At 73.2% G+C, this 107,086-nt stretch carries 104 protein-coding genes, 1 tRNA gene and 1 riboswitch (1 of these 106 running past the window's edge); of the genes, 63 read left to right on the forward strand and 42 right to left on the reverse strand.

Going from position 1 to position 107,086, the window contains the following annotated elements:
- On the forward strand, positions 1-240 hold the 3' portion of the coding sequence (locus ACF1BN_RS26540) for a YgfZ/GcvT domain-containing protein (protein WP_392334105.1). The gene continues 726 nt to the left of window position 1, outside the view; only the last 240 of its 966 coding nucleotides appear in the window; the start codon falls outside the window, past its left edge; it ends in the stop codon at positions 238-240.
- A 21-nt stretch (positions 241-261) separates the two neighbouring features.
- Here the strand turns inward: ACF1BN_RS26540 and dtd are convergent, their stop codons facing one another.
- Positions 262-687 carry a D-aminoacyl-tRNA deacylase gene (dtd, locus tag ACF1BN_RS26545; protein WP_392334106.1) on the reverse strand — a complete coding sequence of 142 codons (426 nt, stop codon included), beginning with the start codon at positions 685-687 and terminating at the stop codon, positions 262-264.
- 128 nt (positions 688-815) lie between these two features.
- Between dtd and ACF1BN_RS26550 the strand changes: the two genes are divergently transcribed.
- Positions 816-1,430 carry an ABC transporter substrate-binding protein gene (locus ACF1BN_RS26550; RefSeq protein ID WP_392334107.1) on the forward strand — a complete coding sequence of 205 codons (615 nt, stop codon included), beginning with the start codon at positions 816-818 and terminating at the stop codon, positions 1,428-1,430.
- A 62-nt stretch (positions 1,431-1,492) separates the two neighbouring features.
- Positions 1,493-2,737 carry a GNAT family N-acetyltransferase gene (locus tag ACF1BN_RS26555; RefSeq protein WP_392334108.1) on the forward strand — a complete coding sequence of 415 codons (1,245 nt, stop codon included), beginning with the start codon at positions 1,493-1,495 and terminating at the stop codon, positions 2,735-2,737.
- 111 nt (positions 2,738-2,848) lie between these two features.
- Here ACF1BN_RS26555 and ACF1BN_RS26560 read toward each other — a convergent pair whose 3' ends face one another.
- Together ACF1BN_RS26560 and ACF1BN_RS26565 are read right to left on the reverse strand one after the other, a co-directional pair.
- Positions 2,849-3,619, reverse strand: coding sequence for an ABC transporter permease (locus ACF1BN_RS26560; protein ID WP_392334109.1), 771 nt, complete (start codon positions 3,617-3,619; stop codon positions 2,849-2,851).
- Positions 3,612-4,553 carry an ATP-binding cassette domain-containing protein gene (locus ACF1BN_RS26565; RefSeq protein ID WP_392334110.1) on the reverse strand — a complete coding sequence of 314 codons (942 nt, stop codon included), beginning with the start codon at positions 4,551-4,553 and terminating at the stop codon, positions 3,612-3,614. Before ACF1BN_RS26565 ends, ACF1BN_RS26560 begins: the two co-directional genes overlap by 8 nt.
- 116 nt (positions 4,554-4,669) lie before the next feature.
- Between ACF1BN_RS26565 and ACF1BN_RS26570 the strand changes: the two genes are divergently transcribed.
- Positions 4,670-5,452, forward strand: coding sequence for a TetR/AcrR family transcriptional regulator (locus ACF1BN_RS26570; RefSeq protein ID WP_392334111.1), 783 nt, complete (start codon positions 4,670-4,672; stop codon positions 5,450-5,452).
- Between the two features lie 7 nt (positions 5,453-5,459).
- On the opposite strand, the gene ACF1BN_RS26575 is transcribed toward ACF1BN_RS26570, so the two are convergent.
- The 4 genes from ACF1BN_RS26575 to ACF1BN_RS26590 all read right to left on the reverse strand — a co-directional run bounded on the left by ACF1BN_RS26575 (position 5,460) and on the right by ACF1BN_RS26590 (position 8,649).
- Positions 5,460-7,052, reverse strand: a complete 1,593-nt coding sequence (locus ACF1BN_RS26575; RefSeq protein ID WP_392334112.1) for an MFS transporter — start codon at positions 7,050-7,052, stop codon at positions 5,460-5,462.
- A 110-nt stretch (positions 7,053-7,162) separates the two neighbouring features.
- The gene (locus ACF1BN_RS26580; RefSeq protein WP_392334113.1) at positions 7,163-7,648 is read right to left on the reverse strand and encodes a MarR family winged helix-turn-helix transcriptional regulator; all 486 of its coding nucleotides are present in this window, start codon (positions 7,646-7,648) and stop codon (positions 7,163-7,165) included.
- 163 nt (positions 7,649-7,811) lie between these two features.
- Entirely contained in the window at positions 7,812-8,219 is a 408-nt protein-coding gene (locus tag ACF1BN_RS26585; RefSeq protein WP_392334114.1) for a VOC family protein, read from the reverse strand.
- A gap of 10 nt (positions 8,220-8,229) precedes the next feature.
- Positions 8,230-8,649: a helix-turn-helix transcriptional regulator gene (locus ACF1BN_RS26590; RefSeq protein ID WP_392334190.1), complete on the reverse strand. Its 420-nt coding sequence runs from the start codon at positions 8,647-8,649 to the stop codon at positions 8,230-8,232.
- A gap of 101 nt (positions 8,650-8,750) precedes the next feature.
- Between ACF1BN_RS26590 and ACF1BN_RS26595 the strand changes: the two genes are divergently transcribed.
- The 3 genes from ACF1BN_RS26595 (at position 8,751) to ACF1BN_RS26605 (ending at position 10,305) form a co-directional block, all read left to right on the forward strand.
- On the forward strand, positions 8,751-9,203 hold the full coding sequence (locus ACF1BN_RS26595; protein WP_392334115.1) for a helix-turn-helix domain-containing protein: 453 nt from the start codon (positions 8,751-8,753) through the stop codon (positions 9,201-9,203).
- A gap of 29 nt (positions 9,204-9,232) precedes the next feature.
- Positions 9,233-9,862 carry a hypothetical protein gene (locus tag ACF1BN_RS26600; protein ID WP_392334116.1) on the forward strand — a complete coding sequence of 210 codons (630 nt, stop codon included), beginning with the start codon at positions 9,233-9,235 and terminating at the stop codon, positions 9,860-9,862.
- Between the two features lie 95 nt (positions 9,863-9,957).
- On the forward strand, positions 9,958-10,305 hold the full coding sequence (locus ACF1BN_RS26605; RefSeq protein WP_392334191.1) for a DUF2516 family protein: 348 nt from the start codon (positions 9,958-9,960) through the stop codon (positions 10,303-10,305).
- Between the two features lie 71 nt (positions 10,306-10,376).
- On the opposite strand, the gene ACF1BN_RS26610 is transcribed toward ACF1BN_RS26605, so the two are convergent.
- The 3 genes from ACF1BN_RS26610 to ACF1BN_RS26620 all read right to left on the reverse strand — a co-directional run bounded on the left by ACF1BN_RS26610 (position 10,377) and on the right by ACF1BN_RS26620 (position 14,291).
- Positions 10,377-11,660, reverse strand: coding sequence for a PP2C family protein-serine/threonine phosphatase (locus ACF1BN_RS26610; protein ID WP_392334117.1), 1,284 nt, complete (start codon positions 11,658-11,660; stop codon positions 10,377-10,379).
- A 415-nt stretch (positions 11,661-12,075) separates the two neighbouring features.
- Positions 12,076-13,134, reverse strand: coding sequence for a C40 family peptidase (locus ACF1BN_RS26615; RefSeq protein ID WP_392334118.1), 1,059 nt, complete (start codon positions 13,132-13,134; stop codon positions 12,076-12,078).
- A 353-nt stretch (positions 13,135-13,487) separates the two neighbouring features.
- On the reverse strand, positions 13,488-14,291 hold the full coding sequence (locus ACF1BN_RS26620) for a class I SAM-dependent methyltransferase (protein ID WP_392334119.1): 804 nt from the start codon (positions 14,289-14,291) through the stop codon (positions 13,488-13,490).
- Positions 14,292-14,469: 178 nt separating this feature from the next.
- Here ACF1BN_RS26620 and mshA point away from each other — a divergent pair, with 178 nt between their 5' ends.
- Complete coding sequence (mshA, locus tag ACF1BN_RS26625) at positions 14,470-15,840, forward strand: D-inositol-3-phosphate glycosyltransferase (protein WP_392334120.1); 1,371 nt, start codon at positions 14,470-14,472, stop codon at positions 15,838-15,840.
- On the forward strand, positions 15,833-16,399 hold the full coding sequence (locus ACF1BN_RS26630) for a YbjN domain-containing protein (protein WP_392334121.1): 567 nt from the start codon (positions 15,833-15,835) through the stop codon (positions 16,397-16,399). The genes mshA and ACF1BN_RS26630 overlap by 8 nt, the downstream gene beginning before the upstream one ends.
- Here ACF1BN_RS26630 and ACF1BN_RS26635 read toward each other — a convergent pair.
- The gene (locus tag ACF1BN_RS26635) at positions 16,311-17,693 is read right to left on the reverse strand and encodes an MDR family MFS transporter (protein ID WP_392334122.1); all 1,383 of its coding nucleotides are present in this window, start codon (positions 17,691-17,693) and stop codon (positions 16,311-16,313) included. The genes ACF1BN_RS26630 and ACF1BN_RS26635 overlap by 89 nt on opposite strands.
- Positions 17,694-17,818: 125 nt before the next feature.
- Here ACF1BN_RS26635 and ACF1BN_RS26640 point away from each other — a divergent pair, with 125 nt between their 5' ends.
- A complete protein-coding gene (locus ACF1BN_RS26640; protein ID WP_392334123.1) occupies positions 17,819-18,577 on the forward strand; it encodes a phosphoglyceromutase in 759 nt (252 codons plus the stop codon).
- A 78-nt stretch (positions 18,578-18,655) separates the two neighbouring features.
- Here the strand turns inward: ACF1BN_RS26640 and ACF1BN_RS26645 are convergent, their stop codons facing one another.
- Positions 18,656-19,189, reverse strand: a complete 534-nt coding sequence (locus ACF1BN_RS26645) for a hypothetical protein (protein ID WP_392334124.1) — start codon at positions 19,187-19,189, stop codon at positions 18,656-18,658.
- A 156-nt stretch (positions 19,190-19,345) separates the two neighbouring features.
- Between ACF1BN_RS26645 and ACF1BN_RS26650 the strand changes: the two genes are divergently transcribed.
- Positions 19,346-19,813, forward strand: a complete 468-nt coding sequence (locus ACF1BN_RS26650) for a GNAT family N-acetyltransferase (protein WP_392334125.1) — start codon at positions 19,346-19,348, stop codon at positions 19,811-19,813.
- A 46-nt stretch (positions 19,814-19,859) separates the two neighbouring features.
- Here ACF1BN_RS26650 and ACF1BN_RS26655 read toward each other — a convergent pair whose 3' ends face one another.
- Entirely contained in the window at positions 19,860-20,012 is a 153-nt protein-coding gene (locus ACF1BN_RS26655) for a hypothetical protein (protein ID WP_392334126.1), read from the reverse strand.
- 136 nt (positions 20,013-20,148) lie between these two features.
- Positions 20,149-20,829 (reverse strand): phosphate signaling complex protein PhoU, encoded by a 681-nt coding sequence (gene phoU, locus ACF1BN_RS26660; protein ID WP_030750464.1) that lies wholly within the window; start codon positions 20,827-20,829, stop codon positions 20,149-20,151.
- A 266-nt stretch (positions 20,830-21,095) separates the two neighbouring features.
- Between phoU and ACF1BN_RS26665 the strand changes: the two genes are divergently transcribed.
- Entirely contained in the window at positions 21,096-22,325 is a 1,230-nt protein-coding gene (locus ACF1BN_RS26665) for an ATP-binding protein (RefSeq protein ID WP_351102995.1), read from the forward strand.
- Positions 22,322-23,002 carry a response regulator transcription factor gene (locus ACF1BN_RS26670; protein WP_189853754.1) on the forward strand — a complete coding sequence of 227 codons (681 nt, stop codon included), beginning with the start codon at positions 22,322-22,324 and terminating at the stop codon, positions 23,000-23,002. The genes ACF1BN_RS26665 and ACF1BN_RS26670 overlap by 4 nt, the downstream gene beginning before the upstream one ends.
- A 115-nt stretch (positions 23,003-23,117) precedes the next feature.
- On the opposite strand, the gene ACF1BN_RS26675 is transcribed toward ACF1BN_RS26670, so the two are convergent.
- Positions 23,118-23,759, reverse strand: a complete 642-nt coding sequence (locus ACF1BN_RS26675; protein WP_392334127.1) for a DUF461 domain-containing protein — start codon at positions 23,757-23,759, stop codon at positions 23,118-23,120.
- 628 nt (positions 23,760-24,387) lie between these two features.
- Here ACF1BN_RS26675 and ACF1BN_RS26680 point away from each other — a divergent pair.
- The 6 genes from ACF1BN_RS26680 to ACF1BN_RS26705 all read left to right on the forward strand — a co-directional run bounded on the left by ACF1BN_RS26680 (position 24,388) and on the right by ACF1BN_RS26705 (position 30,620).
- A complete protein-coding gene (locus ACF1BN_RS26680) occupies positions 24,388-24,870 on the forward strand; it encodes a CarD family transcriptional regulator (RefSeq protein WP_003953493.1) in 483 nt (160 codons plus the stop codon).
- Between the two features lie 278 nt (positions 24,871-25,148).
- Positions 25,149-25,898 carry a 2-C-methyl-D-erythritol 4-phosphate cytidylyltransferase gene (ispD, locus tag ACF1BN_RS26685; protein WP_392334128.1) on the forward strand — a complete coding sequence of 250 codons (750 nt, stop codon included), beginning with the start codon at positions 25,149-25,151 and terminating at the stop codon, positions 25,896-25,898.
- On the forward strand, positions 25,888-26,394 hold the full coding sequence (gene ispF, locus ACF1BN_RS26690) for a 2-C-methyl-D-erythritol 2,4-cyclodiphosphate synthase (protein WP_392334129.1): 507 nt from the start codon (positions 25,888-25,890) through the stop codon (positions 26,392-26,394). Before ispD ends, ispF begins: the two co-directional genes overlap by 11 nt.
- A 73-nt stretch (positions 26,395-26,467) precedes the next feature.
- On the forward strand, positions 26,468-27,865 hold the full coding sequence (gene cysS / locus ACF1BN_RS26695; protein WP_392334130.1) for a cysteine--tRNA ligase: 1,398 nt from the start codon (positions 26,468-26,470) through the stop codon (positions 27,863-27,865).
- A gap of 90 nt (positions 27,866-27,955) precedes the next feature.
- A complete protein-coding gene (gene rlmB / locus ACF1BN_RS26700; protein ID WP_392334131.1) occupies positions 27,956-28,912 on the forward strand; it encodes a 23S rRNA (guanosine(2251)-2'-O)-methyltransferase RlmB in 957 nt (318 codons plus the stop codon).
- Between the two features lie 118 nt (positions 28,913-29,030).
- On the forward strand, positions 29,031-30,620 hold the full coding sequence (locus ACF1BN_RS26705; protein WP_392334132.1) for a DoxX family protein: 1,590 nt from the start codon (positions 29,031-29,033) through the stop codon (positions 30,618-30,620).
- Positions 30,621-30,725: 105 nt separating this feature from the next.
- On the opposite strand, the gene ACF1BN_RS26710 is transcribed toward ACF1BN_RS26705, so the two are convergent.
- The 3 genes from ACF1BN_RS26710 to ACF1BN_RS26720 all read right to left on the reverse strand — a co-directional run bounded on the left by ACF1BN_RS26710 (position 30,726) and on the right by ACF1BN_RS26720 (position 33,214).
- The gene (locus tag ACF1BN_RS26710; RefSeq protein ID WP_392334133.1) at positions 30,726-31,442 is read right to left on the reverse strand and encodes an NDP-sugar synthase; all 717 of its coding nucleotides are present in this window, start codon (positions 31,440-31,442) and stop codon (positions 30,726-30,728) included.
- 46 nt (positions 31,443-31,488) lie between these two features.
- Positions 31,489-31,905 (reverse strand): hypothetical protein, encoded by a 417-nt coding sequence (locus ACF1BN_RS26715; RefSeq protein WP_392334134.1) that lies wholly within the window; start codon positions 31,903-31,905, stop codon positions 31,489-31,491.
- A gap of 211 nt (positions 31,906-32,116) precedes the next feature.
- Positions 32,117-33,214 carry an ABC transporter ATP-binding protein gene (locus ACF1BN_RS26720; protein WP_388867327.1) on the reverse strand — a complete coding sequence of 366 codons (1,098 nt, stop codon included), beginning with the start codon at positions 33,212-33,214 and terminating at the stop codon, positions 32,117-32,119.
- A 252-nt stretch (positions 33,215-33,466) separates the two neighbouring features.
- Between ACF1BN_RS26720 and ACF1BN_RS26725 the strand changes: the two genes are divergently transcribed.
- Both ACF1BN_RS26725 and ACF1BN_RS26730 read left to right on the forward strand, forming a co-directional pair.
- Positions 33,467-33,541, forward strand: a tRNA-Thr gene (locus ACF1BN_RS26725).
- Between the two features lie 97 nt (positions 33,542-33,638).
- Entirely contained in the window at positions 33,639-35,693 is a 2,055-nt protein-coding gene (locus tag ACF1BN_RS26730) for a restriction endonuclease (RefSeq protein ID WP_392334135.1), read from the forward strand.
- A gap of 89 nt (positions 35,694-35,782) precedes the next feature.
- Here ACF1BN_RS26730 and ACF1BN_RS26735 read toward each other — a convergent pair whose 3' ends face one another.
- On the reverse strand, positions 35,783-37,216 hold the full coding sequence (locus ACF1BN_RS26735; RefSeq protein ID WP_392334136.1) for an NAD(P)/FAD-dependent oxidoreductase: 1,434 nt from the start codon (positions 37,214-37,216) through the stop codon (positions 35,783-35,785).
- A gap of 142 nt (positions 37,217-37,358) precedes the next feature.
- Here ACF1BN_RS26735 and ACF1BN_RS26740 point away from each other — a divergent pair, with 142 nt between their 5' ends.
- Genes ACF1BN_RS26740 through ACF1BN_RS26755 form a run of 4 tightly spaced genes read left to right on the forward strand, consistent with a single transcriptional unit; the run spans position 37,359 to position 39,869 of the window.
- Positions 37,359-38,084, forward strand: a complete 726-nt coding sequence (locus ACF1BN_RS26740; protein ID WP_392334137.1) for a DsbA family protein — start codon at positions 37,359-37,361, stop codon at positions 38,082-38,084.
- A gap of 20 nt (positions 38,085-38,104) precedes the next feature.
- The gene (locus ACF1BN_RS26745) at positions 38,105-39,010 is read left to right on the forward strand and encodes an aminoglycoside phosphotransferase family protein (protein WP_392334138.1); all 906 of its coding nucleotides are present in this window, start codon (positions 38,105-38,107) and stop codon (positions 39,008-39,010) included.
- 4 nt (positions 39,011-39,014) lie between these two features.
- The gene (locus tag ACF1BN_RS26750) at positions 39,015-39,497 is read left to right on the forward strand and encodes a GNAT family N-acetyltransferase (RefSeq protein ID WP_392334139.1); all 483 of its coding nucleotides are present in this window, start codon (positions 39,015-39,017) and stop codon (positions 39,495-39,497) included.
- Between the two features lie 9 nt (positions 39,498-39,506).
- Positions 39,507-39,869: a hypothetical protein gene (locus ACF1BN_RS26755; protein WP_392334140.1), complete on the forward strand. Its 363-nt coding sequence runs from the start codon at positions 39,507-39,509 to the stop codon at positions 39,867-39,869.
- A 10-nt stretch (positions 39,870-39,879) separates the two neighbouring features.
- On the opposite strand, the gene ACF1BN_RS26760 is transcribed toward ACF1BN_RS26755, so the two are convergent.
- Positions 39,880-40,878, reverse strand: coding sequence for a zinc-binding dehydrogenase (locus tag ACF1BN_RS26760; protein ID WP_392334141.1), 999 nt, complete (start codon positions 40,876-40,878; stop codon positions 39,880-39,882).
- A 124-nt stretch (positions 40,879-41,002) separates the two neighbouring features.
- Here ACF1BN_RS26760 and ACF1BN_RS26765 point away from each other — a divergent pair, with 124 nt between their 5' ends.
- Positions 41,003-41,659 carry a pentapeptide repeat-containing protein gene (locus ACF1BN_RS26765; protein ID WP_392334142.1) on the forward strand — a complete coding sequence of 219 codons (657 nt, stop codon included), beginning with the start codon at positions 41,003-41,005 and terminating at the stop codon, positions 41,657-41,659.
- A 10-nt stretch (positions 41,660-41,669) separates the two neighbouring features.
- On the opposite strand, the gene ACF1BN_RS26770 is transcribed toward ACF1BN_RS26765, so the two are convergent.
- Genes ACF1BN_RS26770 through ACF1BN_RS26785 form a run of 4 tightly spaced genes read right to left on the reverse strand, consistent with a single transcriptional unit; the run spans position 41,670 to position 45,218 of the window.
- Positions 41,670-42,170 (reverse strand): hypothetical protein, encoded by a 501-nt coding sequence (locus tag ACF1BN_RS26770; RefSeq protein ID WP_376599663.1) that lies wholly within the window; start codon positions 42,168-42,170, stop codon positions 41,670-41,672.
- A 28-nt stretch (positions 42,171-42,198) separates the two neighbouring features.
- Positions 42,199-43,413: an FAD-dependent monooxygenase gene (locus ACF1BN_RS26775; RefSeq protein WP_392334143.1), complete on the reverse strand. Its 1,215-nt coding sequence runs from the start codon at positions 43,411-43,413 to the stop codon at positions 42,199-42,201.
- Between the two features lie 57 nt (positions 43,414-43,470).
- On the reverse strand, positions 43,471-44,091 hold the full coding sequence (locus tag ACF1BN_RS26780; RefSeq protein ID WP_392334144.1) for a response regulator: 621 nt from the start codon (positions 44,089-44,091) through the stop codon (positions 43,471-43,473).
- Positions 44,088-45,218, reverse strand: coding sequence for a sensor histidine kinase (locus ACF1BN_RS26785; protein WP_392334192.1), 1,131 nt, complete (start codon positions 45,216-45,218; stop codon positions 44,088-44,090). Before ACF1BN_RS26785 ends, ACF1BN_RS26780 begins: the two co-directional genes overlap by 4 nt.
- Before the next feature lie 463 nt (positions 45,219-45,681).
- Here ACF1BN_RS26785 and ACF1BN_RS26790 point away from each other — a divergent pair, with 463 nt between their 5' ends.
- Both ACF1BN_RS26790 and ACF1BN_RS26795 read left to right on the forward strand, forming a co-directional pair.
- On the forward strand, positions 45,682-46,224 hold the full coding sequence (locus ACF1BN_RS26790) for a heme-binding protein (protein WP_392334145.1): 543 nt from the start codon (positions 45,682-45,684) through the stop codon (positions 46,222-46,224).
- A gap of 135 nt (positions 46,225-46,359) precedes the next feature.
- Positions 46,360-47,778: a M1 family metallopeptidase gene (locus ACF1BN_RS26795; protein ID WP_392334193.1), complete on the forward strand. Its 1,419-nt coding sequence runs from the start codon at positions 46,360-46,362 to the stop codon at positions 47,776-47,778.
- Here ACF1BN_RS26795 and ACF1BN_RS26800 read toward each other — a convergent pair.
- A complete protein-coding gene (locus ACF1BN_RS26800) occupies positions 47,775-48,314 on the reverse strand; it encodes a GNAT family N-acetyltransferase (protein ID WP_392334146.1) in 540 nt (179 codons plus the stop codon). The two genes, ACF1BN_RS26795 and ACF1BN_RS26800, sit on opposite strands and share 4 nt — an antisense overlap.
- Positions 48,315-48,379: 65 nt before the next feature.
- Positions 48,380-48,955 carry a TerD family protein gene (locus ACF1BN_RS26805; RefSeq protein WP_392334147.1) on the reverse strand — a complete coding sequence of 192 codons (576 nt, stop codon included), beginning with the start codon at positions 48,953-48,955 and terminating at the stop codon, positions 48,380-48,382.
- Between the two features lie 126 nt (positions 48,956-49,081).
- Between ACF1BN_RS26805 and arfB the strand changes: the two genes are divergently transcribed.
- Positions 49,082-49,510, forward strand: a complete 429-nt coding sequence (arfB, locus tag ACF1BN_RS26810; protein WP_376603237.1) for an alternative ribosome rescue aminoacyl-tRNA hydrolase ArfB — start codon at positions 49,082-49,084, stop codon at positions 49,508-49,510.
- A gap of 83 nt (positions 49,511-49,593) precedes the next feature.
- On the opposite strand, the gene ACF1BN_RS26815 is transcribed toward arfB, so the two are convergent.
- Positions 49,594-50,157 (reverse strand): flavin reductase family protein, encoded by a 564-nt coding sequence (locus tag ACF1BN_RS26815; RefSeq protein WP_392334148.1) that lies wholly within the window; start codon positions 50,155-50,157, stop codon positions 49,594-49,596.
- A gap of 377 nt (positions 50,158-50,534) precedes the next feature.
- Between ACF1BN_RS26815 and cdgB the strand changes: the two genes are divergently transcribed.
- Together cdgB and ACF1BN_RS26825 are read left to right on the forward strand one after the other, a co-directional pair.
- Entirely contained in the window at positions 50,535-52,217 is a 1,683-nt protein-coding gene (gene cdgB / locus ACF1BN_RS26820; RefSeq protein ID WP_392334149.1) for a diguanylate cyclase CdgB, read from the forward strand.
- An 84-nt stretch (positions 52,218-52,301) separates the two neighbouring features.
- Positions 52,302-53,267 (forward strand): CBM35 domain-containing protein, encoded by a 966-nt coding sequence (locus ACF1BN_RS26825; RefSeq protein ID WP_392334150.1) that lies wholly within the window; start codon positions 52,302-52,304, stop codon positions 53,265-53,267.
- 12 nt (positions 53,268-53,279) lie between these two features.
- On the opposite strand, the gene ACF1BN_RS26830 is transcribed toward ACF1BN_RS26825, so the two are convergent.
- From ACF1BN_RS26830 to ACF1BN_RS26840, 3 genes are all read right to left on the reverse strand, one after another.
- Positions 53,280-54,194 carry a 1-phosphofructokinase family hexose kinase gene (locus tag ACF1BN_RS26830; RefSeq protein ID WP_392334151.1) on the reverse strand — a complete coding sequence of 305 codons (915 nt, stop codon included), beginning with the start codon at positions 54,192-54,194 and terminating at the stop codon, positions 53,280-53,282.
- A gap of 109 nt (positions 54,195-54,303) precedes the next feature.
- Positions 54,304-55,473 (reverse strand): N-acetylglucosamine-6-phosphate deacetylase, encoded by a 1,170-nt coding sequence (gene nagA, locus ACF1BN_RS26835; protein ID WP_392334152.1) that lies wholly within the window; start codon positions 55,471-55,473, stop codon positions 54,304-54,306.
- Entirely contained in the window at positions 55,473-56,423 is a 951-nt protein-coding gene (locus ACF1BN_RS26840) for an ROK family protein (RefSeq protein ID WP_392334153.1), read from the reverse strand. The genes nagA and ACF1BN_RS26840 overlap by 1 nt, the downstream gene beginning before the upstream one ends.
- A gap of 230 nt (positions 56,424-56,653) precedes the next feature.
- Between ACF1BN_RS26840 and ACF1BN_RS26845 the strand changes: the two genes are divergently transcribed.
- The 3 genes from ACF1BN_RS26845 to otsB all read left to right on the forward strand — a co-directional run bounded on the left by ACF1BN_RS26845 (position 56,654) and on the right by otsB (position 59,158).
- Positions 56,654-57,937, forward strand: a complete 1,284-nt coding sequence (locus ACF1BN_RS26845; protein ID WP_392334154.1) for an extracellular solute-binding protein — start codon at positions 56,654-56,656, stop codon at positions 57,935-57,937.
- Between the two features lie 12 nt (positions 57,938-57,949).
- Positions 57,950-58,234: a DUF3263 domain-containing protein gene (locus ACF1BN_RS26850; RefSeq protein ID WP_392334155.1), complete on the forward strand. Its 285-nt coding sequence runs from the start codon at positions 57,950-57,952 to the stop codon at positions 58,232-58,234.
- Positions 58,235-58,309: 75 nt separating this feature from the next.
- On the forward strand, positions 58,310-59,158 hold the full coding sequence (gene otsB / locus ACF1BN_RS26855; protein WP_392334156.1) for a trehalose-phosphatase: 849 nt from the start codon (positions 58,310-58,312) through the stop codon (positions 59,156-59,158).
- Positions 59,159-59,327: 169 nt separating this feature from the next.
- Here otsB and ACF1BN_RS26860 read toward each other — a convergent pair whose 3' ends face one another.
- Positions 59,328-60,239, reverse strand: a complete 912-nt coding sequence (locus tag ACF1BN_RS26860; protein WP_392334157.1) for an NAD(P)-dependent oxidoreductase — start codon at positions 60,237-60,239, stop codon at positions 59,328-59,330.
- Positions 60,240-60,334: 95 nt separating this feature from the next.
- On the opposite strand from ACF1BN_RS26860, the gene ACF1BN_RS26865 reads away from it, so the two are divergent.
- Positions 60,335-60,718 (forward strand): winged helix-turn-helix transcriptional regulator, encoded by a 384-nt coding sequence (locus tag ACF1BN_RS26865; RefSeq protein WP_392334158.1) that lies wholly within the window; start codon positions 60,335-60,337, stop codon positions 60,716-60,718.
- A 38-nt stretch (positions 60,719-60,756) separates the two neighbouring features.
- Here the strand turns inward: ACF1BN_RS26865 and ACF1BN_RS26870 are convergent, their stop codons facing one another.
- The 3 genes from ACF1BN_RS26870 to ACF1BN_RS26880 all read right to left on the reverse strand — a co-directional run bounded on the left by ACF1BN_RS26870 (position 60,757) and on the right by ACF1BN_RS26880 (position 65,299).
- On the reverse strand, positions 60,757-62,205 hold the full coding sequence (locus ACF1BN_RS26870; RefSeq protein ID WP_392334159.1) for a trehalose-6-phosphate synthase: 1,449 nt from the start codon (positions 62,203-62,205) through the stop codon (positions 60,757-60,759).
- A gap of 83 nt (positions 62,206-62,288) precedes the next feature.
- On the reverse strand, positions 62,289-64,319 hold the full coding sequence (locus tag ACF1BN_RS26875) for a hypothetical protein (RefSeq protein ID WP_392334160.1): 2,031 nt from the start codon (positions 64,317-64,319) through the stop codon (positions 62,289-62,291).
- A 38-nt stretch (positions 64,320-64,357) separates the two neighbouring features.
- The gene (locus ACF1BN_RS26880; RefSeq protein WP_392334194.1) at positions 64,358-65,299 is read right to left on the reverse strand and encodes a glucosyl-3-phosphoglycerate synthase; all 942 of its coding nucleotides are present in this window, start codon (positions 65,297-65,299) and stop codon (positions 64,358-64,360) included.
- A 121-nt stretch (positions 65,300-65,420) separates the two neighbouring features.
- Positions 65,421-65,563: riboswitch (SAM riboswitch) on the forward strand.
- Here ACF1BN_RS26880 and thrC point away from each other — a divergent pair.
- From thrC to groL, 4 genes are all read left to right on the forward strand, one after another.
- The gene (gene thrC / locus ACF1BN_RS26885) at positions 65,548-66,867 is read left to right on the forward strand and encodes a threonine synthase (RefSeq protein ID WP_392334161.1); all 1,320 of its coding nucleotides are present in this window, start codon (positions 65,548-65,550) and stop codon (positions 66,865-66,867) included. Its footprint overlaps the riboswitch before it by 16 nt.
- 17 nt (positions 66,868-66,884) lie before the next feature.
- The gene (locus ACF1BN_RS26890) at positions 66,885-67,163 is read left to right on the forward strand and encodes a MoaD/ThiS family protein (protein WP_376603830.1); all 279 of its coding nucleotides are present in this window, start codon (positions 66,885-66,887) and stop codon (positions 67,161-67,163) included.
- 423 nt (positions 67,164-67,586) lie between these two features.
- Positions 67,587-67,790 carry a cold-shock protein gene (locus tag ACF1BN_RS26895; RefSeq protein ID WP_030498267.1) on the forward strand — a complete coding sequence of 68 codons (204 nt, stop codon included), beginning with the start codon at positions 67,587-67,589 and terminating at the stop codon, positions 67,788-67,790.
- A gap of 371 nt (positions 67,791-68,161) precedes the next feature.
- Positions 68,162-69,784 carry a chaperonin GroEL gene (gene groL / locus ACF1BN_RS26900; protein ID WP_031012284.1) on the forward strand — a complete coding sequence of 541 codons (1,623 nt, stop codon included), beginning with the start codon at positions 68,162-68,164 and terminating at the stop codon, positions 69,782-69,784.
- An 89-nt stretch (positions 69,785-69,873) separates the two neighbouring features.
- Here the strand turns inward: groL and ACF1BN_RS26905 are convergent, their stop codons facing one another.
- Positions 69,874-70,206 (reverse strand): deoxyxylulose-5-phosphate synthase, encoded by a 333-nt coding sequence (locus tag ACF1BN_RS26905; protein WP_392334162.1) that lies wholly within the window; start codon positions 70,204-70,206, stop codon positions 69,874-69,876.
- A 183-nt stretch (positions 70,207-70,389) separates the two neighbouring features.
- Between ACF1BN_RS26905 and ACF1BN_RS26910 the strand changes: the two genes are divergently transcribed.
- Entirely contained in the window at positions 70,390-71,379 is a 990-nt protein-coding gene (locus ACF1BN_RS26910) for an NAD-dependent epimerase/dehydratase family protein (protein WP_392334163.1), read from the forward strand.
- An 11-nt stretch (positions 71,380-71,390) separates the two neighbouring features.
- On the opposite strand, the gene ACF1BN_RS26915 is transcribed toward ACF1BN_RS26910, so the two are convergent.
- The gene (locus tag ACF1BN_RS26915) at positions 71,391-72,116 is read right to left on the reverse strand and encodes a transporter substrate-binding domain-containing protein (protein WP_392334164.1); all 726 of its coding nucleotides are present in this window, start codon (positions 72,114-72,116) and stop codon (positions 71,391-71,393) included.
- A 375-nt stretch (positions 72,117-72,491) separates the two neighbouring features.
- Here ACF1BN_RS26915 and ACF1BN_RS26920 point away from each other — a divergent pair, with 375 nt between their 5' ends.
- The 5 genes from ACF1BN_RS26920 to ACF1BN_RS26940 all read left to right on the forward strand — a co-directional run bounded on the left by ACF1BN_RS26920 (position 72,492) and on the right by ACF1BN_RS26940 (position 76,427).
- Positions 72,492-72,692 carry a hypothetical protein gene (locus ACF1BN_RS26920; protein WP_392334165.1) on the forward strand — a complete coding sequence of 67 codons (201 nt, stop codon included), beginning with the start codon at positions 72,492-72,494 and terminating at the stop codon, positions 72,690-72,692.
- Between the two features lie 97 nt (positions 72,693-72,789).
- On the forward strand, positions 72,790-73,368 hold the full coding sequence (locus ACF1BN_RS26925) for a MauE/DoxX family redox-associated membrane protein (RefSeq protein WP_392334166.1): 579 nt from the start codon (positions 72,790-72,792) through the stop codon (positions 73,366-73,368).
- 95 nt (positions 73,369-73,463) lie between these two features.
- Positions 73,464-74,000 (forward strand): TlpA family protein disulfide reductase, encoded by a 537-nt coding sequence (locus tag ACF1BN_RS26930; RefSeq protein ID WP_392334167.1) that lies wholly within the window; start codon positions 73,464-73,466, stop codon positions 73,998-74,000.
- A 98-nt stretch (positions 74,001-74,098) separates the two neighbouring features.
- Positions 74,099-75,976, forward strand: coding sequence for an ABC transporter ATP-binding protein (locus ACF1BN_RS26935; RefSeq protein WP_392334168.1), 1,878 nt, complete (start codon positions 74,099-74,101; stop codon positions 75,974-75,976).
- Positions 75,977-75,986: 10 nt separating this feature from the next.
- Positions 75,987-76,427, forward strand: a complete 441-nt coding sequence (locus ACF1BN_RS26940; RefSeq protein ID WP_392334169.1) for a S26 family signal peptidase — start codon at positions 75,987-75,989, stop codon at positions 76,425-76,427.
- A gap of 124 nt (positions 76,428-76,551) precedes the next feature.
- Here the strand turns inward: ACF1BN_RS26940 and ACF1BN_RS26945 are convergent, their stop codons facing one another.
- From ACF1BN_RS26945 to ACF1BN_RS26955, 3 genes are all read right to left on the reverse strand, one after another.
- On the reverse strand, positions 76,552-78,054 hold the full coding sequence (locus ACF1BN_RS26945) for a PTS transporter subunit EIIC (RefSeq protein ID WP_392334170.1): 1,503 nt from the start codon (positions 78,052-78,054) through the stop codon (positions 76,552-76,554).
- A 41-nt stretch (positions 78,055-78,095) separates the two neighbouring features.
- Positions 78,096-79,040, reverse strand: coding sequence for an N-acetylmuramic acid 6-phosphate etherase (gene murQ, locus ACF1BN_RS26950; RefSeq protein WP_392334171.1), 945 nt, complete (start codon positions 79,038-79,040; stop codon positions 78,096-78,098).
- Between the two features lie 83 nt (positions 79,041-79,123).
- The gene (locus ACF1BN_RS26955; RefSeq protein ID WP_392334172.1) at positions 79,124-80,074 is read right to left on the reverse strand and encodes a MurR/RpiR family transcriptional regulator; all 951 of its coding nucleotides are present in this window, start codon (positions 80,072-80,074) and stop codon (positions 79,124-79,126) included.
- A 112-nt stretch (positions 80,075-80,186) separates the two neighbouring features.
- Between ACF1BN_RS26955 and ACF1BN_RS26960 the strand changes: the two genes are divergently transcribed.
- Both ACF1BN_RS26960 and ACF1BN_RS26965 read left to right on the forward strand, forming a co-directional pair.
- Positions 80,187-80,543 (forward strand): hypothetical protein, encoded by a 357-nt coding sequence (locus ACF1BN_RS26960; protein ID WP_392334173.1) that lies wholly within the window; start codon positions 80,187-80,189, stop codon positions 80,541-80,543.
- 28 nt (positions 80,544-80,571) lie between these two features.
- The gene (locus ACF1BN_RS26965; RefSeq protein WP_387278156.1) at positions 80,572-80,841 is read left to right on the forward strand and encodes a DUF4031 domain-containing protein; all 270 of its coding nucleotides are present in this window, start codon (positions 80,572-80,574) and stop codon (positions 80,839-80,841) included.
- 94 nt (positions 80,842-80,935) lie between these two features.
- Here ACF1BN_RS26965 and ACF1BN_RS26970 read toward each other — a convergent pair whose 3' ends face one another.
- Both ACF1BN_RS26970 and ACF1BN_RS26975 read right to left on the reverse strand, forming a co-directional pair.
- Entirely contained in the window at positions 80,936-82,150 is a 1,215-nt protein-coding gene (locus tag ACF1BN_RS26970; protein WP_392334195.1) for a Cmx/CmrA family chloramphenicol efflux MFS transporter, read from the reverse strand.
- A 196-nt stretch (positions 82,151-82,346) separates the two neighbouring features.
- Positions 82,347-83,066: a hypothetical protein gene (locus ACF1BN_RS26975; RefSeq protein ID WP_392334174.1), complete on the reverse strand. Its 720-nt coding sequence runs from the start codon at positions 83,064-83,066 to the stop codon at positions 82,347-82,349.
- 374 nt (positions 83,067-83,440) lie between these two features.
- Here ACF1BN_RS26975 and ACF1BN_RS26980 point away from each other — a divergent pair, with 374 nt between their 5' ends.
- On the forward strand, positions 83,441-90,673 hold the full coding sequence (locus tag ACF1BN_RS26980) for a hypothetical protein (RefSeq protein ID WP_392334175.1): 7,233 nt from the start codon (positions 83,441-83,443) through the stop codon (positions 90,671-90,673).
- Between the two features lie 29 nt (positions 90,674-90,702).
- Positions 90,703-90,993: a hypothetical protein gene (locus ACF1BN_RS26985; protein WP_392334176.1), complete on the forward strand. Its 291-nt coding sequence runs from the start codon at positions 90,703-90,705 to the stop codon at positions 90,991-90,993.
- 83 nt (positions 90,994-91,076) lie between these two features.
- Here the strand turns inward: ACF1BN_RS26985 and ACF1BN_RS26990 are convergent, their stop codons facing one another.
- On the reverse strand, positions 91,077-91,757 hold the full coding sequence (locus ACF1BN_RS26990) for a hypothetical protein (protein ID WP_392334177.1): 681 nt from the start codon (positions 91,755-91,757) through the stop codon (positions 91,077-91,079).
- 297 nt (positions 91,758-92,054) lie between these two features.
- Here ACF1BN_RS26990 and ACF1BN_RS26995 point away from each other — a divergent pair, with 297 nt between their 5' ends.
- The 14 genes from ACF1BN_RS26995 to ACF1BN_RS27060 all read left to right on the forward strand — a co-directional run.
- Complete coding sequence (locus tag ACF1BN_RS26995; protein WP_392334178.1) at positions 92,055-93,491, forward strand: MFS transporter; 1,437 nt, start codon at positions 92,055-92,057, stop codon at positions 93,489-93,491.
- A 218-nt stretch (positions 93,492-93,709) separates the two neighbouring features.
- Positions 93,710-94,879 (forward strand): trans-sulfuration enzyme family protein, encoded by a 1,170-nt coding sequence (locus tag ACF1BN_RS27000; protein WP_392334179.1) that lies wholly within the window; start codon positions 93,710-93,712, stop codon positions 94,877-94,879.
- Between the two features lie 100 nt (positions 94,880-94,979).
- Positions 94,980-95,522 (forward strand): MaoC family dehydratase, encoded by a 543-nt coding sequence (locus ACF1BN_RS27005; protein ID WP_392334180.1) that lies wholly within the window; start codon positions 94,980-94,982, stop codon positions 95,520-95,522.
- A 98-nt stretch (positions 95,523-95,620) separates the two neighbouring features.
- Positions 95,621-96,463: a class I SAM-dependent methyltransferase gene (locus ACF1BN_RS27010; protein ID WP_392334181.1), complete on the forward strand. Its 843-nt coding sequence runs from the start codon at positions 95,621-95,623 to the stop codon at positions 96,461-96,463.
- Between the two features lie 91 nt (positions 96,464-96,554).
- Positions 96,555-97,598, forward strand: coding sequence for a methyltransferase domain-containing protein (locus ACF1BN_RS27015; RefSeq protein ID WP_392334182.1), 1,044 nt, complete (start codon positions 96,555-96,557; stop codon positions 97,596-97,598).
- A 23-nt stretch (positions 97,599-97,621) separates the two neighbouring features.
- Positions 97,622-98,515 carry a diiron oxygenase gene (locus ACF1BN_RS27020; protein ID WP_392334183.1) on the forward strand — a complete coding sequence of 298 codons (894 nt, stop codon included), beginning with the start codon at positions 97,622-97,624 and terminating at the stop codon, positions 98,513-98,515.
- 81 nt (positions 98,516-98,596) lie between these two features.
- Entirely contained in the window at positions 98,597-99,451 is an 855-nt protein-coding gene (locus tag ACF1BN_RS27025; protein ID WP_392334184.1) for a hypothetical protein, read from the forward strand.
- 1 nt (position 99,452) lies between these two features.
- Positions 99,453-99,896: a holo-ACP synthase gene (acpS, locus tag ACF1BN_RS27030; RefSeq protein ID WP_376603304.1), complete on the forward strand. Its 444-nt coding sequence runs from the start codon at positions 99,453-99,455 to the stop codon at positions 99,894-99,896.
- Between the two features lie 11 nt (positions 99,897-99,907).
- A complete protein-coding gene (locus tag ACF1BN_RS27035) occupies positions 99,908-100,171 on the forward strand; it encodes an acyl carrier protein (RefSeq protein WP_392334185.1) in 264 nt (87 codons plus the stop codon).
- Positions 100,168-101,391, forward strand: coding sequence for a methionine adenosyltransferase (metK, locus tag ACF1BN_RS27040; protein ID WP_392334186.1), 1,224 nt, complete (start codon positions 100,168-100,170; stop codon positions 101,389-101,391). Before ACF1BN_RS27035 ends, metK begins: the two co-directional genes overlap by 4 nt.
- Positions 101,392-101,396: 5 nt before the next feature.
- Positions 101,397-102,380, forward strand: a complete 984-nt coding sequence (locus tag ACF1BN_RS27045; protein ID WP_392334187.1) for a carbohydrate kinase family protein — start codon at positions 101,397-101,399, stop codon at positions 102,378-102,380.
- The gene (gene metH, locus ACF1BN_RS27050) at positions 102,377-105,916 is read left to right on the forward strand and encodes a methionine synthase (RefSeq protein ID WP_392334188.1); all 3,540 of its coding nucleotides are present in this window, start codon (positions 102,377-102,379) and stop codon (positions 105,914-105,916) included. The genes ACF1BN_RS27045 and metH overlap by 4 nt, the downstream gene beginning before the upstream one ends.
- A gap of 89 nt (positions 105,917-106,005) precedes the next feature.
- Positions 106,006-106,887, forward strand: a complete 882-nt coding sequence (gene metF / locus ACF1BN_RS27055) for a methylenetetrahydrofolate reductase [NAD(P)H] (RefSeq protein ID WP_392334196.1) — start codon at positions 106,006-106,008, stop codon at positions 106,885-106,887.
- A partial coding sequence (locus tag ACF1BN_RS27060; protein WP_392334189.1) for an adenosylhomocysteinase occupies positions 106,880-107,086 on the forward strand: 207 nt, incomplete at its 3' end. The genes metF and ACF1BN_RS27060, both read left to right, overlap by 8 nt.

Below are 107,086 nucleotides of genomic sequence, written 5' to 3' on the forward strand. Positions count from 1 at the left end.
CGCCGGCTGGTCTTCCTGCACCTGGACGGCAGCGAGGTGAGCCTGCCGGGGCACGGCACTCCGCTGCGGCTGGCCTCGGACGGTCCCGACGGGCGGCAGCTGGGCTTCGTGACGACCGCGGCGCGCCACCACGAGCTGGGGCCGATCGCCCTGGCGCTGGTGAAGCGGAACGTTCCGGTGGACGCGCCGCTGGTGGCGGGGACGACGGCCGCCGCGCAGGAGACCGTCGTCGAGCCGTAGCCGGGTGGGCGGGGGCGGTCGTCAGACGTCGACGACGACCGTGAACGGGCCGTGGTTGGTGAGGCTGACGCGCATGTCGGCGCCGAAGCGGCCCGTCTCCACATGGGCGCCGAGCTTCCGCAGCTGTGCGACGACCTCGTCGACGAGGGGTTCGGCGACCGGGCCGGGGGCGGCGGCGTTCCAGGTGGGGCGGCGGCCCTTGCGGGCGTCGCCGTAGAGCGTGAACTGGGAGATCACCAGGAGCGGGGCACCCACGTCCGAGCAGGACTTCTCGTCCTCCAGCACCCGGACGGACCAGAGCTTTCTGGCCAATTGGGCGGCCTTCGCCGGCGTGTCGTCGTGGGTGACGCCCACCAGGACGCACAACCCCTCGCCGGTGATCTCGCCGACCGTCTCCCCTGCGACGACGACCTTCGCGCCGTCCACCCTCTGCACCACAGCTCGCATGCGTCCCAACCTACCGATCGGGGACTTCTGGGGGCCGAACGGGTGCAGAGCGCCTGCACGCGCGCGTGCGGGAGTGGCACCATGCCTGGAGGCGGTGCGGCTCCGCACCGGTCGAGGGGACGATTCTCATGAGTGCTTCCAGCACCGGGCCGACGCCGTCCGGCCCCGTACCGCTGATCCGCTCCGCCGGTGCGGTGCCCGGCGGGCCGGTCGCGCGGCCGCCCGCGCAGCGGACGGCCGCCGAGCCGGTTCCCGCGGGCCGTCCGGGGCAGGAGCTCGGCGGGCTGCGCCTCCCCGAGCTGCGGGCGCTGCGGCGGGACGCGCAGAGCGACGAGGCCGATCTCAGCTATGTGCGGCGGATGCTCCAGGGCCGGATCGACATCCTGCGGGCCGAGCTGGCGCGCCGGACCGATCCGGAGGCCCCGGTGCTCGACCGGCTCTCCGAGATCCTCGCGGACGTGCCGTCCCGGCACCGGACCTCGGCCCGGCACGTGACGCTGTCCACGCCCCGGGCGGAGGAGTACCGGCGGCTCGCGTCCGAGATGCTGTCGGAGGTCGAGCTGTCGGACCTGACGGCACGGACGGACGACGAGCTGCACACCGCGATGGGGCGGCTGGCCGGCTACGAGCAGCAGATCTCGCGGCGCCGGCAGACCCTCCAGCGGACCGCCGACGACTGCGGGGCGGAGATCGCCCGCCGCTACCGCGAGGGCGAGGCGCAGGTCGACGACCTGCTGGCCTGACCGGCCGGGGGCCCGCCGGATATTCCCGCGCCGGGAGGGCGGGGCGTGCGTAGGGTCGGAGGATGGCTGTCGAACTGCGCACGGTGAGCGAGTCCGAGTTCCCCGAGTGGCTGCGGGCGCTGCGTACGGGCTTCCTGCACGAGCCGGTGGTCCCGGACGGGCTGGTGGCCGACCGGCTGCCGCACGTCGATCTCGACCGGACGCTCGGTGCCGTGGAGGGCGGCCGGGTGGTCGCCACCTTCCGTTCCTTCCGGCAGCGGGTGAGCGCGGTCGGCGGCGGTGGGCTCACCGCGGACGCGATCACCCAGGTGACGGTGGCGCCGACGCACCGGCGGCGCGGGCTGCTGAGCCGGTTGATGGAGCGGGACCTCGCCGCCGCGCGGGAGCGGGGCGACGCGGTCGCGACCCTGATCGCCGCCGAGTACCCGATCTACGGCCGGTACGGCTTCGGTCCCGCGAGCTGGACCACCGAGTGGAGCGTGGACCTGCGCCGGGCGGGGCTCGATCCGCGCCGCAGCGGCCGGCCGGAGGACGGCGGCCGGATCGATCTGGCCGACGGGGCGGAGATCCGCCGCGTCGGGCCCGACCTGCATCGGGGGCTCGCCGCGCTGAGGGCCGGGGTCACCGACCGGGGCCGGCGCGAATGGGACACGGCTACGGGCCTCGGGCACCAGCTGGAGCCGTGGAAGGAGCCGTTCCACGCGGTCTACCGCTCGGCGTCGGACGAGCCCGAGGGGTACGTGTCGTACCGCTGCGACGACCAGTGGGGCGATGCGAAGCAGCCGGAGAACACGCTGACCGTGCGGGACCTGATCGCGGTGACGCCGGCGGCGGAGTCGGCGCTGTGGCGGTTCGTGTGTTCGGTGGACTGGGTGGTGACGGTGCGGACCGGCCACCGGCCGCCGGACGATCCGCTGCCGCTGCTGCTGCCGGACCCGCGCGCCGCGCGGACGGTCACGCACGCGGACATGCTGTGGCTGCGGGTCCTGGACGTGGTGCGGGTGCTGGAGGAGCGGACGTACCCGGTGGCGGACGGTCTGGTGCTCGACGTGCGGGACGCGGGCGGGTTCGCGGGCGGGCGGTACCGGCTCGACGCCTCCCCGAAGGGCGCGTCCTGTGCCCCGACGACCGCCTCGGCGGATCTGGTCCTCGACGTGGCCGAGCTGTCCCGGCTGGTCCTCGGGGACGAGTCGGCGGTGCGCCTCGCGCTGCTCGGGCGGATCGAGGAGGCGGTGCCGGGTGCGGCGGCGCGGGCCGATCTGCTCTTCCGCACGCCGCTGCGGCCGTTCTCGCCGGACGTCTTCTGAGCGGTCGTCCTTCCGGGTCCGTCGCCTTCGGAGCCGTCGTCCTCCGGTCCGTCGGCGGTCGTTCCGTCCTTCTCCGGTCCGTCGTCGGACGCTCCGGCGCCCGCCGGCCCGTCAGCGGGTGCGGAGGCGGAAGAGGGCGCCGGAGGCGGTGACGGCCAGGATCAGGAGGCCGCCGAGCCAGGTGAGGGCGATCCAGGGCGCGTCGCCGACCGGCTGGTCGAGGAGGAGGCCGCGCATGGACTCGATGAGCGGGGTGACGGGCTGGTGCTCGGCGAAGCCGTGCAGCCAGGTCGGCATGGTGTCGATGGGCACGAAGGCGCTGCTCGGGTAGGGCAGGAACATCATGAAGAAGGTGAAGGCGTTGGCCGCTTCGGGGGTGCGGGCGAGCAGGCCGGCCGCGGCGGAGAGCCAGGAGATCACCGTGATGTAGGCGAGGAGCAGGGCGATCGCGGCGAGCCAGCCGGCGGGGGTGGCGGCGGGGCGGAAGCCGATGAGGGCGGCGACGCCGAGGACGAGCGTGGTGGCCAGGATGTTGCGGGCGACGGCGGCGGCGACGTGTCCGGTGAGGAAGGGGACGCCGCCGACGTCGAGGGTGCGGAGCCGGTCGACGGTGCCGCGCCGCATGTCGTCGCTGACGGTGACGGCGGCGCCGGCGGAGCCGAAGCCGGCGCACAGGACGATCACACCGGGGACGACGTAGGTGACGTACCGGTCGTGTCCGGTGTCGATGGCCCCGCCGAAGAAGTAGACGAAGACCAGCATCAGGATCACCGGCATCATCAGCGAGGTGATGACGGCGTCGAGGTTGCGCCGGCTGAGGAGGATGCCGCGCCCGACGAGGGCGGTGGTGGTGGCGAGCGGTCCGGCGGTCCGGTCAGACATGGCTCGGCTCCTTCGGGGTGCTGGTCAGGTGGAGGAAGACGTCGTCGAGGGTGGCGCTGTGCAGGGTGAAGCGCTCGATGTCGGTGCGGTGCGGGTCGAGGGTGTCGAGCAGGGCGCGGACGTGGGCGGCGGTGCCGTCGGTGGGGACGCCGAGGGTGAGGGTCTCCGGGGCGTGGGCGGTGGCGTGCGCGGTGAGCCGGAGGTAGGCGTCGCGGTCGCGGGCGACGAGGTCGAGGCGGTGGCCCGCGTAACGGTTCTTCAGTTCCTGGGCGGTGCCTTCGGCGAGGGTGCGGCCGCCGCCGAGGACGGCGATGCGGTGGGCGAGCCGGTCGGCCTCCTCCAGGTACTGGGTGGTGAGGAAGACGGTGGTGCCGTGGCCGGAGAGCTCGCGGACGACGTCCCAGAGCTCCTGCCGGCTGCGTGGGTCGAGGCCGGTGGTGGGTTCGTCGAGGAAGACGACCTTGGTGGTGCCGGGGTCGCGGACGAGGCCGGCGGCGAGGTCGAGGCGGCGGCGCATGCCTCCGGAGTACGTCTTGGACTGCCGGTCGCGGGCTTCGGTGAGCCGGAAGCGTTCGAGGAGTTCGTCGGCGCGGCGGGCGGCGGCCTTGCGGGAGAGGCCGGAGAGGCTGGCGGCGAGGCGGAGGTTCTCGGCGCCGGTCAGGGTCTCGTCGACGGCCGCGTACTGGCCGGTGAGGCTGATGGCCCGGCGGACGGCGCGGCGTTCGGCGACGACGTCGTGGCCCGCCACGCGCGCGTGCCCGCCGTCGGGGGCGGTGAGGGTGGTGAGGATCCGGACGGTGGTGGTCTTGCCGGCGCCGTTGGGCCCGAGGAGGGCGAAGACGGTGCCGGTCTCGACGCGGAGGTCGAGGGCGTCGAGGACGCGGACGGTTCCGTAGCTCTTGGTCAGGCCGGTGGTCTCGATGGCGGGAGGCATGGGTGTCCCCTTCTGCTGCGCTCAGCGGCGTACTGCGTATGCCCTACGCGTTACTGTGTAAGGGTTACGCATTACTAGGATGGGCGTCAAGCGAGCGAGGTCGGGAGGCGGCGCGGATGACGGGCGACAAGGACGGACGGGCGGCCCCGGAGGGTGGCGGGACGTATCTGCCGCCGTCCATCGAGGCTGTCTGGGGGCTGCGCGAGCGCCCCACCAAGGGCCCCAAGCCCGGACTGAGCCAGGACCGGATCGTCGCCGCCGCCGTGGAGCTCGCCTCCGCGGAGGGGCTGGCGGCCGTCTCGATGGGGCGGGTCGCCAAGGAGCTGGGCGCCTCCACCATGTCCCTCTACCGGTACGTCTCCGCCAAGCAGGAGCTGTACGTGCTGATGCAGGAGGCGGCGACCGGCGCCCCGCCGGAAGGCCTGGTGGACCCGGAGGCGGGCTGGCGCGAGGGGCTGGAGCGCGTGGCCCGGGAGCTGCGCGAGATCTACCGGCGCTCCCCGTGGCTCCTGCGGGTCCCGGTCTCCGGGCCGCCCTCGACCCCGAACGGGGTCGCCTGGTGGGAGCAGATGCTGCGCGCGATGGCCGGCACGGGCCTGGACGCGGGCGAGAAGCTGGCGGTGACGCTGCTCGTGGCCGGGTTCGTGAAGAACGAGGCGCTGATGATGGTGGAGCTGGCCGAGGCGGTGGCGGCCACCGGGGCCGAGCCCCGGGAGGCCATGCTCCAGTACAGCCGTACCCTGCGCCGGCTGGTCGACCCGGAGGCGTTCCCGGAGGTGGCGAAGGTGATCGACTCGGGGGTCCTCGACCATGCCGATGATCCGGACGACGAGTTCCGCTTCGGTCTCGCCCGGATCCTGGACGGCGTCGCGGCCCTCGTGGAGGGCCGCGCTTCCTGAGGCTCGGTCAGGCGGCCGTGGTGGCGCCGGCCTTGGCGGGCGATGACGGGGCCGGGTCCCGGGGCAGGGTCGCGTTCGGGGTCGGGGTCGGGGTCGGGGTCGGGGTCTTGGCCGGGTTCTGGTTCGGGGTCGGGGTCTGGTTCCGGGTCGGGGTCTGCGTCGGGATCGTGGTCGGGTCCTGGGGCTTGCGGGGGCGGAGTACGGTCGCCGCGACGGCGAGGGCGGCGAGCAGCAGCCCCGTACCGACGGCGAAGGCGAGCCGGTAGCCGCCGGTCAGGGCCTCGGCGGCGGTTCGGCCCGCCGCGCCGAGGGCCTCGGTGCGGGCGGCGGCCAGGGTGGTCAGGACGGCGACGCCGAGGGCCATGCCGATCTGCTGGGTGGTGTTGAAGAGTCCGGAGGCCAGGCCCGCGTCGGCCTCGTCGGCGCCCGACATGCCGAGTGCGGTGAGGGCGGGCAGCGCCAGGCCGAAGCCGGCGGCGAGCAGCATCACCGGGAGCAGGTCGACGGCGTACGAGGCGTGCACGGGCACCCGGGTCAGCAGGCCGAGCACGCCGACGAGGAGCGTGATCCCGGTGAGCAGCACCGCCCGCTCGCCGAACCGGGTGATGAGCCGGGCGGCGACGCCGAGCGAGACGGCGCCGATGACCAGGGCGGCGGGCAGCATGGCGAGCCCGGTCGCGGTGGCGCCGTACCCCTGGACCTTCTGGAGGTAGAGGGCGACCAGCACCTGGAAGGAGAACAGGGCGGCGACCATGAGCAGTTGGACGAGGTTGGCACCGGCGACCGCCCGGGAGCGGAGGATCCGCAGCGGCATCAGAGGGGTCGCGGTCCGGCGCTGGCGGACCAGGAAGCCGGCGAGCAGGGCGAGGGCGAGCGCGCCCAGGCCGAGGGTGTGGGCCGAGGCGGCGCCGTACTCCTCGATCCGCACGACCGCGTAGATGCCGGTCATCAGGCCCCCGGTGACCAGCAGCGCGCCGAGCGCGTCGGCGCCCGCGCGCAGGCCGAGGCCGCGGTCCGCGGGGAGGGCGCGGGCGGCGAGGGCGATCGCGGCGGCGCCGATGGGCAGGTTGATGAAGAAGATCCAGTTCCAGGAGAGGGCATCGGTGAGGAGCCCGCCGAGGACCTGTCCGAGGGAGGCGCCGGCGGCGCCGGTGAAGCTGAACACGGCGATGGCGCGGGCGCGTTCGCGCGGTTCGGTGAAGAGCGTGACGAGGATGCCGAGGCTGACGGCGGAGGACATCGCGCTGCCGGCGCCCTGGAGGAAGCGGGCGGCGATGAGGACGGCGGGGGAGGCGGCGACGGCGGCGAGCAGCGACGCGCCGGTGAAGACGGCCGTCCCGGCGAGGAACATGCGCTTGCGTCCGATGAGGTCGCCGAGCCGTCCGGCGAGCAGGAGCAGCGATCCGAAGGCGATCAGGTAGGCGTTGACGACCCAGCTCAGCCCGGCCGGGGTGAAGCCGAGGTCGGCCTGGACGGCGGGCATGGCGACGGTGACGATGCTGCCGTCGAGGACGGTCATGAGCATGGCGCTGGCGAGGACGGCGAGCGCGAGGGAGCGGGGCTCGGGGCGGGACTGTGCGCGGGTGCGGAGGGCACGCATGGATCTCTCCTGTCGATGGAGGCGACAGGAGAGACGCTAGCAGAAGGTTTTGTTGCAGACTATTTTTTAGGAGAGGAAATCTGAGGGGTGGAACGGGGTGGTCGCGGGGCTCAGCTCTTCTGGCGGGCCCTGCGCGTGGCCGCCGGCCCCTCGGCCGGTGTCCTCAGATGCCCCTCCGCCAGCCGCCCCAGCGCGCGCACCAGCACCTCCCGCTCCTCCTCCGCGAGCGAGTCGAGGGCCTGCGCGTGGACGCCGTCCACGATCCGCCGGCTCTCCTCGGCGACCCGCGCGCCCGCCTCGGTGACGGCGATGATCCGCGCCCGCCGGTCCGTGCTGGAGGGCTGCCGCTCCGCGAGCCCGGCCTTCTCCAGGGCGTCCACGGTGACGACCATCGTCGTCTTGTCCATGTCGCCGATCTCGGCCAGCTGCGCCTGGGTCCGCTCCTCCTCCAGGGCGTGGACGAGGACGCAGTGCATCCGGGCGGTGAGTCCGATCTCCGCCAGCTCCGCCGCCATGCGGGTGCGCAGGACGTGACTGGTGTGGTCGAGGAGGTAGGAGAGATCGGGCTCGCTGCGGCGGGGGCTCATGGCGGTCATGTCCGCCAGGGTAGCCAGAACCGTCCCGTTCCGGACGGTCCGGAACGGGACGGTTCTGGGGTGAGCCGGGAGTGGGGCGGCTGCGGCACCGGGCCTGGCCGGTCGGCTCAGGGTGGGGGTGAGGGCTGGTTCAGGGTGGAGGTGGGGGTCGGCGCGGGGCGCGTCAGGCCTGGGCGATCCGGATCATGTTCCCGGCCGGGTCGCGGAAGGCGCAGTCGCGGACGCCGTACGGCTGGTCCACCGGCTCCTGGAGCACGTCGGCGCCGGCCGCCCGGACCTTCTCGAAGGCCGCGTCCACGTCGGCCGTGCGGAGGTTGACCCCCCGCAGCAGGCCCTTGGCGAGGAGCTCGGTGACGGCCTTGCGGTCCTCCTCGGTGGCGCCGGGGTCGGCCAGCGGCGGTTCGAGGACGATCTCGACGTCCGGCTGCGCGGGCGACCCGAGGGTCACCCAGCGCATGCCGCCGAAGTCCACGTCCTTGCGGATCTCGAAGCCGAGCGCGTCGCGGTAGAAGCCGAGGGCGGCCTCGTGGTCGTCGACGGCGATGAAGCACTGGTGCAGGTTGATGTCCATGGGTTCCACGCTAGGGAGCGCCGCCGGGCCGCGCTTCTCCGTTCCTGACCGGTCGCGTGACCACCTTGGCGACGCAGGCGGGCAGCCCGGCGTCGGCGCCGTGCTCGCGCGCCCGGTAGGCGCTCGGCGTCTCGCCCACCAACTGGGTGAAGCGCGAGCTGAACGAGCCCAGCGACGTACACCCCACCTCCATGCAGACGTCCGTCACCGACAGGTCGCCGCGCCGCAGCAGCGCCTTGGCGCGCTCGATCCGCCGGGTCATCAGATAGCTGTACGGGGTCTCCCCGAAGGCGCTCCGGAAGCTGCGCGCGAAGTGTCCGGCGGACATCAGCGCCGTCCGCGCGAGGGCCGGCACGTCCAGCGGCTGCGTGTAGTCCCGGTCCATCTGGTCCCGCGCCTTGCGCAGGCGCCGGAGGTCGTCGAGCGGTATGCGGGTCGTCACGCCCTTCACGGTACCGGCGCCCCGCCTCCGCGAACACTCCAGCAAGCAGTTGCTTGCAATAGTTAGCAAGCGGTGGCAGGGTACGCACCATGGCATCGCTCAACGTCGGCAATCTCGGCAGCCTCGGCGAGTACCTGCGCGAGCAGCGGCGCACCGCGCAGCTCTCGCTCCGGCAGCTCGCCGAGGCGGCCGGGGTGTCGAACCCGTACCTGAGCCAGATCGAGCGCGGGCTGCGCAAGCCCAGCGCCGAGGTGCTCCAGCAGGTCGCCAAGGCCCTGCGGATCTCGGCCGAGACGCTCTACGTGCGGGCCGGGATCCTCGACGAGAGGGAGCGGGACGAGCTGGAGACGCGTGCCGTCATCCTGGCCGATCCCTCGATCAGCGAGCGGCAGAAGCAGGTGCTGCTCCAGATCTACGACTCCTTCCGCAAGGAGAACGCGGCGGAGAGCGCGACGGAGAACGTCGCCGGGAACGCCGCCGAGAACGCCGCGGCGAGGGTGGCGGAGAGCGCCGCCCCCGATGCCACGCCGCCTTCGAGCTAGACCGTACGCCCACCGGGAGGACCACCAGCATGGCCATCATCGACGAACTGCGTACCCCCCTCTACTTCGCCGCCGGCACCGCCGAGCTCGCCGTGCAGCAGGCCCGGAAGGTGCCCGGCCTGATCGAGCAGCTCGCCGCGGAGGCGCCCGGCCGGATCGAGGCCGTCCGGAACACCGACCCCAAGGCCGTGCAGGAGAAGGTGACCGACCGGGCCAAGGAGGCCCAGGCCGTCGTCCAGGCGAAGGTCGCCGAGGTCGTCGGGGTGCTCGACACCGACTTCAAGAAGCTCGGCGAGACCGCGCAGGACCTGGCCCTGCGGGGCGTCGGCGTGGCCGCCGAGTACGCGGTCAAGGCGCGCGAGAAGTACGAGGAGGTCGCCGCCCGCGGTGAGGAGAGCGTCCGCGCCTGGCGCGGCGAGACGGCGGACACGATCACCGAGATCGCGGTCGTGGTCGAGCCGGAGCCGGCGGACGGGCCGTCGGAGACGGCCGCCGCGGCCGAGCCCTCCGCCGCGTCCGAGGCCCCCGCGGCCCCTGAGGTGTCCGAGGCCGTCGCCGAGGAGCCGGTGGCCAAGAAGGCGCCCGCCCGCAAGCCCGCCGCCCGCAAGGCCCCCGCCAAGAAGCCGGCCGCCGCGGCCGCCTCCGCCGAGGCCGAATAGCGGACCCGGGCACGATTTCTGGGGCCGGACGCGTTGGAACGGGTACGTTGACCGCGAGGCGTACGTACCCCATGACCCCCTAGGCGGTGTTCAGCATGCTGATGGACCGGTTCGACAACACCCTCACCCTGCTGATGTTCCTGGTCTTCACCGGCTTCGCGATCGCCTCGTTCGTCATCGCGGCGATGGTCCGTGAGGACGCCTACCGGGCCGCGGACAAGCAGACGAAGAAGTTCTGGCTGATCCTCCTCGGGGTCAACCTCGCCCTGAACCTCTTCCTGCCCGGCCTGCTCTTCCTCCTGATCGCCGGCCTGATCGCCGCGATCGTCTTCATGGTGGACGTGCGGCCCGCCCTCAAGCAGGTGATGGGCGGCGGCGGTGGCGGCCGGCGCGGCGGTTCCAGCAGCGACGGACCGTACGGCCCCTACAACGGCGGCCGGTAGGCGCGACCGGCGGCGGGGCACGTACGGCGTGCGCCGAGACGTCGGCGGGTACGGCGGCCGGGGCCCGGGGACTATCCCCGGGCCCCGCCCCGTTCCAGGGCGAGCAGCGCCACGTCGTCCGTCAGCTCGCCGCCGTTCAGCGCCCGGGCCTCGGCCATCGCCGCCTCCAGGAGCGCCTCGCCGTGCAGACCGCCGGCCAGCTGCCGGTTGATCACCCCGACCATGCCGTCCTGTCCGAGCCGCGGCGACCCGGGGCCCGCCGTCCGGCCCTCGATCAGGCCGTCGGTGTAGAGCAGCAGGCTCCACGCCCCGCCCAGCTCGACCTGTCGGCGCGGCCAGCGGGCGCGCGGCAGCAGGCCCAGGGCGGGGCCCCCGTCCTCGTACGGCAGGAGCCGTGCCGTCCCGCCCCGGTGGGAGACCAGCGGGGCCGGGTGCCCGGCCAGGCAGAGCCCGGCCCGGCGTCCGTCGGGCGCGATGTCGACCGTGCACAGCGTCGCGAAGATCTCCTCGCTCTCCCGCTCGTGCTCCAGGACCTGCTGGAGCGTGGAGAGCAGCTCGTCCCCGCAGAGTCCGGCGAAGGTCAGGGCGCGCCAGGCGATCCGCAGCTCGACGCCGAGGGCGGCCTCGTCCGGGCCGTGGCCGCAGACGTCGCCGATCATGGCGTGGACGGTGCCGTCCGGGGTGCGGACGACGTCGTAGAAGTCGCCGCCGAGCAGCGCGCGGGACCGGCCGGGCCGGTAGCTCGCCGCGAAGGCCAGGTCGGAGCCCTCCAGGAGCGGGGTGGGCAGCAGGCCGCGCTCCAGGCGGGCGTTCTCCTGGGCGCGCAGCCGGGACTCGGCGAGCTTCACCTTGGCGGCGTCGTTGCGCTTGCGTTCGACCGCGTACCGGATGGCGCGGCTCAGCAGCCGGCCGTCCAGCTCCTCGCGGAAGAGGTGGTCCTGGGCCCCGACCCGGACCGCCTCCGCGGCCAGTTCGGGGTCGGTCGAGGGGGCCAGGGCGAGGACGGCGTGCCGGGGCGCGAGGCGCAGGATGTGCCGCAGTCCGGCGAGCGGGTCCTCGCCGGACGTGCCGCGGGGCGCGGGCAGCGAGAGGTCGACGAGCACGCAGTGCACGTCGTCGGTGAGGAGCCGCTCGGCCTCGGTGAGGTTGCGGGCGGTACGGATGCGGATCCGGATGCCGGAGGCGCCGGCCGCGTCGAGCAGCTCGGGTACGGCGAGGGCACCCGCCGGGTCGTCCTCGACGACCAGGAGGGTGAGGTCGGTGCGGTCGCGGTCGGCCGTCGCGGGGGCTTCCGCGGTGGCCGGTGTTCCTGTTCCTGTGCCTGTTCCTGTGTCTGTCACAGCGGTGGCGTCCATGGCGGTGGTCTCGCCTTGCCCCGCAGCAGAGACGATTCTCTGGCGCGGTACGGATACGGGCATCGGTTCGGGTTTCCTTCCCTCCCCCGAGGGTGCGCCGGGCGCCGGGTGGCGTCCCGCCCGTCCGGGACCATAGCGGCAGTGCGGCGCGCAGCGGAATGGCGATCACTCCGCGGGCGGCCCGGCACGCGTTGGCATATGCCGCGGAAGGGGAGGTAGTTGCGCCCCGAGCAGGCGCGGGCGGGCTCCGGACCCATGAGAAAGGTCACTCGGGGCGATCTGTCAGGTCGGGCGCGGGCGTCCGATGGGTGGACGCGGGGGCGCCGGGCGGGGGACGCCGGGCGGGGGCGCGCGGCCGGGCCGTCATGACGGCGTCGCCGGGCGGGGCCCCGGCCGCGCGGGGGCGGCCGGGCGGTCAGGACGGGCGGACGATGCCGAGGATCTCCATCGAGCCGGCGCCCGCGACGGTGACGTTCCGCCCGGGGCGGGGCGCGTGGACCATCTTCCCGTCGCCGATGTACATGCCGATGTGGCTGGCGTCCTGGAAGTAGACGATCAGGTCACCGGGGCGCATGTCCTTCGGCTGCACGCGGGGGAGGAGCCGCCACTGCTCCTGGGAGGTGCGCGGGATCGGCTTGCCCGCGGCCCCCCAGGCGGACTGGGTCAGCCCGGAGCAGTCGAAGGAGTCGGGGCCCTCGGCGCCCCACACGTACGGCTTGCCGACCTGGGCGAGGGCGGACCGGATCGCCTTGCCGCTCTCCGGGGTGGCCTCGGGGGAGAGTTCGGCGAGGATGCCGGAGCCGAGCCACTTCGACTGGGCCCGCTGCCGGGCCAGTTCCTCCAGCCGGCGCAGCCGCTCGCGCTCCTCGGCGGCGAGTTCGCTCTCCAGCTTCTTCGCGGCGGCGATCTTGCCGTTGATCTCCTTCTTCGCCTCGGCCTGCCGGACGCGGTCGGCCTCCAGCGTGGTCCAGTGGTCGCCGGCCTCGCTCGCGTAGGTGTCCAGCTCGGCCTGGGCGCGGGAGAGTTCGCCGATGAGGTCGGTGGTGGCCTTGGCGCCCTCGCGGAGCCGGCCTGCGGTGTCGAGGAAGAGCTGGGGGTCTCCGGCGAGGGCGAACTGGGCCCCGTCGGGGAGGCCGCCGTTGCGGTACTGGGCGCGGGCGGTGGCGCCGGCCTGGGCCTTGAGGGTGTCGATCCGCTTGCGGCCGCCCTCGATCATGCGGGCGAGCCGGACGATCTCGGCGGACTGCTTCTCGGTGCGCTCCTCGGCGAGGTTGTACGCGTCGGTGGCGGAGGCCGCCTGCCGGTAGAGCCGGTCGATCTCCGTACGGACCTGTTCGAGGGTCTTCTTCGGCGGGGGCGGCGGCAGCGGGGCGGCGGCGGCCTGGAGGGTGAGCGCCGGGGTGGCCAGCAGGGCCAGGGCGCAGGCCACGGTGACCGCGGCGGCGGCGTACGGACGTCGGCGTCGTCGGTTCACTGGATCCCCCTCATGACCGGGTGCCCCCTCGGCCACTTTCTGATTTACCGTCAGTAACTTGTGTGGTCCTGGCGATAGTGCCACGCGGAACGGGAAAACGACAGGTACCCCGTCAGAGTGACGGTCGGTGAGCGGGTGACGTTCCCCTCCGGGGGTCGCGCGGGAGGAATGTGGTGCGCCGGTGGCCCCCAGGACACCCGGGAGACACCGGGGCGTCCGGGGCGATCGGGGCGCCGGGGGTGTCCGGCGGGCCGGGGGTGTCCGGAAGGTCGCGCGGGCTCAGCCGCGGTCCGGGGTGTCCGGCGGGCCGGGCGGGCTCAGCCGCCCGGGCCGCCCGGAAGGCCGCGCGGGGCTCAGCCGCCGCCCGGGGCCAGCGCCTCCCAGCGGAGCGTCACCTCGCCCTGCCGCCACCGCTTCGGGCCGTCCACGACCGGCCACTCCCCGGCCAGGTCGCGGACCGAGCGGATCCACCGCTGCCGGGCCCCCAGGGAGGCGTACGGCGCGGCCGCCGCCCAGGCCCGGTCGAAGTCCCGCAGGAAAGCGTGGACCGGTTCGCCCGGCACGTTGCGGTGGATCAGCGCCTTCGGCAGGCGCTCGGCGAGGTCGGAGGGGCGGTCGAGGGAGCCGAGCCGGGTCGCGAGGGTGACCGTGCGCGGCCCGCTCCGGTCCAGCGCCACCCACACGTGCCGGCGCCCGATCTCGTCGCAGGTCCCCTCGACCAGCAGCCCGCCGGGCGCGAGCCGCCCGCACAGCCGCTCCCACACGGCCGCGACCTGCTCCTCGTCGTACTGGCGCAGCACGTTCGCGGCCCGGATCAGCGCGGGCGCGCCCGGCACCGGCACCTCGAAGCCGCCGTGCGCGAAGAACAGCCCCTGGTGCCGCTCCTCGTACGGCTTCGCCGCCTCGACCCGCGCGGGCTCGATCTCGATCCCGTACAGCAGGGTCCGCGGCTCGGCGGTGCGCAGCCGGGCGAGCAGTTCCACGGCGGTCCAGGGCGCGGCCCCGTAACCGAGGTCGACGGCGACGGGCGGCTCGGGGGAGCGGCGCAGGGCGGGGCCGTGGACGGCGGCGATCCAGCGGTCCATGCGGCGCAGCCGGTTCGGGTTGGTGGTCCCGCGGGTCGGGGTGCCGACGGGGCGGGTGGTGCGCGGGGCCATGGGAGGAAGGATACGGAGCGGGAGGGCGAGGAGGCCCCCGCGTAATGAATTGGCAAAGCGCCGGGGGCGGAGGAAATGAAAGGAACCGTTCCGGTGTTGTGCGGGGCGGAGGACGTGTACCGCGCCCTCCGCCTGTCATGTCCGCACGCCAGGCCCCTCTCGCGGAAGGACCGCCGCAGTGAGCCAGTACGTGTCCCGGTTCGCCGGCACCCGGCACCGGCACCCGGCAGCCCCGTCCCGGCTGTGGCTGCCGGGCCGCCCCCGGACCCCGCGCCGGGTGGCCATGCTCTCCGTGCACACCTCCCCGCTCCACCAGCCGGGCACCGGCGACGCGGGCGGCATGAACGTCTACATCGTGGAGCTCGCCAAGCGGCTCGCCGCGATCGACATCGAGGTCGAGATCTTCACCCGGGCCACCACCGGCGGCCTCGACCCCGTGGTCGAGCTGGCGCCCGGCGTCCTGGTGCGGCACGTGGACGCCGGCCCGTACGAGGGGCTGGCCAAGGAGGAGCTGCCGGCCCAGCTCTGCGCCTTCACGCACGGCGTCATGCAGGCGTGGGCGGGCCACCGCCCCGGCCACTACGACCTGGTCCACTCGCACTACTGGCTCTCCGGCCACGTCGGCTGGCTCGCCGCCGAGCGGTGGGGCGTCCCGCTCGTCCACGCCATGCACACCATGGCCAAGGTCAAGAACGCCTCGCTCGCCGAGGGCGACACCCCCGAGCCCGCCGCCCGGGTCATCGGCGAGACGCAGATCGTCGCCGCCGCCGACCGGCTGATCGCCAACACCACCGAGGAGGCCGACGAGCTGGCCCGCTTCTACGAGGCGGATCCCGGCAAGATCGCGGTCGTCCACCCGGGGGTCAACCTCGACCGGTTCCGGCCCGCCGACGGCCGGGCCGCCGCACGCGCCCGCCTCGGACTGCCCCGGGACGCCTTCGTCCCCGTCTTCGCCGGCCGCATCCAGCCGCTGAAGGCCCCGGACATCCTGCTGCGCGCCGCCGCCCTGATGGTCGACCGCGATCCCTCGCTGCGCTCCCGCATGGTGGTGCCGGTGGTCGGCGGACCCAGCGGCAGCGGCCTCGCGAAGCCGGAACAGCTGCAGAAGCTCGCGGCCAGGCTGGGCGTCGCGGATCTGGTGCGCTTCCACCCGCCGGTGGGCCAGGAGCGGCTCGCGGACTGGTTCCGGGCCGCGTCGGTCCTCGTCATGCCCTCGTACAGCGAGTCCTTCGGGCTGGTCGCGATCGAGGCGCAGGCGGCCGGCACACCGGTCGTGGCGGCCTCGGTGGGCGGCCTGCCCGTCGCCGTGCGGGACGGGCGGACCGGCTTCCTGGTGCAGGGGCACGACCCCGCGGACTACGCGCGCGTGCTGGAGCGCTTCGCCGCCGACCCGGAGCTCACCGCCCGGATGGGCGAGGCCGCCGCCCGGCACGCCGGGTCCTTCGGCTGGGACACGGCCGCCTCGGCCACCGCCGACGTGTACACGGCCGCCATGCACGACCACAGGCAGCGGGCGCACCACCGTCGCGTACGCTCCCACCATGGCTGACGCTCAGGACGCTCAGGACGCACGGCGGATCGTCGAGGGCACGCTCGACGAGGCGGAGCTGGAGTGGGAGAGCCCCGAACCGGGCTCGTACGTGGTCAAGCTCCCCGGCGTCCGCAAGCTGTCCACGACGCTGTCGCTGCGGCTCGGCCGCCACTCCCTCTCGCTCAACGCCTTCGTCGTCCGCCACCCCGACGAGAACGAGGCCGGCGTCCACCGCTGGCTCCTCGAACGGAACCTCAGGCTGTACGGGGTGGGCTACGCGATCGACCCGCTCGGCGACATCTACCTCGCCGGCAAGCTCCCGCTGGCCGCCGTCACGCCGGAGGAGCTGGACCGGCTGCTCGGCTCGGTCCTGGAAGCGGCGGACGGCGACTTCAACACGCTGCTCGAACTCGGCTTCGCGTCGGCCATCCGGCGGGAGTACGCCTGGCGGGTCTCCCGCGGGGAGTCGACGCGCAACCTCGACGCCTTCAGGAGCCTGACGCGGGAGACGACGCCGCCGACGGCGCCGCAGCGGGAGACGGCACGGGAGCGGGAGACGGCACCGGAGCGGGACTGACGGCCTTCTCCACGGCCCCTTCCCCCTCGGCCTCCAGCGCCTCCACCGCGGGGTCCGCGACCGGGGCGACCACCGGCTCCTCCTCGCGCAGCGCCTTGCGGAGCCGGAGGGCGTAGCCGACGGCGGCGACGACGCCGAGGGCGAAGGTCCCGGCCCACAGCACGTTCGAACCGGGTCCGTCCACGACCGCGCCGGCCATCACCGGGGCGACGAAGCCGGCCACCGCCCACGACATGCCCATCACGCCCTGGTAGCGCCCGCGGGCGTGCTCCGGGGCGAGCCGCGCGGTGGCGGCGGCGTTCGTCGGCACGTGGACCATCTCGCCGATCGTCCACACGATGACGGTCGCCGCGAAGGCCACGGACGAACCGGCCAGCGCCGTCGCGCCGGTGCCGACGGCGAAGAGCAGCGAGGAGACGGTCAGCAGGACGACCGGCGAGCGCCGCTCGGTCACCTTGTTCACCAGCAGCTGGAAGCCGACGATCACGATGCCGTTGACCGCGATCACCATGCCGTACGAGGACGGCGGCAGGCCCTGCTCGGCCATGGTCAGCGGCAGTCCGATCCAGGGCGCGGTGAAGACCACGCAGACCAGCAGGTTGAGCAGGACGAGGGTGCGGAACGGCGCGTCGCGCAGCACGTCGAGCATCGACACCCGCTCCTCGGCCGCCTTCTCCCCGGCCGCGGCCACGACCCGCTCGGGGCGGGTCTCCGGCAGCCGCAGGAAGACGATGACCGCGCACAGGGTGGTGGCGACGGCGTCGACGAGGAAGAGGGTGCGGTAGCCGAGGAAGGCGGCGGCGCCGCCGGCGATCGAGGCGACGGCGAAGCCCAGGTTCAGGGCCCAGTAGTTGAGGGCGTACGCCCGGCGGACGTCGTCGGCGGGGACCATGTCCGCGATCGTCGCGTTGATGGAGGGACGGACCGCCTGCATGGAGACGCCCATCAGCAGCACGACCAGGGCCACGCCCCAGGCGCTGGTGACGAAGGCGAGCGCGCCGGCGCAGGCGGCGGACGCCAGGTGCATCGTGACCATCGTGGGCCGGCGTCCCCACCGGTCCGTCAGCACGCCGCCGAGCGGGGATCCGGCGACGCCGCCGAGACCGTGCAGGGCGACGACCAGACCGGCGAACCACGCGGAGTGCCCGAGCTCCGTCGTCAGGTAGAGGGAGAGGAAGGTCAGGACGAAGGCCCCGGTGCGGTTGACCAAGGTCGACAGCCAGAGCCACCAGAAGCCCTGCGGGAGGCCGGAGACGGTGGCGCGTGCCGATCGTCTGAGAGAAGCGATGGACATATGAGGCAGTGTCTCCGGTCTTGTAAGTCCCTCCGATGGCTCTCGAAACTTACGCATCTCGGCTGGCGGACGCCAGCGAATTGACGACGCGCGTCAATCGTCAGTGGTCCATTAGGCTCGTACGCATGGCCGACGCACCGTACAAGCTGATCCTCCTCCGCCACGGCGAGAGCGAGTGGAACGAGAAGAATCTGTTCACCGGATGGGTGGACGTGAACCTCACCGCGAAGGGTGAGAAGGAGGCGACGCGCGGCGGCGAGCTGCTCAAGGACGCCGGCCTGCTCCCCGACGTCCTGCACACCTCCCTCCAGAAGCGCGCCATCCGCACCGCCCAGCTCGCGCTGGAGTCCGCGGACCGCCACTGGATCCCGGTCCACCGCTCCTGGCGCCTGAACGAGCGTCACTACGGCGCCCTCCAGGGCAAGGACAAGGCGCAGACCCTCGCCGAGTTCGGCGAGGAGCAGTTCATGCTGTGGCGCCGCTCGTACGACACCCCGCCGCCGAAGCTCGCCGACGACGCCGAGTACTCGCAGGCCGGCGACGCCCGCTACGCGACGATCCCGCCGGAGCTGCGCCCGCAGACCGAGTGCCTCAAGGACGTCGTCGAGCGCATGCTCCCGTACTGGTACGACGGCATCGTCCCGGACCTCCTCGCCGGCCGCACGGTCCTGGTCGCCGCCCATGGCAACAGCCTCCGCGCCCTGGTGAAGCACCTCGACGGCATCTCCGACGCCGACATCGCGGGCCTCAACATCCCCACCGGCATCCCGCTCGCCTACGAGCTGGACGAGAACTTCAAGCCCCTCAACCCCGGCGGCACCTACCTCGACCCGGAGGCCGCCGCGGCCGCCATCGAGGCCGTCAAGAACCAGGGCAAGAAGTAGCCTTCGCGCCCGTCGGGCCCGTACGGCCCGAAGGAGCCCCCCGTCCGCGGATCACCGCGGGCGGGGGGCTCCTTCGCGTCAGTGCTCCTCGCGGCCGCCCGCGGCCTCGTCGCAGGCGAGGTCGCGGAAGTCGTCGAGGGAGGTCGTGCGGATCTCGTCGTCCACGGTGTAGCGCACCTGGCCCGGCCTCAGGCGGGCCAGGTCCTCCGGGGTGAACTCGACGGCCACCGTGGACCAGGAGTCGTCCGAGGTCCAGCCGTACAGCCGGTACGCCCGGCCCTTCTCCAGCCGGGTCGCCTCCTGCTCCGCCGTCCACCGCTCGGCCGTCGGCGCGCCCGCCGTCGGCAGCAGCGGCCAGCTGGTGAAGCCGGTGACGCGTCCCTCGTGCCGCCAGGCGCCCGTGGTCTCCTCGGACTCCGGCGGCCGGCCGCCCGGATGGAGCGTCGCCCCGTCCACGTGGTCGTGGCACATGAGGAGGACGCCGAGCGGGGTGCCGTCCTCCGCCACCGAGACGCCCGTCAGTCCGGCCGGCGGCACCGAGCAGCCCGTGAGCAGCAGCGCGGCGGTACCGGCCGCTGCCGCTGTCAGGAGGATCGCTCGCGCGGAGGGCATGGCCGCAATTCTGTCGGGCGGAGCGGCCGATGCCCAGGGGTGACCGACGGTAATCCGAGGTGAAAGGGGTTCGCGGGGGGCGGAGGAGGTCCGAGGGGGGCGGCGGGGGCGGAAAAGGGGACGCCGCGGGCGGTGCCGCTCGCTACCGTCCCGCGCATGACACGATCACCGCGCCTGGAGCCGGTCACCCCGGCCACCGTGGACGCCGCTCTCGCCCTGCGCGTCCACCCCCATCAGGAGAAGAACGTCTCGCCCGTCGTGAAGTCGCTGGCCGAGGCGTACGCGTACGGCGAGACCGCCTGGCCCCGCCTGATCCTCGACGGCGACCGGCTCGTCGGCTTCGTCATGGCCTTCCTCGACATCGCCTGGCGCGAGGAGGAGGACCCGTCGGACCGGCGCAGCGGGCTGTGGCGGCTGAACATCTCCGCCGACGCGCAGGGCGCGGGATACGGCCGCTTCGCGGTCGACGCGGTCGCCGAGGAGCTGCGCCGGCGCGGGGCCCGGCGGATGTACGTGACCTGGGAGCCCGGCGAGGACGGGCCCGGGGAGTTCTACCGTCGGCTCGGATTCCGCACCACCGGCGAGGAGAGCGGCGGCCAGACCGTCGGCGTCCTCGACCTGTGACGGCCGGGGCGGGGGAGGGGCCCGCCGGGACCCTCCCCCGCTCTCGTCAGCCGGAGCAGCCGCCGCACTGGCACGGCGCCCCCGCCTGGCAGCCGCAGCCGCAGCCGGGGCCGCAGCCGCAGGCGCCCAGGAGGGGCAGCGGCGACCGCTCGCGCGGGGCCTCCGCGGCGGAGTCGGTCGTGATGGGGGAATCGGCCATGGGGGTCCCTCCCTCGCGGGACGCGGTTCGTCCCTCGTCCCCCATTCCATGCCCCGCCGGACCGGCGCATCAACGGCGCACGGTAGCCCCGCGCGCCTGTGCGCCCCCCGAGTGCCCCACCGGGCCCGCGTACGCCCTACGCGCCCTCGACCGGCGTGTCCGTCGGCTGGAGCTCGTCCGCGTGCTCGCCCGTCACCAGATAGACGACCCGCTTCGCCACCGACACCGCGTGGTCGGCGAACCGCTCGTAGTACCGGCCCAGCAGCGTCACGTCCACGGCCGTCTCGATGCCGTGCTTCCACCGGTCGTCCATCAGGTGCTGGAAGAGCGCCCGGTGCAGCAGGTCCATCTCGTCGTCGTCCTGCTCCAGCTGCATCGCCAGGTCGACGTCCTTGGTGATGATGACCTCGGCGGCCTTCGCCATCAGGCGCTGCGCGAGCTGGCCCATCTGGAGGATGGTCGCGTGCAGGTCGTTGGGGACGGCGCGGTCCGGGAAGCGCAGCCGGGTCAGCTTGGCCACGTGCTGTGCCAGGTCGCCCGAGCGCTCCAGGTCGGCGCTCATCCGCAGCGAGGTGACCACGATCCGCAGGTCCGTCGCCACCGGCTGCTGGCGCGCGAGCAGCGCTATCGCCCGCGCCTCCAGGTCGTGCTGGAGGTCGTCGACCTTCTGGTCCGCGGCGATCACGCTCTCCGCGAGCTTCAGGTCCGCGTCGAGCATCGCCGTGGTGGCGCGCCCGATCGCCGATCCGACCAGCCGGGCCATCTCGACCAGGCCCTCGCCGATCGAATCAAGTTCCTCGTGGTACGCGTCCCGCATGGATGTCCCTCTCTCCGGCAGTGCTCTCTTCATCGGGTGGTCGCTCAGGACCCCACGCTCCCACGTTCGGCCCCCTGTGCGTCCGGCTCCATCCCCTCACGTGAACCGCCATGGACCTGAAGGTGAACTCTGGGCGACGCAGGGGGCGGTGCCCCTCGGGACAAATGAACCGGCCCCGTCCCCAGGGTGAACTCTGAGCGACGAGTGTTCGAGCAGCCACTCGGACGGCTGGGAGAGTGTCCGTGACCACGCATAACCTGGATGGCATGGACGTGAACGCGGCGGTCGCCGCATTGGCCGCGATCGCCGGCGTGTGCACCGGCGTGATCGCCATGCTGGCGTTCCGCTGGAGCGAACGCGACCAGGCGCGACCCACCCGTACCTCCCTGCACACCGACGCCGTGCTGCCGCCCGGCGTCGACACCGTGCTCTCCGTGCTGCGCTCCTCCGCGGTCGTGCTCGACGAGAGCGACTCCGTGGTGAAGGCGAGCTCGGCGGCGTACGCCCTCGGGCTCGTCCGCGGCGGGAAGCTGGCCGTGGAGCCGATGCTCAACATGGCCCGCGACACCCGCAGGGACGGGGAGATACGCCAGGTCGAGCTGGACCTGCCCCGGCGCGGCGGCGGCCGCGGCGAGGCCCTCGCGGTCTCCGCGCGGGTCGCCCCGCTCGGCTCGCGGCTCGTCCTGCTCCTGGTCGAGGACCTGACGGAGGCGCGCCGCATCGAAGCCGTACGGCGCGACTTCGTCGCGAACGTGAGCCACGAGCTGAAGACCCCGGTCGGGGCGCTCTCCCTGCTCTCCGAGGCCGTCATGGACGCCTCGGACGACCCCGAGGCCGTCATGCGCTTCGCGGGCCGGATGCAGATCGAGGCGACCCGGCTGACCAACCTGGTCCAGGAGCTCATCGACCTCTCGCGGGTGCAGAACGACGATCCGCTGGAGGACTCCGAGCCGGTGTCCGTGGACGAGCTGGTCGCCGAGGCGATCGACCGCTCGCGGCACCCGGCCTCCACCAAGCAGATCACCATGGCGTCCGGAGGCTCCGCCGACCTGTTCGTCTGGGGCAGCCGGGGCCAGCTCGCCGCCGCCCTCGGCAATCTGGTCGAGAACGCCGTCAACTACTCGCCGGCCCGGACCCGCGTGGGCATCGCCGCCCGCCGTGTCGCGGCCCCCGGCGGGGACCTCATCGAGATAGCCGTGACCGACCAGGGCATCGGCATCCCGGAGAAGGACCGCGAGCGGATCTTCGAGCGCTTCTACCGCGTCGACCCGGCACGCTCGCGTGCCACCGGCGGTACGGGGCTCGGGCTCGCGATCGTCAAGCACGTGGCCGCCTCGCACGGCGGAGAGGTCACGGTGTGGAGCACCGAGGGTCAGGGCTCCACCTTCACCCTGCGGCTGCCCGAGGCGGGCTCCGCGAGGGACCGCCGGACCCCCGCCTCCCTCACCCCCGATCTCATGACCGAACCGCTTCCTGCACCGGAGGTCCTTCCGTGACCCGAGTCCTTGTCGTCGAGGATGAGGAATCCTTCAGCGACGCCCTGTCGTACATGCTCCGCAAAGAAGGCTTCGAGGTCGCCGTGGCGGCGACCGGCCCCGACGGACTCGACGAGTTCGAGCGCAACGGAGCGGACCTCGTCCTCCTCGACCTGATGCTGCCCGGCCTGCCCGGCACGGAGGTCTGCCGGCAGCTGCGCGGCCGCTCCAACGTCCCGGTCATCATGGTGACCGCGAAGGACAGCGAGATCGACAAGGTCGTCGGGCTGGAGATAGGAGCCGACGACTACGTGACGAAGCCCTTCTCCTCCCGCGAGCTGGTCGCCCGCATCCGCGCGGTGCTCCGGCGCCGCGGCGAGCCGGAGGAGGTCACCCCGGCGGCGCTGGAGGCCGGTCCGGTCCGCATGGACGTCGACCGGCACGTGGTGACGGTCGCCGGCGGCAAGATCGACCTCCCCCTGAAGGAGTTCGACCTCCTGGAGATGCTGCTCCGCAACGCGGGCCGCGTCCTCACCCGCATGCAGCTCATCGACCGCGTCTGGGGCGCCGACTACGTCGGCGACACCAAGACCCTCGACGTCCACGTCAAGCGCCTCCGCGCCAAGATCGAGCCCGACCCCGGCGCCCCGCGCTATCTGGTGACGGTCCGGGGCCTGGGCTACAAGTTCGAGCCGTAGGATCCCGGGGCCCCGCCCGCGCGCGGGGTTTCGGGGCGTGCAGCGCAGGGCCGTGTACGCGAGAGGGGCGCCCCCGACCGGGGGCGCCCCTCTCCGCGTGTGTACGAGCGTGGGCTCAGTGGCCCGTGCCGGCCTCGCCGTCCTCGGCGCCGTGCTCGCCTTCCTCGCCACCGTGCTCGGCGCCGTGCTCACCGGCGTCGGCCGAGGCGTCGGCGGACGGGGTGGCGGACGGCGGGAGCGGGATCTCGGTCGGGCCGAAGTCCTTGAAGTAGCTCGTCGACGGGACGACGAAGGCCTCCAGGGAGACGTCACCGGTCTCGCTGAGCTTGAAGACGACCTTCTGCGCGTCGCCGTTCTTCGCGGCCTCGTGGCCGTTCTCGATGGTGGCGGAGGCGTTGCCCGCGCCGCCGATGACGACGGAGCCGCCGGCCGGGACCACGATCGGGCCGGTGCCCTGCGCGGCCTTGAGGACGACCGCCGCGTTGCTGCCGGGCAGCGCGATCGACTGGAGCGTCTGCGGCGCGCGCCCGTTGTTGAAGACGGTGGCCGAGACGACCGCCGGGCCCTTGGCGCCGGGGGTCGGCTGGGTGATGACGAGCGCGTTCTGGATCTTGACGTCGTCCACCGTGACGGCGGCGTTGTCCGGCTTGACGCCGAGCGTCTGGGCGTCGTTGCCCGCCCCGCAGGCGGACAGCGCGGCGATCGAGAACACGACGGCGGTGGCGGCGAGAGCGCCGCGTCGAAGGCTGCGGCTCACGGCGGCGGCAACTCCTAGGACGTACGGACGGGAGAGGTACCGGAGCGGTACCAGGGGTACTAAGGACCAGCTAAAGGTGCGTCAGCGCGCTTAGGTTACCGAGCCGCACTCTCCGTCCCGCACCCGACCCGCCCCTAAGCGCCCCGCGCCGCACGCGCGGTCCCGCGAGGACGGCCGGTCGCGCGCCCCGGCCGTGGCCGGAACACATCCCATTGGCCCCGCGTTCACATAACCGACGTGATCAATTCCGGCGGCCGCGTCGCATTCCGCATCGCTTCCCTTACGGAAAAGCACGGACGGGTCGCCCGCTGATCAATTCCGGATTCTCGGCGCGATCCCTCCGTACGGGTGGTCGATCCTCGAACGGAGTATGTGAAGGAGGCCACTCGGGGTCGTACGAAACGGGACATACTGCACTCTCCGGGGGTCTCCGGATGTGTGTGACGTGCGCGTTTCTCTCCGTCGACGTAGCCCCTCCGACCTGCGAATACCGCCTTCCGCAAGGCCTCTGCAGCATGTGGGCGACGCACTTGTCAAGCCCCGAGATATGCCCTGACCTGCGGAAACGCCATTCAGAAGAACCAGTTTCCGTGTTACCCTGGATAGCCACGGAAGGGGTACCTGTCACATGACGTTCAAGGTTGGCGACACCGTGGTCTATCCCCATCACGGGGCCGCGCTGATCGAGGCCATTGAAACTCGCCAGATCAAGGGTGTGGACAAGACCTACTTGGTGCTCAAGGTCGCGCAGGGCGACCTGACGGTTCGCGTGCCGGCGGACAACGCGGAGTTCGTAGGCGTGCGCGACGTTGTCGGGCAGGACGGGCTCGACCGGGTCTTCGAGGTGCTGCGCGCGCCGTACGCCGAGGAGCCGACGAACTGGTCCCGCCGCTACAAGGCGAACCTCGAGAAGCTCGCCTCCGGCGATGTCATCAAGGTCGCCGAAGTGGTCCGCGACCTCTGGCGCCGCGAGCGCGAGCGTGGTCTCTCCGCAGGTGAGAAGCGCATGCTCGCCAAGGCTCGGCAGATCCTGGTGAGCGAGCTGGCGCTCGCGGAGAACACCAACGAGGACAAGGCCGAGGCCCTCCTCGACGAGGTGCTCGCGTCCTGACGCCTGGCGCACACCATGCCCAGCAGTAGTAATGCCGCGGTGCCCGCCGACACGCTGTGAATCATCGATCCACACCATCGATTCCACAGCGCCGTCGCCGGGCACTGCGGCATGTTCGTCTCCTCTTTTCCCCTCCCCACGGAGCACGCGGCCCGCGGCTCCCGCACGGCGACGCCCCGACCGTCGTCACGGAAAGGGCCCGGTCGAGGCGTCGTATCGAAACCTGCTGACGCCATACCCACGTCGCCCGCGGAAACAAACCTGCCGGAGTGCAACCGATGTCTGACGAAGCGCGTCCCCACCGCACCGCAGCGGTGATCCCCGCCGCCGGGCGGGGCGTACGCCTCGGCCCGGGCGCCCCCAAGGCGCTGCGCGCGCTGAACGGCACGCCCATGCTCATCCACGCCGTCCGCGCCATGGCCGCCTCCCGCGCGGTCCAGCTCGTCGTCGTGGTCGCCCCCGCCGACGGCGTCACCGAGGTCAAGCACCTCCTCGACGCCCACGCCCTCCCCGAGCGCACGGACTACCTCGTCGTCGCCGGCGGCGACACCCGCCAGGAGTCCGTCCACCTCGGCCTCAAGGCGCTCCCCGCCGGCATCACCACGGTCCTCGTCCACGACGCGGCCCGCCCCCTCGTCCCCGTCGACACCGTCGACGCCGTGATCGAGGCGGTCCGGGACGGAGCCGTCGCCGTCGTCCCCGCGCTGCCCGTGGCCGACACCGTCAAGGAGGTCGAACCGGCCGGGACCCCCGGCGACCCGGAGCAGGTCGTCGCCACCCCGATCCGCGCCCGGCTCCGCGCCGTCCAGACCCCCCAGGGCTTCGACCACGACACCCTGGTCGACGCCCACGCCACCATCGCCCTCGCCGGCGAGGGCGCCACCGACGACGCCGGCATGGTCGAGCGGCTCGGCGCGCCCGTCGTCGTCGTGCCCGGCCACGAAGAGGCCTTCAAGGTGACCCGCCCCCTCGACCTCGTCCTCGCCGAGGCCGTACTCGCCCGCAGGAGGGCCAACGATGGCTTCTGAGCTCCCCGTGCTGCCCCGCACCGGAATCGGCACCGACGTCCACGCCTTCGAGAAGGGCCGCGAACTCTGGTGCGCCGGCCTCCTCTGGGAGGGCTCCGACAGCGACGGGTACGGCCTCGCCGGGCACTCCGACGGTGACGTCGCCGCCCACGCCGCCTGTGACGCGCTCTTCTCCGCCGCCGGCGTCGGCGACCTCGGCGCCCACTTCGGCACCTCCCGCCCCGAGTGGTCCGGCGCCTCCGGCGTCACCCTCCTCGCCGAGGCCGCCCGGATCGTCCGCGCCGAGGGGTACGAGATCGGCAACATCGCCGTCCAGGTCGTCGGCGTCCGCCCCAAGATCGGCAAGCGCCGCGACGAAGCCCAGAAGGCCCTGAGCGAAGCGGCCGGCGCCCCCGTCTCCGTCTCCGGCACCACCACCGACGGACTCGGCCTCACCGGCCGCGCCGAGGGCCTCGCCGCCCTGGCGACCGCGCTCGTCTACCCCGTCACCCGCTGACGCCCGGAAAATCGTGCCCCGCTCCCCGGAATCGGTCGCGGGGCACCACCGCTCGACCACTACCCTGGACCCCGTGACTATTCGCCTGTACGACACCAGCGCCCGGCAGATCCGTGACTTCACCCCGCTCACGCCGGGCTGCGTCTCGATCTACCTCTGTGGCGCCACCGTCCAGGCCGCCCCGCACATCGGACACATCCGGTCGGGGCTGAACTTCGACATCATGCGCCGCTGGTTCGCCCACCGCGGCTACGACGTCACCTTCGTCCGCAACGTCACCGACATCGACGACAAGATCATCGCCAAGGGCAGGGACCAGGACCGCGCCTGGTGGTCCATCGGCTACGAGAACGAGCGCGCCTTCAACGCCGGCTACGACGCCCTGGGCTGCCTCCCGCCCACGTACGAGCCCCGCGCCACCGGCCACGTGCCCGAGATGATCGAGATGATGCGCGGCCTCATCGAGCGCGGTCACGCCTACGAGGCCGCCGGCAGCGTCTACTTCGACGTCCGCTCCTTCCCCGGCTACCTGGAGCTCTCCAACCAGGACCTGGACGACCTCCGCCAGCCCGACGAGGGCGTCTCCGGCAAGCGCGACCCCCGCGACTTCGCCATGTGGAAGGCGACCAAGCCCGGCGAGCCGGACTGGGAGACCCCGTGGGGCCGCGGCCGCCCCGGCTGGCACCTGGAGTGCTCGGCCATGGCCCACAAGTACCTCGGCTCCGCCTTCGACATCCACGGCGGCGGACTCGACCTGATCTTCCCCCACCACGAGAACGAGATCGCCCAGGCGAAGGCCTTCGGCGACGAGTTCGCCCGCTACTGGGTCCACAACGCCTGGGTCACCATGAGCGGCGAGAAGATGTCGAAGTCCCTCGGCAACTCCGTCCTCGTCTCCGAGATGGTCAAGAACTGGCGTCCCATCGTCCTGCGCTACTACCTGGGCACCCCGCACTACCGCTCGATGATCGAGTACAGCGAGGAGTCCCTGCGCGAGGCCGAGGCCGCCTTCGGCCGCATCGAGGGCTTCGTCCAGCGCGCCACCGAGAAGGCCGGCCGGACCGTCCCGCCCGCCGCCGAGGTGCCCCCGGCCTTCGCCGAGGCCATGGACGACGACCTCGGCGTCCCGCACGCCCTGGCGATCATCCACACCACCGTCCGACAGGGCAACAGCGCGCTGGGCGCCGACGACAAGGACGAGGCCATCGCCCGCCTCGCCGAGGTCCGCGCCATGCTCGGCGTCCTCGGCCTGGACCCGCTCGACCCCCACTGGGCCGACGAGTCCGGCGGCGGCGAGGAGCTCCACGGCGTCGTCGACACCCTCGTCCGGCTCGTGCTCCAGCAGCGCGAGGCGGCCCGCGAGCGCAAGGACTGGGGCACCGCGGACGCCATCCGCGACCAGCTCACCCAGTCCGGACTGGTCATCGAGGACAGCCCCGACGGCCCCCGCTGGACCATCGCCAACCGATAGAACACCCCGATGATGTGCCGCCCGGAGCCCCGGGCGGCACACTTCACTTAACAAGCTTCCGCACGTACGCCAGAGGAACAGGTAGCAGTCATGGCCGGGAACAGCCAGCGCAGGGGACGTCGCACGTCCAACAAGAAGGGCGCGACGATCGGCAGCGGTGGCAAGCGACGCCGCGCCCTGGAGGGCAAGGGCCCGACGCCCAAGGCCGAGGACCGCAAGGGCCACAAGGCCTTCCGCGTCTCCAACGCGATGGCCAGGAACGCGGCCAAGCGCAAGCCCGTCGCCCGCCGCGGCGGCAAGGGCCAGTCCGAGATGGTCGTCGGCCGCAACCCCGTCTTCGAGGCGCTGCGCGACGGCGTGCCCGCCACCACCCTGTACGTGCAGCAGTTCATCGACAACGACGAGCGCGTGCGCGAGGCCCTCAACCTCGCCACCGGCCGCGGCAACATCAACATCATGGAGGCGCCGCGCCCCGAGCTGGACCGGATGACCAACGGCCTGAACCACCAGGGCCTCGTCCTCCAGGTCCCGCCGTACGAGTACGCGCACCCCGAGGACCTCGCCGCGGCCGCCTACGACGAGCACGAGGACCCGCTCATCGTCGCCCTCGACGGCGTCACCGACCCGCGCAACCTCGGCGCGATCGTCCGCTCCGTCTCCGCCTTCGGCGGGCACGGCGTCGTCGTCCCCGAGCGCCGCGCCGCCGGCATGACCGCCGGTGCCTGGAAGACCTCCGCCGGCACCGCCGCCCGCACCCCGGTGGCCCGCGCCACCAACCTGACCCGCTGCATCCAGGAGTACCAGAAGGCGGGCCTGACCGTCGTCGGCCTGGCCGCCGACGGCGAGGCCGAGGTGCACGAGCTGGAGGCCCTCGCGGGCCCGGTCGTCATCGTCGTCGGTTCCGAGGGCAAGGGCCTCTCCCGCCTCGTCGGCGAGACCTGCGACATCCTCGTCCGCATCCCGATGCCCGGTGGCGCCGAGTCCCTCAACGCGGGCGTCGCCGCCGGCGTCGTCCTCTACGAGGCCGCCCGCCGCCGCATGGTCTGACCCGCCTCCCCCGTACGGGCTGACCCGTACGGGGGACGCGTCCCGGCCGTGATCTTGACGGACCTCGGACATTCCGAACATGTCAAGGCAGTGTCCAAACCGCGCGTCACTCGGTTAGATGAGTGTGGACACCAGAACGCCCCGGCCGGGGTTCGACGACCAGCCCGCGCTGAGCATGGTCAAAGTGGATTCCGATCCCGCCCAGGTGATCGTGAACCACGCCAGCTTCCGTGTGCGGCTCGCGCCGGCCCAGCAGCCGAAGTTCGCCGCGAACCCCCGCGTGGCCGCCCTCTCCGGCGCCGCAGGCGCGGGGGCGCCGCGCCGCCGACCCGTCGTGTGGAGCGGAAAGGCCACGCCGGGCGCGACCGGACTCCTCCAGGCCGTGCGCGAGTCCTCGGGCCCCGCGGTCTCCACGCTGGAGCCGGCCACCCAGACCATCCCCCGCATCGACGACACGATGCCCACCCCCGTCGTCCCGGCCGAGGCCGTCGCGCCGATCCTCCCGCCCATGCGGCGGGCCGAGGGCGCCTACGACGACGTGTACGAGCGGCGGCCCGAGCCCGAGGCGTACGAGGAGGCCCGCCCCGCCTCCCAGCGCTCCGGCACCGACCCGGTCCGCCACGCCTACTACCCGGGCCGCCGGATGAACCTCGGCGTGGTGCTGCTGCCGCTCCGCGTCTTCCTCGGCTTCATCTCCATCTACGCCGGCATGGGCAAGCTCTGCGACCCCGTCTACTTCGACGGCGGCGAGCGCGGCTCCATGGTCAAGTGGCTCACCCAGCTCCACCCGTGGCCGCTCGCCGAGCCGCTGCGTGACTTCGCGCTCCAGCACCCCGTGGGCGCCGGGCTCACCGTCGCCTTCCTCCAGGTCGTCGTCGGCGTCCTCACCGTCCTCGGCCTCTGGCAGCGCGTCGCCGCCGTAGTCGGCGCCCTCCTGTCCGCCGCCCTGATCCTCACCGTGAGCTGGCGGACCGTCCCCGTCTACGACGCGCCCGACATCATCTACCTGGCCGCCTGGTCGCCGCTGATCATCGCCGGCGCCCCGGTCTACTCGCTCGACGGACGGATCGCCGGTGAGGCGTGGCGGACCCTCGGACCGCGCGCCGAACTGTGGGAGCTGCGCCGCCGGGTGATGCGCCGCTCGCTCCTCTTCGCCTCCGTCGTCGTCGGCCTCACCCTGCTGGTCGGCTCCGTCCTCGGCGGCGCCGTCCGCTCCACCGAGATGGTGACCGTCCCGGGCCCGAACGACGACCCGATCAACCACCTGCCCGGCCGGCCGCTCCCCTCGGAGACCGAGCGCCGCCGCACCCCGTCCGAGTCGCCGCGCGGCGAGCGGACCGAGCCCACCGCGCCGGCCACGACCGAGGCGCGCGAGGAGGAGGACGAGGAGACCCGGGAGGCGACCCAGGAGGCCGCCCGGCCGACCGAGACCGGCTCCGGCACCTCGTCCGCCCCCACCAGGGAGAGCAGCCGGCCGACCGCCACCGAGGGCACCGGCGGCACCGGCGGCCGTACGCCCGCGGAGTCCGAGCCGGCCCCGCCGCCGGCCACCAGCGACAGCCCCAGCGCCACCGGCACCGGCGGTTCCTCGTCCTCCTCCGGCGGCGGTTCGTCCACCGGCACCCCCAGCCAGGAGACGCCGACCGAGGAGGCCACCACCGGCGGCGGCGAGGCCCCGCGGAACCCGATCGGCGGCCTGCTGGGCTGAGCCCGGAGCCGTACCCGCAGGCCTCGCAGGTCCTCGTAGGCCCTCGTACGACAGAGGCGGCACCGTCCCAGGGAGGGGGGGGTGCCGCCTCTTCTCGTGCCTGCCTCAGAGCCCCTGCGAGGCGAGCTCCTTCGCGGCCTCCGTGAGGTCCTTCGCGGTGTCGATGGCCCGCCAGTACGCGCCCTGGGGCAGCGGGAAGCCGGCCAGGCGCCGCTCGCGGGCGAGACGCGGGAAGGTGGTCCGCTCGTGGTCGCCGAGGTCGGGCAGGAGCTCGGTGAAGGCGGGGGAGAAGACGTACACGCCGGCGTTGATGAGGAACGGCGACGGCGGCGCCTCGACGAAGTCGGTGATGTGGCCGAAGGTGTCCGTCTCCACGGCCCCCCACGGGATCCGGGGACGGGCCAGGGCCAGGGTGGCGGTGGCGTCCCGCTCGTCGTGGAAGGCGGCCATCTCGCGCAGCGAGAAGCGGGTCCAGATGTCGCCGTTGGTCGCGTACCAGGGCCGGTCCGGCGCGGGCAGGTGCGCGGCGGCGTACTTGAGGCCGCCGCCGCGGCCCAGCGGCTCGGACTCGACGACCGTGGTCACCTCGAGCGGGAGGTCCGCCTCCTCCAGCCACTCCTGGAGGACTTCGGCGAGGTGCCCGCAGGAGACGACGGCGTCGGTCACGCCCTCGGCGGCCAGCCAGGAAAGCTGATGGCCGATGATCGGGGTCCCGGTGCCCGGGATCTCGACCATCGGCTTGGGGCGGTCATCGGTGTAGGGGCGCAGCCGCGAGCCCTGGCCGCCCGCCAGGACCACGGCCTGCGTCGGAGTGGTGTGCATACGGGGAACGATAGGTGCCCCGCGGGCGCGGGCGCGGTGACGGCGCTCAGCCCGTCGCGCGCATCACGCCGGTCGCGTACGCGGTGTCGCAGACCGGCCGGGAGAAGGCCTGGGCGCGGGACGGGCCGTAGTGCTCGACGGCGGCGCGGCCGAGGGCGCGGGCGATCGACACGCAGTGCTCGGCGAGCGAGGGGCGGTTCTCCACCTCGCGCTGGAGGTGGGTGAGGGCGACGCCCGGGTCCTTCTCCTGGAGCTCGGCGAGGAGCCGGTCCCGCAGGACGTCGTGCGGGGCGCGGGACTTCGCGCGGGTGGAGACGTCCGCGGCGGACGCCGTCAGCATCTGGCCTTCGGCGTCCTGGCCGGCCCACGGGACGGCGGACACCGCGAGCGTTCCCGAGAGGACCAGGACGACGGGCAGGACGAGGGCGAGGGAGCGGCCGATTCGGCGGGCAGTGTGCGTCACACCGGCGAGCGTAGCGGGCGGTAGTGATATGGCGACATTTAGTCACTCTCGCGAGGGATGGTTCGACGCGCCTTTTCGAATCCCGTGTTGACGCGGGGCGGTGGGGAGGGCCCCGAATGCCGGGGTTTTCCGGGGTAAGCCCGTTTAAACGAACGACCCCGCATCCGCAAGGGATACGGGGCCGTTCGCCACCGGCCGTTTCAGGTCGGGGTCACTCGCTGATGCGGAGCTCCGTCGACTTGGAGAAGACGTGCAGCTCGCCGGCGCGCGGGACGACGTGCAGCGTGGAGCCCTTCGAGGGGATCTCGCGGCCGCCGACGCGGATGACGATGTCCTTGTCCTCGCCGCCGACGCGGGTGGAGCCGTAGACGAAGCCGTCGGAGCCGAGCTCCTCGACGACGTTGACGGTGACGGCGACGCCGTCCTTGCTCGTCGGGCCCGAGACGTCGAAGTGCTCCGGGCGGACGCCGACGACCACGGTGGTGTCGCCGTTGGCGGCGGCGGTGGCCAGCGCGTCACGGGAGACCGGGACGATGCTGTTGCCGAACTTCACGCCGCCCTCGGTGATCGGGACCTCGATCAGGTTCATGGCGGGGGAGCCGATGAAGCCGGCGACGAAGAGGTTCGCGGGGCGGTCGTACATGTTGCGCGGGGTGTCGACCTGCTGGAGCAGACCGTCCTTCAGCACGGCGACGCGGTCGCCCATGGTGAGGGCCTCGGTCTGGTCGTGGGTGACGTAGACCGTGGTGATGCCGAGGCGGCGCTGGAGGCCGGCGATCTGCGTACGGGTCGACACGCGGAGCTTGGCGTCGAGGTTCGACAGCGGCTCGTCCATGAGGAAGACCTGGGGCTCGCGCACGATCGCGCGGCCCATGGCGACACGCTGGCGCTGACCGCCGGAGAGCGCCTTCGGCTTGCGGTCCAGGTACTGGGTGAGGTCGAGGATCTTCGCGGCCTCTTCGACCTTGGCGCGGATCTCGCTCTTGTTGACGCCGGCGATCTTGAGGGCGAAGCCCATGTTGTCGGCGACGGTCATGTGCGGGTACAGCGCGTAGTTCTGGAACACCATGGCGATGTCCCGGTCCTTCGGCGGCAGGTGGGTGACGTCGCGGTCACCGATGCGGATGGCGCCCGCGTTCACGTCCTCCAGGCCGGCCAGCATGCGCAGCGAGGTCGACTTGCCGCAGCCGGAGGGGCCGACGAGGACGAGGAACTCGCCGTCGCCGATCTCGATGTCGAGCTGGTCGACCGAGGGGGTCTTGGCGCCGGGGTAGATCCGGGTCGCCTTGTCGAAGGTGACAGAAGCCATGGTGATAGATCCCTTCACCGGCAGGAACGTGCCGGACGATCCGAGTGGAAGGAAGGATGGGTCTAGTCCACCTGGGTGAACTGCGCTCGACGCTACCTTGGCGGTGTCGGGTCTGTCAGTAGTCGCAGACGAGGAGATTTCCGGGGACCCCCCGGGCGCGGCGGGCGACCGAGCGCGGGCGCCGGAAGTCCTTCGGGGTCGTTGGTGGCGCTGTGTAGAGTGGGGGCCACTCGCGCGTGAGAACGCGCGTGTGCCTCCTTAGCTCAGTCCGGCCAGAGCAACGCACTTGTAATGCGTAGGTCGTCGGTTCGAATCCGACAGGGGGCTCTGCCGATCTCGTGTCCCGGACCACTCTGGTCCGGGACACTTGTGCGTTACGGGGGCGTGTACGCGGCGTGGGGTTTTCCGGGGAGGGGTGCGGTCGATGGGTCGGCGTTCCGGTGGGCTGATCGGGATCTGGGCCGAGCAGCAGCGGGTGGCGCAGCGGGAGAGGGAGGGGCGGCAGCAGGCGCTGCTGCGACAGCAGCGTGACGCCGAGCGGGCGCAGCGGGCGTACGAGCGGGACGTGTCCCGGATGCGGCGGGAGCAGCGGGCGGAGTACCGGCGGCATCGCGAGGCCGACGCGCTGCGCAGGACGCGGGAGATCGACGAGCGGGTCGCCGTGCTGGAGGGGCTGCTCGCGGCGGGGTGCCGGGCGCCGGCGTTCCGGGTGGACGCGCTGCGGCGGGCGGAGGAGGTCGAGCCGTTCGCGCCCGGGCCTCTGGGGCAGCCCGTGCCGATGCCGGACCAGCGGTCGTACCACGGTCTCGGCGGGGGCGGCCGGGTGCGGTTCGAGCAGGACTGGTACGCGGCGCAGGCGGCCGAGGCGCGTCGCCTGGAGTCGCTGGCGGCGTACCGGAGGGAGTACGACGCCTGGGCGGCCGCCCGGATCTCCGAGATCAGGGAGCACAACCGGGGGGTCGCCGGGACCGGTGACGCGCTGTCGGCGGGGGAGCCGGCGACCGTCGTCGAGTACTTCTCCGCCGTGCTCTTCGCGTCCGGCGCCTGGCCGGAGGGGTTCCCCCGTGAGGTGTCGGCCGCCTACGACCGGGGCGGTCGCGGCTTCGTCCTGGACTGGGACCTGCCGGGGTACGAGGTCGTTCCCGAGGTGAAGGGGATCAAGTACCTGCCGAGCACCGACCAGGAGAAGGAGGTGCCGCGGCCGGTGACGCAGCGGCGGGCGCTGTACCGGAGCGTCCTCGCCCAGAGCGTGCTGCTCGCGGTGCGGGAGCTGTTCGCCGCCGATGGTTTCGGGGCTCTGGAGTCCGTGGCTCTGAACGGGTACGTGAGCGGGGTCGATCCGGCGACCGGGCTCGATGCGCGGGTGTGCGTGGCGTCCGTCGTGGTGGCGCGGCGTGATTTCGACCGGCTCAACCTGGGTCTGGTGGACGGGGTGGAGTGTCTGACGGGGGCGCTCGCGGGGCGGTTGTCCGGGAAGCCGGAGGAGCGGGTCGCCGTGGCGTCGCTGCGGTCTCCCGATCAGGTCGGGACGGAGGTCGTGGTCCAGGGCGACGGGGAGGAGCCGGATCTGCTGTCCATGGATCCGATCGCCTTCGAGGGCCTGGTCGCGGAGCTGTTCCGGGCGCGGGGGCTTCAGGCGGTGACGACGCGCCGGTCGAACGACGGTGGTGTGGACGTCGAGGCGCTGGATCCCGATCCGATCAGCGGCGGGTCGATCGTGGTGCAGGTGAAGCGGTACCGGAACACGGTGCCGCCGAGCGCGGTGCGCGATCTCTTCGGGACGGTGCAGGGGGCGGGGGCCAACAAGGGGGTGCTGGTCACGACGTCGAAGTTCGGGCCTGGTTCGTACGCCTTCGCCGACGGCAAGCCGCTGACGCTGATCCCGGGCACGGAGCTGGTCGACCTGTTGCACCGGCACGGGTTGCGCGGGCGGCTGGGGGCCGGGGGGCCGGTGCCGGAGCCGGCGCGGGTGGAGCCGTCCGTGGAGGCGGACGAGGACTTCAACGTGCTGGGCATGGTGTGGTCGGGGGCGGTCGCGCTGGACGTGTGCGCGCTGGTGTGCGCGGGGAGCCGGGTTCTGGGGGACGAGTGGTTCGTCTTCTACAACAACGGGGCGACGCCGGACGGTTCGGTGGCGATGGTGGCGGCGCCGGCGGGGGACCGGGCGGCGGTGCGGGTGGGGTTCGAGGCGCTGCCCGCGGCGGCCGACCGGCTGGTGCTGGTGGCCGCGATCGATCCCGAGGCGAATCCGGACGCGGACCTGTCGGGGTTCGTGGACGCGGGGATCGTGCTGCGGGACGACGCGGGGGCGGAGCTGGACCGGCTGGTGGTGTCGGACGGGCGTCCGGGGGAGACGGCGCTGGTCCTGGGGTCGTTCCGGCGGAGGGCCGGCGGGGACTGGGACTTCGTGGTGGGCGGCAAGGGGTACGGGGGCGGTCTGGCCGAGCTGGTGGGGGACTTCGGGATCGACGTGGCGTGAGGAGGCGGGGCGTCCGCGTACGACCGGTGACGCGCGGGTGCGCGTGAAGGCCCCGGCCCCGTGAGGGGGCCGGGGCCCTCGTCGTGGGGTCAGCGGCCGGCGATGCGGTCGGCCCAGCGGGCCACGCGGTCGGTGGTGGCGGTGTGGGTGGTGGTCTCGCGGTGGTCGGCGCCGCGGAAGGCGGCGTACATGGCCTGGACGCCGAGCCAGCGGAAGGGTTCGGGCTCCCACTTGCGGACCTTGTGGCCGACCCAGGGGAGGGTGGTGAGGTCGGTGGCGCCGGACTGGCCGGAGTCCTGCCGGATCAGGTCGCGCAGGGTGCGGGCGGCGAGGTTGGTGGTGGCGACGCCCGATCCGACGTAGCCGCCGGCCCAGCCGATGCCGGTGGTGCGGTCGAGGGTGACGGTGGCGCACCAGTCGCGGGGGACGCCGAGGACGCCGGACCAGGCGTGGTCGATGCCGACGCCGGCGAGCTGGGGGAAGAAGCGGACGAGGAGGTCGCGCAGGGCCTGGACGGTCTGCGGCTGGGTGCGCCCGTCGTTGTCGGTCTTCGAGCCGTAGCGGTAGGGGACGCCGCGGCCGCCGAGGGCGATGCGGCCGTCGGCGGTGCGCTGGGCGTACATGTAGGCGTGGGCCATGTCGCCGAGGGTCTCCCGGCCGTTCCAGCCGATGGAGTCCCACTGGGCGTCGGTGAGCGGCTCGGTGGCGATCATGGAGGAGTTCATCGGGAGCCAGGTGCGGCGCTGCCCGGCGAGGGAGGCGGTGAAGCCCTCGGTGCAGCGGAGCACGTAGGGGGCGCGGACGGTGCCGTAGGGGGTGACGGCGTGCTGGGGCCTGATCCCGGTGACCGGGGTCGACTCGTGGATCGTGACGCCGAGGGCCTCGACGGCGGCGCGCAGCCCGTGGAGGAGTTTCACGGGGTGGAGGCGGGCGCCGTGCGGGGTCCAGGAGGAGCCGACGGCGCCGGCGACGCGGACGCGTTCGGCGGTCTCGCGGGCGCCGTAGATCTCGCGGTCGGCTTCGCCGAAGGCGTGTTCGGCGGCGTGGAACTCCTTGAGGCGGGTGAGCTGGGCGGGGGTGAGGGCGACCTCCAGGACGCCGCCGCGGTGCTGGTCGGCGTCGATCTTCTCGGCGTCGAGGACGTCGAGGACCTCGGTGACGGTGGCGTTCATGGCCTGCTGGAGGCGGACGGCGGCCTCGTGGCCGTGCAGCCGGGCGTAGCGGTCGCGGCCGGCGATGCCGTTGTAGAGCCAGCCGCCGTTGCGACCGGAGGCGCCGTAGCCGCAGAAGCGGGCCTCCAGGACGACGATGTCGAGGAAGGGCGCGGCCTTCTTCAGGTAGTAGGCGGTCCACAGACCGGTGTAGCCGCCGCCGACGACGCAGACGTCGGCGGTGCGGTCGCCGGGCAGCGGTTCGCGGGGGTCCGGCAGGCCCTCCTGCGCGAACCAGAACGAGATGCCGCCGTTGACCGTGTCCCGGCCGCCCGTGCCCGTACCGCCCGCGCTGCTCGTGCTGCTGTTCATCCCTGTCCCTCTTCCCGGTGCGTGGGCGGGAGGGTACCGGGGGCGTTGGTCCTGTGGATACGGGTCTTTCGGCGGTCGGCGGCGGTGGGGGCCGCGCCTAGGTTCGGGAGTGCGGATTTCGTCGCTCCGGAAGGATCCCTCCATGGCTGTGCGCAGGACTCGGCGTGCTCTCGCCGCCGCGGTGGCGGCGGGTCTCATCGGCCTTGCGGCCGTGGGGTGTTCGTCGGACGGGGGTGGGTCGGCGGACGCGGCGGAGAAGGTCGCGGCGGCGCCCGCCGGGCACGCGGGGACGCTGAGCGTGCTGCCGTCGCGGGCGGAGAGCACGAAGATCGTCGTCGGTGACGCGCGCGCCCCGCACACGGTGACCGTGTTCGCGGACCCCCGCTGCCCGTACTGCGCGAGGTTCGAGGCGAGCGCCGGCCCGGTGCTCGCGGAGCGGGCCGCCGAGGGCGAGGTGAGGATCGAGTACGTCGTCGCCTCCTTCCTCGACGGGCGGACCGGCGGTTCGGCGTCGGCTCGGGCGGCGAACGCGCTGCGGGCGGCGGCGGACGCGGGCCCGGGGAAGTTCGCCGCGTTCCAGGCGGAGCTGTTCGCGTCGCAGCCGGCGGGCGAGTCGAAGGACGCGTTCACCACCGATCACCTGCTGCGGATCGCGGACGGGGTGGAGGGGCTGCGGAGCGAGTCCTTCGACGCGTCGGTGCGGGGCGGGACCCACCGGGCGTGGGTGGCGGCCGCGGAGCGGGCGTTCCAGGACTCGGGGGTGGGCGGCACGCCGTCGGTGCTGGTGGACGGGAAGGCGCTGGACGGCGGGGCCGGGTTGTACGACGCGGCGGAGTTCGGGCGGATATTGGACGGCGCGCTCGGGTGACGGGGCCGTAGGGTCGGGGTGTGGACCATGGACCCGTCGTCATTCACGTACCCGAGGAACTCGCCGTCTCCCAGGCGAAGTACAACGGCGAGGCGGGGCGGGCGTTCATCGCCTCGCTGCCCGGTCTGGCCCGGGAGCTCCTGGACCGGTGGGAGCTGCGGCTCGCCGGGGCCTCGATGCACGGCTGGGCGTCGCTGGTGCTGCCGGTGGAGCGGGCGGACGGCACGCCGGCGGCGCTGAAGCTCCAGCTCCTGGACGAGGAGAGCGAGGGCGAGCCGGTCGCGCTGCGCGCCTGGGACGGGGACGGGGTGGTCCGGCTGCTCGCACACGATCCGGGGACCGGCGCGATGCTCCTCGAACGGGCCGATCACCTGCGGCACCTGTCGCGGCTCGGGGACGAGCGGGAGGCGGTGCGGATCCTGGCGGGGCTGCTGGCGCGGTTGTCCGCCCGGCCGGCGCCGGCCGGGCTGCGGCGGCTCGGCGACGTCGCGGCGGGGATGCTCGCGGAGGTGCCCGGTGCGCTGGCGCGGCTGGACGGCGGGGACGCGGGGCTGCTCGCGGACTGCGCGGCCGCCGTGCGGGAGGTGATCGGGGAGCCCGGTGACCGGCTGCTGCACTGGGATCTGCACTACGACAACGTGCTGGGCGCGGAGCGGGAGCCGTGGCTGGTGATCGATCCGAAGCCGCTCGCCGGGGATCCGGGCTTCGAGCTGCTGCCGGCGCTGACGGACCTGTGGAATCCGGATCCGGCGGAGATCCGGTGGCGCTTCGACCTGCTGACCGAGCGGCTGGGCCTGGACCGGGAGCGGGCGCTGGCGTGGACGCTGGGGCGGGTGCTGCAGAACGGACTGTGGGACGTGGAGGACGGCGAGCCGGGGCTGGACGAGGACCAGGTGGTCATCGCCCGGGCACTGCTGGCACGCTGACCCCATGATCCGTACCGCCACCCCGGCCGATGTGCCGGTCATCCATGCCCTGGTCCGTGACCTCGCGGAGTACGAGAAGGCGCTCGACGAGGTCCGGGCGACCGAGGAACAGCTCCGCGAGGCGCTGTTCGGCGAGCGGCCCGCGGCCTTCGCGCACCTCGCGGAGGACGCGGACGGCGAGCCGGTCGGCTTCGCGCTGTGGTTCCTCAACTTCTCGACGTGGCGCGGGGTGCACGGCATCTACCTGGAGGACCTGTACGTCCGTCCGGAGGCGCGGGGCGGCGGCCACGGGAAGGCGCTGCTGACCGAGCTGGCGCGGATCTGCGTGGAGCGCGGCTACGAGCGGCTGGAGTGGTCGGTGCTGAACTGGAACAGGCCGTCGATCGACTTCTACGAGTCGCTGGGCGCCCGTCCGCAGGACGAGTGGTCGGTGTACCGGCTGACGGACGGGGCCCTGGCGGCGCTGGGCGCCCCGGCGACGGTGTAGGAAGTCCTCATGTGCAACGACCACAGCGATCACGGTGACGACATGGGCGTCGAGGCCCGCTTCCGGCGGATCACCGATTTCATCGAGGCCCGGCTGACCCCGCTCTTCGACCCCGGGAACGGCAGCGACCACGGTTTCGGGATGGACGACACCTCCCGGGCCCTGCGGGCGCTGCGCTACACGGTGCAGGCCGCTTCGCAGGTCTCCGGCCTGGTGGAGAAGCGGGAGACGGCGCCGGAGCTGCGCCAGGTGGTGGATCAGGCGCTGGAGCACAACTGGGACGCGCTGCGCTCCATCGCCCGGATGTGGGAGGACCACGAGGAGTTCCGCAAGGAGTTCAAGGCGCACTCCTGGGACGTGCTCGGCGTCTGAGCCGCCCTCGCTACGGGATCAGGACCACCTTGCCCATCGTGCCCCGGGTCTCCAGGGCGCGGTGGGCTTTCGCCGCTTCGGCGAGGGGGAAGCGGTGGACGGCGGGGCGGAGGGTGCCGTCGGCGGCGGCGGCGAGGGCGGCGAGTTCGAGGGCGCGGACGTCGCCGCCCGCCTTCTGGATCATGGCGGGGCCGAGGACGGAGCCGGAGGTGATGCCGCGCGCGGTGAGCTCCTCCTCGGTGTAGGTGAGGGGTTCGCCGTCGTGGATTCCGGTGCTGGACCAGCCGAGGACGAGGTGCTGTCCGCCCTTGCCGAGGAGGTCGACGGCGGCGCGTCCGGTGGCGCCGCCGACGGAGTCGAAGACGACGGTGGCGGTGCGGTCGCCGAGGAAGGCGCGGACCTCGGCGGGCCAGTCGGGGCGGGTGTAGTCGACGGCGAGGTCGGCGCCGTTCTCGCGGACGCGGGCGGTCTTGGCGGGGCCGCCGGCGAGGCCGACGACGGTGGCGCCGGCGTTCTTGGCGTACTGGACGAGGAGGGTGCCGATGCCGCCGGCGGCGGCGGGCACGATCGCGACCGACTCCGGGCCGAGCGAGGTGAACTGGAGGACGCCGAGGGTGGTGCGGCCGGTGCCGATCATGGCGACGGCCTCGGCCTCGCCCAGGTGGTCGGGGAGTGCGTGGAGGCGGGCGGCGTCGGTGACGGCGAGCTCGGCGTAGCCGCCGGGGTTCATGCCGAGGTGGGCGACGACGCGCTTGCCGAGCCAGTCGGGGTCGGTGCCCTCGCCGAGGGCGTCGACGGTGCCGGCGACCTCGCGGCCGGGGACGGTGGGGAGTGCGGCGGGGGCGGGGAAGGGGCCGGGCGCGCCCTCGCGGAGGGCGGCGTCGAGGAGGTGGACGCCGGAGGCGGTGACGGCGATCCGGACCTGGCCGGGGCCGGGCACGGGGTCGGGGACCTCCTCGTGGACGAGGTTCTCGGCGGGGCCGAAGGCGTGGAGGCGGATGGCGTGCATGGCGGTTCCCCTGACGTCGTTCGCGGGCTGACGTCACAAGCCTCGTACCTCAAGCTTCCTTGAGGTCAAGGGCGGGTCGCGCGGTGCCGGGCGGATTGTCGGTGGCGTGCGCCACGATGGGCCCATGAAGCGAAAGACCAGGGCGCCCCGCCGGGTGGAGCTGCGGCTGCCGCCCCTGGAGCCGTACGAGGGCGGGCTCGGGCCCGACGGTGACTACGACGGCCTGGAGCTGGCCGGGCTCGATCTGACGGGCGCCTCGGGGGAGGGCGCGCGGTTCCTGGACTGCGCGGTGCGCGAGTGCGTGCTGGACGAGGCGCGGCTGACGGGCGCCAGGTTCCTGGACTCGCGCCTGGAGGCGGTACGGGGCGTGGGGACCGACCTGGCGCAGGCGCAGCTGCGGGACGCGGAGGTGGTGGAGGCGCGGTTCGGGGGGACGCAGCTGCACGGCTCGGCGTGGGAGCGGGTGCTGGTCCGCGGCGGCAAGTGGGACTATCCGAACCTGCGGGCGGCGACCCTGCGGGACGTGGTCTTCGAGGGGTGCGTCCTGGTGGAGCCGGACTTCGGCGGGGCGGTGCTGGAGCGGGTCGCGTTCGTGGACTGCGAGCTGACCGGGGTGGACGTCTCCGGGGCGAAGCTGGTGGACGTGGACCTGCGCGGGGTGCGCAGGCTGGAGATCGCGCGCGGGGTGGAGTCGCTGGCGGGCGCGGTGATCTCCTCGGCGCAGCTGCTGGACCTGGCGCCGGTGTTCGCGGCGCGGCTGGGGGTGCGGGTGGAGGACTGAGGCCGCGGGGCTACCTCAGGCGGGGGAAGCGGGCCTGGAGGTCCCAGACGGCCGGGTTGTCGGCGAGGCCCTCGTGCATGTCGGTGAGGTCGGCGATCAGGTCGTGCAGGAAGTCGCGGGCCTCGCGGCGGAGCGCGGTGTGGGAGAAGGTGAGCGGCGGCTCCTCGCCGGGCATCCAGTCGGCCTCGACGTCGACCCACCCGAAGCGGCGCTCGAAGAGCATCCGGTCCGAGGACTCGGTGAAGTCGAGCTCGGCGTACTGGGGGCGGGAGGCGCGGCTGCCCCGCGGGTCGCGGTCGAGCTGTTCGACGATGTCGCAGAGCGCCCACGCGAAGTCGAGGACGGGCACCCATCCCCAGGCTGTGGACACCTCCCGGTCCTCCTTGGTGTCCGCGAGGTAGACGTCCCCGCAGAAGAGGTCGTGCCGCAGCGCGTGCACGTCCGCCCGCCGGTAGTCGGTCTGCGGGGGGTCGGGGAAGCGCCGGGAGAGGGAGTAGCCGATGTCGAGCACGCCCCGATGGTGTCACGGCCCCGGCGCGTCAGGCGCGGTGGACCGCTCGGGCGACCCTCGGGCCCAGCCAGCGCTTCAGGCGGCGCAGGGCCTCCAGGCGGCCGGCGGCACGGTCGATCCGGTAGTAGAGCTGCGGCGGGACGTACGGAAGCAGCGGGGAGTGGCGCTGGCCGAGGAGGGCGAACATCCGGTCCGGCTCCAGGTCCATGTAGCGGGGCAGGTTCTCGTACCACCGGGCGCTGAGGCGGGCGGCGCTCTGGGCGGGGACGAGCGCGGTGCGGCGCCGCCTGCCGTAGGCGGTGAGGGCGGCGTCGAGCGCGGCCGGGTCGGCGGGGGCGGGGCGGAGCGCGTCGGCGAGGGCGAGGGCGTCCTCCAGGGCGAGGGTGGTGCCGGCGCCGATCGAGTAGTGGGTGGTGTGGGCGGCGTCGCCGAGGAGGACGGTCCGGCCCCGGTGCCACGTGCTGGTGGTGAGGGTGCGGAAGCGGAGCCACCGGGCGGGTTCGGCACCCCGGTCGCGGCCGATCAGCTCGTGGCCGTCGAGCAGGTCGTGGAAGAGCTTCTCCAGGAGCGCCAGGCAGTCGCCCTCGCCCATGGTGTCCAGGCCCAGACCGGTCCAGGTGTCGGGGGCGCACTCGACCACGCAGGTGGAGCGCTCGCCGCTGAAGCCGTAGGCGTAGCACCAGATCCAGCCGTGGTCGGTCTCCTTGAACGCGAAGCTGAAGGAGTCGAAGACCTTGCTGGTGCCGAGCCAGATGTAGGGGTTGCGGCCGGTGGTGAAGGCGGTGCCGTGGTGCTCGGGGTGGGCCTCGCGCAGGACGCTGTGGACGCCGTCGGCGGCGACGACCAGATCGGCGCCGGCCAGCTCGGGCGCGTCCGGGCCGGCGATCGGGTGCTCGTAAGCGATCTCGACGCCGAGTTCGGCGGCCCGGTCGGCGAGCAGGCCCAGCATGCGGCGCCGGCCGATGCCGAAGCCGGCGTCGCCGCGGTGCACGGTCCGCTCGTCGCGGACGATCGCGAGCCCGTCGGTCCAGGTGACCGAGGCGTCGGCGACGGCGGCGGCGGACTCCGGGTCGCCGGCCCGCAGCTTGTCGAGGAGCCCGGCCCAGTAGGTGACGCCCCAGCCGTAGGTGGAGCCGGCCGCGTTCCGCTCGTACACGGCGATCTCGTGCGACGGGTCCTGGCGCTTGAGCAGGATCGAGAGGTAGAGGCCGGCGGGCCCGCCACCGACGACGGCGATCTTCACACGTGCTCCCCGAAGGCGTGACGCTGTGCACTGGGACGACAGCGCACGGTAGCAGCCTCAGGGGAGCAGGCGCTGTTCCTTCGCGACCGCCACGGCACCGGCCCGCGTGTCGACGCCGAGCTTGGCGTAGATGCGGCCCAGGTGGGTCTTGACGGTGGCCTCGCTGATGAAGAGGGCGCGGGCGATCTCCTTGTTGCCGAGGCCGTGCGCCAGCTGCCCGAGGATGTCCCGCTCCCGGTCGGTGAGGGTCGGGCCCGCCGCGCCCCGCATCCGGTCCATGACCCGGCTCGCGACCGGCGGGGAGAGGGCCGTGCGGCCCTGGGCGGCGGAGTGGATCGCGGCGAACAGCTCCTCCGGCCGCTCCGCCTTCAGGAGGTAGCCGGTGGCGCCCGCCTCGATGGCGCGGGTGATGTCGGCGTCGGTGTCGTAGGTGGTGAGGACGAGGACGTGGACGCCGGTCGGCGCGATCCTGCGGGTCGCCTCGACCCCGTCGATGCCGGGGCCCAGCTGGAGGTCCATCAGGACCACGTCCGGCTTCAGCTTCGCGGCCATCGCGACGGCCTCCTCGCCGCTGCCGGCCTCCCCGACGACCTCGATGTCGGGCGTGGAGCCGAGGAGGGCGAGCAGCCCCGCGCGGACGACGACGTGGTCGTCGCAGAGGAGGATGCGTACGGTCACGGGCGGGCCTCCGCGGGGGGTGCGAGGGGGATGGCGGCGGAGAGCACCGTGCCCTCGCCGGGGGTCGACTCCACCGTAAGGGTGCCGCCCAGCTGCCGGGCGCGCACGCGCATCGCGGGCAGACCGTGGCCGCGCACGCCCTCGTCGGCGCGGGGCGCGGCCGGGTCGAAGCCGCTGCCGTCGTCGGCGACGTCCAGGACCACCTGGTCGTCGAGGTAGGTGAGGGTGAGCGCGGCGGAGGTGGCGGCGGCGTGCTCGCGGATGTTGGCGAGCGCGCCCTGCGCGATCCGCAGCAGCGCCGACTGGGCGCGGTCCGGCAGCGGCACGGGTGTGCCGTCGACCCGGAAGGCGGCCGACTCGCGCGAGGCGAGCCCGCGCAGCGCCTGCTCCAGGCCGCCGCCCTCGGCGAGGTCGGCGGGGGCCAGGTCGTGGACGAAGCGGCGGGCCTCGGCGAGGTTCCGTTCGGCGATCGACTCGGCGGTCCGCACGTGCCGGCGGGCGGTGCCCGGGTCGGTGTCCCAGGTGCGGTCGGCGGCCTGGAGCAGCATCTGCTGGCTCGACAGGCCCTGGGCGAGGGTGTCGTGGATCTCCATGGAGAGCCGCTGCCGCTCGGCGAGGGTGCCCTCGCGCCGCTCGATCGCGGCGAGTTCGCGCCGGGTGCGGATCAGGTCGTCGATGAGGGCCCGCTGCCGGGCAGCCTGCCGGTCGGCGTGGACGAAGACGCCGGTGGCGATCGCGGCGACGGCCGGCGGGGCGACGATCAGGTTGGGGTCCCAGCCGCCGTGCGAGAGCTGCACCTGGGCGAAGACGACGAAGGCGGTGAGGAGGGCGACGAGGACGATCGCGGCCTTCGCCGGCAGGGTCCGCAGGCCGGTGTAGAAGAGCGGGACCGCGCACCAGGCGAAGCTGGGCGCGAGGACGACGAGCAGCACCCACACGGCGACGACCGTGCACAGCCAGGCGGTCCGGCGCGGGGTGGCACGGGTGCCGAGGACCGGCCCGAGCAGGTAGAGGGCGGCGAGCGCGCCGCTGAGGGCGATGATCCAGGGGCTGCGGTCCTCCCACTCGTGGCGCAGCAGGAAGCGCGCGAGGGAGGCGCCGAGCAGCAGGAAGAACGCCACGTGCATGACGCGCGCGAGCCAGCCGGCGTCCGGGTCGTGGGCCCGGCCGCGCGGGTCGGGGCCGTGCCCGGCGTCCACGGGCCGCGCGGTGCGCCGCCCGGGCCGGTCCGGGGTGTGCCGCGCGTTCGGGTCGGTCCGGTCCACCGTCTCGCCTCCTTCGCGGGCTCCCGCCCGGTCGCCGGTCCGGTGCGACCGTGCCGGCCCGGGTCCCCGTATCCATGCTGACCCGCGGGGACCACACCGGCATCAGCCGATCGGCTGACCCGGGCATCGTCCGGTGCGCGCCGGGAGGGCAGCCGGACCGTCGACCGTGCGGGCCCGGGAGCGGACCCAGGATGGAGGCAGAGCGAAGGAGACGCCCTCCTCGGAGGCCGCCCGACCGGCCCCGTCGCGGACCTCCTCACCGACTCGTCGACGCCCTCATCCACCGGACCGGTCAGGTCCGCCACGACCTCCTCGGGAGCCCCTCATGAAGAAGAAGCTCGTTCTCGGTGCCACCGCCGCCGCCGTCCTGACCGCCGGCACCTTCGGCGCCGTCTCGGCGAACGCGACCGCCCCGGCCGCCGCCCCCGCCGCCGTCGCCAAGGCCGACGCGGACCGCGGCAACCTGCGCCAGACCACCCACCTCACCATCGACGCCGCCACCGACGCCGCCGAGGCCGTCCTGGAGGCCGCCGAGAAGGAGAACCAGCGCGTCTCCGTGGCCGTGGTCGACCGCAACGGCAACACCGTCGTCACCCTGCGCGGTGACGGCGCCGGCCCGCAGTCCTACGAGTCGGCGGTCCGCAAGGCGTTCACGGCCGTCTCCTGGAACGCCCCGACCTCCGAGCTCGCCAAGCGCCTGGAGCAGGCCCCGAACCTGAAGGACATCCCGGGCACCCTCTTCCTCGGCGGCGGCGCCCCCGTCACCGCCAACGGCGGCCCGATCGCCGGCATCGGCGTGGCCGGCGCCCCCTCCGGCGACCTGGACGAGAAGTTCGCCCGCGCCGGTGTCGCCGAGCTGGCGAAGTAACACCCCGCGGGGGTGTTCCACCGACCGGTGAAGGCGCCCGGCTCCCCCCGGCGGGCGCCTTCACCGTCACCTTCTGTCCGGCTTGTCTAGGATCCGTATGTGAAGTGCGTGAAGCGCGTGACGTACGTGACCGAGGTGATCGAGGCCGGCCGGACCGGACGGTTCCCCGGGGCCGCCGCCGTCACGGTGGCGGCCCTCGCCGCGCTCGCCCTCCTCGCCGGCGGCTGCACCCCGGCGGCCGGCGGGGTGCGGGGCACGCCCGGCGCGTCCGGGGTGCGGGACCCGTACTTCCCCCGGCTCGGCAACGGCGGCTACGACGTCAGCCACTACGCCCTCGACCTCGCCTTCGACCCGGCCGCCGGCCGCCTCGACGGCACCGCGCGGATCACCGCCCGCGCCACCCAGGACCTCTCCGCCTTCAACCTCGACCTCGCCGGCCTCACCGTGGCGGAGGCGACCGTCGACGGCGTGCCCGCCTCCGTCAACAGGGCCGGCGACGAGCTGACCCTCCGCCCCCGCGACGAACTGCGCCGGGGCGACGAGTTCACCGTCACCGTCGGCTACTCCGGCGTGCCCGAGCCGCTCACCGACCCCGACGGCTCGACCGAGGGCTGGATGAACACCACCGACGGAGCCGTCGCGGTCGGCGAACCGGCCGGCTCCATGACGTGGTTCCCCGGCAACCACCACCCCTCCGACAAGGCGTCCTACGAGATCGCGCTGACCGCCCCCACCCGCCTGGCCGCGCTCTCCAACGGCGTCAAGGTCTCCGCCGCCCCCGTCTCCGGCGACCGCACCCGCACGGTCTGGCGCCAGACCGAGCCGATGGCGAGCTACCTGGCCACCGCGATGATCGGCCGGTACGAGACCACCACCGGCACCGCGCTCGGCGACGTCCCCGTCGTCACCGCCGTCGACCCCTCGCTCGCCGCCGACACCGCCGCGCTCCGCGCCGAACTGCCCGCGCTCCTCGCCGACCAGCGGGAACGCTTCGGCCCCTACCCCTTCGGCGCGGCCGGTGCCGTCGTCACCACCGACGGGCTCCTCGGCTACGCCCTGGAGACCCAGACCCGGCCCGTCTTCCCGGCCTCCTCCTTCGACCGCCCGACCCTCGTCCACGAACTGGCCCACCAGTGGTTCGGGAACTCCGTCACCCCCGAGAGCTGGCAGGACATCTGGCTCAACGAGGGCTTCGCCACCTACGCCGAGTGGCTGTACGCGGAGGACCACGAGGACGTCCCGGCCCGGAGCAGCTTCGAGGACGCCTTCGCCGAGGAGGCCAACTGGGCCTTCCCGCCCGCCGATCCGCCCGCCGCCGAGAACCTCTTCAGCGCGCCCGTCTATCAGCGCGGCGCGATGGTCCTGCACAAGGTGCGGGAGGCGGTCGGCGACGAGGTCTTCGACGAGCTGCTGCGCGGCTGGGCCGCGAAGTACCGGCACGCCAACGCCTCCACGGAGGACTTCACGTCCTACGCCGAGACGGTGGCGGGACGTGACCTGGACGCGGTGTGGGACGTCTGGCTGTACGGCGAGGACCGGCCCGCGAATCCCTAAGGAGTGTCCCGGGGGGTCAGGGCCTTGCGCAGGACCAGGCAGGGACGGCCGTGGGCCAGGTCGGGGCGGCGGGCGGTCTCCTCGTACCCGAGGGAGGTCCAGAAGGCGAGGGCGCCGGGGTTGTTCTCCAGGACCGCGAGCTTGAGGCCGGTACGGCCCCGGGCGCGGAAGCCGTCCTCGACGCGGCCGGCGAGGCGGCGGCCGAAACCGGAGCGGTGCGCGCCGCCGTGGACCATCAGCAGGCCGAGCCACGGGTCGGGGTCGGCCGGGTCGGGGTGGCGGGCGAGCGTCACGGCGACGGCGACGAGCCGCCCCTCGGAGCGGGCGAGCAGCACCTCGGCGCCCGGCTGGGCCAGTTCGTCGGCGAGGGCGGCGGCGACCTGCTCGGGCCGGATGTCGTCCGGGTCCGGGAAGTCGCCGCTGAGCTGCTGGAACTCCCGGTTCGACGCGTACAGCGCGGTGAGTTCGGTGAGCAGCGGCCCGGGCAGCGCGGCGCCGTCCTCCAGGGCCCTGGGCGCGAGGGTCTCGACGATCACGCGGCAAGGGTAGAGCCCCGGCGGTCGGGAGACCGGCCGGGGCTCGGGGGATCACCCGGTGGGTGTCAGAGGTTCACGCCGAAGTCGCGGGCGATGCCCTCGAGGCCGGAGGCGTAGCCCTGGCCGACCGCGCGGAACTTCCACTCGGCGCCGTTGCGGTACAGCTCACCGAAGACCATGGCGGTCTCGACGGCCGCGTCCTCGGAGAGGTCGTAGCGGGCGATCTCGGCGCCGCCGGCCTGGTTCACGATGCGGATGTACGCGTTGCGGACCTGGCCGAAGTTCTGCGAGCGGGCGACCGCGTCGTAGATGGAGACCGGGAAGACGATCTTGTCGACGGTGGCCGGGAGGCCCGCGAGGTTGACGTTGATCTGCTCGTCGTCGCCGCCGCCCTCGCCGGTGCGGTTGTCACCCGTGTGGACGATGGTCTGGTCCGGGGTCGCCTTGTTGTTGAAGAAGACGAAGTGGGCGTCCGAGGCGACCTTGCCGGCGGCGTCCACGCCGATCGCGGAGGCGTCCAGGTCGAAGTCGGTGCCGGTCGTCGTGCGGACGTCCCAGCCGAGGCCCACGGTGACGGCCGTCAGACCCGGCGCCTCCTTGGTGAGGGAGACGTTGCCGCCCTTGGAGAGGCTCACTGCCATGGGAAGTCCCTTTCATCGTGGTTCACACGCTGTCTTCGCCCGGAGAAACGCCGCAGACCGCCCGACGGTTCCCGGAGGCGTGAAAACAGGATGACGGTCCGGGCCCGTCGCGGCGAACATGGACACATGTCAGGTCCGTATCAGATCCGCGGCTCCGTCTCGCTGCCCGAGGCCGAGCTCCAGTGGCGTTTCTCGCGCTCCTCGGGTCCCGGCGGCCAGCACGTCAACACCTCCGACTCGCGCGTCGAGCTGCTCTTCGACCTCGCCGCGACCGAGGCGCTGCCCGAGGTGTGGAAGTCCCGCGCCCTGGAACGCCTCGCCTCCCGGCTGGTGGACGGCGTGCTGACCGTACGGGCCTCGGAGCACCGCTCCCAGTGGCGCAACCGCGAGACGGCCGCCGTCCGCCTCGCCGCGCTGCTCGCCGAGGCGACGGCCCCGCCGCCCAAGCCCCGCAGGGCCACCCGCATCCCGCGCGGCATCAACGAGCGCCGGCTGCGGGAGAAGAAGCAGCGCGCCGAGACCAAGCGCGGCCGGCAGGGCCGCGACTGGGGCTGAGGCCCGGGGCCGGTGAAAGCCGGGCGCGCCGGGGTCGGGGCCGGTCCGCGGCCGGGACCCGAGAGCGCCCCGTGCCGGGGCGGTCAGCCCAGGCGGCGGTAGCGGCCGCGGAAGTACGTGAGCGGCTCCCCGTCCTGCGAGGGCGGGCCGACCGACAGGACGCGGCCGATCACCAGGGTGTGGTCGCCCGCGACCACCCGGCTCTCCGTGCGGCACTCCAGGGTCGTGAGCGCCCCGCCGAGCAGCGGTGCCCCGCTCACCTCGCCCCGTGTGTACGGCAGGTCGGCGAAGAGGAGGCGGTCCGAGACGCGCCCCTTCATCGCGAAGCGGCCGGCGACCTGCCGCTGGCTCTCGGCGAGGACGGACACCGCCCAGACCGGCACCTCGTCCAGCAGGTCGTCCATCCGGGAGCCGTTGCGCAGGCTGACGAGGACCAGCGGCGGGTCCAGCGAGACGGAGAGGAAGGCGGTGGCCGTCATGCCGACGTCCTCGCCGCGCGGGCCGTCGTCGGGGTCGTGCGCGGTCACCAGGACCACACCGGCCGCGAGGCGGGACATGGCCGCCCGGAACTCGTCGTCGCTCACCCCCTCAGCATGAGGGATGGCGAGATCGGTGACGGGCGGCGAGGGCGGGGTCTTCTGCAGCACACCGGCACGCTAGCCCCGGCTCCGAGGGGGCCGCATCGGGCCGGGGGACCAGGCCGGTGCCGGGCGCGGGTCCTAGGACCCGCCCCCGTACCCCGGGCCGTTCCCCGGGCCGCGCACCGGTCGCGGCCCGGGCCGCGAGCCCCCGGACCCGGCCCCGGTCCCTACCCCTGCCGGGTACCGAGGGCGCGGGTCGCGCGCCGGTCATCCTCGACCCGCCGGATCTCGCCATGAAATGCTGTGACTTGAGTCACACAGGGCACTATTTGCTGACCCTGTGTACCGGCTGCGCAGCTCGCTGTGATTCAGTGGCGGAGACAGTACGCACGAAGCCGATCAGAACCCTGGAGTTGCTGTCGAGGTCTCGGGGAGAGCGAGCGATGGAGACCGAGTCGGAGCCTTACGTCCGTCTCTCGACCCTGCGGCAGCTGCACCAGGTCGTGGCGGACCTCAACACCGCCCGCAGCCTCGCGGACACCCTGCAGACCGTCGCCGACGGTGTCGTGGCCGGCCTCAACTACCAGCTGGCCTGCGTGAACCTCGTCCGCCCCGACGGTGATCTGGTCGTCGCCGCCTTCGCCGGGGACCCCGCCGCCGAAGCCCTCATCACCGGCCGTGTCGGCTCCCGCGACGCCTGGGAGCGCCGGCTCACCATGGGCGTCCCCTGGGGCGACCTGCGCTTCATACCGCACACCGAGGGCTGGGTCCTGATGGACGACGACGTGCCCCAGTGGCACACCGACGGCCCCGCACCCCGCTTCGAGGACGAGTGGCACCCCCACGACCGCCTCTACGCCCCGATGTACGCCTCCGGCACCGGCCGTGAACTCCTCGGCGTCATATCCGTCGACCGCCCGCGCAACGGCCGGCACCCGGGACCCTGGGGGCAGGAAGCCCTCCAGATGTACGCCTCCCAGTCCGCCATCGCGATCAGCAACGCCCGGCTCCGCTCCAACATGCAGCGCGCCCTGGTCCGCCTGGAGCGCGAGCAGCAGGCCCTCCGCGCCAGCGAGGAATCCTTCCGGCAGGCCTTCGAGTACGCCCCCTCCGGCATGGCCATCGCCGAACTCGGCGGCGACCAGCACGGCCGGCTGCTCCGGACCAACGACGCCCTCTGCAGGCTCCTCGGCCGCCCCGCCTCCGCGATGCGCCGCTACTCCTTCGCCGACCTCGTCCACCCCGAGGACATCGGCACCCTGCTCCGCACCTCCGCCGAGGGAGGCCGCGCCGAGCTGCGGCTCGGCCGGCGCGACGGCACCTACGTCTGGGTGTCGCTGCGGAACTCGGTGGTCGCCGACACCGCCGACGGACCCCGCTTTCTCCTCACCCACGTCGAGGACATCGAGGAGCGCAAGCGGCACGAGCTCCAGCTCGCCCACCGCGCCTCCCACGACGCCCTCACCGGGCTGCCCAACAGCGCCGAGCTGCGCTCCCGGCTCTCCGCCCGGCTCTGCGAGCGCCCCGCGCACACCGGCGCCTACCAGGGGCCCGGTCCCGACGCGGGCTACGGCCCCGGCCCGGACCCGCTGCCCGTCGCGTACGAGGGCGGCTACGGATACGACCACGAGCACGAGCACGGCTTCGGTTTCGAGCAGGCCGGCGGCGGGGCGTACGACCACCACGTGCACATGGTCGCGCCGACCGGCGGCGACATCGACGACGGCACCAAGGGGCTCGCCGTCCTCTTCTGCGACCTCGACGGCTTCAAGTCGATCAACGACCGCTTCGGGCACCACACCGGCGACGCCGTCCTCATCGAGGTGGCCCGGCGGCTCACGACGGGCGTCAGGGACGGTGACACCGTCGCCCGTCTGGGCGGTGACGAGTTCGTCGTCCTCGCCGACGGCCTCGGCGCCGCCGACGCCGCCGACCTCGCCGTCCGGCTGCGGAACGCGATCATCCCGCCCATCCGGGTGGACGGCCGCGCGGTCCGTGTCGGGGCCAGTTTCGGCATCGGCTGGGCCGAATGCGGGATGACCGTCGAAGAGGTCCTCAACTCCGCCGACCAGCGGATGTACGTGGAGAAGCGGTCCCGCGCCAAGGTGCACCGCCGGGCGGGTTGATCGTTCCCGGCACGGCGGGTTCATTCGTTCGGGGTAGGCTCGCCGGGTCGGCGACGGCTGGCGAGCATGGAGAGGATGACCCGGATGGCTGCCGGTAACGACGGCGCGAACAAGCCCGAGGACGACGATCCGTTCGGCTACCTGTACGCAGACGGACAGGCGGCGGCCGGCCGCGCCCAGCAGGGCGGAGGCTACGGCTACCCAGGTCCGGCCCCCGCGCAGCCTGGCGTGCCCCGCACCTCGTACAACCAGGTCAGGACGGTCGGCGAGCGCCAGTACGGGCAGCAGCCCGCGCAGCCGTACGTCCCGCCGCAGCAGCAGCAGGCGCCGTACGGGCAGCCGCATCCGCAGTACGCGGCGCCGGAGACGTACCCCGGGAACGAGCGGACCCGCCAGGCCCCCCTGCCGCCCCAGCGCGGTCGCGGCCCGAACACCAAGGGCCTGCTGATCGGCGCGGTCGCGGTGGTCGCGGTCGTCGTCGCCGGCATCACGGCGGCGATCATCGGCAACCAGGGCGAGAAGAAGGGGACCGACGCCGGCGGCACCACGGCCCCCACGGCCCCGGCCACCCCCAGCGAGGACCCCTCCGGCTCCGCCGACCCCACCGACGAGCCGACCAAGGCCCCCCTCCCCAAGCAGGACGCGGCCACCCTGACGCTGGGCGGCAGCGCCACCCTCGGCAAGGACGTCAAGGGCGCCGAGGGCGCCGACGGCGCCTACGTGGCGGGCTTCAACGCCCAGGGTTCGTCGGTCACCTGGAAGGCGAACATGCCCGAGGGCGGCAACTACTCGCTCACGGTCCGGTACGCGATCCCCGCGGTCGACGCCAACGCCACGCTGACGATCAACGGCAAGGCGAACTCGTCGCCGATCGGCCTGAAGAACTTCATCCACTCCACGGACACCAACCTGGAGAAGAACTGGCAGACGACCTGGGCGCCGGTCGAGCTCCAGAAGGGCGACAACGAGATCAAGATCTCGTGCGAGGCCGGCAACCAGTGCGACGCGCTCCTCGACTGGGTCGAGGTCACCCCGCCGAAGAAGGGCTGACCGGCCCCGGCTCTAGGCGCTCTCCTCCGTGACGCGGACCTGCGGAAGCAGGTCCGCGCTCAGTTCCGGGTCGTACGCGCCGGGTGCCGTGGAGGCCGCCGAGAGGGCGGCCGCGTGGGACAGGCGGTCGGGCCAGGGGGTGTCGTCGACCAGGCCGGCCAGGAGGGCGGCGGCCACCGAGTCGCCGGCTCCCCTCGGTGCGCCGTGCACCGGGCCCGGGGCCACCGCGCGCCAGAGGCCGTCCGGAGTGGCGGCGAGCAGGCCGTCGGGGCCCAGGGGGGTGACGACCGCGTGGGCGCCGCGGCGGCGCGCGTCCTGGGTGGCGCGGCGCGGCTCGCGGGAGCCGGTGAGGCCGGCCAGTTCGTCGGCGTCGGGCTTCACCAGATCGGGGCGGGCGGCGATGCCGCGGCGGAGCGGTTCGCCGCCGGTGTCGAGGAGGACCGGCACGCCGGCGGACCGGGCCGTACGGACGAGGTCCGCGTACGCGCCGACGTGGACGCCCGGCGGGAGGCTGCCGCAGAGCGCGACGGCCTCGGCACCGTCGAGGAGGTCCACGTACCGCTCGCGGAAGGCGGTCCACTCGGCGGAGGTGACGGCGGCGCCGGTCTCGTCGAACAGGGTGGTGTCCCCGGCGCGGGTGGCGACGACGGCGAGCGTGCGGCGGGTGGGCGCCTCGGTGGCGACGAACGCGTCGGTGAGGCGGGGGACGGGGGCGAGCAGGGCGCGGAGCCGGTCGCCGGTCGGTCCGCCGGCGAAGCCGGTGACGACGGTCTCGTGGCCGAGCGCGGCGAGCACCCGGGCCACGTTGACGCCCCTGCCGCCGGGCCGCTCGGTGCCGTGGCCGACGCGGTGGCTGGTGTGCGGGACGAGGGCGGGGACCTCGTAGGTGAGGTCCAGCGCCGTGTTGAGGGTGACCGTGAGGATCACCTGTCCACCCCCGTACTTCCGGTAAGACCTGTGGAGACAGGCGCGATCATGCCAAAGGAACGGCGATCGGCCCAGCCCTCGGCCCGATCGCCGTCCCCTTTCGGCCTGATCAGGCGGTCTGCGGCACCCGGACGGGGACCCCCTGGGGGGCGACGATCCACTCGCCCTTGCGCATGACGCCCTTCACCTCGAAGTCGGCGTCGAGGACGACCATGTCGGCGTCCTTGCCGGGCTCCAGGGAGCCGACCCGGTCGTAGACGCCGAGGAGGCGGGCCGGGTTGGCGGAGATGGCCTGGACGACGGACTCGACGGGGAGGCCGTCGACGGTGGCGGCGCGCTTGAAGGCGCGGTCCAGGGTGAGGGTGGAGCCGGCGATGGAGCCGCCCTCGACGAGACGGGCCACGCTGTCCTTCACCTCGACCTCCAGCGGGCCGAGCATGTAGCGCCCGTCGCCGAAGCCGGCCGCGTCCATGGCGTCGGTGATGAAGGCGACGCGCTCGGGGCCGGCGTGGTGGAAGGCGAGCTCCAGGGCGGCCGGGTGGAGGTGGGTGCCGTCGTTGATGAGCTCGACCGTGATCCGCTCGTCCTCCAGGAGCGCGGCGATCGGGCCGGGCGCGCGGTGGCCGAGGGCGGGCATCGCGTTGTACAGGTGGGTGGCGACGGTGGCGCCGGCGTCGATGGCCTCGACGGTCTGCTCGTAGCTGGCGTCGGTGTGGCCGATCGCCGCGATGACGCCGTGCTCGGCGAGGAGGCGCACGGAGTCGAGGCCGCCGGGCAGCTCCGTGGCGAGGGTGACCATCTTGGCCCGGCCCCGGGCCGCGTCGATCAGCTTGAGGACCTCGGCCGGGTGCGGGGCGCGCAGCAGGGTCTCGTCGTGGGCGCCCTTGCGGCACGGGGAGATGAAGGGGCCCTCGAAGTGGAGGCCGGCGATCTCGCCCTGCTCGGCGAGCTCGGACAGCAGTCCGGCCCGGGCGGTGAGGAAGTCCATGTCGCCGGTGACGAAGGAGGCGACGACGGTGGTGGTGCCGTGCAGCCGGTGGGTGTGGACGCCCTTGAGGACGTCCTCGACGGTGCCGGAGGTGAAGGAGGCGCCGCCGCCGCCGTGGTTGTGCATGTCGACGAAGCCGGGCACGAGCCAGTGGCCGGTGAGGTCCAGGACGGGGGCGTCCTCCGGGGCGGAGCCCGCGATCCGGCCGCCGTCGACGATCACGCGTCCGTTCTCGACGATCCCGGTGGGCAGCACGACGCGTGCGCCGGCGAGAACCTTGTGATCGGACATCAGGCGGAAACCTCCGGGTCGGTGGTGCGCTGGTCGGCGAGCAGGTCCCAGGCGAGGAGGCCCGCGCCCAGGCATCCGGCGGTGTCCCCGAGGGCCGCCGGGACGATGGCGGGCAGCTTCTGGAAGGTCACTCGTGCCTCCACCGCGGCCCGAAGGGGTGTGAACAAGGTTTCCCCGGCCTCGGCCAGTCCGCCACCGATGACGAGGGTGCGCGGGTCCAGCAGGGTGAGGGCGGTGACCAGGCCGTCGGCGAGGGCGTCCACCGCGTCCTGCCAGACCCGTACGGCGACGGGGTCGCCGGACTCGACCGCCTTGGCGCAGTCGGCGGCGTCCGCCTCGGGGTCGCCGGACGCCTCGGCCCAGGCGAGGGAGACGGCGGAGGCGGAGGCGTACCGCTCCAGGCAGCCGCGCTGGCCGCAGGCGCAGTCGGTGCCGCCGGGGCGGACGACGATGTGGCCGATCTCGCCGGCGTAGCCGTGGGCGCCGGCCTCGATGCGGTCGCCGATGCCGATGGCGCCGGCGATGCCGGTGCCGAGGGGCACGAAGAGGAAGCGGTCGGCGCCGTGCCCGGCGCCGATGCGGCCCTCGGCGAGGCCGCCGGTGCGCACGTCGTGGCCGAGGGCGACGGGGACGCCGTCGAGCCGGGCGCTGAGGAGGGCGCGCAGGGGGACGTCGCGCCAGCCGAGGTTGGCGGCGTAGACGGCGATGCCGTTCTCGGCGTCGACGATGCCGGGGACGGCGACTCCGGCCGCCGCGGCGGGCTCGCCGTACCGCTCCTGGCCGAGGGCGCGGAGCTCCTCGGCGAAGCCGAGGATGGTCTCCACCACGGCGTCGGGGCCGCGGCGGCGCCCGGTGGCGCGGCGGGCCTCGTGGAGCAGGGTGCCGTCCGTCCCGACGAGGGCGGCCTTCATGCCGGTGCCGCCCACATCCAGGGCGATGACGTGTCTCACGGGGGACAGTCTCGCCCGCGACGACCCAAAAGGTCTAGTCCACTGCCGAGGATTGTTGCGCTCGGATACAAATTCGGGCCGGAGGGTGTGGGGGGTTTGTGTCGAAGGTCCCCCGGGAGTTGCGGAAGTGATACCGGACTGGTGTAGACCTCTTGTGCGGGTATCGGAGAGACTTTCGGCCCTCACCCCGATGTATTTGCAGCTCACTGCTGCTCAACGACGAGCAAAAGGTGGATGAAGCCGTGGAGCGGCGACGATTCCTTGGACTGACCGCGGCCGCCGCCGCCCTGGGCCTGACCGCCACGGTCGCCGGCTGCGGCACCCTCGGCGGTGACGGCGGCGACGTGACCCTGCGCCTGGTCGCCGCCGACTACGACCTCACCGGCGGCAACACCACCAAGAAGTACTGGGACGACCTCGTCGCCGCCTTCCAGGCGGACCACCCCGGGATCAAGGTCCAGGTCCAGATCGAGTCCTGGGACGACGTCGACCGCAAGGTCGCCGAGATGGTGAAGGCCGGCCAGGCCCCCGACGTCGCCCAGATCGGCGCCTACGCCGACTACGCCGCCGCGGGGCAGCTCTACTCCGCCGACGACCTCCTCACCATCCCGGTGCAGGCCAACTTCGTGCCGGCGCTCGCCGAGGCCGGCGAGAACGGCCGCACCCAGTACGGGCTGCCGTTCGTCGCCTCCACCCGCCCCCTCTTCTACAACGCCGGCCTGTTCGAGAAGGCCGGCATCAAGCCGCCCACCACCTGGGACGAGCTCGCCGAGGCAGCGAAGACGCTCAAGGACGAAGGCGTCCGCACCCCCTTCGCGCTCCCCCTCGGCCCCGAGGAGGCCCAGGCCGAGTCCCTGATGTGGCTGCTGGCCGGCGAGGGCGGCTGGACCGACGAGTCCGACCGGTACGCCATCGACTCCGAGGCCAACACCAAGACCTTCACCTGGCTGAAGGACAAGCTCGTGGCCCCGGGCCTGACCGGGCCCATCGCCCCCGGCAAGCTCAACCGCAAGGCCGCCTTCGCCGCCTTCGCGCGCGGCGAGGTCGGCATGCTCAACGGCCACCCGTCGCTCGTCCAGGAAGCCGCCAAGCAGGGCGTCAAGGTCGGGCAGGCCCCGCTGCCCGGCGTCGACGGCCCGGCGAAGGCGAGCATGGGCGTCGCCGACTGGATCATGGGCTTCAAGCAGAACGGCCACCGCAAGGAGATCGGCACCTTCCTCGACTTCGTCTTCAGCGACGAGAACGTGCTGAAGTTCGCCGGGGACAACGACCTGCTGCCCGTCACCGTCAGCGCCTCCGCCCGCATGGAGACCGCGAGCGAGCACGCGGGCCTGCGCGAGTTCCTGAAGGCGCTGCCCACCGCCCAGCTCCCGCCCGTCGGCAAGACCTCCTGGGCCAAGGTCAGCGAGACCATCAAGCAGGAGATCGGCAAGGCCGTCACGCCCGCCGGCCGCCCCGACGACGTCCTCACCGCCATCGCCCGCACCGCGACGACGGCGGAGGCGGCCGAGTAATAGGTTGACCGTATGAGCGAGGAGACGGCGAACGGCGAGGGCGGTGGCGGCGAGGGCGGCGCCGCCGACGGCGGCGGTCTCGGTGAGCGGGAGCGGGCCGTGCTCGCCGTCGAGCGCCGCTCCTGGCCCGGCCCCGGCGCCAAGGAGCGGGCCGTCCGCGAAGGCCTCGGCCTCTCGCCGACCCGCTACTACCAGCTCCTCAACGCCCTCCTCGACGACCCGCGCGCCCTCGCCCACGACCCCGTCACGGTCAACCGGCTGCGCCGGGTCCGGGAGGAGAAGCGGCGACGGCGGTGAACCCGGTGGAGCCCGGTTCCACGGGTGAGTACGGCCACGCTGACGGGCGCCGCCCGCGTCGGTAGGGTCGACCGTATGGTCAGCAGCCTTCCGCACCCGGCCACATCCACCGGCCGCGACGGCCTGGACGCGCTCCTCGCGCGCCCCTCCGAGGCCGTCGTCGCCCTCGACTTCGACGGGACGCTCGCCGAGATCGTCCCCGACCCCGAGCGGGCCCGCGCCCACCCGGGCGCCGTCCCCGCGCTCGCCGCGCTCGCCCCGCACGTCGCCGCCGTCGTCATCGTGACCGGCCGCCCCGCCGGGGTCGCCGTCCGCCACGGCGGCCTCGCCGGCGTGCCCGGCCTCGGTCACCTCACCGTCCTCGGCCACTACGGCGCCGAGCGCTGGGACGCCGCCACCGGCACCGTCACCGCCGCCGCCCCGCACCCCGGGGTCGCCTCGGTCCGCGCCGAGCTCCCCGGCTTCCTCGACCGGCACGGCGCCTGGTCCGGCGTCTGGATCGAGGAGAAGGGGCGCGCGGTCGCCGTCCACACCCGCAGGGCCCGCGACCCGCAGGGCGCCTTCGAGGCCCTGAAGGGCCCGCTGGGCGACCTGGCCGCCGCGCACGGCCTGGTCCTGGAGCCCGGCAGGCTGGTCCTGGAACTGCGTCCCCCCGGCATGGACAAGGGGGTCGCGCTGGCGGAGTTCGTACGGGAGAAGGGCGCCGGGTCCGTGCTGTACGCGGGCGACGACCTGGGCGACCTGCCGGCCTTCGCCGCCGTGGAGAAGCTGCGCGGCGAAGGACTGCCGGGCCTGCTGGTCTGCTCCGGCTCCTCCGAGGTCCCGGAACTCGCCGAGCGCGCCGACCTCGCGGTGGACGGCCCGGCGGGCGTGGTCGCCCTTCTCGCGGGGCTGGCCGAGGCGATCGCGGTACGCGAGGGCTGAGCGCCCGCCGCACGGCCGCCTCGTGCGCGCGAACTCGGGCCTTCCTGCCCGGCGCGGCCCTGACGGCGTCGCCCGCGACCGCTCGGAGGCCCCGGGCGGCCCCGGTGGTGACCGCTCGGAGGCCCCGGGCGGGCCCGGTGGTGACCGCTCGGGTCAGGCGACGTCCGGATCACTTGAGGAGCAGGTCCACCGTGCCCGTCAGGTCCTCCTCGCCGGTGCTCGCGGCGAGGAGGCGGCGCATCAGGTCGAGCTGGGGCCGGATCAGCTCCGCGCTGACGCCCTGCTCCTCTGCGGTGGTCAGCAGGGTCTTCGTGCCGGCCACCTGCATCGCCAGGTTGGAGTCCACGTCGGAGGCGAGGTCGCCGCTCGCCAGCAGGCGGGCCGTCCGGCCGACCGACGGGTCGACCATCGCCTTGATCCAGTCGCCGAGCAGCGGGGCGAACGCGACCGGGTCGATGTCCTCCCGCCGGATCAGGGCGAAGGCGTGCGTGGCCCCGGCGAACATGCCGTACATGGCGCTGAGCAGGGCCACGTCGTGCAGGGCCGCGAAGCCCGCGTCCTCGCCGACGTAGGTGGTGCCCACGGGTACCGCGAGGGTCGCCCGGTGGAGGTCGAACAGCTCCCGTGAGCCGCTGTAGAAGACGTAGCCGCCGGCCTCCGGGATCCCGACCATCGGCGGGACGGCCATGATGCCGCCGTCCAGGTAGCGCGCGCCGCGCTCCCCGGCCCACGCGGCGCGGGCCCGGGCCTCGGCGGGGGTCGTGGTGGTCAGGTTGACCAGGTCCTTGCCGGTCAGGTCGACGCCGTCCAGCGTGGTCCCCACCGAGGCGTCGTCGAGGAGGCACACGACGACGAGGGTGCTCGCCGCCACCGCCTCGGCCGCGCCGTCCGCGACCTTCGCGCCCTCGGGGGCCAGCGCCTCCGCGCGGCCCGGGGTGCGGTTCCAGACGGTGAGCGGGTGCCCGGCGGCGAGCCAGGTGCGGGCGAGGGCGGTGCCCATCGCGCCGAGGCCGAGGAGGGAGACGGGGGTCTGTCGCGAGGTCGTCGAGGTCGTCGAGGTCGTCGAGGTCGTCGTGTTCATGGGGCCAGCCTGCGAGCGGGCCGTGGAGCGCTCAAGTACCCACTTCGGAGTGGGTGGTTACCCTGAGGTGAGCGAGCAGGTCAGGAGGGGTGGGGATGGCGACGCCGAACCGGCCGGAGGCCGACGGGGAACACGTCTGCGGCATCGACACCGCGATGGCGGTGATCGGCGGCAAGTGGAAGGTGCTCATCCTGTGGGCCCTCCACGAGGGCACGGAGCGGCGCTTCGGCGAACTGCGCCGGAAGGTGCCGGGCATCACCGAGAAGGTCCTCGCCTCGCACCTGAGGGAGATGGAGGCGGACGGGATCGTCCGCCGCGTCTCCTACGAGGAGGTCCCGCCGCGCGTCGAGTACGCCCTCACCGAGGACGGGCTGAGGCTCAACGACGCCCTCGACCCGCTCGCGGTCTGGGGCCGGGAGCGGGTCGGACGCGGCGCCCGGGGACTGCCCGCCGGCCCTGCCGGACCGACGGGCCCCTAGCCTGCCGGCCCTGCCGGCCCTGCCGGACCGACGGGCCCCTAGTCCGCCGGCTCCCGCAGGGCCGCGAGCTGGTCGAGGAACCAGCGCTGCGGGGGGAGGGCGGTGGCGGCGGCGGCCAGGCGCTTGGTGCGCTCGGCCCGCTCGTCCGCCGGCATGGACAGGGCCGTGTGAAGTGCCTCGGCGGTCGCCGAGACGTCGAAGGGGTCGACGGTGAGGGCGTCCTGCCCCAGCTCCCGGTGGGCGCCGGCGCCGGTCGACAGGACCAGCGCGCAGCCCGCGTCGGAGACCACGGGTATCTCCTTCGCCACCAGGTTCATGCCGTCCCTGACCGGGTTCACCAGGGCCACGTCCGCGAGGCGGTAGGCGGCGAGGGAGCGGGTGAAGTCGTCCTCGACGGAGACCAGCACCGGCTGCCAGTCCGGCGTGCCGAACTCCTCGTTGATCTCCTCGGCCAGCGCCTGGACGGAGGCCGTGTACGCCCGGTACGTCTCCAGGTCCTGCCGGGAGGGGTAGGCGGAGGCCAGGTGGACGACCTTGTCGCGCCACTCGGGGTGGGTGACGAGGAGCTCCCGGTAGGCCAGCAGGCCGCGCAGGATGTTCTTGGACAGCTCGGTGCGGTCGACGCGGACGATCGTCCTCCGGCCGCCGACCTCCTCGCGGAGCCGGGCCAGCCGGTCGTCCACCTGGGGGCGGTGGGCGAGCGCCCGCAGGTCGTCGGCGTCGACGCCGAGCGCGTACACCTGGACCCGGGTGCGGCCCCTGCCGACGCCGTGGCGGCGCCACTCCACCCCGCGCCAGGGGTCGCCGCTCGGCCAGACGCCCTGGGCGGTCCCCGTGGAGTCGTCCCGCTGGGAGCAGCAGCCGATGAAGGAGGAGGCCCATGCCCAGGTGTGGAAACCGAGCTCGTCCGCGCCGAGCATGCCCCAGAGCAGCTCCTCGACGACGTCGTCCGGCACCATCCGCAGGTACTCCGGCGACACCCACGGCGTGTGCGTGAAGTGGCTGATCCGCAGGTCGGGGCGGAGCTCGCGGAGCATGCCGGGCACCAGCGCCAGGTGGTAGTCCTGCACCAGGACCGCCGCGCCCTCGGAGGCCTCGGCCGCCAGGGCCTCGGCGAAGGCGCGGTTGTAGCCGCGGTAGGCCTCCCAGCGGCGCCGGAAGGCGGCGTCGAAGACGGGCTCGCGGGGGATGTCGTACAGGTGGTGGTGGAGGAACCACAGCACCGAGTTGGCGATGCCGTTGTACGCGTCGGCGTACACCTCGGGGTCGATGTCCAGCATCCGCACCCCGGGCTCGGCGACCCCGCGCCGGACGGCCTCGCGGTCGCCGTCGCCGAGCGCCGCGCAGACCCAGAGGCTGTCCTGGGAGTCCACGGCGCTGAGGCCGGAGACGAGGCCGCCGCCGCCCCTGCGGGAGGAGAGCGCGCCGTCGTCACCGAGCGTGTACGAGACGGGCCCTCGGTTGGATGCCACCAGTACCGAAACCATGTGGCGAACCTAGCCCGTCACGTAAACGCTCAAACGTACGTATACGGTCGGCGGTCGGCCGGACACGCAGGGCGGCCCGCACCCTAGTCGATCCGCCGGCCGCGCATCGCCGCCTTCGCGACCAGGCCCGTCGCCGCGAGGACCACCGCGAGCGCCCCGAGCAGCCACAGCCGTTCGCCGTCGCCGCCGGTCTCGGCCATCGAGCCGCCGCCCCCGCCGCCGGTTCCGCCGGCGCTCCAGCCGGCCCCGTCGCCGCTGCCGCCGTGACCCGGGCCGGGGGCCGGGGCCGGGGCTGCGCCGGTGGTGGCCACGGAGCGTGAGGGGGACGGGTCGGCGGGCTCCGTGGCGGGTCGCTCCGAGGGGACCGGGGCGGTCGGGTCCGGAGCCCCCGACGGGGTCGTGGCGGAGGAGGCCGGGGCCGGGTCCGCCGGAGGAGCCGGCGTGGACGGGGACGGGGCGGACCGGGGCGGGGCGGACGCGGGCCGGGCGGACCCCGTCAGGGTCGAGGGTGGGGTCGGGGTGGACCCGCTCGGGGTCGCGGCGGATCCGGTCGGGGTCGGGGTGGATCCGGTCGGGGTCGGGGTCGGGGTCCGGACCACCGCGGTCGCCGCGCACGCCGGATCCCCGCTGCCCTTGTCGCAGTGGGAGCGCGGCGAGCCCACCTCGACCACGCCGCGGAGTCTCCCGTCGCCGGTGACCGGGTCCTCGACCCTCACCGAGTACGTCAGGGTCGCCGTCCCCCCGGCCGGGAGGTCACCGGTCCAGCCGATCCGCGACCTCCCGTCCCGGACCTCGCCGAGGTCCGCCTTCGCGTCGCCCGCGCGGGAGGCGTCGTCGAGGACGCCGGTCAGGTCGTCGGTGAAGGAGGCGCCCGGCCGGTCGAGCCCGCTGACGTTCTTCGCGGTGATCGTGTACGTGAGGGTGCCGCCCGGCCTCACCGTGCGCGGCTCCACCGTCCTGGTGACCTCCAGGTCGGGCACCGGCACCGAGAAGGCGAGGCCGGCGGGCACGTAGGTGTCGCCGCTGGTGGAGAAGGCCGGCTCCGCCGAGGTCGCGCCCACCGGGACGGCGCCCTCCGGGAGGTCGAACCGTTTCGCGTCGACGGAGAGGTTGGCGGCGAGGTCCGGGGAGAGCGCGCCGTCGCCCCGGCCGACGAAGAAGTCGTCGGGGTCGCCCGTACGGGCCTCGGTGATGCTCCTCCCGTTCACCAGGAACCTGTCGCCGGGCGTGTTCCGGTCGCCCCCGTACGCCGTCACGCCCACCCGCACCCTGCCCGGGGAGCGGTGGAAGCCGTCCACCGTGACCGTCGTCGCCGGGGAGCCCGCGCGCTGGAGCACGTGCCCGCCGTGGACGTGGACGCTGCGCCGCTCCGGCGCCCGGGCAGGGTCGGGGCCGGGGAAGCGGTGGACGACGGTCAGGGACCAGCCGGCGGCGCAGCCCTTGCCGGCGGCCGCCCACACCCCGTCCACGCCGATCTCCACCGGCGCGCCCGTCCCCGAGACGCCCGCGAAGGCGGCGGTCACGTCGGACTCGCCGGTGTAGTAGTGCGGTCCGCCCGCATCGGGCGGGTCCACGACCATGCTGTCGATCGCGACCGGCACGGCCGCCCTCGCGCCGACCGTGAGCCGAGGGGTCGTCGTCGCCGGGTCCCCGGGGGAGGGGTCCACCTCGGCGCCGGACGGGTCGCAGTGCTTCGACGGCGCTCCGCCCGGGCTCCGGTGGGTGCCGTCGTTGCCGCCCCAGTAGAGCCGGGCGTAGGCCACGTCCGCGCCCTCGGGGATCCGGACCCGGGCGGTGCTGGAGCCGTACGCGTCGCCGCGGCCGTCGGTGTCGGACCGGCGCGTGACGAAGGCGCCGGTGTCGCCGGAGCCCTCGCCCTGCGTGGCGGCGGCGCAGCGGGCGGCCGGGTCGGCGGGGGTCTCCGGGCAGACCACGACGGTGTTGCCGATCGTGGTGAAGTCCCCGTACAGGGACTCCTGGTACCGCTGTCCGAAGGGTTCGACGACGTCCGCGGCGGCCGGTCCGGCCGCCGCCGTCGCGAGCGGGCCCGCGGCGAGCAGGCCCGCCGCGAGCACCCGGGTCACGCGGGAGGGGTGAGATCGTACGAATCGCATAAAAGGGCAATGTATGCAAAACATACGATTCAGGGCTGTTACGCCACGCGGCGGTGCGCGTACTCCGCGATCTCGGTCATCGGCGGACGCTCCTCCGTGTCCACCGCGTACGTCCGCGGCTCGAAGCCCGACGCGCCCCGCTCGAACTGGGTCAGCCGGGGGCGGACGAGCTGGCCCCGGGAGAGCCGCAGCTGCGCCGTCCGGTAGATCGCCGCCGCCATCCGGCCCAGCGCCTGCCCGTCCTGGTGCCGGTGCTTGCGCACCCCCACGTCCACCTGCGCCAGCGCGTCCAGGCCCACCGTGTGCAGCGCGTCCACCAGGAGCCCCAGCTCCACTCCGTAACCGACCGGGAAGGGCAGCCGTTCGAGCAGCGAGCGCCGCGCCGCGTACTCCCCGCCCAGCGGCTGGACGACGCCGGCCAGGCGCGGCCAGTGCAGATTGAGCAGCGGGCGTGCCACCAGCTCCGTCACCCGACCGCCCTGACCAGGCGTGTCTCCGAACGGGCGGTCGTACATCGCCTTGACGAAGTGCACCTCCGGGTCGGTGAGCAGCGGGCCCACGATGCCGGTGACGAAGTCCGCCGAGAAGTCCCTCAGATCCGCGTCGACGAAGCACACCACGTCCCCGCTGGTCACCATGAGTGACCGCCACAGGACCTCGCCCTTGCCCGGGACCGCCGGGATCCGGGGGAGTATGTCGTCCCGCGCGACCACCCGGGCGCCGGCCGCCGCCGCGACCGCCGCGGTGCGGTCCGTCGAGCCCGAGTCGATCACCACCAGCTCGTCCACCAGCGGCACGGCGTCGGTCATCAGCTCGCGCCGGATCACGCTGACGATGTCCCCGACGGTCGCCTCCTCGTTCAGCGCGGGCAGCACCACGCTGACCGTCGTCCCCCGCTTGGCGGCGAGCACCCGCTCCAGCGGCCGGTCGGACACGGACCAGGACCGCCGGGTCAGCCAGCGCTCCACTTCTTCCAGCAACGTGATCTCCATCTCGCGGATCGGACGACCGTCTCCACCTTCGAAGCCTTCGGTTACAGTCTTGAACAACGCGGACGCCCGATGCATGTCGGGGTGCCACCCGCGTCTCACAATCGAATACCGCTCATCCAGAGGGGCAGAGGGATACGGCCCGTTGAAGCCCCGGCAACCCTCCAGTCGGTTTGTCTTGCGCCAGCGAGGCCCCCGGCTAGGGAAGGTGCCAAATCCGTCTCGTGGCGAAATGCGCCATGAGGAAGATGAGGAGAAAGGGCCTCCCCTCCATGTCTGTACAGACTGCCGCTCCCGCCACCACCGTCGACCTCGGTCCCGCGTCCGGGCTTTCCTGCCGGGAGTGCGGAGAGGTCTTCGCCCTCGGCCCGATCTTCGCCTGTGAGCTCTGTTTCGGCCCTCTCGAAGTGGCCTACGACCTCCCGGCCGCCGACCCCGAGGAGCTGCGCAAGCGGATCGAGGCCGGCCCCGCGAACATCTGGCGGTACGCGCCCCTGCTGCCCGTCCCCGCCGACGTCGCCGAGAAGCCGAACCTGAACCCCGGCTGGACCCCGCTGATCAAGGCCGACAACCTCGCCCGCGAGCTCGGCGTCGCCCCCGGCAAGCTCTTCGTCAAGGACGACTCCGGCAACCCGACCCACTCCTTCAAGGACCGGGTCGTCGCCCAGGCCATCGAGGCCGCCCGCGCCTTCGGCTTCACCACCCTCTCCTGCTCCTCCACCGGCAACCTGGCCGGCGCCGTCGGCGCCGCCGCCGCCCGCGCCGGCTTCCGCTCCTGCGTCTTCATCCCGCACGACCTGGAGCAGGGCAAGGTCGTCATGGCCGGGGTCTACGGCGGTGACCTCGTCGCCATCGAGGGCAACTACGACGACGTCAACCGCTTCTGCTCGGAGCTCATCGGCGACCCGCTCGGCGAGGGCTGGGGCTTCGTCAACGTCAACCTGCGCCCGTACTACGGCGAGGGCTCCAAGACGCTCGCGTACGAGATCTGCGAGCAGCTCGGCTGGGTCATCCCGGACCAGCTCGTCATCCCGATCGCCTCCGGCTCCCAGCTCACCAAGATCGACAAGGGGCTCCAGGAGCTCATCAAGCTGGGCCTGGTCGAGGACAAGCCGTACAAGATCTTCGGCGCCCAGGCCGAGGGCTGCTCGCCGGTCTCCGCCGCCTTCAAGGCCGGGCACGACGTGGTCCGCCCGCAGAAGCCGAACACCATCGCCAAGTCCCTGGCGATCGGCAACCCGGCCGACGGCCCCTACGTCCTCGACATCGCCCGCCGCACCGGCGGCGCCGTGGAGGACGTGAACGACGAGCAGGTCGTGGACGCGATCAAGCTGCTCGCCCGGACCGAGGGCGTCTTCGCGGAGACCGCGGGCGGCGTGACCGTCGGTGTGACGCGCAAGCTGGTCGAGAACGGCGTCATCGACCCGAACCTCACCACCGTCGTCCTCAACACCGGCGACGGCCTCAAGACCCTGGACGCCGTGGCCGACAGCTCTCAGGCGACCGCCACCATCCGCCCGAGCCTGGACGCGTTCCGCGACGCGGGCCTGGCCCACTGAAAGGTCCTGAAGACACCATGGCCGTGAACGTCCGCATCCCCACCATCCTCCGCACCTACACCGGCGGGCAGTCCGAGGTCGCCGCCGAGGGCGCGACCCTCGCCGAGGTCATCGCCGACCTGGAGAAGAACCACACCGGCATCGCCGCCCGCGTCCTGGACGACCAGGGCAAGCTGCGCCGCTTCGTGAACGTCTACGTGAACGACGACGACGTCCGCTTCGAGCAGGGCCTGGAGACCGCCACCCCGGACGGCGCGGGCGTCTCGATCATCCCCGCGGTCGCCGGCGGCTGCTGATCGCCCCGGGCCCGCCCGGGCCCTACCTGTCGGTACTGAATTGCCCCCTCCGCGAGAGAAAGCGGAGGGGGCAATTCTGCATGGTTGAGCGCGGTAGAGTTGGGGAAGTCCCCCGCGCCGCTCATGCCATACGCATATGAGCCCGGCCCGGGACCTGACAAGAATGCGACAACCGGCGGCCGGAATGCGCGCACAGTCTGCCCCTTATGCGCCTTTCGCCCGGCCCGACTTGCCCCGCAATTCAAGTATTTCTTCCGGATTCCCCTTTCCGCTCCGCCGAGATTTCCCGGTGGATTGCCCTGTTGCAGAGGGCAGTTGGACAGATACATTCAGCGGCGGTCGACGCGTTCCGGCGCAGGTTCTGACCCGGGTTCGTGAAGTGCGGATCCGCTCAAGGGCCAGTACGTAATAGGGGAGTTAGGCATGGCTCAGGGCACCGTCAAGTGGTTCAACGCGGAGAAGGGCTACGGCTTCATCGCGGTCGACGGTGGTGCGGATGTTTTCGTCCACTACAGCGCCATCCAGATGGATGGGTACCGCAGCCTCGAAGAGGGCCAGCGAGTCGAGTTCGAGATCTCGCAGGGTCAGAAGGGTCCGCAGGCGGACATGGTCAAGGTGACCGCCTGAGGCGCGGCGCGATCGGCCACCGACGTCTCGTCGTCGAGGGGCCCGCATCCCCCAGGGGGTGCGGGCCCCTCACGCGTTCCCGGAGGGTCCGGATCCGTCGCCCGATCCACTGCCCGATCCGGTGCCCGACTCGTCGCCCGATCCACTGCCTGATCCAGTGCCCGATCCACGAGAGTCGCTTGCACTCGCATGGGTCGAGTGCTAATCATTGGCGTTAGCACTCGGAAGGTGAGAGTGCTACGAGGACCGGGCATGACGAGGCCGCCGGCCGGGTGGGGCAAGGAACCACGCGGAGCGCGGAGGCCGTCCGTCGCGGGCGTCGGCGCGGTCCTGGAGCGTTATCCACCCCATGTCCGGGAGGACCACTTCACATGGCCAAGATCATCGCGTTCGACGAGGAGGCCCGGCGCGGTCTCGAGCGCGGCATGAACCAGCTCGCTGACGCCGTCAAGGTCACCCTCGGCCCCAAGGGTCGCAACGTCGTCCTCGAGAAGAAGTGGGGCGCCCCCACGATCACCAACGATGGTGTCTCCATCGCCAAGGAGATCGAGCTCGAGGACCCGTACGAGAAGATCGGCGCCGAGCTGGTCAAGGAAGTCGCCAAGAAGACGGACGACGTCGCCGGCGACGGTACGACCACCGCCACCGTCCTCGCCCAGGCGCTCGTCCGCGAGGGCCTCCGCAACGTCGCCGCCGGTGCCAACCCGATGGCCCTCAAGCGCGGCATCGAGAAGGCCGTCGAGGCCGTCTCCGGCGCCCTGCTCGACCAGGCGAAGGAGGTCGAGACGAAGGAGCAGATCGCCTCCACCGCCTCCATCTCCGCCGCCGACACCCAGATCGGCGAGCTCATCGCCGAGGCCATGGACAAGGTCGGCAAGGAAGGCGTCATCACCGTCGAGGAGTCGCAGACCTTCGGTCTGGAGCTCGAGCTCACCGAGGGCATGCGCTTCGACAAGGGCTACATCTCGGCGTACTTCGCGACCGACATGGAGCGCATGGAGGCCGCGCTCGAGGACCCGTACATCCTCATCGTCAACTCCAAGATCTCCTCCGTGAAGGACCTCCTCCCGCTCCTGGAGAAGGTCATGCAGTCGGGCAAGCCGCTGCTGATCATCGCCGAGGACGTCGAGGGCGAGGCCCTGTCGACCCTGGTCGTCAACAAGATCCGCGGCACCTTCCGCTCCGTCGCGGTCAAGGCCCCGGGCTTCGGCGACCGCCGCAAGGCCATGCTCCAGGACATCGCCATCCTCACCGGCGGCACGGTCATCTCCGAGGAGGTCGGCCTCAAGCTGGAGTCGGCCGGTCTCGACCTGCTGGGCCGCGCCCGCAAGGTCGTCATCACCAAGGACGAGACGACCATCGTCGACGGTGCCGGTGACAGCGAGCAGGTCGCGGGCCGCGTGAACCAGATCCGCGCCGAGATCGAGAACAGCGACTCCGACTACGACCGCGAGAAGCTCCAGGAGCGCCTCGCGAAGCTCGCCGGCGGCGTGGCGGTCATCAAGGCCGGTGCCGCGACCGAGGTCGAGCTCAAGGAGCGCAAGCACCGCATCGAGGACGCCGTGCGCAACGCCAAGGCGGCCGTCGAGGAGGGCATCGTCGCCGGTGGCGGCGTGGCCCTGCTCCAGGCCTCCAGCGTCTTCGAGAAGCTGGAGCTGGACGGCGACGAGGCCACCGGTGCCGCGATCGTCAAGCTCGCCCTGGAGGCCCCGATCAAGCAGATCGCGGTCAACGCCGGCCTCGAGGGCGGCGTCGTGGTCGAGAAGGTCCGCAACCTCACCCCGGGTCACGGCCTCAACGCCGCGACCGGCGAGTACGTCGACCTGGTCGCCGAGGGCATCATCGACCCGGCCAAGGTGACGCGCTCCGCGCTGCAGAACGCCGCGTCGATCGCCGCGCTCTTCCTCACCACCGAGGCCGTCATCGCCGACAAGCCGGAGAAGGCCGCCGCGCCGGCCGGCGGCGGCATGCCGGGCGGTGACATGGACTTCTGATCCTGACGGATCGGCAGTTCCTCGCTGAACGCGAACCGAGGGCGGCACTCCCCGAGCAGGGGGGTGCCGCCCTCGGCGCGTTCCCGGACTCACACCACGGGCCGTACGAGCACCTCGGCGAGCGGCTCCCCCGTCCGGCGCGCGTACGCCACCCGCGCCTTCACCTCGGCGAGCGTCCGGGGCCGGTAGCCGGGTCCGCACCCCTGGCAGCAGCTGACGTGGAACCGCACCCCCGCGTGCAGCAGCACCGACAGCACCCGCCACCCCTCGGCGTCGTTCCGCCGCGGCGGCTGGAACGCCGACCCGACGCCGACCATCCCCTCCCCGCACCGCGGACACCTCCGCTCGGCCCCGTGCTCCCGCCCCTGCTTGTACGAGGCCCGGCACGGCAGGCAGACGTACGAGGTCCTGTGGATGCCCATGGGGGCAGGGTAGGGGCCGGCCACCGGACCACGCCCGCGATTTCGGCGCCGGCACCGGACCGCCCCCCTCCGCTTCCCGTCGTGATGCGGCCGGTGACAGGCCCCGTTCGCCGTCGGCGCATTCCGTGCGCCGACGGCGAACCGCGTTCTCGGGGGCGTCGGTTCGGTGGTCGACTGGGGCGCATGGACATTCTTGTGCTCGGTGGTACGGCGTGGGTGGGGCGAGAGGTGGCGCGGCGGGCGCTGGCGCGGGGGCACGCGGTGACGTGTCTGGCGCGGGGCGAGAGCGGGGAGGTGGCGGAGGGGGCCGAGCTGGTCGTCGCGGACCGGCGGGAGGCGGGGGCGTACGACGCGCTGGCCGAGCGGGACTGGGACGCCGTGGTCGAGGTGTCGTGGCAGCCGGGGTTCGTCCGGGGTGCGCTGGACGCGCTCGCGGGGCGGGCCCGGCACTGGACGTACGTGTCGTCGGGGAACGTGTACGCCTCGCAGGCGGAGATCGGCGCGGACGAGTCCGCCGCGCTGATGGCGCCGACCGCGCTCGACGAGGTCGGGCGGGAGCTGTACGGCGAGGCGAAGGCGGCCTGCGAGCTGGCGTCGGCCGCCGCGCTCGGGGAGCGGCTGCTGGTCGCGCGGGCCGGGCTCATCGGCGGGCCCGGTGACACCAGCGGTCGCACCGGCTACTGGGCGGCGCGGGCCGCGCGGGAGCCGGGGGCGCCGATGCTGGTGCCGGACGAGCCGGAGCTGCCGACGCGGGTCATCGACGTGCGCGACCTGGTCGACTGGATCCTCGACTCCGCGGAGAAGGGCGTGGGCGGCGCGTACGACACGGTCGGGCCGCACATGTCGCTCGGGGAGTGGATCGCGCTCTCGCGGGAGCTCGCCGGGCACACGGGGCCCGTGGTGCCCGCCGGGTCGGCGTGGCTGCTGGAGCAGGGCGTCACGGAGTTCATGGGGCCCGAGTCGCTGCCGCTGTGGATCGTGGCCGAGGACTGGGGCGGCTTCCAGGCGCGGTCGGGCGCCGCTGCCGCCGCCGCGGGGCTGCGCCAGCGCCCCCGGGCCGAGGTGATCGCCGACACGCTGGCCTGGGAGCGGGAGCAGGGCCTCGACCGGGAGCGCCGGGCCGGTCTGAGCCCGGCGCGCGAGGCCGAACTGCTGGCCCTGCTGGGGGAGTAGCGCTCACCCGGTCACGGGGCGACCAGGGCCGGGTCCTGGTCCGAGCGGCGCAGGGCGTCGGCGACGAAGCCGTTCCTCTTCAGCTCCTCCACGAGGGAGCGGAGGTACGCCACCGTCTCCGGCGCCCTGTCCCCGGTCGTGCCGACCGCCTGCCGGATCTCCATGAACCGGCCGTCGATCAGGCGGACTTCGGGGTGGGCGGCGACATAGGCCGCCATCGGCTGGCGGATGCCCGCGCCGGCCTCCAGGTCGAGCGTGCGGAAGACCTCGACGCCCTCCGCGCCCCGCACGACGGTGGCGTGGGCGAGGGAGCGGGTGAGGTGGAGGTCGTACGCGGAGCCCTGCTTGACGCCGACGCGCACGCCGGGCACGTCCACGTCCTCGACGGTGGCGAGCGCCGAGTCGCGGGGGACCGCGTACACGCCCTCGATGACGACGTACGGGGTGGTGAAGGCGACCTCCTTCTCGCGCGCCGGGTCCACGGCGAGGAAGCAGAGGTCGGCGCGGCCGTCGGCCATCGCCTCGAACGACTTGCGCGCGGCGTCGAAGCAGAGCGTCTCGACGGAGAGTCCGAGCCGCCGGCCGATCTCCCGGGCGAGGTCGACCGTGATGCCGGCGGGCGCCTTCGGCGTGCCCTGGGCGAGCACCGGGTTCCCGAGGTTGATGGAGGCGCGCAGGACCCCGGTGGGCGCGAGGTCGGCGGCGATCGCGGCGATGTCGTGGTGCGTGGTCGTCATGGTTGCGGAGTCTAGGCACCGCCGGACGCGCCGGAGGGCGCCGAGCCGGAGGCGGTGGGGGACGACGGCCCGCCGGAACCCCTCCGGGCGTGTCCCCCAGGGGATGGGGGAATGGGCGGGTGTGGCCGAATTCCATGGGTCTCCATGTGCATGTTTTCAGCCAGATGCACGTGCTTTCGGAGGTCTGAATTCCATTCGGCAGTGATCCTTCCGCATTCTGTTCCGTCGGGTCTGACCTCGGGTTTCTCGTATGCAGGACACGAAGATCAGAGTTGGTCTAGACATTTATTCCGGAAGGCGGGTAGGTTGCGGAACGCGAGTTCTCGTGAACGTTTGCACGACCCGAAAATCCATCTCCACTTTGTGAGGGATCCTATGGTCAAGGCAATTGTCGGCATGGCGGACCGCCTGCTCGGTCGCGTTCTCCGCGAGGAGAGCGCCGAGGCGTACTGCGCCTGCCCCGCGGGCGGCAGCAGCTGGTGCTCCGGCTCCACGCTCTACGTCAAGGTCTGCTGTTCCTGGAACTGCGCGGCGGCGCCCACCTGCGTCACCAAGTCGTACCCGGGCGACTGCTGACCGCGGTTTCCGCGCCCTTCCGCGCAACGCCCTCCCTGGTGCCGCTCCGCGCGGCCCGGGGAGGGTCCCGGCCGGACCGTCCGACGGAGGAGAGCCCGTGACCGACACCCTGATCCTCGCCTTCCGGTGCGTCGTGGCCGTCGTCCTCGCCGCCTCCGCGCTGGGGAAGGCACGCGCCCCCCGGGAGTTCCGCGCGACCGTCCGGGAGATGCGGATCGTGCCGCTGGGCACGGTCGGCGCCATCGCCGTGGCGGTGCCCGTCCTGGAGGCGGCGCTCGCCGTCGCCGTCTGGGTCCCGGCCCTCACCACCTGGGCCTTCGCCCTCTCCTTCGGGCTGATCGCGGTCTTCACCGCGGCCCTGGCCTCGGTCCTCCGCCGGAGGATCGACACCTCCTGCTCCTGCTTCGGCGCCTCCCGCACCCGGGTCGGCCCCGCGCACCTCGTCCGCAACGCCGTCCTCCTGGGAGCGACCGCCACCGGGCTCCTCGCCTCCCTCGCCGCGGGCGGACCGGCCTCCGTCCCGCTGCTCGACGCCCTCGGGTCGCTCGGCGTCGCCGGCGTCCTCACCGGCGTCCTCGGCGGGGTCTGCCTCAGCGCGCTCGTCCTCTCCACGGACCTGCTCGCCGACGTCTTCTCCGCCCCCGCCCCGGGAACCGGCCGGCGGACCCCCTCCTGACGAGGCCCCGCCGAGGCCCCGGCGCCGTCCGGACGGCGCGCCCCGGCGACGCCCACCCTCCCGCATCCGCCGAGAACCCAAGCGAGGCCCTTTCCATGCTTGTCGCCGCCGTCGTGCTGATCGGCTGTCTCTCCGTCTTCAACCTCTTCCTGCTGCTCGCCCTCGCACGCCGGACCTCCGCTTCCGCGGGGAATTCCGGTGAATACGTGTCCGACGCCCCCGAGAACACGCTCCCCGACGGTTCGCCGGTCCCCGAATTCCGGACCGTCACGCATTCCGGCGAGGAGATCGACCGCAATTCTGTCGCCCCCGGATCCGTCATCGGATTCCTTTCCACGACGTGCACGCCGTGCGTCGAGCAGGCGCCGGAATTCGCCGCCATGGCGAAGGACTTCCCGGGTGGCCGGGATCGTGTGCTGGTCTTCCTCAAGGGCGGCGGTCCCGAGCGGCAGCGGATGATCGACCTGCTCGACCCGGTCGCCCGGGTCGTCACCGAGACCGCCGGCTCCCACGGCGCCTCCGCCTCCTTCGGCATCGTCCGCTGGCCCAGCTACCTCGACGTCGACGCCGAGGGACGCGTCAGCGACCGCGGCCAGGTCGCCGCCGCGCCGACGGCCTCCGCCCACCCGTGAACACCCCCGCGCCCGACGGCCCTTCCCCGGACACCCCCGCGGCCGAAGGCCCCGCACCGGCTTCACCCGTGCCCGACGGCCCCGCACCCGCTTCCCCCGTGTCCGACGGCCCCGCCCCCACCGGCCGCAAGGACGTCGTCCGGGCCGGGCGGACCGCCGCCGGGCTCGCCTGGCGGGCCGGGCGCGGCGCGCTCCTGCTCTACCTGGCGGGGAGCGTCGTCGCGGGACTGCTGCCGGCCGCCGCCGCGCTCCTCGTCCGCGAGCTGTTCGACGCGATCACCCAGCACCGGCCCACCGACACCCTCGTCCGCGTCGCCGTCCTCCTGGTGGCGGTCGCCCTCGCCCTCGCGCTCGTCCCCGCCGTCACCGACTTCCTCCGCGAGCAGCACGCCCGCCGCCTCCGGCTCACGGTGCAGGACGAGCTGTTCGAGGGCGTCAACCGGCTGCCGGGGCTGCGCCACTTCGAGAACCCGGCCTTCCAGGACGAGCTGAGGCTCGCCCAGGAGGCCGGCTCCTCCGCCCCCGGCATGCTGATCGGCTCGGTCGTCGGCGGCGTGCAGGCGCTGGTGACCTTCCTCGGCTTCCTGGTCACGGTCTGCTTCCTCAACCCGCTGCTCGGCGCGCTGACCGTCGTCATGGCGCTGCCCACCTTCCGCACCCAGCTCACCGCGGGCCGCCGGCGGGCCGCCGTCATCCGCGACATCGTGGCGAACAGCCGCCGCCAGCTGTTCTACGCCGGTCTGCTGACCGACACCGACGCGGTGAAGGAACTCCGGCTCTTCGGGCTCCAGGACCACTTCAAGAGCCGGGCGCGGGCGGAGCTGGCCGTCGCCTCCGAGGCCGAGCGCCGCACCGAACTCCGTAACCTCGTCCGGGGAGTTCCGCCGTCCGTCCTCGGCGTCGCCGTCTACGGCGTGGGGCTCGTCTGGGTCGTCAGGGCCGTCGGCGAGGGCGCGCTCTCGGTCGGCGACGTCTCCGTCTTCCTCGCCGCCACCGCCGCCATCCAGACCGGCGTCGGCCAGCTGGCGAGCACCGGCAGCAACGCCTACCAGGCCCTCCTCACCTTCGTCTCCTACCGGGCCCTGCGGGACCTGACCCCCGATCTGCGGCAGCTGGAGGGACCGACCGAGGAGCCCCGCCCGCTGCGGTCCTCGATCACCTTCGAGAACGTCTGGTTCCGGTACGACGACACCTCGCCGTGGGTGCTGCGCGGGGTGGACCTGACGCTCACCGCGGGCGCGGCGACCGCGCTCGTCGGACTGAACGGCGCCGGCAAGAGCACCCTGGTCAAGCTGCTCTGCCGGCTGTACGACCCGACCGAGGGCCGCATCCTCTGGGACGGCACCGACATCCGCCGCTTCACGCCCGACGCGTACCGGCGCCGGATCGGCGTCGTCTTCCAGGACTACTGCCGGTACGACCTCACCGCCGGCGAGAACGTCGGCCTCGGGCGCCTCGACCGGGCCGGCGACACCGGCGCGGTCACCGGCGCGGCGCGGGCGGCCGGCATCCACGACCGGCTCACCCGCCTGCCCGCCGGCTACGACACCCTCCTCAGCCGGATCTTCGTCCCGGAAGGGGAGCACGCGGCGTCCTTCGGCGGCCAGTCGCTGTCCGGCGGAGAATGGCAACGGGTCGCGGTGGCACGGGCGTTCATGCGTGCCGATGCCGATCTGCTGATCCTCGACGAGCCCAGCGCGGGCCTGGACGCGGAGGCGGAGAAGGAGATCCACGACAGCCTGCGCACCCTGCGCGGCGGCGCGACCGGCGTGGTCATCTCGCACCGGCTGAGCGCCGTCCGCGACGCCGGCCGCATCGTCGTCCTCGGTGACGGACGGGTGGTCGAGGAGGGCACGCACGAGACGCTGATGGACGGGGGCGGCCGGTACGCGGAGCTGTTCACGCTCCAGGCGGACGGCTACCGTACCGACGCGCCGGACCCGGACCGGGCGGCGGTCCCGGACCCGGTGGGGTGAGGAGGACGACGTGTCCGTGTTCCTGGGTGGGGCCGTCGGCCTGCTGCTGCTCCTGGCGCTGCTGCGCCGCTGCCTCTCCCGGCTGCGGATCGACGGGCCGAGCATGATGCCGGCACTGCGGGACGGGCAGCGGGTCCTCGTGCTCCGCACCGGCGCGGTCCGGCTGCGCACCGGCCGGATCGTGCTCGTGGCCCCGCCCGAGGGCCTCGTCCGCCCCCGCCGGGGCGCGGCCGGCCGGCCGCCGCTGGTGGTGAAGCGGATCGCCGCCCTGGCCGGGGAGCCGGTGCCGCCCGAGGTGTGCGCCGCGGCCGGTGTGGCGGAGGGCGCGCTGGTCCCGCCGGGCCGGGTCGCGCTGCTCGGTGACAACCCCGCCTTCAGCACGGACTCCCGCTTCTGGGGCCTGCTGCCGGTGTCCAGCGTGGTCGGCGTGGTCCTCGACGGGGCCGCGTGACGGCGCCGCCCGTCGAGGGCGGGCCCGACCGGCGGGACCCCGCCCCCGCGACACGCGCGCGGGGACGGGGCCTCGGCCTTCGGAGCCGTACAGCTCCTTCGTCGTTCTTCCTCGTGCCGGACCGTCAGACCTTCACCGGCTCCGGGGTGCCCGCCGTGCCGGCGGCGGGGCCGCCCGCGGCCACGGGTTCCGGAGCCGCCGCCGCCTCCGTGTCCACGTCGAACTCCTCGATCAGCTCGCGGCTGAAGCCCCAGAAGTAGGTGGCGACGAAGCCGACGAGGTAGCCCACGAGCAGCCCGCCCGCGTAGATCGCGATCGTCTCGCCGAGGCCCTTGTTGCCGTCGAGGAGCGGGAAGAGCGCCCAGCCGGACGGGCCGATCGCGGTCGAGCCGACCTTGTCGCCCAGCATGTTGAACAGGCCGATGAAGCCGCCGCCGAACGCGCCGCCGACGCAGGCCGTGATGAAGGGGCGGCCCAGCGGGAGGGAGACGCCGTAGATCAGCGGCTCGCCGACGCCGAGGAAGCCGGCCGGGAGGGCGGACTTGATGGTGCGGCGGATGGAGCCGTTGCGGGGCAGCTTCAGGTAGACCGCCATGGCCGCGCCGACCTGGCCCGCGCCCGCCATCGCCAGGATCGGGAGGAGGACCGTGTAGCCCTGCTGCTCGATCAGCGTGGTGTGGATGGGGATGAGCGCCTGGTGCAGGCCGAGCATCACCAGCGGCAGGAAGAGGCCGCCGAGGAGGAATCCGGCGCCCGCGCCCGCGTTCTCCAGGAGCCAGTTGGCGAAGTCGCCGATGGCCTGCGAGACCTCGCCGGCGACGAACATCAGGCCGAAGATCGTGACCAGGCCGGAGATGAGCACGGTGAGCGTCGGGGTGACCAGGACGTCCAGGGACTCCGGCACCCAGCGGCGGCACCACTTCTCCACGTACACGGCGAGCACGGCCGCGCCGAGCGCGCCGAGGACACCGCCCTGGCCCGGGGAGAGCGCCTGGCCGAAGACCTCGATCTTGGCGACGCCCGCGTAGACGATGATGGCGGCGACCGCGCCGCCGAGGATCGCCGTGCCGCCGAACTCCTTGGCCGTGTTGTAGCCGACGAAGACCGCGATGAGGGCCATGAAGCCGCTCGCGATGGCGGCGAGCGCCGGGGTGACGCCGGGCAGCCAGCCGAGGTTGATCAGCAGGCCGTTGAGGCCGGCGATGATGCCGCAGCCGATCAGGGCGGGGATCAGGGGGACGAAGATGTTCGCGATCTTCCGGAGGAAGAGCTTGAACGGGGTCGCGTTCTTCGCCTTCCTGGCCGCCTTCATCGCGGCGCCCTGCGCCGCCAGGTCGTCGGCGGTGTGCACCGGCGCCGCGGCGGCCCCCTCGGCCACCAGGGCCTCGAACTCGGGGGTCACGCGGGCGACCGTGCCGGGGCCGAGGACGATCTGGTACGTGTCGTCCTCCACCACCCCCATCACGGACGGCAGCGCCTTCAGGGCCTCGTCCTGGACGAGCGAGCGGTCGCGCAGGCCCAGCCGGAGGCGGGTCATGCAGTGGGCCACGGAGCTGATGTTCCCGGCGCCGCCGACGAGGGGCAGGATCGCGGCGGCGATGGCGCGGTTCTTGTCGTCTGTGCTCATGGTGCGGTGGTGCCTTCGGTACGGGGGTGGGGTGGGAGGGCTCAGGTGGTGGCGTGCAGCGCCGCACGCAGATGCCCGTGCGAGTCGTGCAGCCGCCGGGCCGCGGTGGCGGCGTCGACGTCGGCGAGGATGATCAGGATGGCGTTCTTCACCTCGCCCTCGGCGGCGGCGAGGGCGGACTCGATCTGCTCGTCGGGGGCGCCGGTCGCGAGCGCCACGATGCGGCGCGAGCGGGCCTGGAGCTTCTCGTTGGAGGAGCGGACGTCGACCATGAGGTTCCCGTAGGTCTTGCCCAGCCGGATCATGGTGATCGTCGAGATCATGTTGAGGACGAGCTTCTGCGCCGTGCCGGCCTTCAACCGGGTGGATCCGGTGAGGAGTTCGGGGCCGGCGACGACCTCGATGCCGTGCTCGGCGGCGGCCGCGAGCGCGCTGTCCGCGTTGCACGAGAGGCCGATGGTGAGCGCGCCGAGGGTGCGGGCGTGCTCGACGGCGCCGATGGCGTAGGGGGTGCGGCCGGAGGCGGAGATGCCGACGACGGTGTCGTCGGGGCCGACGGAGAGGGCGTCGAGGTCGGCGGCGGCGAGCTCCTTGGAGTCCTCGGCGCCCTCGACGGCCTGGACCATGGCGGACGGGCCGCCCGCGATCAGGCCGACGACCTGCGAGGGGTCGGTGTTGAAGGTGGGCGGGCACTCGCTGGCGTCGAGGACGCCGAGCCGGCCGGCGGTGCCGGCGCCCAGGTAGAGCAGCCGGCCGCCGCAGGCCATCCGCTCGGCGGTGGCGTCGATGGCGGCGGCGATCGCCGGCAGCTGCTTGGCCACGGCGGCGGGGACGGTCTGGTCCTCGCCGTTCATGATGCGGGCGATCTCCAGGGTGGACAGCCGGTCGATCTCGGCCAGTTCGGGACGGAACGCCTCGGTGGTGAGGGTGGCCAGCTGGGCGCGGAGTTCGGAGTACGTGGTGGACACGGGCGGCTGCTCTTTCATGGTGTCGGCTTCGGGGTGCTCGGGGTGCTGGGGGTCGGGCTGCTGGGGGTCGGGTTGCTCGGGGTCGGGGTGCTCGGGGTGGGTCAGCGGGTGGTGGTCCGGGGTGCGTGGCGGTGGGCGAGTGCTTCGTACGAGGCCGCGAGGGCAGGGGCCGCGGTCTCGTACGTACGCTGGGTGACACAGGTGAACAGGCAGTCCACGACCAGGAGTTGGCTGGTGCGGGACGACATGGCCGCCGGTCTCAGCTCGCTCTCGCGGGCGGTGGAGGTGGTCAGCACGTGGTCGGCGTACTGGCTGACCGGCCCGTCCGGGCGGCCGGTGATCGCCACCGTGGTGGCGCCGTGCTCGAAGGCGACCCGGAGCGGTTCTATGACGTCGCCGGTGGAGCCGGAGTGGGTGATGGCGAGGGCGACGTCGCCGGAGCGGAGCTGCACGGCGTTGGTGACGGCGAGGTGGGGGTCGCTGTGCGCGTGCGCGACGAGGCCGATCCGGAGCAGCTTCTGCACGAGGTCCTGGGCGACGAGGCCGGAGGCGCCCACGCCGTACACGTCGATGCGGCGGGCGGTGGCGCAGGCGGCGGCGACGGCGCCGAGCTGGACGGTGTCGAGGCCCGCGGCGGTGTCGGCGAGGGTCTGCCGCTCGTCGTGCGCGAGCTTGGCGACGACGTCGGCGACCGGGTCGTCGACGGCGATGTCGGCGGTGACGGACGGCGCCCGGCCGGACTGCTGCTGGGCGGCGAGGCCGGCGAGGGCGAGCCGCAGGTCGCGGTAGCCGGGGTAGCCGAGGAGGCGGGCGGTGCGGACGACGGTGGCCTCGCTGGTGCCGGTCAGTTCGGCGAGGCCGGTGACCGTGAGGGCGGCGCAGCCGGCGGGGTCCCCGGCGACGGCCTCGGCGACCCGCTGCATGGAGCGGGTCATGGAAGGGGAGAGGGTCCGTACCTTGGCGGCGAGCGCGGCCGGCGCGGGGGGAGCGGGAGGCGCGGGGTGCGAGGAGGGCGCCTCACCGCTGAAAGTTTCCTTCACGTCATTGGTCACGACTGAAAGATACTTTCAGAAGGGCGCGGCGGACAAGAGCCCGTAAGGCCCGGATCAGGGGCGGAAGGACGGGACCTTCGTCCTTCCGGGTGCGGCGGGTGACAATGAGCTCATGGACGACATCGACCCCGTGGAGCAGGCGCTGCACACCGCCCGCGCGCTGGTGCTGGCCGACCTCGCGGCCCGTGACGTGGCCGCGGCGCAGGTCGTGTCGATGGTGGAGGACGCGGTGACGCACCGCCGCTGGTGGGTCGAGCAGTGGCCCGAGGGCGTGGAGTACGTCCCGGGCCTCGTCGCCCAGGACGTCCAGGACGCCCTCCTGGAGGCGTACGGCCGCTGGCCCCTCTGCCCCGTCTGCTCCTCCGGCGACCCGCACGCCCTCGACGTCGAACCGGAGCTGGGCGCGGACCCGCACTGGGTCTGCGGCAAGCAGGGCGTGGTGGTGGCGCGGGTGGGCGGGCTGACGTGACGACCGCCCCCGGCGGGAGCGGCCCCCGATGACCCTCTACATCGACCCGCCGACCTGGCCCGGCCACGGCCGCATGTGGTCGCACCTGGTCAGCGACGTCTCCTTCGAGGAGCTCCACGCCTTCGCCGCCTCGATCGGCGCCCCGGCGCGCGGCTTCGACCGCGACCACTACGACATCCCCGCCGACTGGCACGCGACCGCGGTCGCCGCCGGCGCCGTCCCCGTCGGCTCCAAGGAACTCCTGCGCCGCCTCACGGAGGCGGGCCTGCGCCGCCCGAAGGGCCGGCCACCGCTCTAGGACCGGCCGCCGCTCTGGGGCGGGCCGCCGCTCTGGGGCCGGCCGTCGCTTTAGGGCCGGCCACCGCTTTAGGGCCCGTCGTCACGGGCAGGCCCTAGCTCTCGTGCCGTGACAGTTCGGGCGCCGTCGGCGCGCCCTGGGCGCCGATGACCACCCGCGACCTCTCCGGGCGGGTGAGCTTCAGGGAGACGGCGACGGCCACCAGGGCCAGGGCGGTCATCGCCGCGCCGGCCCAGGCGGGGGAGGTGTAGCCGAGGCCGCCGTCGATGACGGTGCCGCCCAGCCAGGGGCCACCGGTGTTGCCGAGGTTGAACGCGGCGGTGGTGGTGGCGCCGGCCAGGGTGGGGGCGGCGCCGGCGACGTTGAACATGCGGGCGTTGAGGGCGGGGGCCGTGTAGAAGGCGGAGACGCCGAGGAGGAAGGCGAGCAGGACCGTCGCCACCGGGCTGGAGGCGAGGAAGGCCAGCGCGACCAGGAAGACGGTGGAGGCGGCGATGCCGCTGAGCAGGACGCCGAAGAGGTGGGCGTCGGCGACCCGGCCGCCGATCGTGGTGCCGACGAGGGCGCCGATGCCGAAGAGGCCGAGGACGCCGGAGACCCAGCCCTTGTCGAGGCCGGAGACGTCGGTGAGCAGCGGGGCCAGGTAGGAGAAGGCGCAGAAGACGCCGCCCGCGGCCAGCGCGGTGATCACGATCGAGAGGAGGACCTGGCGGTCGCGGTAGATCGTGAGCTCCCGCTTGAGCCGGGGCTTCGTCTCCGGGAGCGGGATGTGCGGGATGCGGGTGACGACGCCCACGAGGGCGATCGCGGAGGCGGCGCCGACGGCCCAGAAGGCGGAGCGCCAGCCGAGGTGCTCGCCGAGGAAGGCGCCGGCGGGGACGCCGAGGACGTTGGCGATGGAGAGGCCGCCGATCATGACGGCCATGGCGCGGGCCCGCGAGCTCTGCGGGACCATCGCGATGGCGACGGCCGCGCCGACGGCCCAGAAGCCGGCGCAGGCGAGCGCGCTGATCACGCGGGAGGCGAAGAGGATCCCGTAGCTCGGGGCGAGCGCGCCGGCTATCTGGCCCAGTCCGAAGACGGTGATCAGGGCGACCAGCGTGGTCTTGCGGGGGAGCCGGAGCGTCGCGACGGCGAGCAGCGGAGCACCGACGACCATGCCGATGGCGAAGGCGGAGATCAGCAGACCGGCCTGCGGGATGGAGACACCCATGTCCTCCGCGATGGGCGGCAGGAGCCCGGACAGCATGAACTCGCTGGTGCCGAGTGCGAAGACGGAGAGGCCCAGGATGTAGACGGCCAGGGGCATCCGGGGAGCGGCGGGGGAGGCGGGAGCGGGCTCGGCTGAGGAAGACGGCATGACATGTGCCAACCGATGAGTGGTTCCTGTCATTCCGGGGTCGCGGTACTTCTCGCGATACGAGACGCGAGCCGGGACGTGCTCCCTGGGCGTCGGCGTCCTGGCCGTGTGGCGGCCGGGTGCCCCGTCGTGGACCCGGCCGCCGTCAGAGCCGGTCGAGCTGGGCCTTCACGACCGCTTCCGGGATCGCCGCCTTGTCTGCGTCCAGCATGTTGACGCCGTAGAACGCGGCGATGATGTTGCCGCTGCGGACGACGGTGTAGGTCATGGGCATCTTCTGCTTGCCGATGTCGCCGGTGATCCGGTACGCCACGGCCTCGTCGCCCAGCTTCGGCGCAGGCAGGGATTCGACTGCGCCGTAGGTCAGGCCGAGGGTCTTGAAGCCCTTGGGGCAGGCGGGGACGGACGCGCGGAGTTCCCGCATCACACGCTCGGAGTTCTCGTCCGAGTGGGAGGCGAGCCACATGGAGCCGACCGTGGCGTTGGCGGCCTCGGAGGCCTGGAGGGAGCGGTGGGCGGTGGCGACCGGGGCGATGTGGGTGAAGCCGCCGATGAGGCTGGCCAGCGGCTGACACTTCTTCTGGTCCGCCTCCATGTCGCGGCCCGCCTCCACCTCCGCCTGGGCGATCCTCTTGGCGTCGTACCCGGCGGTCCGGCCGGTGAGGACGGCCTTCTCGAGTGCGGGTGTGTCGAGGGTGCCGAGCCGTTTCGCCTCGGCGGCTTCCTTCTCCTGGGCGTTCCGGGTGGTCGTCCCGGTGGACTTCGGCTTGTTGTGCTCGGGGTCGGGAGATTCGCCGCTGCACGCGGTCGCCAGGAAGAGAGCCGGTATCAAGGCGGCGAGAGGAAGGGCGCTGCGGAGTCTCATGTTCTCTGTTCTTTCCCGGCGTTCACGCGCGTGCGGTGGACAGGCGAAACGATCTTACGGGGGGCGGTCGGACGGTCCCGTCACAGTTCGGCGTCGATGCGAGGCCTGCTCGCGTCAGACGTTCGCACCTTTGCGAGACCTGTGGGGAAGTGGGTTACGTCCAGTAACAACATGATCAAGAAAGAGCTCACTTTGCCCCTTCTTGATCACCTGTATGCCCGGCGGTGAAGATTATTTGATCTTCACCGGGCCGGGCAGTGCATGACATGGTCGCGACGTAAGCGGCAGCGGAGTTCAGGGGTGGGAGCGGCCGCTCCTTCGGCATGCCCGTGATCCCGTCGCCTCGTGATCGACAGACAGATTGTCAGGCACACATGTCCTTGTTCCCAGACGTCGGCAGACGCCGGCGTCGCATCCGAAAGGCCCTCGCGCGGGCCACCGGGATCACGGCGCTCGCCACGGCGACCGCCGTCCTGGCCGGAGTCATCCAGGCTGCGCCCGCCGTCGCTGACACCGCCCCGGAGGTGGACGACGGCCTCTTCCGCAACAGCGTCGGCGAGCAGCGCCGCCTCGACCGCTGTCTCACCGGCGTGGCACTGCACGTCGGCGGCCCTCAGCTGAAGGCCAAGGCGATCGAGGGCCTCACCGGCACCGACGAGCAACTGCGCACCACCGTCGGTGATATCGGCTGGATCGGCTACGGTCCGCTCGGTCAGGCCAAGGACGCCGACAAGGAGACGGCGAGTACCTACAGCGACGCCTTCACCGCGCGCACCCGGGCGCTCGACGAGGCGAACAAGCCGTACCGCGAATCCGCCTGGGACAACGACGCCATGGAGTGGCACGCGCCCGCGTTCGGCGCGGACGTCAGCTACTTCACCGCCCTCTCGAAGGTCCAGCTCGCCGTTCCGCTCGGCAACGACGGCGACAGCAAGCCCGGTGCCGAGGCCGAGGCGAAGGCCCGCGCCCTCGTCGAGGAGAACCGCGGCAAGGACGACTGGGACGACTTCACCGCGGACCACATGCTCCAGGACATCGGCTGGGAGTGGTCGCGCGGAACGACGTCCAGCGACATCGCGGCCTACCTGCGACGCGGTGGCTACGCCGCGGCGGAACCCGCGAAGGGCTCGCCCGAGTACCGGGTCGAGGTGGAGGACCTGAAGCAGGCGTGGGCCGCCTGCGACCACCAGAACCCGCTCGACCCCCGCCGCAGGCTCAACGCGCCGGTGATGACCGCGATGCTGGAATGGGAGCTGGAGTACGCCGGGCAGGCTGCCCAGCGGGCCACGATCATCCAGGCCGAGGCCGACGCCGCCGAGGCGACCCGGCTGGCCACCGAGGACATGATCGAGGCCATCCGGCAGGCGTGGATCGCGGAGCAGATCCTGATCTGGCGCAAGCACTGGCAGGACGTGCTCGCCGACGATCCCGACCCCGTCTTCGAGAAGCCCGACCAGGCCTTCTACGACAAGGCCGCGGCCGATCTCTCCGCCGCCCGCACCGAGGCGGCCGCCAGGGCTGTGTCGGCCGGGACCCACGCCGCAGCGGCTGCCGCGGCGGTGCAGCGCGCCACGACCGCCCAGCAGGAGGCCTGGGCCGTCGCCGACACCGCGCACGTGCCGCGTGGCCGGGGTCTGATGTACGCCCAGCAGTCGGTGCAGGTCACCCGGGCCTCCGCGGCGGCCGCGCAGGCCGCCGCGAAGGCGACCGAGACCGCCAAGGCCGCCGCGAACGCCACCGTCGCCGACGCGGACGCGCTGCTCGCCAAGGCGCAGACCGAGTCGAAGGCGCTGAACACCGAGTTCCGCCGGGTTGCCGCCGAGGAGGCCGCCGCGCAGGCGAAGGCCGCCGCCGACAGCGCCGTGACCAACGCCGACGCCGCCGCCGACGCCGCCGGGACGGCCAAGACGGCGCGTACGACCGCCGAGCAGAAGCGGGACAAGGCGAAGGCCGCCGCCGAGACAGCCGCGACCGAGCGGGCGAAGGCGCAGGCGGAGAAGGCCACCGCCGTCGCCGCGCGCGCCAAGGCCACCACGGAGCGGGCCAAGGCCGCGGAGGCCGAGGGCAGGGCGGGTACGCAGAAGACGGCCGCGCAGAACGCCGAGACGACCGCCGGCACGGCGACCACCGACGCGAAGACGAAGCGCACGGCCGCCGACGTCAAGGCGAAGGCGGCGCAGGTCGCCCGCGAGAAGGCGTTCGCGGCGCTGCGCGACAAGCAGGCCACCGCGGCCCGCGCCGCCGCTCTTGAGGCCGCGGCAGCCGCCGCCGAGGGCAGGGAGACGGCCGCGGAGACCCGCGCCGCCGCCACCGCCGCGCGGACGGCCGCCACTCAGGCCGCTGCCGCCGCCACGGCGGCCCAGACCGCCGCCGATGAGGCCACCGCCGCCGCGGTCTCCGCCCGGTCCGCCGCGACGACCGCGGAGGGCGCCGCCGGGCGTGCCGAGGCGAGCGCGAGCAAGGCGTGGGAGGTGTACTACACCTCGGTCGGCGCCGCCTCGTCCGCGCATGCCGCCGCCGCCACCGCGCTCGACGCCTCGCAGGACGCGGCGGCCCGCGCGGACAACGCCGCCACCGCGTCGGAGAACGCGACCGAACTCGCCGCCAAGGCGAAGGAGGAGTCCGCCGCCGCGCAGACGAGTGCCGAGGAGGCGGTGACATCGGCCGCGACCGTCGTCGGCCGCGCCTATGCCGCCGGACAGGCGGCGCTCGCCGCCCGGGACAGCGCGAAGGCGGCCATCGCCGCCTCGGACGAGGCCGTCGCCGCGGGCAGCCCGTACCAGGAGAAGGACGCGTCCGCCGCGTTCGCCGTCCTGGTCGGACAGTCCTCGAAGACGCTCGCCGAACAGCAGGCCGCCGCCGCCGAGGCCAAGGCAGCCGAGGCCAACCAGGCCGCCGCCGACGCGCAGGCCGCCGCCGGCCAGGCGCAGGGCGACGCGAAGCTCGCGGCCGAGGCGGCAGCCCGTGCCGCCGCCGACTCGGCCCGCGCCGTCGAGGCCGTCACCCGTGCCCAGGCGTCCGCCGCGGAGGCGGTCGGCGCCCAGGCGGGTGCGAAGACCGCGGCCGAGACCGCGTCGACCCACGCCCAGCAGGCAGGGAACGACGCGCTCAGCGCTCGTAACACCGCCACCGAGGCCGCCGGGGAGGCTGCCGACGCCGACCGGGAGGCCACCGACGCCGAGCGGCACGCCGCCGAGGCGCAGGGCAAGGCCGGGCGTTCGGCCGAGGCCGCGGCCGAAGCCGCCCGCAAGGCCACCGAGGCCGAGAAGGACGCCAAGGAGGCCGAGTCGAAGGCGTCCGACGCCACCGGTGATTCCACCGCCGCCGAGGAGGCCGCGAAGAAGGCCGAACAGGAGCAGCGCGAGAAGAACGAGGCCGCGCACAAGGAGGCGCTGGCCGAGGGCGTCACCCCGATCGAGGGTGGCGCGAACAACTGGCCCAGACTTGGCGAGCGCGAGGAGAAGGCTCTCCTCGACGAGTGCGGCCAGACCTGCGTCGACGACTACCGTGAGGGCCTCACGGCCGTCTCCGTCGACATCGTGAAGTGGGCCACCGACAACGGCGGACAGATCCTCTTCGAGCAGCTCGACGCGGCGAAGGTCAAGCAGTGCCTGGCCGGTTCGGACGTCGAGGACTGCCTCTGGGACCTCGTCGATGTCGCGTCGAACGCCGTGATCGTCGGTCGTGTGCCGGCGCTCTCCCAGGCGATCGAGCGGGTCTCCACCGGGGTCCGGAAGATCTTCGTCGACGCGGACAACGCGCTGCGTCGGCTGCACGAGCTGACGGCCGTCATCAAGGACGTCCGCGCCGCCCCGCGTCTCAACCGATGCCTCGCGGGTGTCGCCCTCCACGCGGGCGGCGCCAAGATGAAGTCCAAGGCCATCGAGGGCCTGACCGGTACCAATGCCCAGCTCGATGCCGTCATCGGCGACATCGGCTGGATCGGCTTCATGCCGCTGGGCCAGGCCCGCGACCAGGACATGGAGGCGGCGTACGCGTACGTGGACGCGATGGCGGCCCGTGAAGCGGTCCTGGAGGACGCGAACCGGCCGTACGCGATGACCTCGTTCGACGACGGCATCACGCTCCACACGCCGGAGTTCGGCGCCGACATCCTCGGCTTCACCCTTTCCGCGCAGGCGAAGGTGTCCCACCGTCTCGGCTGGGACGACCACACCAACCCGAGCGCCGAGTCCCTGGACAAGGCGCGGGAGGTCACCGAGCAGAACCGCGGCAAGGACGACTGGCACGACTGGGCCGCAGACCTCATGCTGCGGGATGCCAGCGTGACGGAGAACCGGTTCCCCGGCGGCACCACCGCCACGGACATCGCCTCCTACCTCAAGCACGGCGGTTTCCTGGGCGAGAAGGTCGCCGAGGGGTCGCCCGAGTTCCGCATCGAGGTCGAGAACCTCAAGCAGGCGTGGGCCGCGTGCGACCACGCCGAGCCGGTCGACCCGCGCAACTCCCTCTCCGAGGTCGCCTCGCAGGCCTCGGCCGAGTGGGAAGCGGAGTACGCCGCTCAGGCGGCGCCGCGCGCGCTGATCATGCGCGCGGAGGCGGACGCCGCCGCCGCGACCCGCGCCGCCGCCGACAACATGGTGGAGGCCATCGGGCAGGCGTGGCGCGCCGACCAGGTCCTGCGTTGGCAGAAGTACTGGCACGACCTGCTGGAGGACGACCCGAACCACATCTCCAAGCCGAAGAAGGCGCTCTTCGACCGGGCCAACGCGGACCTGGCCAACGCCCGCGGCCGCATCCAGGCCCTGGTCACCACGTCGAAGGAGCAGGCAGCCGCCGCGAACGCCGCCGCCGCTCGCGCGGTCGCGGCCCAGCAGGACGCCTGGGCCATCGCGGACGCGGGCGAGGTGCCCCGCGGCCGGGGCCTGATGTACGCCCAGCAGTCGGTCCAGGTCGCCCGTGCCTCGGGCGCCGCCGCCACCGCCGCGACCAAGGCGACGGAGACGGCTTTCAACGCGGCCAAGGCCACGGTCTCGACCTCGCAGACGCTGCTGGCGCTGGCGAAGACCCAGTCGCACGCGCTGAAGACCGAGTTCCACCGCATCGCCGCCCAGGAGGCCGCCGCGCAGGCGAAGGCCGCCGCGGACAGTGCCGATCGGGAGGCGGCCGAGGCCGAGGCCAACCTCAAGATCGCCAAGACGGCGCAGGCCACCGCGGAGCGCGAGGAGCAGGAGGCGAAGACCGCGGCGGGCACGGCCCAGGCCAAGCGCGCCGAGGCCGAGCTGGAGCGCGCCGTCGCCGCCGCTGAGCGGGCCACGGCCGAGTCGGAGCGGGACAAGGCCTCCGCGGCGGAGGCCCGTGCTGTGACGGAGCAGGGCAAGGCCAGTACCGCCGCCACCTCGGCGAGGAGTTCCGGCGCCACGGCCGCGTCCAAGAGGGACGAGGCGGCGGAGGCCGAGCAGGAGGCGAGGCTCGCGCGGGACCGCGCGGTCGTCGCCGAACGCGAGCAGAAGGCCGCCGAATCCAGGGCCGCCGCCACGGAGGCGGCTGCCCAGGCCGCCGTCGGGACCGACGCCGCGACCGAGACCCGCGCGGCGGCGGACGACGCCCGCGCGGCCGCGAACACGGCGACCACGGCGGCTGTCAACGCGCGGGCCGCGGCCGACGAGGCCACGACCGCCTCGGTCAACTCGCGAGCGGCCGCGACCCGGGCCAACGGCGCCGCCCGCAGAGCAGGGGCGGCCGCCGACGGTGCCTGGTCGGCGTACTACACCGCGGCCGGTTCCGCGGCGGCGGCGCACGCGGCCGCGGCCACGGCGATCGACGCCTCCGAGGCGGCCGCGCAGAACGCGCGGAACGCCGAGGCGGAGTCCAAGAAGGCGTCGGCCGCTGCGGTCACCGCCAAGAAGGAGTCGGTCGCGGCGCACGCCGAGGCGCTGAAGACCGCCCAGTGGGCGGCGAAGGCGGCCGGCTACGCGTATGCCACTGCCCAGGCGGCGAGCGCCGCACGGGACACGGCCACCCAGGCCGTGAAGCCCGCGAAGGAGGCCGTAGCCCTCGGTACTCCGTACCAGGAGACCGACGCTTCGGCGGCGTTCGCCGTGCTGACCGGCCAGAACGCGCTGACCCTCTCGGAGCAGCAGGCCAAGGCCGCTGAGGCCAAGGCGGTCCAGGCGGCGGCGATGTCGGCGGAGGCCAAGCGTCTCGCCGAGCAGGCCGCGGCCGACGACAAGCTCGCGGCCCAGGCGGCAGCCGCCGCGGCGGCCGACGCCGAGCGTGCGGCCAAGGCGGTGAAGCGTGCCCAGGCCGCCGCGGCCGAGGCGCAGAAGGCGGCCAAGGCGGCACAGGCTGCGGCCGAACGGGCCGATGTGTGGGCCGTGCGGGCCGGAAACGACGCCATGCACGCGACGTTCGCGGCCAATGACGCCCTGGCGGACGCGGCCGCGGCTGACGCCGCCGCGACCGAGGCCGAGAAGGACGCCGCCGGTGCGCGTGCGGCGGCCACGACCGCCGAGAACGACGCGGCGGACGCCCGGGACGTCGCGACCAGGGCCGAGTCGGACGCCGACGCGGCGGAGACCTCGGCGTCGAACGCCCATAACCTCGCGAAGGAGGCCGACGAGGCCGCCACGCGGGCGGAGGAGGAGGAGCGCAAGCGGCTGGAGGAGGAGCGCAAGCGCCACGTCGACGCCGGCTCCCTCTACAGCGGCGGGCCGCTCAGCGGCACCGACGAGGAGTTGCTGCGGCAGCTCTGCGGTCAGCAGTGTGTCGACGAGTACAAGGCCGCCAGGGATCTGGCCTCGGGCGACGTCGAGGCGTGGGTCCGGGCCAACGGCGGCGCGATCCTGATCGAGCTGTTCGGTCTGGACAACATCAAGGAGTGTCTGTCCACCTGGGACTTCGAGGCGTGCATCTGGGCGCTCATCGACGTCGCGGGCTACCTCGTCCCCGTCACCAAGATCCCGGCGGTGGCCAAGGCGCTCATCGCCATCGGCAAGGCAGTCGACAAGTTCTTCGAGTCGTCGAAGCTCGCCAAGCAGCTGCTCGACAAGTACAACTACCTTCTGAAGAAGGCGAGGAACGCACCGTCCTGCCTGGTCCCCCAGCCGAAGCAGGGTTCGTCGGGCACCGCCTCCCACAGCGCGTGGTCGTTCGAGACGGCGGCGTTCAGCTCCTCCGGAGGAACGAGTTCCAGCAGCGACTACGGCTGGCCCGACGACTGGGACGACGGGGCGAGCACTCCGGCCCCGAACTACGGCTGGCCCGAGGACTACGTCCCGCCGAGCCAGCAGCCCGAGGACAAGGGAAAGTGGAAGATCGCGGACCTGTGCCGCAAGCCTCTGTTCACGGGCCACTTCCTCAAGGGCATCCGGGACGTCCACTTCGACGGCGGTCCGAGGGTCGATGGGGGCAAGGGCATCTGGAAGGCCAACACCTCGGACGCCATGCTGGAGAAGATCTTCGACTTGGCTGAGGAGAAGTGCACGAACTGGACGCAGGGTTCGCAGACCCGCTACCGCGTCTGTGTCTTCAACCCCGGGCTCGGAACCGTCGGCAGGAAGAACCACGACGGAGACACGCCGACGTCCCTGGTGGAGCTGGTCGTCTCGCTCGACGGAGACGCGATCACCATGTATCCGAAGTAGTCGGCCGGACGGTCAGGAGTCGGTGAGAGATGAGCATCGCGGTACGCGTACTGAACCGTGGCAAGGAGCTCCAGGGGGTGTTCGAGGACGATGAGGAGCGCAGTCTCTTCACGTACTGCTGCCTGGCGCCCGACACCACGGTGCGCTGGGGGGTGAACGAGTATCTGGAGACGATCTTCAACTCGAAGCAGGCCTTCCAGCTGCTGCGCGAGATGGAGCAGCTTCCGGAGGAGGACTTCACCCCGGTCCTGAGGCAGCTCAGGTCGGCGGCGCGATACGTCCACCACCGGAGCGGATATCTGTACTTCATCGGCGACTGATCGGCGCTGACCAGCACGACGAGGAACGCCCGGCCGGGGTCTCACCGGCCGGGCGTTTCGCGTGCCTGGAGCGGGTCGCACGGTCACGGTCCGGCCGTCAGCTCCGCGAGTTCCCTTCCCAGGTTGTCCCGGGCCTTCGACTCCCAGGCCGCCGCGCCGTACGGGGTGCGGAAGAGGCGGGGGAGGTCCAGGAGCTGGCGCAGGACGGCGGCGCGGCCCTCGCGGAAGGCCTCGTCGGGGACGAAGGCGTACTCCTCGCGGACCGCCGCCGCGTACCCCCCGTAGGTATCGGGGTCGCTCGCGAGGATCGCGAGGTCCGCGTCGCAGAGGGTCTCGCCGTTGAGGTCGCCGGGGTCGGGGTCGTGGGTGACGGTGAGGCGGACCAGGCGGGCCACCTCCGCGACCTCGTGGGCGGTCAGACCGGCTTCGTTCAGGGCCCGTTCGGCGAGCGCGGCGGAGCGCTCCTCGTTCTCCGAGCGGTCGGGGCGGTAGACGGCGTCGTGGAACCAGGCGGCGAGCCGGACGAGTTCGAGCTCCCCGCCCTCGCCGCCCTGGTCGGCGAGCTCGTCGATGCGGGCGAGGACCGCCCTCAGGTGGCTGACCGTGTGGTAGCGGCGCTGCGGCTCGGCCCAGCGGGCCAGCAGGTCGCGGCCGTACGGGGTGGGGTCGGGGCCCTCCCGGCCGGCGCGGGCGGCGAGCAGGGTGGCGTTCCAGTGCTGGAGGAGCTGCAGCTGGAGGAGGTCGCTGTCCTCGGTTGCGGTCATGGGCGCATTGTGCACGCCCCGAGCGCCCCGACCACGGCGGAAGCGCCCCTCGGCGCCCGTCGGCTTCGGTCCGGGGGTGTGTCGCGGGGGCGTCGGGTTCGGTACGGAGGCGTGTCACGGGGGCACCGGCTTCGGCTCGGGGGTGGGCCGCGTGCCTGTCGGCTGCGGTCCGGACGGCTGCCCTCATCTCGCTCTTACATACCCCCCATGGGTATGCTACGGTGCTCCGCGAAGGTACCCCCTAGGGGTATATGAACGGCCCAGGCCACCGGTCGGCCGCGAGTGAAGGGCAGTGCGATGTCAAACGTCAACCCCCGGCGCTGGTGGGCACTCCTCGTGCTCGCCACCGCCCAGTTCATGGTCATCATGGACACCTCGATCATCGGGGTGGCGCTCCCCGAGATGCAGAAGGACCTGGGCTTCAGCCAGGGCGAGCTCCAGTGGGTCTTCAACGCCTACGTGATCGTCTTCGGCGGCCTGCTGCTCCTCGGCGGACGCCTCTCCGACCTGATCGGAGCCCGCAAGATCTTCGTCACCGGCTGGGTCGTGATGATCGCCGGCTCGGTGCTCGCCGCCGCCGCGCAGACCGCCTGGGTCGAGATCGCCGGCCGCGCCGTCCAGGGCGTCGGCGGCGCGCTCATCGCGCCCTCCGCGATGACCCTCCTGATGATGCTCTTCATGCACGACCCGAAGGAACTCGGCAAGGCGATGGCGCTCTACGGCGCCGCGGCCCCGGCCGGCGGCACCGCGGGTGTCTTCCTCGGCGGCGTCTTCACCGAGTGGGCCGCCTGGCAGTGGGTCTTCATCATCTACATCCCGATCGGCCTGGCGACCCTCGCCGCCACCAAGCTGCTCCCGGACGTCGAGTCCCGCCGCGGCTCCGTCGACGTCCTCGGCGCCGTCGCCGTCACCGCCGGCCTCGCGCTCGCCGTCTTCGCCGTCGTCCGCGCCCCCGAGGTCGGCTGGGGCGCCACCGCCACCATCCTCCAGCTGGTCGGCGCCGCCGCCCTCCTGGTCCTCTTCTTCGTGATCCAGAAGTCCGTCCGCGAACCGCTCATGCCGCTCAGCGTCTGGCGGGTCCCGCGCCTCGGCTCGGCCAACCTGGCGATGACGCTGCTCGGCGCCGCGTGGATCCCGATGTGGTACTTCCTCAACCTGTACCTCCAGCAGGTCCTCGGCTACGGGGCCTTCGCCTCCGGCGCCGCGCTGCTCCCGATGACCGTGCTCCTCATGATCTTCATGACGGCCATCACCTCCCGCCTGATGATGAAGGTCGGCGCCAAGCCGCTGATCGGCGGCGGGCTGCTGCTCCTCGCCGCCGGACTGGTCTGGCTGGCCGCCGTCCCGCCCACCGGCACCTTCCTCGTCGACGTCCTGCCGGCCTCCCTGGTCGCCGCGCTCGGCATGTCCCTCGCCTACATCCCGGCGATGATCGCCGCCATGTCCGGCGCCCCGCAGGAGCAGGCCGGCCTCGCCTCCGGCATCGTCAACACCACCTACAACGTCGGCTCCGCGCTCGGCCTCGCCGCCCTCACCGCGGTCGCCATGTCGCAGGGCGCCGACCAGCTCGGCAATCTGCCCAAGCTCACCGAGGGCTTCTCGGCCGCCTTCATCGGCGCCGCGGTCATCGCCGCCGTCGGCGGTGTCGTCACCCTCCTGGTGATGAAGGGCGACAAGGCCGTGACGGCCGCCGAGGGCGCTCCGGCGCCGCAGGGCGAGAAGGTCTCGGCCTGAGCCGCCGTACCCGCCCGAACCGTCGCCCCGAAGGGGCCGCCCGATGTCCGTCCCGGACGTCGGGCGGCCCCTTTCCCGTACCCGACCCGTACCCGACCCGTACCCGTGCCCACCGGACGCCCCCGCACCCCCGGCGTCCCTGCACCCCCGCCCCCCAGACCTCCCCCAGACCCCAGACCCCCGCCCCCCAGACCCCAGCCCCCCCCGAAAGGCCCGTCATGGAGCTGAGCACCCGCGCCGTCCACGTCAGCAACGAGCCCTTCCCGGCCGGAAGCCGGCCGCTCTCCGTCCCCCTCGTGCAGTCCTCCGCCTTCGCCTTCGACTCCGCCGAAGAACTCGCCGGGGCGATGGCCGACCCCGACGGCCGGTACGTCTACGGCCGGCGCGGCAATCCGACCGTGCGCGCCCTGGAGCAGACCCTGGCGGGTCTGGAGGGGGGTGAGGGGGCCCTCGCCTTCGCCTCCGGGATGGGTGCGATCAGCGGCGTCCTCCTCGCGCTCCTGCGTCCCGGCGACCGGGTGGTCGCCCAGCGGTGCCTGTACGGCGGGACGCACGCCGTCCTGGCGGACCTGGCCGAGCGGTACGGGATCGAGGTCGTCCGGATAGCGGGGGACGATCCGGCGGAGTTCGAGGCGGCGGCCGTGCATCCCGCCACCCGCCTCCTCGTCCTGGAGACCATCGCCAATCCCACCGGGCAGGTCCCGGACCTCCCCGGGCTGCTGGCCGCCGCCCGCACCCTCGGGGTGACGAGCCTGGTCGACAACTCGCTCGCCTCGCCCGTGCTCTGCCGCCCGCTGGAGCTGGGCGCCGACATCGTGGCGCACTCCACCACCAAGTACCTCTCCGGGCACTCCGACGTCCTGGGCGGCGCCGCCGTCTTCGCCGACGGCGCGCTGCGCCGCCGAGTCTGGTCCCGCACGGTCGAACTCGGCGCCTGCGCCGACCCGTTCGCGGCCTGGCTCACCCTCCGGGGGATCCCGACGCTGCCCCTGCGGATGCGCGAGCACTGCGCCAACGCCGCCGCCCTCGCCGAACTGCTCGCGACCCGTCCCGGTGTCACGGCCGTCCACCATCCGTGGCGCGCGGACCACCCCTCGTACGGCATCGCCCGGAAGGTCCTGGCCGGCGGCGGGGGGCTGCTCTCCTTCGAGCTGGCCGGGGGGCGGGAGGCGGGCCGCGCCTTCATCGAGCGGGTGCGGCTCGCGAAGCTCGCGCTGTCGCTCGGCGGTGTGGAGACGCTCGTCGCCCACCCGGCGTCCACCTCGCACCGCGAGCTGGACGCGGACGCCCTCGCCGCCGCGGGGATCGCCCCCGGGCTCGTGCGGATGTCCGTCGGCATCGAGTCCGTCGAGGACCTGTGGGCCGACATCGAACAGGCCCTCGACTAGCGCGGGTTCGGTCTTCTTTTGGGTTGACAAAATAAATGACTGATTCGTAGATTGGGTGATGCCAGGAAACGTAGAACTCCCAAGTCAAGGGGGGCGCCTGATGCGCTACTTCGAGGACTTCCGACCCGGCGACGTCCACGAGCTGGGCACCGTCACCGTCACGGCGGAGGAGGTGCTGGAGTTCGGCAGGCGCTTCGACCCGCAGCCCTTCCACACCGACTCGGAGCGGGCGAAGGACTCGCCGTTCGGCGGCCTGATCGCGAGCGGCTTCCACACCCAGTCGCTCTTCATGCGGCGGTACGTGGACGGCCTGCTCGCCTACAGCGACTGCCTCGGCTCGCCCGGCATCGACGAGGTCCGCTACCTGCGGCCCGTCCGCCCCGGCGACGTCCTCACCGCGCGCGTCGAGATCCTCGGCGCCACCCCGTCGCCGTTCAACCCCGCCACCGGCACCGTCAGACCGCGGTGCACGCTCGTGGCCGCCGACGGGACGGCCGTGTTCAGCATGATCCTGCTCAGCATCTTCCGCCGGCGCCCCGACGCCACCGAGGCCGCGCATCCGTCGTCGATGCCCGCGGCCGAGGACCCCGTCGGCTGCACGGGCGCCCGGGCCAGGGTCTGTGTCCCGCTCATGACCGCCTGACGGGTCCGTATGCCCGTCAGGCCCTGAACACGGCCGTCCGCACCACCCGAGTCCGTGACGAAGGACATCACCGGACACCGACCGAAGGGGGACCTCCCGTGGAGGCCGTATCCCGCACCGCCCAGTGGACCGCCGCCGCGCGGGCCCTGGAGACCGAGCGCGAGGACCGGCTGTTCGCCGATCCCTACGCGCGCACCGTCGCCGACGAGATCGGCTTCGAGCTGCTGAAGCGCTACGACGGCGGCGGCATCGTGCCGTTCCTCGCCATCCGCACCACCTATCTCGACCGGGCGATCGTCCGGGCCGTCCAGGAGCGCGGCATCCGCCAGGTGGTGCTCCTCGCCGCCGGCATGGACACCCGCTTCCACCGGCTGTCGTGGCCCGACGGCGTCACCGTCTACGAGCTCGACCGTCCCGCGCTCCTCGACGCCAAGGCCAGGATGCTCGCGGACGAGCCCCGGCCCGGGGCCCGCACCCGGGTCGCCGTGCCCGTCGACCTCACCCAGGACTGGACGGGACCACTGGAGGAAGCCGGCTGGAAGAGCGACGAGCCGGTCCTCTGGGTCGTCGAGGGCCTGCTCTTCTTCCTCCCCGAGCAGGCCGTACGCACCCTGATCGGGACGCTCGCCGCCCGCTCCGCGCCCGGCTCCGTCCTGCTCGGCGACGTCATCTCCCGCGCCGCCCTCACCAACCCGCTCGCCCGCGGCTTCATGAAGGCGCTGGAGGAGGACGGCAACCCGTGGCTCTTCGGCACCGAGGAGCCCGAGGCGCTGCTCGCCGACTGCGGCTGGTCCGTGCGCGAGGTGCGGCAGCCCGGCGAGACCGGCGCCGACTTCGAGCGCTGGCCCTACCCGGTCCCGGCCCGCACGGTCCCCGGTGTGCCCCGCTCCTTCCTGTTCACGTGCGACCTGCCGGCGGCCGGCCGGGAGATGGCCGCGTGACCGCCCGCAGGGGATCCGGGGGCCGTCCACCGGGCCGGCCCCGTACCCGCGACCTGCCGGGCTCGCCCGGACACGACGAGGAGGTGGCCGCGTGAGCGCCCACGAGTTCCACCAGAAGGTCATCACCGACGCCGGCGCCGCCGTCCGCGGCCTGACCGTCGCGCTCGGCGAGCGCCTGGGCCTGTACAGGGCGCTCGCCGCCCACGGCCCCCTCACGGCCGGCGAGCTCGCCGGGCGGACCGGCACGGACGAGCGGTACGTGGAGGAGTGGCTGCACGCCCAGCTCTCCGCCGGGTACGTCGAGCGGCACCCCAGCTCGCTCGCGTACACGCTCCCCGCCGCCCACGCCGAGGTCCTCGCCGACCCGAAGGCCGTCACCTTCGCCGCCGGCTTCTTCACCGCGCTGAAGGCGCTGTACGCCACCGAGGACCTGCTGGTCGAGGCGTACCGCACCGGTGACGGCGTCGGCTGGGCCGAGCACGACGCGGCCCTCGACACCGGCATGGGCTCCTTCTTCCAGCCGACGTACGAGCACAAGCTCGTCTCCGACTGGCTGCCCGCCCTCCACGAGGTCACGGAGAAGCTCGGCGCCGGCGGCACCGTCGCCGACGTGGGCTGCGGCGTCGGGCACACCACCCTGCTCATCGCGAAGGCGTTCCCGGAGGCCACGGTCCACGGCTTCGACTACTCGGAGGAGGCCGTCGCGATCGCCCGCGAGCTGGCCGAGGAGGCCGGGCTCTCCGACCGGGTCGTCTTCGAGGTCGCCTCCGCCGACGACTACCCCGGATCCGGCTACGACCTCGTCTGCTTCTTCAACGCCCTGCACGACATGGGCGACCCGGTCGCCGCCGCCCAGCACGTCCACAAGTCGCTGGACGCGGACGGCACCTGGATGCTCGTCGAGTCCAACGTCTCCCCGCAGGACGTCGACACCCGGACGCCCGCCGCCCGCATGTTCATGGCCCTGTCCGCCGTGATGTGCCTGCCGGTGGCGGTCGCGCAGCGCGGCCCGCACGCGCTCGGCAACCACTCGGGCGAGAAGGCCTTCCGGGCGATCGCCGGGGAGGCCGGCTTCACCCGCTGGCGGCGCGCCGCCGAGACCCCGGTGAACGCGGTCTACGAAGTCCGCCCGTAACCGACCCCGAAGGAGCCAGAACCATGGGCGTGACCGCCCCCCTCCCCGTCAGCGACCGCTTCATGGAGGTCCTGAGCCGCCTCAGCGAGCGCTCCGTCGAGGACTACTACAACCCGTACCAGACCTTCCAGTGGCCCGAGACCCTGGAGGAGAACCGTTTCTGGATGACGCCGGAGCTGCTCACCGTCTTCGGCACCGAGCACTACGACACCCTCGGTGAGGAAACGCTTCAGCGCCTCTCCAAGTGGGAGTCGGTCAACTTCTACAGCCTCAACGTGCACGGCATCCGCGAACTCCTCATCGAGGTCGTCGGCCGCATCCACATGCCCGGCTTCGAGGTGCCCTCGGACTTCTTCCACCACTTCATCGGCGAGGAGAACGAACACATGTGGTTCTTCTCCGAGTTCTGCCGGCGCTACGGCCACAAGATCTACGGTTCCACCGCCATGCGCGCCGACGCCGCCTGGGAGCCCGAGGTCGAGAACTTCCTCGTCTTCACCCGGATCCTCTTCTTCGAGGAGCTCGTCGACCACTACAACGCCCGGATGGCGAGGGACACCTCGCTCTGCCACACCATCCGCGAGGTCAACCGCATCCACCACCAGGACGAGTCCCGCCACATCGCCTTCGGCCGCGAGCTGGTCTCCCTGCTGCACCGGCGGATGTGCGAGGCCGTCCCCGCCGCCCGCGTCCGCGAGGTGGAGGCGTACCTCAAGCGGTACGTCGTCTACAGCGTCAACTCCCTCTACAACCCGCACGTGTACAAGGACGCCGGCATCCCCGACCCGCTCGGCCTGCGCACCGCGCTCATCGCCGACCCGGCCCGCCGCGCCCACGAGCGGAAGGCGATCCGCAAGCCGCTCGCCTTCTTCCTGAAGACCGGGATCTTCTCCGACGACACCCTGCCCGTCCTCTGAGAGCACCGGTCCCGCGCACGCGGCCGGGGGCGCCCACCCGGGAGCCCCCACCGCGAGCCCCCACCGAGAGGTGCACCGACCATGACCGTGACCATCCCCGAGACCCTCGGGGCGACCAGGGGCCTGCCGTCCCTGGGGCCGGAGGGGACGCGCCTGCTGCGGCTCCTCGACGACACCTTCGAACGCTGGGGCGTGACCGCGGGCGCCCGCCCGATGACCATGCCCCCGCTGCTGCCCGCCGCCGACCTGGCCCGGCTCGACTACTACGACAACTTCCCCCACCAGGCCGTCCTCGCCGCCCCGCTCGACCTGGAGCGGCGGCTCACCACCCCCTTCGACGGCGACCGCGGCCACTGGCCCGCGGCCTCCCTCGAACCGGCCGGCCTCGGCCTGCCCTCCGCGTCCTGCTACGCCGTCTACCTGGACCACCAGGGCCGGCGGGTCGCCGACGACACGCTCGTCACCGTCTGCTCGTGGTGCTTCCGCAAGGAGACCCACTACGAGGGCATGCGACGGCAACTCGGCTTCCGCATGCGGGAGATCGTCGCCATCGGCTCCCGCGGCCACGCCGAGGACCACCTCACCGCCTTCACCGCCCGCGTCGACGCCTTCGCCGAGGCCGTCGGCCTGAGCCTGCGGAAGGAGGCCGCCTGCGACCCCTTCTTCGACAAGGGGGGCTCGAAGGCGCTCCTCCAGCGGCTCACCCCGGTGAAGTACGAGTTCCTGTACGAGGACCTGGCGATCGCCTCGGTCAACACGCACCGGAACTTCTTCGGCGAACGCTGCGACATCACGCTCGCCTCGACCGGCGGCCCGGCCTTCACCAGCTGCGTCGCCTTCGGTCTCGAACGGTGGCTGTCCGCGCTGACCCGCCGCCACGGCGGCTGGGAGGCGGCGACCCGGGCGGTCCTGGACGCGGCCGGGCCGGTGATCTGACGTGCCGGCCCGTCCCGTCGCCCCGCCGGCGGGCGGCCTGGGCTGGGCGAACCTCGGCATGGACATCGTGTCCGTCAACCGTGTCCGCCGGCTCCTCGCGCAGTACGGGGAGCGCTTCTTCGAGCGGATGCTCACCCCCGGCGAACTCGCCGACTGCCGCACCTCCACCGGGCTCGACGTGCTGAGCCTGTGCGGACGGATCGCGGCCAAGGAAGCGGCCTTCAAGACCTTACGGGTCAGGGGCAGGTTCCTGCCCTGGCCGGACATCGTGGTGCGGCGCTCCGAGGGCGGCTGGCCGCTCGTCGAACTGCACGGCTCCGCCGCCGAGATGGCCGCCGGATCCGGCATCGCCGAGATCACCGTGTCCATCAGCCACGACGTGGACTACGCGGTGGCGGTCGCCGCCCCGATCATCGCCCACACCCCACCCACGCACACGAGTTGAGGAGATCCCCCATGGCCGACGGCCTGCAGCAGGTGAAGAACTGGATCCTGGAGCGCCACCCCGAGCGCCAGGACATCGCCCCCGACCTCGACCTCATCGAGAACCGGCTCATCGACTCCCTGTCCTTCGTCGAGTTCGTCTTCCTCCTGGAGCAGGAGAGCGGGGTCTCCATCCAGATGGAGACCCTGGAGGTCGAGTCCATCCGCACCCTCGGTGCCATCGAGCAGCACTTCTTCCGGGCCGGAGCCCAGGCCCCGGTGGAGGTGGAGGCATGAGCGGCGGCCGTCTGTTCACCTCGGAGTCCGTGACCGAGGGCCACCCCGACAAGATCGCCGACCGGATCAGCGACACCGTCCTCGACGCGCTCCTCGCCCAGGACCCGGCCGCCCGCGTGGCCGTCGAGACGCTGATCACCACCGGCCAGGTCCACATCGCCGGCGAGGTCACCACCACCGCCTACGCGCCCATCGCCCAGCTGGTGCGGGACGCCATCCTCGACATCGGCTACGACTCGTCCGCGAAGGGTTTCGACGGCGCCTCCTGCGGCGTCTCCGTCTCCATCGGCGCCCAGTCCCCGGACATCGCGCGGGGCGTCGACACGGCGTACGAGTCCCGGGTCGACGGCGCGGGCGACCCGATGGCCGCGCAGGGGGCGGGCGACCAGGGCCTCATGTTCGGCTACGCCTGCGACGAGACGCCCGAGCTGATGCCGCTGCCGATCCACCTCGCGCACCGGCTGGCCCGCCGGCTGACCGAGGTCCGCAAGGACGGCACCGTGCCGTACCTGCGGCCCGACGGCAAGACGCAGGTCACCATCGAGTACGACGGCGACCGCCCGGTCCGCCTCGACACGGTCGTCGTCTCCTCGCAGCACGCCGCCGACATCTCCGTCGAGGGCCTGCTCACCCCCGACGTGCGCGAGTACGTCGTCGAGCACGTCCTCAAGGAACTGGTCGAGGAGGGCGTGACCCTGGAGTCCGACGGGTACCGGCTGCTGGTGAACCCGACGGGCCGCTTCGAGGTCGGCGGGCCGATGGGTGACGCGGGGCTGACCGGCCGGAAGATCATCATCGACACGTACGGGGGGATGGCCCGGCACGGCGGGGGCGCGTTCTCCGGCAAGGACCCGTCGAAGGTGGACCGCTCGGCCGCCTACGCGATGCGCTGGGTCGCCAAGAACGTCGTCGCGGCCGGGCTCGCCCGCCGGTGCGAGGTGCAGGTGGCGTACGCGATCGGCAAGGCGGAGCCGGTGGGCCTCTTCGTGGAGACCTTCGGCACCGAGAGCGTCCCCGTCGAGCGGATCCAGCGGGCGGTGACCCAGGTCTTCGACCTGCGGCCGGCCGCGATCATCCGCGACCTCGACCTCAAACGCCCGGTGTACGCGCGGACCGCCGCCTACGGCCACTTCGGCCGCGAACTGCCCGACTTCACCTGGGAACGCACCGACCGGGCCGAGGCCCTGAAGAAGGCGGCGCGAGAGAGCGAAGGGGCCTGAGGGAGATGCGTATCGCTGTCACGGGTTCCATCGCGACCGACCATCTGATGACCTTCCCCGGCCTGTTCGCCGAGCAGCTGCTCGCCGACCGGCTCGACCGGGTCTCCCTGTCGTTCCTCGCCGACGACCTGGAGGTCAGGCGCGGCGGAGTGGCAGCGAACATCGCCTTCGGACTCGGAGTGCTCGGCCTGCGACCCGTCCTCGTGGGCGCGGTCGGCGCGGACTTCGAGCCGTACCGGATCTGGCTCAAGGACCACGGCGTCGACACCGACGCGGTGCGGGTCAGCGGCTCCCTGCACACCGCCCGTTTCGTCTGTACCACCGACCGGGACCAGAACCAGATCGCCACCTTCTACACGGGGGCGATGGCCGAGGCGCGCGCGATCGACCTGAGGGACGTCGTCGCGCGCACCGGCCGCCTGGATCTGGTCCTGGTCTCCCCGGACGACCCCGAGGCGATGCTCCGGCACACCCGCGCCTGCCGCGAGCACGGCATCCCCTTCGCCGCCGACCCCTCGCAGCAGCTGGCGAGGCTCGACGGGGAAGCGGTGCGGGAGCTGGTGGGCGGGGCCCGGTTCCTGTTCACCAACGAGTACGAGACCGCCCTCCTGCTGGACAAGACCGGCTGGCCGGAGGCGGAGGTGCTGCGCCGGGTCGGCGCCTGGGTCACCACCCACGGGGACGCCGGCGTCCGGATCAAGGGAGCGGGCCGTGCCCCGCTCGCGGTCCCCGCCGTGCCGGTCCCCGACGTGGTGGACCCGACCGGTGTCGGCGACGCCTTCCGGGCCGGATTCCTCGCCGGCACCCTGTGGGGCGTCCCCGAGCGGAGCGCCGCCCAGCTGGGGTGCGCCGTGGCCGCGGCCGTCCTCACCTCCGCCGGCACCCAGGAGTACCGGCTCGCCCGCGAGCCGCTGCTCGACCGGATCCGCACCGCCTACGGGGCCGGCGGCACGGCCGCCCTCGTCCCGCATCTGAGGGGGCTGACATGAGGCCTTCCCCGAGCCCGTCCCCGAGGCCTTCCCCGAGTGTTTGCCCGGGCTCGTCCCCGAGCGCTTCCCCAGGGCCGTCCCCGAGGCCTTCCCTCAGGGACGAGTTCGCGCGGCGGGTGGTCGTCGCCGACGGCGCCATGGGCACGATGCTCCAGGACGCCGACCCGTCCCTGGACGACTTCACCGGCCTGGAGGGGTGCAACGAGGTCCTGAACCTCACCCGCCCCGATCTGGTCGCCGCCGTCCACCGCGCCTACTTCGCCGCCGGCGTCGACTGCGTGGAGACCAACACCTTCGGCGCCAACCTGGCGGCGCTCGCCGAGTACGGCATCGAGCACCGCGTCCACGAGCTGTCCGAGGCGGGCGCCCGGGTGGCCCGCGAGGTCGCCGACGCCTGCACCGCCGCGGACGGCCGGCCCCGCTGGGTCCTCGGCTCCATCGGCCCCGGCACCAAGCTGCCGACCCTCGGACACGTGGCGTACCGCCCCCTGCGGGACGCCTTCCAGCAGAACGCCGAGGGCCTCCTCCTCGGCGGCGCCGACGCCCTCCTGATCGAGACCTCCCAGGACCTGCTCCAGACGAAGGCCGCCGTCGTCGGCGCCCGCCGCGCCCTGGACGGGGCCGGTCTCGACCTCCCGGTCATCGTCCAGGTGACCGTCGAGACCACCGGCACCATGCTCCTCGGCTCGGAGATCGGGGCCGCTCTGACGGCCCTGGAGCCGCTGGGCATCGACATGATCGGCCTGAACTGCGCCACCGGCCCCGCCGAGATGAGCGAGCACCTGCGCCACCTGGCCCGGCACTCCCGGATCCCGCTCTCGGTCATGCCCAACGCCGGCCTGCCCGTCCTCACCTCCGACGGCGCCCACTACCCCCTGTCGCCGGAGGAACTGGCGGACGCGCAGGAGGAGTTCGTCCGGACGTACGGGCCCGCGCTGGTCGGCGGCTGCTGCGGGACGACCCCGGAGCACCTGCGGGCCATGGTGGACCGGGTCCGGGGCGCGGCCGTCCTGGAGCGGCGTCCGTCCCCCGAGCCGGGCGCCGCCTCGCTCTACGCCCACGTGCCGTTCCGGCAGGACAGCTCGTACCTCGCGATCGGGGAGCGGACGAACGCGAACGGGTCGAAGAAGTTCCGCGAGGCCATGCTGGAGGCCCGCTGGGACGACTGCGTGGAGATGGCGCGGGACCAGATCCGCGAGGGCGCCCACATGCTCGACCTGTGTGTCGACTACGTGGGCCGCGACGGTGTGGCGGACATGGAGGAGCTGGCGGGGCGTTTCGCGACGGCTTCGACTCTTCCGATCGTCCTGGACTCCACCGAGGTGGACGTCCTGCGGGCGGGTCTGGAGAAGCTGGGCGGCCGGGCCGTCGTCAACTCGGTCAACTACGAGGACGGCGACGGGCCCGAGTCCCGCTTCGCGAAGGTCGCCGGGCTGGCCCGGGAGCACGGGGCCGCGCTGATGGCGCTCACGATCGACGAGGAGGGCCAGGCCCGGACGGCGGAGAAGAAGGTCGAGATCGCGGAGCGCCTGATCGCGGACCTGACGGCGAACTGGGGGATCCGCGAGTCGGACATCCTCATCGACACGCTGACGTTCACGATCTGCACGGGTCAGGAGGAGTCCCGCAAGGACGGGATCGCGACGATCGAGGCGATCCGGGAGCTGAAGCGCCGCCATCCGCAGGTGCAGACGACGCTGGGTCTGTCGAACATCTCCTTCGGCCTCAACCCGGCCGCCCGGCTCGTCCTCAACTCCGTCTTCCTCGACGAGTGCGTGAAGGCGGGCCTCGACTCCGCCATCGTCCACGCCTCCAAGATCCTTCCCATCGCCCGGCTCGAACCCGAGCAGGTCGAGGTGGCCCTCGACCTCGTCCACGACCGCCGGCGCGAGGGCTACGACCCGCTCCAGCGCCTCCTGGAGCTCTTCGAGGGCGCGACCACCCAGTCCCTGCGGGCCGGCAAGGCGGAGGAGCTGGCGGCGCTGCCGCTGGAGGAGCGGCTGAAGCGGCGGATCATCGACGGGGAGAAGAACGGCCTGGAGGCCGACCTCGACGAGGCCCTGGCCGGGCGACCGGCGCTGGAGATCGTCAACAACATCCTGCTCGACGGGATGAAGACGGTCGGTGAGCTGTTCGGCTCGGGGCAGATGCAGCTGCCGTTCGTGCTCCAGTCCGCCGAGGTGATGAAGACGGCGGTGGCTCATCTGGAGCCGCACATGGAGAAGACGGACGCCGAGGGCAAGGGCACCATCGTCCTCGCCACGGTCCGCGGTGACGTCCACGACATCGGCAAGAACCTCGTCGACATCATCCTGTCCAACAACGGCTACAACGTCGTCAACATCGGCATCAAGCAGCCCGTCTCCGCCATCCTCGAAGCCGCCGAGGAACACGCCGCCGACGTCATCGGCATGTCCGGTCTCCTGGTCAAGTCCACCGTGATCATGAAGGAGAACCTGGAGGAGCTCAACCAGCGCGACCTCGCCGCCAAGTACCCCGTCATCCTCGGCGGCGCCGCCCTCACCCGGGCCTACGTCGAACAGGACCTCCACGAGATCTACCAGGGCGAGGTCCGCTACGCCCGCGACGCCTTCGAGGGCCTGCGCCTGATGGACGCCCTGATGGGCGTGAAGCGCGGCGTCCCCGGAGCCGTACTGCCCGAACTGAAGCAGCGGCGGGTGCCGAAGCGGGAGACACCTCTGGAGGTACGGGAGCCGGAACCCGCCGGCCGCTCCGACGTCGCCACCGACAACCCCGTCCCCGAACCCCCCTTCCTCGGGACGAAGGTCGTCACCGGCATCCCGCTGGCCGACTACGCGCCCTGGCTGGACGAGACGGCTCTCTTCAAGGGCCAGTGGGGGCTCAAGGACTCCGGGACGGTCGAGACGGAGGGCCGGCCCCGGCTGCGCGCCCTCCTCGACCGGGTCGCGCGCGAAGACCTGGTGGAGGCGGCCGTCGTGTACGGCTGGTTCCCCTGCGTGTCCAAGGGCGACGACCTGATCGTCCTGGACGAGGACGGGGGCGAGCGGACCCGCTTCACCTTCCCCCGCCAGCAGCGGGGCCGCCGCCTCTGCCTCGCCGACTTCCACCGCGCCGAGGACTCCGGGGAGATCGACACCGTGGCCCTCCAGGTGGTGACGGTCGGATCGCGCATCGGCGAGGAGACCGCCCGCCTCTTCGCCGCCGACGCCTACCGCGACTACCTCGAACTCCACGGCCTGTCCGTGCAGTTGGCGGAAGCCCTGGCCGAGTACTGGCACGCCCGGGTGCGCGCCGAGTGGGGCATCGGCGGCGCCGACCCGACCGGCATCGACGGCATGCTCCGCACCGAGTACCAGGGCTGCCGCTACTCCCTCGGCTACCCCGCCTGTCCGGACCTGGAGGACCGTGCCAAGATCGCCGCCCTGCTGCGGCCGGAGCGGATCGGCGTCGAGCTGTCGGAGGAGTACCAGCTCCACCCCGAGCAGTCCACCGACGCCCTCGTCGTCCACCACCCGGAGGCGAGCTACTTCAACGCGGGAGGCAGGCGCCTTTGAACACCGCCACGAACACCGCCACGGACACCGCCACGCACACGGTCCTGGCGGACCCCGCCCTGACGGACACGGTCCTGGCGGACCCCGCCCTGAAGGACCCCGCCCTGGGCGGCCCCACCTTCTCCTTCGAGTTCTTCCCGCCGAAGACGGCCAAGGGCGAGCGGACCCTGTGGGACGCGATCCGGCGGGTGGAGGCCCTGAAGCCGGACTTCGTCTCGGTCACGTACGGCGCCGGCGGCTCCTCCCGCGACCGGACCGTCGAGGTCACGCAGCGGATCGCCGCCGAGACCACCCTCCGGCCCGTCGCCCACCTCACCGCCGTGGGTCACTCGGTCGGCGAACTGCGCGCGATCATCGGCGCCTACGCCGATGCGGGCGTCCGCGACGTCCTCGTCCTGCGCGGCGACCCTCCGGGCGACCCGCGCGGCCCCTGGACCCCGCACCCGGACGGCTACCGTTACGCCTACGAGCTGGTCGAACTCGTGCGCTCGCTGGGCGACTTCAGGATCGGCGTCGCCGCCTTCCCCGAGGGCCACCCGCGTTCGGAGTCCGCGGAGAGCGACCTCGCGCACTTCGTCGCGAAGTGCCGGGCCGGCGCCGACTACGCCCTCACGCAGATGTTCTTCGACCCCGAGGACTACCTGCGGCTGCGGGACCGGGTCGCCGCCGCGGGCTGCGACACCCCGATCATCCCGGAGATCATGCCCGCCACCGACGTGCGCCAGATCCGCCGGTTCGCCGCACTCTCGGACGCCGCCTTCCCCGAGGACCTGGCCCACCGACTGGAGGCCGCCAAGGACGACCCGGTGGCCGCTCACCGCGTCGGCGTCGAGCACGCCACCGCCATGGGCCTGCGCCTCCTCGGCGAGGGCGCGCCCGGCCTGCACTACATCACCCTCAACAAGTCGACGGCGGCCCTGGAGATCCACCGCGCCGTCCTCAACGCCAGGAGAGTCGCAGCCCATGTCTGAGTTCACCGACTTCAAGGTCGCGGATCTGTCCCTCGCCGCCTTCGGCCGTAAGGAGATCACTCTGGCCGAGCACGAGATGCCCGGCCTGATGGCGATCCGCCGCAAGTACGCCCAGGCCCGGCCGCTCGCCGGCGCCCGGATCACCGGATCCCTCCACATGACCGTGCAGACCGCCGTCCTCATCGAGACCCTCGTCGCC

Origin of the sequence: Streptomyces sp. NPDC014861, assembly GCF_043081625.1 — a bacterium.
GTDB lineage: Bacteria > Actinomycetota > Actinomycetes > Streptomycetales > Streptomycetaceae > Streptomyces.

What these genes read in the sequence shown, in the direction of transcription:
- dtd (WP_392334106.1), bottom strand. Translation starts at nt 687, where the DNA reads ATGCGAGCTGTGGTGCAGAGGGTGGACGGCGCGAAGGTCGTCGTCGCA.
- ACF1BN_RS26550 (WP_392334107.1), top strand. Translation starts at nt 816, where the DNA reads ATGAGTGCTTCCAGCACCGGGCCGACGCCGTCCGGCCCCGTACCGCTG.
- ACF1BN_RS26555 (WP_392334108.1), top strand. Translation starts at nt 1,493, where the DNA reads ATGGCTGTCGAACTGCGCACGGTGAGCGAGTCCGAGTTCCCCGAGTGG.
- ACF1BN_RS26560 (WP_392334109.1), bottom strand. Translation starts at nt 3,619, where the DNA reads ATGTCTGACCGGACCGCCGGACCGCTCGCCACCACCACCGCCCTCGTC.
- ACF1BN_RS26565 (WP_392334110.1), bottom strand. Translation starts at nt 4,553, where the DNA reads ATGCCTCCCGCCATCGAGACCACCGGCCTGACCAAGAGCTACGGAACC.
- ACF1BN_RS26570 (WP_392334111.1), top strand. Translation starts at nt 4,670, where the DNA reads ATGACGGGCGACAAGGACGGACGGGCGGCCCCGGAGGGTGGCGGGACG.
- ACF1BN_RS26575 (WP_392334112.1), bottom strand. Translation starts at nt 7,052, where the DNA reads ATGCGTGCCCTCCGCACCCGCGCACAGTCCCGCCCCGAGCCCCGCTCC.
- ACF1BN_RS26580 (WP_392334113.1), bottom strand. Translation starts at nt 7,648, where the DNA reads ATGACCGCCATGAGCCCCCGCCGCAGCGAGCCCGATCTCTCCTACCTC.
- ACF1BN_RS26585 (WP_392334114.1), bottom strand. Translation starts at nt 8,219, where the DNA reads ATGGACATCAACCTGCACCAGTGCTTCATCGCCGTCGACGACCACGAG.
- ACF1BN_RS26595 (WP_392334115.1), top strand. Translation starts at nt 8,751, where the DNA reads ATGGCATCGCTCAACGTCGGCAATCTCGGCAGCCTCGGCGAGTACCTG.
- ACF1BN_RS26600 (WP_392334116.1), top strand. Translation starts at nt 9,233, where the DNA reads ATGGCCATCATCGACGAACTGCGTACCCCCCTCTACTTCGCCGCCGGC.
- ACF1BN_RS26605 (WP_392334191.1), top strand. Translation starts at nt 9,958, where the DNA reads ATGCTGATGGACCGGTTCGACAACACCCTCACCCTGCTGATGTTCCTG.
- ACF1BN_RS26610 (WP_392334117.1), bottom strand. Translation starts at nt 11,660, where the DNA reads ATGGACGCCACCGCTGTGACAGACACAGGAACAGGCACAGGAACAGGA.
- ACF1BN_RS26620 (WP_392334119.1), bottom strand. Translation starts at nt 14,291, where the DNA reads ATGGCCCCGCGCACCACCCGCCCCGTCGGCACCCCGACCCGCGGGACC.
- ACF1BN_RS26630 (WP_392334121.1), top strand. Translation starts at nt 15,833, where the DNA reads ATGGCTGACGCTCAGGACGCTCAGGACGCACGGCGGATCGTCGAGGGC.
- ACF1BN_RS26635 (WP_392334122.1), bottom strand. Translation starts at nt 17,693, where the DNA reads ATGTCCATCGCTTCTCTCAGACGATCGGCACGCGCCACCGTCTCCGGC.
- ACF1BN_RS26640 (WP_392334123.1), top strand. Translation starts at nt 17,819, where the DNA reads ATGGCCGACGCACCGTACAAGCTGATCCTCCTCCGCCACGGCGAGAGC.
- ACF1BN_RS26645 (WP_392334124.1), bottom strand. Translation starts at nt 19,189, where the DNA reads ATGCCCTCCGCGCGAGCGATCCTCCTGACAGCGGCAGCGGCCGGTACC.
- ACF1BN_RS26650 (WP_392334125.1), top strand. Translation starts at nt 19,346, where the DNA reads ATGACACGATCACCGCGCCTGGAGCCGGTCACCCCGGCCACCGTGGAC.
- ACF1BN_RS26655 (WP_392334126.1), bottom strand. Translation starts at nt 20,012, where the DNA reads ATGGCCGATTCCCCCATCACGACCGACTCCGCCGCGGAGGCCCCGCGC.
- phoU (WP_030750464.1), bottom strand. Translation starts at nt 20,829, where the DNA reads ATGCGGGACGCGTACCACGAGGAACTTGATTCGATCGGCGAGGGCCTG.
- ACF1BN_RS26665 (WP_351102995.1), top strand. Translation starts at nt 21,096, where the DNA reads ATGGACGTGAACGCGGCGGTCGCCGCATTGGCCGCGATCGCCGGCGTG.
- ACF1BN_RS26680 (WP_003953493.1), top strand. Translation starts at nt 24,388, where the DNA reads ATGACGTTCAAGGTTGGCGACACCGTGGTCTATCCCCATCACGGGGCC.
- ispD (WP_392334128.1), top strand. Translation starts at nt 25,149, where the DNA reads ATGTCTGACGAAGCGCGTCCCCACCGCACCGCAGCGGTGATCCCCGCC.
- ispF (WP_392334129.1), top strand. Translation starts at nt 25,888, where the DNA reads ATGGCTTCTGAGCTCCCCGTGCTGCCCCGCACCGGAATCGGCACCGAC.
- rlmB (WP_392334131.1), top strand. Translation starts at nt 27,956, where the DNA reads ATGGCCGGGAACAGCCAGCGCAGGGGACGTCGCACGTCCAACAAGAAG.
- ACF1BN_RS26705 (WP_392334132.1), top strand. Translation starts at nt 29,031, where the DNA reads ATGAGTGTGGACACCAGAACGCCCCGGCCGGGGTTCGACGACCAGCCC.
- ACF1BN_RS26710 (WP_392334133.1), bottom strand. Translation starts at nt 31,442, where the DNA reads ATGCACACCACTCCGACGCAGGCCGTGGTCCTGGCGGGCGGCCAGGGC.
- ACF1BN_RS26720 (WP_388867327.1), bottom strand. Translation starts at nt 33,214, where the DNA reads ATGGCTTCTGTCACCTTCGACAAGGCGACCCGGATCTACCCCGGCGCC.
- ACF1BN_RS26730 (WP_392334135.1), top strand. Translation starts at nt 33,639, where the DNA reads ATGGGTCGGCGTTCCGGTGGGCTGATCGGGATCTGGGCCGAGCAGCAG.
- ACF1BN_RS26735 (WP_392334136.1), bottom strand. Translation starts at nt 37,216, where the DNA reads ATGAACAGCAGCACGAGCAGCGCGGGCGGTACGGGCACGGGCGGCCGG.
- ACF1BN_RS26740 (WP_392334137.1), top strand. Translation starts at nt 37,359, where the DNA reads ATGGCTGTGCGCAGGACTCGGCGTGCTCTCGCCGCCGCGGTGGCGGCG.
- ACF1BN_RS26750 (WP_392334139.1), top strand. Translation starts at nt 39,015, where the DNA reads ATGATCCGTACCGCCACCCCGGCCGATGTGCCGGTCATCCATGCCCTG.
- ACF1BN_RS26755 (WP_392334140.1), top strand. Translation starts at nt 39,507, where the DNA reads ATGTGCAACGACCACAGCGATCACGGTGACGACATGGGCGTCGAGGCC.
- ACF1BN_RS26760 (WP_392334141.1), bottom strand. Translation starts at nt 40,878, where the DNA reads ATGCACGCCATCCGCCTCCACGCCTTCGGCCCCGCCGAGAACCTCGTC.
- ACF1BN_RS26765 (WP_392334142.1), top strand. Translation starts at nt 41,003, where the DNA reads ATGAAGCGAAAGACCAGGGCGCCCCGCCGGGTGGAGCTGCGGCTGCCG.
- ACF1BN_RS26785 (WP_392334192.1), bottom strand. Translation starts at nt 45,218, where the DNA reads ATGCACGTGGCGTTCTTCCTGCTGCTCGGCGCCTCCCTCGCGCGCTTC.
- ACF1BN_RS26790 (WP_392334145.1), top strand. Translation starts at nt 45,682, where the DNA reads ATGAAGAAGAAGCTCGTTCTCGGTGCCACCGCCGCCGCCGTCCTGACC.
- ACF1BN_RS26805 (WP_392334147.1), bottom strand. Translation starts at nt 48,955, where the DNA reads ATGGCAGTGAGCCTCTCCAAGGGCGGCAACGTCTCCCTCACCAAGGAG.
- arfB (WP_376603237.1), top strand. Translation starts at nt 49,082, where the DNA reads ATGTCAGGTCCGTATCAGATCCGCGGCTCCGTCTCGCTGCCCGAGGCC.
- cdgB (WP_392334149.1), top strand. Translation starts at nt 50,535, where the DNA reads ATGGAGACCGAGTCGGAGCCTTACGTCCGTCTCTCGACCCTGCGGCAG.
- ACF1BN_RS26825 (WP_392334150.1), top strand. Translation starts at nt 52,302, where the DNA reads ATGGCTGCCGGTAACGACGGCGCGAACAAGCCCGAGGACGACGATCCG.
- nagA (WP_392334152.1), bottom strand. Translation starts at nt 55,473, where the DNA reads ATGTCCGATCACAAGGTTCTCGCCGGCGCACGCGTCGTGCTGCCCACC.
- ACF1BN_RS26850 (WP_392334155.1), top strand. Translation starts at nt 57,950, where the DNA reads ATGAGCGAGGAGACGGCGAACGGCGAGGGCGGTGGCGGCGAGGGCGGC.
- otsB (WP_392334156.1), top strand. Translation starts at nt 58,310, where the DNA reads ATGGTCAGCAGCCTTCCGCACCCGGCCACATCCACCGGCCGCGACGGC.
- ACF1BN_RS26860 (WP_392334157.1), bottom strand. Translation starts at nt 60,239, where the DNA reads ATGAACACGACGACCTCGACGACCTCGACGACCTCGACGACCTCGCGA.
- ACF1BN_RS26865 (WP_392334158.1), top strand. Translation starts at nt 60,335, where the DNA reads ATGGCGACGCCGAACCGGCCGGAGGCCGACGGGGAACACGTCTGCGGC.
- ACF1BN_RS26870 (WP_392334159.1), bottom strand. Translation starts at nt 62,205, where the DNA reads ATGGTTTCGGTACTGGTGGCATCCAACCGAGGGCCCGTCTCGTACACG.
- ACF1BN_RS26875 (WP_392334160.1), bottom strand. Translation starts at nt 64,319, where the DNA reads ATGCGATTCGTACGATCTCACCCCTCCCGCGTGACCCGGGTGCTCGCG.
- thrC (WP_392334161.1), top strand. Translation starts at nt 65,548, where the DNA reads ATGAGGAAGATGAGGAGAAAGGGCCTCCCCTCCATGTCTGTACAGACT.
- ACF1BN_RS26890 (WP_376603830.1), top strand. Translation starts at nt 66,885, where the DNA reads ATGGCCGTGAACGTCCGCATCCCCACCATCCTCCGCACCTACACCGGC.
- ACF1BN_RS26895 (WP_030498267.1), top strand. Translation starts at nt 67,587, where the DNA reads ATGGCTCAGGGCACCGTCAAGTGGTTCAACGCGGAGAAGGGCTACGGC.
- groL (WP_031012284.1), top strand. Translation starts at nt 68,162, where the DNA reads ATGGCCAAGATCATCGCGTTCGACGAGGAGGCCCGGCGCGGTCTCGAG.
- ACF1BN_RS26905 (WP_392334162.1), bottom strand. Translation starts at nt 70,206, where the DNA reads ATGGGCATCCACAGGACCTCGTACGTCTGCCTGCCGTGCCGGGCCTCG.
- ACF1BN_RS26910 (WP_392334163.1), top strand. Translation starts at nt 70,390, where the DNA reads ATGGACATTCTTGTGCTCGGTGGTACGGCGTGGGTGGGGCGAGAGGTG.
- ACF1BN_RS26915 (WP_392334164.1), bottom strand. Translation starts at nt 72,116, where the DNA reads ATGACGACCACGCACCACGACATCGCCGCGATCGCCGCCGACCTCGCG.
- ACF1BN_RS26920 (WP_392334165.1), top strand. Translation starts at nt 72,492, where the DNA reads ATGGTCAAGGCAATTGTCGGCATGGCGGACCGCCTGCTCGGTCGCGTT.
- ACF1BN_RS26930 (WP_392334167.1), top strand. Translation starts at nt 73,464, where the DNA reads ATGCTTGTCGCCGCCGTCGTGCTGATCGGCTGTCTCTCCGTCTTCAAC.
- ACF1BN_RS26945 (WP_392334170.1), bottom strand. Translation starts at nt 78,054, where the DNA reads ATGAGCACAGACGACAAGAACCGCGCCATCGCCGCCGCGATCCTGCCC.
- murQ (WP_392334171.1), bottom strand. Translation starts at nt 79,040, where the DNA reads ATGAAAGAGCAGCCGCCCGTGTCCACCACGTACTCCGAACTCCGCGCC.
- ACF1BN_RS26960 (WP_392334173.1), top strand. Translation starts at nt 80,187, where the DNA reads ATGGACGACATCGACCCCGTGGAGCAGGCGCTGCACACCGCCCGCGCG.
- ACF1BN_RS26965 (WP_387278156.1), top strand. Translation starts at nt 80,572, where the DNA reads ATGACCCTCTACATCGACCCGCCGACCTGGCCCGGCCACGGCCGCATG.
- ACF1BN_RS26970 (WP_392334195.1), bottom strand. Translation starts at nt 82,150, where the DNA reads ATGCCCCTGGCCGTCTACATCCTGGGCCTCTCCGTCTTCGCACTCGGC.
- ACF1BN_RS26975 (WP_392334174.1), bottom strand. Translation starts at nt 83,066, where the DNA reads ATGAGACTCCGCAGCGCCCTTCCTCTCGCCGCCTTGATACCGGCTCTC.
- ACF1BN_RS26980 (WP_392334175.1), top strand. Translation starts at nt 83,441, where the DNA reads ATGTCCTTGTTCCCAGACGTCGGCAGACGCCGGCGTCGCATCCGAAAG.
- ACF1BN_RS26985 (WP_392334176.1), top strand. Translation starts at nt 90,703, where the DNA reads ATGAGCATCGCGGTACGCGTACTGAACCGTGGCAAGGAGCTCCAGGGG.
- ACF1BN_RS26990 (WP_392334177.1), bottom strand. Translation starts at nt 91,757, where the DNA reads ATGACCGCAACCGAGGACAGCGACCTCCTCCAGCTGCAGCTCCTCCAG.
- ACF1BN_RS26995 (WP_392334178.1), top strand. Translation starts at nt 92,055, where the DNA reads ATGTCAAACGTCAACCCCCGGCGCTGGTGGGCACTCCTCGTGCTCGCC.
- ACF1BN_RS27000 (WP_392334179.1), top strand. Translation starts at nt 93,710, where the DNA reads ATGGAGCTGAGCACCCGCGCCGTCCACGTCAGCAACGAGCCCTTCCCG.
- ACF1BN_RS27005 (WP_392334180.1), top strand. Translation starts at nt 94,980, where the DNA reads ATGCGCTACTTCGAGGACTTCCGACCCGGCGACGTCCACGAGCTGGGC.
- ACF1BN_RS27020 (WP_392334183.1), top strand. Translation starts at nt 97,622, where the DNA reads ATGGGCGTGACCGCCCCCCTCCCCGTCAGCGACCGCTTCATGGAGGTC.
- ACF1BN_RS27025 (WP_392334184.1), top strand. Translation starts at nt 98,597, where the DNA reads ATGACCGTGACCATCCCCGAGACCCTCGGGGCGACCAGGGGCCTGCCG.
- ACF1BN_RS27035 (WP_392334185.1), top strand. Translation starts at nt 99,908, where the DNA reads ATGGCCGACGGCCTGCAGCAGGTGAAGAACTGGATCCTGGAGCGCCAC.
- metK (WP_392334186.1), top strand. Translation starts at nt 100,168, where the DNA reads ATGAGCGGCGGCCGTCTGTTCACCTCGGAGTCCGTGACCGAGGGCCAC.
- ACF1BN_RS27045 (WP_392334187.1), top strand. Translation starts at nt 101,397, where the DNA reads ATGCGTATCGCTGTCACGGGTTCCATCGCGACCGACCATCTGATGACC.
- metH (WP_392334188.1), top strand. Translation starts at nt 102,377, where the DNA reads ATGAGGCCTTCCCCGAGCCCGTCCCCGAGGCCTTCCCCGAGTGTTTGC.